Here is a 115343-nt window from a genome sequence, read left to right as displayed (position 1 = left end):
AATTAGCACCTGCTGGTTAGCGTTAACCTTACTTAGCTGAGTAGGAAACACTGATAGTTGTGCCCAAACCACGTCAAAATTGGCTATTGTCAGCAAGTTTTCACCATTTGTAAGCTCGCCAATATTGGCTTGCCTAGCGACTATACGCCCAGACATTGGTGCTTTTATCGAATATTGATTTAAGCTCTCATTGGATTCAATCACTACCAACGTTTCACCTTTTTTGACCTCTTCGCCGAGATTGACTTTTACTTCCTTAATAACACCATCGAATCTAGCGTTAACGTGCGCAAGTGAGGCAGGATCGGCAACGATTTTTCCATATACAACTTCTTCGTTATGAATAACACCGCTAGTTGCTGCTACTGTTTCAATGCTGTTTTGTTTAGCCATCTCAACAGACATAGAGACTATTTCATCTTTGTGTTCTTCACTGGCTGAGGTCGTGATGGAGGTGAAACCAATTACAGCAACAAGCATTAATTTGAAAAGGCTGATTGGTGAATTTAATATATTTTTCTTTTTCATGATTAATTCTCAATAAAGCTTGAAAGTTGGCTTTCTGTATTGCCGGAAGAAATTAATGGAATGCCTGATAAGGACTCAATGGAGGCGCTTTGTTTGTGAACCTCACTTGCGGCAAAAATAAGCGCATATTGCATCTCAATAAGCTCTTTTTGAACTGAAACTAGCTCTAAATAACTAAAGCGCCCGTCCGAATAGGCTTTTTGCACTAATGACAAAGCACTTTCTTGAGGCGGAATAATACTGGTTTGTAAGGTTTCAACCGTAAGGCGAGCCTCTTCCTGAGCCGCATAAAATGTCGCTAATTGGCTGTAAATTGCTCGCTCACTGGCTTTCCGTTGCTGCTCAACTTCATCGAGTTTTGCTTTTTGAGATTGATAGCTGCCTCTATTTCTATCACTCGTAAACAGAGGGACGCTAATTCCTGCAACCAACGCAGTCTCATTGCTACCTTCAAGTCTTTTCACACCTGCGCTCCACGTTATATTAGCGTGGCTTTGTGCGTTGATTGATTGTAATTGAGCTTGCTGAATTCTCGATTGCTCTGCATAAGCTAATATATGAGGACTTTGAGAAAGTTGAGCCATGATGTATTCGAGTGATATTGTTTTGGGAAGTGCAAATAAATCGCCTGATACACGAGAGAATTGCGGTGATTGTTCTCCCCACATAATAGCTAACTTACGAACACTGGCCTCTAACTGCTTGGAAATGGTTAGCGTCTTTAGTCGAGCTGTTGCTAAAGCTGCATCAGCTCGTTTTTGCTCTGATGACGGTGCCGAACCAACACGAACTTTTTTGGAGACAGTTTGATAGGTTTCTCGTGCTAGCTTTTCTGCATTTTCATTGACGAGCATGATTTGCTGTAACGTCAAAACATCGATATAGCGAGCTGCTACTTCACCCAAAATATCGAGTGTTTGTATTCTTTTTTCAACAGCTATTGCTTGCTGTTGGGCATTAACATAAAGCTTTCTGCTATTTACCTTATCTCCCAATTCCACCACGGAAGATATTGATAAGGTAAGTTCAGCGTCGCTGAATCCAGATACATCACCTGTACCTGCAAAGTTTTCCAATTCAGCGCTGACGTTATATTCAGGTTTTAACCCTGCGGTAGCTAACTCGCCGTCTAAACGCTTTTGTTTGTATTTAAAAGCTGTTAGCTGTGGGTTGTTTGCAAGTGTTCGTTGTATTGCCTCTGACAATGAAACTGAATCAACAGTTAAGTCATTTGCAAATACATTATTAGTTGTCACTAAAAACGACAACAGAAGCAACCGTTTTACTTTCTTCCAAGCAAGTACGGGGGCCTTAAAATAAGACATATTCATATTTTGTCCTGTTTATTTTATGAAACGAGCGTTGGCTTCACCGCCTAACGCGCCAATTAAATAAAAGGACTAACTTTTGGGAGGTCGAAGTAATCTGGAAGGGGGAGCTTCAATGACTACTTTTAAATAATCAAATACCTGACTTGATTTGAAATCAATGTCTCTACTGATGTAAACATGCGTAGCAAACTGTACATGCGAGCCATTGCAGTGTCCGCAATGATGACAATCAGCGGGGTTGTGTTGGTCATTATCTGCTGATGATTGTATTAATTTTTCAGAAGAAATGTGGTCATCTAAAGCATGAACATGCTCGGTTTTTATATGCTCGGAATCAACAATATGAACATCAGCAACTTTTGCCACAGCAGAAAATGACTGAAGTAATATCAGCACTATCATGATGTATGCAGGGAATTGTTTAATATTCATTTCGTTTCAACTATCTCTTAGTTATGCCAATGTTAACACTATCGTTTAGCTTGCGTCACGACATTGCTCGTCTATGAACTCTATTTCAATTGTTGTATGAGCAAAATCAAACTCTTTAAGCTCCTGTCGCAACTCTAGCTTGTACGATTTCAGCTCTTCGTTAGATATTTCAGTGTTTAAAACAATATGGGCGGTTAAAACGTTGTGTTCACCATCAAGTGACCAGATGTGTAAGTGATGTACTTCACCCACAATGGCTTTAGAAACTATTTTCGATTTAATATTTTCAATAAGATCAATATCTGGTGTCGCTTGCAAGAAGAGCATAAGTGTCGTTTTCAGTGTTCTTACAACATTAAATAAAATAAAAAGGGTAAACCCAATTGATAAAATAGGATCGAGTATGGGCCATTCAACAAACATCAATACGATTGATACAATAAATATAGCTATCCAACCTAAAACGTCTTCAAGCAAGTGCCAGTTTAAAACTCGTTCATTTAAGGTCTTTCCATGACTTAGCTTATAGGCAGCGTAACCGTTTACCACCATGCCAAAAATAGCTAATAAAAGCATTCCTTCGACTTGAGGCATTTCGGGGTTAGCTAATCTTGGTATGGCCTCAATTAGTATAAAAACAGAACCAACAGTTAATACCAAACCGTTAATCAATGCGCCAAGCAATGAAAAGCGCTTGTAACCATATGAAAACTGGCTAGAGGCAGGCTTGTTACTGAGCTTATTTAATCCCCATGCGGTGCCTATGGAGATGCTATCTCCTAAATCATGGATAGCATCTGCCATGATTGCCGTACTATTGGTTAACCAACCTCCGATAAATTCGATGATGGTAAACGTGAGGTTTAGAAAAAAAGCCCAGCCAATGCGTCTCGAAGCGTCCTCATCATTGTGAGGGTGATCATGACCGTGAGAGTGGTTATGCATGTTGAGCCTCGGCGGTTACATTTTTTCTTCTAAGCCTTTGTACATTCCAATTAATGATATGACGGATAAAGTTTTGGTACGCCCAACGTTTAATACCCGTTAGATTGGTTCCCTGCTCAGCATAGAATTCATCGGGTGAGTCATAAAAGCCAAAGTCGTCGTGTATGCCTTCTTTTTGAATATAAGTATCTTTACCAACCCAGTTCGTCTCTGGGTTACTTATGCAGGTAGTAGCTATTCCATAACCACAAAAATTATCTTTAGCTTGACTGAATTTGGATTGAATTGAACTTAGGTAAGCTTCGTCGAGAATGAAGCCTTCTAAATTGATCCACTTACCTTCATAGAGCACTTCTACCCAGCTATGGATAATGGATTTTGGGGCAAGCCAAAATACATAAGAAGGAATAGCGCCTTTCTGAAGTTGTTGGTCAATCGTGAAACCATGAAATCGGCACTGAATACCAAGCGCTCGGAATAGAGCCATTAACAAGTTTCCCTTGGTATTGCACTGTCCATAGCCATCCGCTAAAACTTCACTCGCAGATATATCATCGCTGCGGTTGTAACCAAACTGAATCTCATCTTTAACAAAGGTGTAAGCAGCTCCTATTGTGTTGTATTCATCCATTGTATTCCAATTCCGATCTGCTATTAGAGATTGGATGCTGTGATCATCTAAGTCTAATATTTGTGTTTTCTCTAAATAATTAGCACTCATTATCCATCTCCTTTAAGAACATGATTTTGATTTACTTCCACTACAGCTATTGTTTTCGCTTGTTAACTCTGCGTTGCTCAGCTCTTTCTTCGCATCAGTAATAATCAGGTAAGCCCCTCTTAAAATTAGGGTTGCAATCACACTACCAATCACAATGTCAGGCCAGCGAGAATCAAGTAGCATCACTAAAACACCAGCAGCAATGACCCCCAAGTTTGCGATCACATCGTTGGCTGAAAATATCCAGCTTGCACGCATATGGACTTCACCATTGCTTTGCATTCTGATTAAAACTAAACAAATGACGTTTGCTATTAATGCTACAAAACCAAAGCCGATCATGAACCAAGAGTGAGGCTCACCTTCTCCGAGTCTTCTTACTATGTCAAAGATTACCAGTATTCCGAGTGTCAGCTGAAAGTAACCGCTGATAAGGGCTGCATTGGCTTTATGCTTTAAAGATCGGCTCACGGCATATAGAGCAATACCATAGACAATTGCGTCAGCCAGCATATCCATTGAATCTGCTATCAAAGCCGTTGAGTTTGCATATAGGCCCACAGTAATCTCAACGCAGAACATAACCGCATTAATACCTAGCAACCAATACAGCACATGTTTTTGTTTCGCATCTTTTAGTTCGACTTCGCAACCACAACCACTCATTGCACGGCCTTAGTTATTTGCTTGATAACTTAACTATAAAGTCTATAGTGACTATAGAGTCAAGATTTAGGACTAAAGTTTTATGAAGATAGGTGAACTTTCAAAAACGACAGGGTGTTCGATACAAACAATTCGGTATTACGAGAAAGAAGGGTTGCTTTCAACTCCTGAACGTACTGAAGGGAATTACAGGTTATACGGTGAACGGGCTTTAAAAGAATTAGAGTTTATAAAGCATTGCCGAAGTTTGGATATCCCTCTAACAGATGTTAAACGCCTTATGGAACTGAAAAATAAGCCAGAAGAAAGCTGTGCAAGTGTTAATAAGCTCATTGCTCAACAATTGGCCTTAGTTAACAATCGAATGAGAGAACTCAAAGCACTAAAAGCTGAGCTTCAACAAATGGCAAGTTTGTGTACAACTGAAAACACCATTGAAGCGTGTGGAATAATTAAGTCACTTGATAGTTAGAATTGTCATTCATTTTCTATCCGTGTTGTGTACGAATAACTATATTTTATTACGTTCATGTACGAAATTTATTTAATGTACTTTCGTTCACTTGATTGTTAAGATGTACGAAAGTTACAGGTTTCGTACATATGAAAGTTGGTTTTGCAAGAGTCTCAACTAAAGAGCAAGATTTAAATATTCAACTGTCCAAGTTGGACGCTCATGGCTGTGAAAAAATATTTCAAGGAAAACAGTCAGGTGCTTCCATTAGAAATGAAGAAAAGCTAAAGGAACTCATCGATTTTATCAGGGAGGGTGATGAGGTAATTGTTACTCGCCTTGATCGGCTAGGCCGATCATTAAAGTCTATTCTTGAGGCTATTGAAAGTATCCACAAAAAGGGGGCTTGTTTAAATATTATCGACGGCTCTCTCAATACTAAAAATGATAATCCGTTTGCCACCGCCATGATCAACCTATGTGGAGTATTCGCTCAACTTGAGCGGGATCTTATAAAAGCCAGAACCGCAGAAGGTCGCGAAGAAGCGAAGGCTAAAGGCAAACATATGGGTAGGTTGCCTGCTTTATCAGACAAACAAGCGAAAGAATTATATAAAGATAAATTAAATGGTGAATCGATCTCTGCATTAGCGAAGAAATATTCTGTTAGCCGCCCGACGGTTCATCGAACTATTGAAAGAATGGAACAAAAAAATAATAAACAAAAGGAGATGTTATGTGGTCTGATAAAGAGTCAAAAATTGACTTCTTAAACTTTAATGAAACGGCTGAGTCGATTAAAGATCTTATCACTGAAAAGGAATTAATGCCTATTAGTATAGGTGTCTTTGGTGATTGGGGCGCTGGAAAATCCACGATTCTTGAACTTACCAAAGCATCTTTGGAAACTGATGAACAAGAATATATCCAAGTGCATTTCGATGCATGGACTTTCCAAGGATACGATGACGCTAAAGCAGCGCTATTAGAAACAATTGCATCTACTTTAGTAAAAAAAGCAGCAGACGATAAAAATCTAAGTGCAAAAGCAATAGAGTTTGCTGGACGAATAGATAAGATCAGACTGATGGGACTGCTAATGAATGGTGGTGCAGCATTAGCTGGTATACCGACTATGGGTGGTATACAGAAGATCATGGGACTATTCAGTGGTGGTGACGATGGTGAACTTGATGTTGATGATGTAAAAGGTGCTGTCGATGGCGCTAAGGATGTTGCGAAGAAAAACAAAGGTTTGATCAAAGATAAGAAATCATTCTCACCTCCTAAAGAAATTAAAGAATTCCGAAAAGCATATTCTGATCTGTTAAAGGAGTTTGATAAGCCACTTATTGTCTATGTCGATAATTTAGATCGCTGCTCTCCATTTAATGCCATTTCAACACTTGAGGCGATCAGATTATTTCTATTTTTACCAAATACCGCATTTGTCATTGCCGCCGATGAAGACATGATCCGTTTGGCAGTACCTGAATATCACAAAGGTGCATCTCAACGACATCAAACTGATTATTTAGACAAGCTTATTCAAATTCCTGTGCATGTACCAAGGCCCGGTGTTCTTGAGATAAGGGCATATTTAATGATGCTCACCGCTCAAGACCACGGAGTGACAGATGCTCAGTTAGAAGCGATAAGATGTGCCCTTGAAGAATCATTAAGGCTTTCTTGGAAACAACCACAAATTACCGTTGATGAGCTTCTTCAGGATCACGATATCGAAAAGCATTCAGGACTCAGAAGCAAATTTGTAGTTGCTGAACAGTTAGCTCCACTATTAGCTGAATCCACAAACATTAACGGTAACCCTCGCATAGTTAAGCGATTACTCAATCAAGTTAAGATGAGAAAGAAAACGGCTCACCGTCGAGGAATGCAGCTTGACGAGAAAACTATCACTAAGCTGGTAATTTTTGAGAGGTGCTTAGGCACTCAGGCTACTAACAAGCTTTATGAATTAATTGATAAGGAAAACGGATATCCAAAAGTTTTAGCGGATCTCGAAAATTCAGAAGTTGAATTTGATGAAATAAAGTTACCTGAAGAGTGGAAACTCGACCTAGCTTTTATTGATAAATGGTCAAAATTACCTCCAATGTTTACTGAGATGGATTTGACCCCAGCGGCATACCTTAGCCGAGAAAGCATTCCAATGGGTGCTGTTAATGCGGTAATGTCGGGAGCTGCTCAAAAACTTGTAGAAGAATTAATGAAGCAAAAGGTAAGGGTCAGTGGCGTTAACTCTACTGCGATTACCACAACTCCGAAGGAAGAGTACATGTCAGTCATGGATGGTTTGATTGAAAACTTTAAGTTGATTGGTGATTGGACCGAAAAACCAACAGGCATCTATGGAGCCGTGTTACTTGCCAAGCAGGATGATAAATGTTGCTTAAGTCTTCTTACATTCTTAAAAAGCTTGCCTCGTCAAAGGTGGCTCAATCCAATCTTAAAAGAACTAGAGGGAATTAAGTAATATGGGTACGTCCGCATCGTCTACAGGACCGAATAACAAGAGTCCGCTAATTCCATCTTGGGCAGAGCAAGGAGATCCCGTCACAATAGAGCCTGCATCAGGTACTGATGGGGATGATCAAACTGGTTCTGATAACAATCAATCTGATGATCAGAATGACCATACCAACGATATTGACAATGACAAGGTTCAACAAGAAATCGGTGGTTCGCCAACAGCAACGCCACCTCCAAATAGGTTTGCCAGCGCCAGAAGAGCATTTGGTAAATATGCACAAACAGGTGGCTCAACCTCAGATCTAAGGCGTTCATTAAAAAGTTACTCTAGAAAAGGCTCTGGCGGAGGTAAAAGCACAAGCCGGAGACTAGCAAGCGGTATAACGGCTGGTTCTGGATTGCTTGGTGTCATGCGTGGCGACACCGTAACGGTTAATAATCAAAGCTTATCATTAGGTGATCTAACTGGGTTATCGACTGACCAAGCAATTGACAAAATTGCTAGTCATTTGGCACCTGATAATGCCGATTCGGATGCTGTAAGAGTTGCGTTGGATTACGCACTAGAAGAAGCACTCCCCGATACAGAAGAATTTGACCCAAACAGTTTTACTGACGAAGTTATTCAAGAAGCCATAGGCTGTTATTTAACAGATCTTATTTTTCAGGATGTGGTTGAAGGCATGGGCAGAGCTTGGTTTCATGTTGAGCCTGCAAGTAAGCATCATCAAATGGAAGTAGAATTAAGGGAATTAATAAAAGTGATCACACAAGAGCAGTTAGACAAAGTAACTAATGGCAACCCTAGTACTATTAGCAAGGAAAATATTACTAAAATTCAAGCTGATGCAATTGCAATGACAGTGGATGAATGGGAGAGTTTTGATGACTAATTTTTATTTTAACCATGACCCAGCTAACTTGCCTGATTTTTCTGAAGACTGTCATCCTGTCCAAATGTTTCACACGCATCAAAATGACATCACTAAGCACAGCTTGGTGTCAAAACAACTACTACAAACAGTTCGTGATTTAGGATTGCATGTAGATGCTGATGCAATAGATCTGATAACAATTGCAACCGCCGTTACCGCCGCTGATACATTTGAATTGAGGGATAATGCAGAAAATGCATGGGCTAGAAAAATGCACTTGCATGTTCCTGTTACCGATGAGGATATGTGGAATACTGTTGAGCCTGAACTAAGTTCTTTGCTCAACTTTCTAACGGGCGATCAATGGCAGTTTACTTTTGAAAAAACAACTATGCCGATGCCGACTCCTAAAACAAGTGAGCAAGCGAAAGCAAAAGCAAAATCATTAATTGGACTCAACTCAGTCTGCCTTTTTTCAGGAGGTCTTGATAGCGCCGTTGGTGCAATTGACATTTTAAACGGAGAGTCAGCCTTAAAACCGCTTTTGATTAGTCACGCTTATCGTGGTGATGGCGCAAAACAGGAAGATATTAAGCAATTATTGTCCCCGCCATTCGGCGAATTGTCCTATTCAATGTCTCCTCATATTATCAAGCAGTTAGAAGGTAAAACTGACATTAGCATGAGGGGAAGAAGCTTCAACTTCCTAGCTATGGCGGTACTTGGCATATCAGCCTTAAGAAATGCTAATTGCGATAGCAGTATTGAAACTATTGTCGTCCCTGAGAATGGCTATATTTCTATAAATCCACCGCTTACCAGAAGACGGATTGGTAGCCATAGTACTAGAACTACACATCCTAATTTTCTAAGCAGGCTTGAATCTTTGCTTAGAGACACTGGGTTTCATGTCAAATTTGTAAACCCCTATCAATTCAAAACTAAAGGTGAAATGTTAGCGGAATGTGTTGATCAAGACGCAATTAGAAAAGCTGTTCCTCTGAGTGTTTCATGTAGTCATTGGCACAGAGAGCATAAACAGTGTGGACATTGTGTACCTTGTCTTATTCGAAGAGCGTCAGTTTTTCATGCTGGTTTTACACAAGATGCGCCATACAAGACAAAGAGGTTGAAAGGGCTTATGAAAGAAAAAGATACGCGTGATGATCTTCAAGCGGTTCAAACAGCCATTATTAGATTGAAACAATCCGATAACTATCGTTCTTGGCTTCGAAAGTCAGGACCAATACCACAAGAAAAAGATATACGAGAAAAATTAGAATCAACTATTAAGCGAGGATTGGCAGAGGTTGAATTATTTCTCCAAGCGGATAAATCATCATGATGGATCTTCATTGCCATGTTGATTTATATCCAGATTATCAAGAGGTATTGAACGACATAAAAAGCAGTAATTATTACGTGCTATCAGTAACTACGGTGCCGTCAGCTTTTGAAGGTACTGTCCAGTTAACAAGTGACATAAAACACTGTAAAACGGCTTTGGGTCTGCACCCTCAACTTGCTCATTTAAGGAAAAATGAACTACCTCTATTCGATAAGCTAGTTGATAGAACTAGATATATTGGAGAAATTGGGCTGGATGGCTCAAAAGGTTATGCTGATTACTTTGATGATCAATTAGAGGTTTTTACGCATGTTTTGAAAAAATGTGAAGGCTTTGATAACAAAATATTAACTATCCATAGTCTTAATGCGACAGGTGAAGTACTTGAACAACTTAAGTTATACCCCGATGCTGGTACTTCTATTCTTCATTGGTTTTTAGGTACTAAGAAGCAAGTTCTAGAAGCCGTCGAGCTAGGCTGTTTCTTTTCTATTGGGCCAGCCATGCTTACTTCAGCCAGAGCTAAAAAAGTAATATCGTGGATACCTCAAGATAGGATTTTACTCGAAACTGATGGCCCTTTCGCCAAAGTGGCAGGGAATATTCTGTTTCCTTCAAGTGTTGGCACTGTTACTGAATATCTGGCTGAAATTTGGTGTAAAAATAAGGCTTCGATAATTGAGCAACTGTCAGCAAACCTTAGGTGTTTAACATCAGTCAAGTAACTAATTATACGTCACGTAATCTTATAACAATTTTATTCAGGTTTAATCGATTTGTTTGAAGTATTTGTATTAGCTATAGCACTCAGTATGGACGTGTTTGCAGTATCCATAGGCTTAGGTTCTAAAAAAGTAGCAAATGCTGAAAAACTCTTTATTAAAGCCGTTGCTTATTTTGGATTTTTCCAAGGCTTTATACCTCTTTTAGGCTATTACAGCGGTAAAGGATGATCATCTTGGATTGAAGATTATGCACCTTGGATAGCTTTTATTTTGCTATTATTTATCGGTGGCAAAAATGATTTATGAGTCCCAATCTGAAGGAATTGAAGAAGATATTGCTAATGTTACTCATCGTGTGCTATTTGTTCTTGCTATTGCCGCCAGTATTGATGCAATGGCGGCAGGTTATGCAATCACATTGCTTGAGGTAGATATAGCCGTAGCTTGCTTGATAATAGGCGTCACGACGTTTGCCTTTAGCTAGATTGGTGTGAATATCGGCGAAAGAAGTGGCGTATGGCTGGAGTCTAAAGCTGAACTATTTGGTGGTTTAGTGTTAATCGCAATCGCATTTAAGATATTACTTGGTTGGCACAGAACCACCGAATACTAGGCTACTTACCTGAGCAACATGCATTGCCTTCTTGAATAGGAGGACACTTAACTGTTCCATAAGAGCAGTAAACGCAACAATCACCTTTGAACGGTTTAAGTAGTGCTTTACAGCTTTCGCATTCGTAATACCATTGGCAAGCGTTTGTAGGCATGGTTTCAACTTTGCTAAATCCACATTCAGGGCAAGTTATCTTAGATTTTAATTCTATACCTTGCATACTGGTTCCTTAATGGGCTTAACAATATCTAAAATAGACATTACGACCATCCAAATGATCCCAAAGTAAAATAAGTAAGTGCTCCAGTCGTATTGCCATAAAGGATAAAGGGTCAGCAATACTGCAATTGGGCCAATGACACTTAAAATGCCTCTTAATGACTCTCGATGTTGATACCAATTATAGAAATTAACTAACAACGCTAGTGAAGCAAATAATGGCAATAAGGTGTTCACCGCTATCCCTTCAAAATGTGAAAGAAAACCTAACCCAAGAGCAGATGCCAATGAGCCGAGCGCAGGAAAACATGCTGTGCAACTAAGGGCGGCTAGCCAAACGCCACCAGAACCTACTTTATCTAGAATTTTATTGATCATAACTATCTACCTCAATTTTTAAGGTAGTATAAACTCCGTACATAAGTACGGGGTCAATAGCTATTTAAGTGAATTTATTACCGGGCAGGATTGAGGGTCTTGATTGGCCTTGCAAGAATCTGTCATATCTTGAATTACTTTCTCTAACCGCTGTAAATCAGCAATTTTATTACGGATGAGATTAAGTTTTTGCAATCCCATCGATTCTATATCAGCGCAACTGCCACTTTGTGACATCAGTGATTCAATTTCTTTCAGCGTAAACCCTAATGCTTTAGCTTTCAGAATAAATTTGAGTTGATTGGCTAGAGCATCGCCATACATTCGGTAACCAGATTCTGGTTTTAAAGGCTGCTCTATCAGACCTTGGCGCTCATAGAAACGGACTGTTTCAACGCTAATGTTAAGTTCTTTAGCAAGTTTACCTATGGTTTTCATTTACAGAACCCTTAAATAATGTGCTGGATGTGTCTAACAAATGCTATTAATTTCATTGTGTTTGTAACTTCGTTTTTAACTTTTCAATTTCTAATAACAGTGCCTGATTCTCTGCATCTTTTTGCTCTGCGCTTTCTATCGCTTTTTGCCTTTCTAGCTCAAGGCGAGTTTTGTCTGATTCTAGTTCGTTAATCTTTAACGACTTTTTAAATGAATCAGTTTCTTGCATCGTTCTTTTTCGGCTCGAAATATAGTCATCTAGAGAGCCAGAGCTTCGGTGGGTCATTTCTCTTTCCATTTGAAGTACAGTAGCCGTTTCATTAACGCTGAACCCTAACTCTTTTGCGGCGTCCAGATGATTATCAAGGCTATCTCCAGCAAATTTATGACGTAAAGAATAAATCGATTTCCCTTTAGGCCAGCCAAGTTCTGTGGTGATTTCACTGAAGATCTTGCTGATATTCTCAGCGGTTAATGGTTGAAAGCTGTTGGGGTCTAAGAACAAATGACCATCGTAGTTACCAGTATCAATGTTGGTGAGAAACTCTTCCAAATCATTCTCAATGAAATTCCTGACAGCGAGCACTGTAGAGAATCTAAAGCTCACTGGCATAGTATTTCCTTGCTTAGCCAGCTTTGGAACAATTGATAAACTATCTTGCTTGTTGAGGAAGAACTCTCTTTCGATGATTTCTTTAGAAAATTGAAGCCTACGATAGCTACTAACCGAAATCGGGCGGCTACCCGTTTCATTCATGATCTGCGCAATTAGCAATAATGACGCTCGCTCATAGCCCTGATATTCATTAACTATGTAATTATTTAGCTCTTCTAATTCATACTCACTTGCGTCTTTTCTGTTTCGGCTTCTGGTATCACAATCTCTGAATAATTCTGGATAAAGTGAATTATTGTTTGGCTTTTCATTTCTAGATACGGCGATTTCTTTCAACAGTAATGATGAGGTTATCTGATATGAAAACTTATTGGCCGGATCAAAACCAAGAATATTTGGGTGATATGTACCTTGCTTTTGTACCCAATGATAAAAGTTATAGATTGGCATCAGAAAATCACTGTTGACCGTTTGCTTGGCAACGTTTTCATTACCTCTGTAGCGTGAATCTGCTGTTGTTTCATTTAAACAGAATGCTCTAAATTCCCTCATACGTGAGTCATTCATTTCGAGCCAGCTTAGTTTATGTTTGCCGGAGTTTAAGAATTTAAATAATCGTCTGATAGCCTTTCGGTAAGTGCGTATAGTTTTGGGATCTCTATCTAGTTCAATGATAAAATCTGTCGGTCCCCAAAGAACCTCTCCGCTTATATCTTGGTAAACATAATGATCTCGACGATCATAGCGTACCTTTGTTTCAGTAATACCGTTACTCATCTGAAACCTCCAGTTCAAGCGGAACACCACAATATCTTTTAGCGCTAAACTCTGTGGCATCAACCGTGTTGACTAATTGACTCTTATTTCCGATAAATAACATCGACTCTTTAGATGCGTTTATACATGTGTAAAGCCATGATTTATCAATCAAATAGAAATTATCCAAAATGACCAAGGAATGACTAAATTGACTCCCCTGAACCTTGTGCGCCGTAATTGCATAACAAAGCGCAATACTTTCAATATCATCTAAAGACAAATCGATACAATCACCGCCAATGTTTATCTTCATCCAGCACTCACGTCCATATGCAACGACAGGCTTTTCGTAAACTTCTACAATGTCTGCTAATGTGCCAACTGGTACATCGACAAATTTATTAGGCTTAGCAAAAATAATAGGCTCACTTGTATAGAATACAGATTCACCACTTTCTAGCTTTGCTACTTTTTTCCGGTCAAAACGAATCCGCTGAACCTGAGAATTTATGTCATCGCACAATTGTGGACTAGAACAAATGATCTTAGGTACATCACTTAACATTGAAGCCAATTCGAACCAAATATTGGTCGTAATGGTACTAAGCATCTCGTGAGATTTATCTTCAGTATGGTAAATACTTAGGCTTTGCTCTTCTGACACGTCAAATGCAGGAATAGCATCAAATACTGATGATGCAGCGCTACCAATTAAAGAGCTATACAGCCGTTGGATATCAGACTGGGACTCGGCAACGTTCACTTCAATTAACTCTGTTAGGGCTTCACCTTTTAATTCAACAGCCTGTTTGAAAAACGATCCCGGACCTATAGGCGGTAATTTAAACTTGTCACCAATGAAACAAATGTGAGCGTTAAGAGGTATAAGCTTTAATAGTTTATACAAGGTTAATATATCAACTGAATTTGAATTTTCTATCAGTATTAGTGCCCCAGACAATGCGCCTTTTAGGTTTCGCTTTTTTGCCTGTGAAATGAAGCGATTAATAGATTCTCCCTTTAAATTAGGCTGTATATTGTCTTCATTACGAACAACTGAATTAACTTTCCAAACGTTAATAGCATTATTAAGGCATACATCAATGATGATCTGGGAAAGCAAAGACTTTCCTGTTCCAGCTTCCCCGACAATAAAAGAAACAGGCTGATTAAAGGCATTACCTAATGCCTGTAACTGGGGAGGATTTAGCTCAATATTATTGTTTTCTAGTACTGATAACGTTTCGTCAAACGCCAATGAATTTGTATCAAATAGCAGCTTTGTCATAGATAAACGCTTGTGAAGCAATGTGTTAATTGCCTTCTCAATCGCCTGATGACCTAAGATTTGTATAGTGTCATTTTGTTCGTTGAAGCAAAGCGTTTGAAAAGCGCTTTCTTCAATTTCATTTATATCAAATACAATACCAGCCTTATTCAGCTCAGCTTTGACTTCATTAGCAGGCAATGCCATATCACCGTTATTACTGAATGACGAATACAGTATTGATTCAATAAACGAAATAGCTCTGCGCTTATCGTTTAATTTGATATCAAAATTAGCTCTTAATTTTTTGTCTAGTGATTTCCATGTCCGCTTTGCAGCATTTACAGAGGCTATAGGATAGAGCAGATATGGATTCTTTTTTATCAGGCTACTTGCGTCATGTCCTAATAGCTGACGAGTCGTTTCAACATACTCAATTGGTAATTTGTGTCGTCCAAAAAATAGATTTAATTCACTTTCACCAACAGCCTTAGCCCAACCATCACAAAGATTTTGAGCCATAACTGGTGAGATTTTTAGCTTTTTACAGTTAGATAACTTTTTAGCTGAGTAACTTTGTAAAACTGCAAATAAACTTTCACCAAAAGCGACCTTAAGTTTCTTGGTCCAATAGCTATTTATACCGACAAAATGAGCGTTGTAGATAAGAAAATCACAAAGAACATCTGTTGAAATTTCTGCGTTGGGGTGCAGCTTTAAAGCCTCATCAACAATGAACTGTGAGCCATATTCTTTATCAAAGAAATAATCACCAGTAGCTTTCCAGATTTCTCCCGTTTGTGGGATTGAGGTGATCGCGCCGAATTCAGCCTTAACGACTATTTTCTCACGGGCAACCTTTAATAGAAAAATAGATGAGATACCACGTTTATCTTGTGTATGGTGCCGAACTAAAGTGACTACGCCTGTTAATTGCTTAACATCTTCGTGAAACGATATATTGCTTATTTGCATCACACGTCACCATCATCCAAGTAAAGCTTTGGAATATATCGCCCTGTTGCCAACAAAAACTCTTCTGAAGCCAGATCTAATTGAATAGAGTTAAGCTGTGTTTCTAAAGCCTTAACTTTCAATTCAAGCTCACTATTGGAAGCTGTGTTTTCTAAATCTTCTTTTGCTGAACTTTCTTCTTCAACATCTTCAGGCAACTCAATCTCAAGTCCTTTTTGTTCTCGTACTAGCTTTTCTATTGGGCCATCAGGATCAAATAACTTTTGTAGATCTTCATTCGTATCAAGCGTTGATTTAGGCACATTATGCATTTTGAAAATTTGAGTCTTGTTAACCCGACCTTGATACAAAGGGATAATAGGCGAAGTATTTACCCAATCTGCTATCTTTTTAGCATTCTGTTTACCGATATCCTGAGAAGATTTTCTGCGCTTATTCACCATGATTTACTTCCCCGGAAAATCAATAATAGAGGTGTTCTCGTCAGCATTGTCGTAGTCGATACCATGTTCGTCTAAAAGCTTTTTCAGCTTTGCATTTTCGATGCTGAGCTGCTTGCTCTTTAGCTCAGACTGCTTAAGTTGTTTTTTCTTGAGATCAAGCTGTGATTTTATAGACAAGCGGACACTTTCAATCTGGTTTTCTAACGTGCTGTTTTCTTCTTCCAAGTGTTTGTTTGTCACCCGAAGTTCAATTAATTCATACGCTAATCCCTGATGATTAGCTTCAGATATTTTTAGCTCTTCCTCTAGCTCTTGCAGAGCATTCTTTTCTTTAGTGCTGCTTTGAAGCTTCGCCTTAAACTTCAGTCTTTCCCAAATGTTTAGTTTATTTTTATCGCCATAGATTCTTAGCTTTAAGCTCGTTGGTATTGCATCCAGAGACTTTGCAGATGTTGTATATGGCGGAATATCATATTGCTTAACAACCTCCTTACTGTTTTGTTTACCGTTCCACTTTCTAAGTCCTGTAGGGCTGGTAGGGAAGAATTCAAAGACATATTTTCCTTTGTCATCAACCTGCTTGTTACCATTAACCAATACAAAGGGAATACCTTCGTTTGCCCATTTTTCAAGTATTTCTATTTTTTTTTCAATGCGCTCAAAAGCCTCAATTTGTTGAGGATCTCGGTTTTGATTTGTCTTAGCCATTAGGTTGTCCCCCATTGAAAATACTCTTACTTCTTTCCATTGTGCGTTCATGGCTCTCAATTAAAATCTCTAAATTGACGCTTTGTTCCTTAGCTCGCATACGTTCAATGGGGAGTGTCAAATAATCAGCTTGTACTGCCTTTAGTGCGATTAAGTCTTCTTTCATGATATTAAGCTGGGTTCGTTTTACTTCTTGGTATGCACAACCCTTACATACAGATGGTTCACAAGGTGCTTTATGCTTTTTAGCTTCTCCCTCTTTTTTATGGCAAGTAGCATGGGGTTTAGGCTTGTGTTTATGACCCCTAGCATCAAGCACTTGAGCCATTTCATTACTTTTTTCTTCGTCAGGTAATTCGCTAAAGTCTTTACCATACTTGTCTTTGGTATAGTTGTTAAACCTGACACTCTTTTGTAAAACGCGGTAAACCTTTTTCAAATAAGAAGTATATTTACCTGCCATTTCTTCGGTGCCCATAAGTAAAGCCAGAATGTCTTTTGCCGTTGTTTCAACACCAACTTCAGCAATGATTTTATCTAGAGCCTTATTTTCTTCTTTTATCGCAATGGTTGATTCAGCTCTCTCATTTCGAGTCAGCTTGGTTTTATGATGAAGTTGCTCATGCGTTTCTCTAGCAGCAGGCTCCGTCACATAAACAGTTGTTTCTTCGGGATCTACATGTCCTAGCTGGTGACATAATGCTAGTAAGTCTGCGTTTTTATACTGATAATGGTAAATAACAGCGTAGATACGTCTGAATGGGTGGCTTTTCATATCCACTTCTGCATCCCCTAGCATCATTTTTAAGAAGGCGTTGCCAGTGATCTTTGAATCTTTCCCCTTATTAAAGTGATATTTATAGTGTTTGAAGTTACCTTGTTCATCAATTCGAAAAGTAGGCACATTAAATAAGCCGTTAACACCAACAGCTCCCCATGCTTTTTTCAATTTGATTAAACATTGAATTGCTTTAGTGCTACCGTTATTAGTTGTGTACCAACGGCGCTCACCATTTTTTTCGTTATAAAAGCATGCCTGATACCAATTGAATTTTTTATCTTTGCAGCGGAAGAACTCTTCTGTAATACCAATAAGAGGGTGCTGGATTTCTGCTTGTCTTCTTGCATTATAAGTTTGCAATATGACATAACAAGCGGTCATCAATAACGTTATTACTTCAGTTACAGAGAATGCCTCAGAGTCTTTATCTGAAGCAGTTAAACTCGATTTGTGAATTTCTATGTCTAGCAGCTTTTCTAGTTCTTTAACCTTTTTCGAACTAACTAAAAATTCTGGAAATCTACTTTCAGTCAGTGTTCGAGGACGAAGCCCTTCATCAATATATTGATTTTTTAAGTTGGTAATCTCATTTACCAAAGAGATTATTTTTGATGAGTATTCATATACCCAAAGATGCGATCCGCCCAATAGATCAACTACATGCTCTAAATCCAAATTTTTTGTGCGACCAGCAACTTTACCTAGTTTTTTAGAAAGCTGGTTGGGGTTAGGAAAAGGAATAAACTGCATCCGATCTTCGTTATCTAGTTTTGCAAACCTATTCCAAGTACCAAACCAGTTATTTAAAGATTTAACCGCTGGTTGAGATGGCGCAGATGCTCCTTTGGATGCTAAACGAGCACCGACTTTAATTCCCTTTGATTTTAGGTGTTCAGTTACCTTTTGGTAAACACTAGTTGGAACTTGATTTTCAAGACTGACTGCCCCGATACATTGGGCAATCTTAGGTACTCTTATACTAGTTACTTTAGAGTTTTCGGTATTACCGTCTTTGATTAAAAATGGCTCTAATTCGTCATTCTCGATTAACAAATCGACAAATGAATTAACTCGTTCATGCAAGGCCAGTGTTGCTGGGATACCGCCTTCTTTGAGCGTTACTTTCATCTTATCGATTTGCTTTTGATTTACTCCATTTAGTACGAGATGACCATGTAAGCACATATATTCAATGAATTGCGCTGCAACGTTAACTTGCGACATTACCCCTGTTTTTACAAATGTCGGCGTATGTTTAGCTCTGTTTGCATAGATATCGATGATTTCAACAAGTGCCTTGGCATAGTCAGGGTAAACCAAAATAGGCACTGGGTGCTGCCACCCCGCAGCACCGGGAACCCATATATCACGTAGATCTATAGAGCCTTTTTGCAATATCGTTTCATTGGCTTTCGCGCCAGTGATCTTTGCATGATAATGTAAAACAGTACCTACAATAGCGAGCTTTTCATCTGTAACTTGCAACAGTTTTGCATTTTCTAAAAGCAGGTCGTCATGCTCTTCCAATATATCTTCCGGCTTTATGTCTTCTAAGAACTGGTACTTAAGATTGCTGTTCATTTTCTAATCTCCCTTTAGCTTCTTTGAACATTAGAGGATTGGATAACTCTACATACTTCACTAAACCAAATGTAAATCGCATATCAGGTGCAATATATTCATCAAAATATTCTCTACCATGCTTTGCCAACAGCACCTCACCGCGTGCTATGTAATAAGCCTGATGTCGCAAGGTTCGTACAAATTCATCAACACCCAGTTCAACGCGATTAAACTCGCAGCCTTCCCCTGAATGGCACTTTCGACCTTTACAAATGCTATCTTGCTTAGATTTATCAACAGCAGCGAAGATATCTGTGCAAGATGAACCGTCTGCTAAAATGAACCAATCTGGCAATTCTTCTTTATGATCCGCTGGTGCTACGATCAAATCCTCGTCAATGTTGCTACGATCTAAGCCGTATTTCTCTATAGATGCTTCTTTATGTCTAAACTGAACGGTTGTCTCAAATTTTCGCTGAAAGTCAGCATTGTTGGCTTCATATTCAATCACGGCGATAGGGTGCGTTAGATAAGCAGAAGTGACTCTACTGCTTGCATGATTCCGTTCTCGTTGTGAATTAACCAAGCTACCGTCGATACCTTTTCTAAGGTTCATTTGATGTTTGGCTAATAACTCCATCCGAAAATATGGAAGGGTGTAGTGATCACGTAGCCTGTCTATAATAGCTGCCGATAGGAAATTTAGTTTTGTCGAACCCGGAGTATCCCAAATACTATCTGGTTGAAAGTCCATTCGTATCATGTTGTCATGGTGTTGAATAAGAAAGCTGATCACCTCACGAATTTCTTTTTCATGTGGCTCAATCGTAACGGGCGTAGTCTCTTTACCTACTTTTTCTTTGAAGCCAGCAAGTACAAAAGGTCCTTCTGGCATTTGCTCTGGCAAATTTGCACGAGTCAATGTAGCTATTACATCTTTATTCCAAGTGGTTCTAATAACTAATCTGATAAAGCACACAAGAAGAATGTTTTTTGGTAAAAATATGCCTGACCAAAAAAAATCTCTCATACCTGTACTTGAGTTAGGAAACCAGTGTTTCACATGAGTTGGGATTAATTCAGATTTTTGAGAGCAGTAAGTTGAGCCTGATATGCCAATGGATAGTTGATGTCGAAGGTAAGCCCCCATCACAACTTCATTTGTAAATTCTTTTCGGATGGAACTCGCTTGTGACTTTAGAATTCCTCTACCTTCGTCAACTTGATTGTTTTTAACTAAAGCAAGAACTTCTTCTGGGATATCTTTGATGTAAACCCCATTTTCGTCTTTTTTCGTGTAATCGTTAAAAGTAGGTACAAGCTGTTTATAGCATTCAACTTCTTTCTTACACGCATTTAGTATCTGGTTAATTGGCTTTTCAAAGTACTCTTGTACATTTTTTCTTAACTCTGACAGCGATTGTTGTTGGTTTAAAATAGGGCTGGATAAAACATCGCCATTCTCATCTACAGGCTCAATTAGCTTTTGAGTATTCATTTCGTCAGAAGCACTAAACCGAGAATTAAAACCACAGTTTTTTATATCAATCAAGCCGTTGATTTTACCAGCATGATTACTTAAGAATGTACGTAGACCTTGGCTTCTAGGTGCCTTTAATTGTATATCTTGCTCATCGATGATGTCTTCAAGTTGAGCAAAACCTAACCTGAAATCTCGCTGCTCTAATTCAGACAATGGGCTGGTAAGGATATGCTTGAGTTGTGCCGACTCTAATGATGTATCTACGACATAGCCCAAAGTTCGCTCTATATCAGATAACGATGGGGCAGGCATTGGCGTGGTCGCTGTGTGAGTTTGTAGGTTGTTCAATGCTGTAACCAGAACGCTATTTGGCTTTAACAATGGCGCTAATTTAGTAAGGTTAAACTTTACGGTGACATCATACTTTTTACCGTTAGCTTTGGAATAACCTTTAAAAGCCATAGTGTTAATTTTTTCTTTTGGATTAATGGTTGAATCAATCTTAAAATCTTTTAGTAACCTCCCGTTTTGAGTTGGACTATCGCATAGGTTCAGAAAGTCACGAATGAGTTGCAGCTTTTCTTGCTTCTTATTTGGGAAATGTTCGGTGATTAATAACTCTAGATCTATTAAGCCCTTGGAAACATTATAAGTAATCAAGTCTTCGGGCTTTTTAGCAAATAGTAATCTCGCATCACTGTATCCTCCTTGCTGAAGCAGCATCAAGATTTCTATTAGATCAGTTACGTTGCCCGTATCGGCAGCGCTGGTTTCTGATATTTTTTCGAGCTGATTAAAACAATTCTCGCCTACACCTTCCAACGGCAGGATGGATGATAGTTGGAATGAATCAACAATGTGCTCATAGTTTTCACATTGTATTTTGAACAGTGGCTTAAACTTTAACTGACCTGAGCTGTTGAAGTTGGTTTTGAAGAGATCTTTCGCTTTATTTAGCTCAGGAGCCGTTAGTCCATGATCAAAGAGCTTCTGTCTAAACAGTGTACTTAGCTGATTCAACTTTCTATTTGGCAACGCCCTTTGTAAGTCTTTCTCAAAATCGATTAGCGCATCGATAATTGAATTTAGCGTTAATTGGTTTAATGGGCTGTTGAGTAGTATTTTTATCTGAGAATTTTCAGGCCACATGTCAATTTCGCGTAACAATTTTTTAAAGCCAGCAATGACGGAGTATTCAAAGGGTTGTACTTTTGAAGCGTCTTCTAAATTGATCAGAAGATCGTGTAAAACCGAGTCTTTAACAAATAGATTTGGCAAAGTGTCGGGATCAATAACGGTAAACTTAATCTTATTTTTTACATCAATGGTAAAAAGATCGATGTTAGGATTTTTCTTAAAGTCTACATTTGTTGATAAGAGTGTTTCATATGCTAATTCTGTCGCATTAAATCCATTTTCTATGAGGGCACCGAATGAATTGAAAAAATTTCTGACTGCGGTGCTGTAGCTTTTGGCTCTGCTTAAAGGAAAGCTGTTTACTAATGCTAGCTCAACTGACTTGTAACCTTGGATTAGATCTATGATGGTTATAGTCTCTGGTTTACTCACTAATAAATGGATTAATGCTTGGTGCTCTTCTTCGTCAGCATTTATCAGTTGCAGTAACTTTGATATCGCTAATCGTAAATTGTAATGCGCAAGAGATGAGGTTTTTTCGTTTTCATCATCCCACTTTGAGCTGATTAAACAATGTTGTAAAAAGCTGCCTTTTGGGGCTAAGCTTTGGAAAATTGTGTTGTCGATGTTGAGGATGCTTTTATTTTTATAGTTTTTCATAGGGCTGATTTAGGTATACCTTAAAATTTAAATCGACTTTTAGATAAATGAATATAAATCATAGCATTTAATCGGTCGGTCGGTGTGTCTATTTTTAATTTATAATACCTTAAAACTCTACTTGCCCTTGCCAGCGCACTTGAAATGATTATTGAAAAAGGCATTTACGATAAAGTTATCGTAACCCGAAATACCCCCGAAATAGCTGAATCAATAGGCTTTTTACCTGGTACCGAAGAAGAGAAAATGGCCCCTTGGCTTGCTGCCATAACCGATACCCTCGAAGTGTTACACAAAGGCGATGAAAACCCGGTATCTAGTCGCAACTACATTATGGAAAAAGCCAACATGCAGTTTAAGTCGGTTAACTTTATGCGAGGAAGAAGTATTCAAAATGCCGTGGTGATATTAGATGAAAGTCAAAATTTAACCGCCTCTCAATTGAAGACCATAATCACCCGCTGTGGTGAGGGCACGAAGTTAATTTGCTCAGGAAACTTAGCGCAAATCGATAGTAACTATTTAACCCCTGTTACCTCAGGTTTAACCTATATTGTTGAACGATTTAAAAATTTTGAAGGAAGTGCAACCGTTAACTTGAATGGTGTTGTTCGTAGTCGCTTGGCAAGCTTCGCTGAAGAAAATTTATAACTTGCCAGTGAATCTTTGCCTCGTTAATCTAGGTGTTACCGAGGCAAGGTACTTAAAATCGAGTGAATTTTTTACCACTAAAGCATTATTATCGTTCTCTGGCCGTGGCGCTTATTGTGCCATTGCTGGTGGCGTTTATTCTGTGTTTACACTTATATAATTTAAAGCTAGAACGCTCACAAGAAAGCCGACAAAGTAGTTTTAATAATATCTCTGCTCAGCTTGGTCATGCAATGCATGCGGCTGATGGATTGATTGATACGATGTTTAAGTTGTATGAGCAGCCATTATCATATGACTTTGACCCCAACTGGGCCCGCAATGTAAATCAGTTTGATCACTACTATTATCAACCCATAAAGGGAGGAGTGGGTGAAATTGTGGGGCAAGGTAAATTTGCATCCACTGCCTTTGCTCTTACTCAGTGGCGTCAAGTGCTTGCATTAGGGCCCTCGTTCAACACAACGCTGGCATTGATTCAATCGTTGCAAGGTGTTGCCTATGTTAACGAACAGGGTTTTGTTTATATAAAGCGCCGTTCAACAGCTGAAAGTGAATTGCTGACGAGTGTGTTGGATAATAAATTTCGACCGTCGCGTTTAAATGATAAAGCGCTGGCCTCAAGTGCTGTAATTACTGTTAATGGCCACGCGTACTTTGCAATAGGAAAAAGACGAGCGTTACAAAGCGACGACTACATCATTTTAATTTATGACTTAGAGGCAATCTCTAAGTGGTTAATGAAAATTGCCCCGAGTAACGGCGAGTATATTTTCATTAATCAAGATAACCAAGTAATAGCCAGCTCAAGTAAAATATTAAAAACAGCGATTAATGCAGATGATTATTGGCCCGAAAGTGAGATAAACAAAAACACAAAAAGTCACAGTCACTTAGTGCAACCATCGTCTGATTTACCAATTTATACCCGTTACTTTGAATCTCAAAAAGCACTCAGTGGGCCTGTCCGCTACGACATGTTTATAGAATTTGTGTTCTTAAGTGTTTTTTTAGTCATGATGTTCAGCGCGGTATTTTGGTTGAGTCAGCGCATATTTGTAAAGCCAATGACTCACTTGATGAATTACCTAGAAAAACATGATGAAGGCCAACATACACTGGTAAATTATCGTATTCCTGCTGATTGGCAACCTTGGTTTAGCCGAGTTAAGCGGGTTTTTACCCGTAATGAAGAGCTTGTTCAATCATTGCAAGAGGCGAACAAAGCGCTTGATTCACAAGTGCAAGTTAAATCAAAACAATTGCGCCGCAGTATTGATGCCAAAGAACGTCATTTAGCCTTACTGAACACCATGCTTAATAATGTGCCAGATCTTATTTATTTTAAAAATATTGATGGTTCATTTTTAGGCTGTAACAAGGCGTATGAGAGTTATATCGGTTTACCGCAAGAGAAACTCGTTGGCCAGCAGTTATGTGATATCAGTGACGATAACGGCGAGCTAAGTGAACTTGAGCGACAAGTATTACAAGACCGCCAAGTGTATCAAAAACGTTTAGTAACCAATGATAAAACCTATCATTTGAGTATTGCGCCTTTTTATAACGAGCATCAACAATTATTGGGAACTATGGCGATAGGCCGTGATATTACTGAGCAGCACGCGGCATTAAACGCATTACAAAGCTCTGAAGCCAAATTACGCAGTGCAATGGAGTACGCTGCAAATGGGGTTATATTACTGTCTCTTGATTACCGCGTACTGCAAATGAATAAAGCGGCGCGTAAAATATTTTCACTAGAACGCAGTGACACCTTGAGCAGCCAATATAGGTTGGATGATTTGTTTGGCGAGCAATCACTAGACACGTTAAAAGGTACCTTACTTGAATTGCTTAGCGAAAAGAAAAAAGTGTATCACTTTAGTTTGCCCCAGCAAGAACAAAAATGTTGGCTACAAATTAGTGTTTCATTGGTATGGAATGGTGAAAAAAATCCAGATTACTTTGTTGTCCATGTCCAAGATATCACTGACTTAATACAAGCTAAAAATGACGCCGAGCGTGCCACATTAGCTAAAAGCCGCTTTATTGCCAATTTAAGTCATGAGATACGCACCCCACTTAATGCCGTACTGGGGCTAATAGATGTCATTGCGTTGCAAGGCTTGTCGTTGGAGCAGCGCACACATGCTGAGCAAGCAAAGTCAGCAGCCAACAGCTTATTGTCTTTATTAAACCGTATGCTCGATTTTGCCCGAGCCGAAAGTTCGCAAGTTAAATTAACTAAAGCCCCCTTTAGCCTGTCTGATTTAATTAATTATTGCGAAGGAATCGTCGCGCCACTGTGTAAAACGAAGGGGTTGGAATTCAGCGTTGAGTGCGATGAAAAGATCAATTCTAACCTAAGGGGCGATCAAATCTGTTTACAACAGGTGTTAGGTAATTTACTGACTAATGCCGCTAAATTCACAGAGCAAGGAAGCGTTAAATTAAGTTTAAACTTAGTCGAACAAACCTCTGAACAACAACTAATTTGCTTTGCTGTAAAAGACACCGGTATTGGGATTAGCGATGCGGATCAAAGTCGCTTATTTGATGCCTTTACACAAGGTGATGAGTCACTAACGCGTTCACATCAAGGCGTTGGGCTTGGGCTTGCAATTGTAAAGTACGAAGTGGCGTTAATGGGTGGCGAAATAAAACTAGCAAGTCAACGAGGCAAAGGCAGTGAATTTAGTTTCTGCTTACAGCTAGATAAAACCAGCGAACCGGCGAAAAAGGCGGTTGTATCCCTCCCTTCAAGTGCCGATTTATCGGGTCTATTAGTGTTAGCCGTAGATGACAACCCACTTAATCTAAGCATTATTAAAAGTATTTTAGAGCAAGCCGATATCACCGTTGTGTGTGCAGACAGTGGTGAAAAGGGCATTGAGCTTGCTAATTGTCTCAGACCCGACCTGATCTTTATGGATATTCAAATGCCCCAGATGGATGGCTGCCAAGCTACGCGTATAATTCGCCAGTCATTCACGAAAGAGCAAATGCCGATTTATGCATTAACAGCGCACAGCGAAGCGGCTGACATAGAGCAATCCGTTGCGGCGGGCATGAATAAACACCTCACTAAACCCATTGTTGCCAGTACACTGTTTTTGGCGATGAGTGAGCTTGAAGTACAGAAACAGGCTTTTTTTGACCGTACGTTTGTTCTCACTCAGTTTTCAAATAATACAGAATTAGTATTAACTATGCTGTCAAAGTTTGCGACCATGGCAGCACAACAGCTATTACAAATTTCAACATTAAAGACCACCGATGAGTTGATCAGAGTTGTCCATAATGTGAAAGGGTCGGCCGGTAATCTAGGCTTTAAACGTTTGTCAGCCTGCGCTCAGCAATGTGAGGCTAAGCTTAAAGCACAAGGCGAACTCCCTGAGTTATTAAACGATGAGTTGCAGTGGCAGATTAAACAAGTCATTGCATTTATCATCGAACAAGGATCTACAGATGCTAAAAAGAGCCAAGGTACTGATTGTTGATGACGATCCGTTGAACCGTTTGGTATTAGAAAAAACATTACAGCAAGATTATGATGTTTTTTGTGTTGAAAGTGGTGAAAAGGCACTGACGTTTTTAAAAACACAGTCCGTTGATTTACTGATTCTGGATATTGTTATGCCCGGTATTGATGGGTATGAGGTACTGAGCAAAATAAAAGAAAATACCGTCACAAATATGCTGCCTGTTATTTTTATTTCTGCTAATTCGAGCCATGACGACGAAGCAAAAGGCCTCGAGTTGGGGGCGATGGATTATATAACTAAACCCTTTAGTGCTGCGATTGTTCGTGCGCGTGTGCGTAATCAGTTATTAATCAAACAAAAAAATGACTTGCTCGAAATGTTAGCGTCAATCGATGGCCTGACTGAAATTCCTAATAGACGTTATCTAGATGAAAACCTTGCCCGAGAATGGCGTCGCTGTCGTCGCGATCAAACCCCTTTGTCTGTATTACTTATGGATGTGGATCATTTTAAACGGTTTAATGATTGCTATGGCCATCGAGCGGGTGATGATTGCTTAAAACGAATTGCTCATGCGCTTGTTGGGGCCTGCGAGCGAGGCAGTGACTTTGTGGCGCGCTATGGGGGGGAAGAGTTTGCGGCCGTTTTGCCTAATACAACGGCAACACAAGCAATCGCATTTGCTAATAAATTACGACATGCAGTGAGTAATTTAGGTATTCCCCATACCGCTTCGTTAAATTCGGATCATGTGACAATTAGTATCGGCATTGCGACCACAGAAACAGGCCAAGTATACGCTGAACAAACGCTGCTTGAAGAAGCTGACTTAGGGTTATATCAGGCTAAAGATGGCGGACGTGACCAAGTTGTGTCGCGATTAGTGAATGTGAGTGGGTAAAGAGTAGGCAAGGCCTACTCTGCCATTTTCGGCTAATTAGCCATTGCTCAGTGATTTATAAATGGTATCACCAACGCCAATTAGCTTATCGTTTTTAAATACCAGTGGTGTGCACTCATCTTTTGTCATTTTACCATCAGAGTGAATGCTATGAGTGGCATAAAACAATACTTGGTAAACATCGTCACCTTGTTTTAGTAATTCAGTGAAGTTAGGCGTGTGAAGTTTATTAAGTACCACTTGGTAGTTAGTATCAAGCGCAAGAGTCGAAATGATTTCGCGGTTATTTTTGTGCTGCTTTTGCCAGCTCGTCGATGAATCACCTGCCCAATGTGTTTCAGCTTCACCATCAGATACTGCAATGACACAGCCAGTTAAAAATGGTGCAGTAAGCGCTGCAATTAAAAGTGCTTTTTTCATTTTTTTATCCCTAGAATTTAATGTTTACGTTGCTCTTAATTAGCAATCAGCTTGCCACATTTTAAAAAGTAAATTAAATCAAGTGATTAGCTTTTAATTGGTCAATTGGCTAGGAGCTTTTTTGCAAACCAATTCGCTCAATTGACCAAAAAATTGCAATTTAGACCAACCTATTGCGCTCATTTCCTTGGTTAAATGCTTTGATATTTAACGCGATTTCTTTCACTAAGCGAATAATAGACTCTTTACTTGCCCAGGCAATGTGCGGCGTAAGTAATAAATTGTCGCCAGTGTATCGGGCAAGTGGGTTATCTGCCTCGGCGGGTTCTTTACTGAGTACATCAACACCCGCGCCAGCAATCACATTATTAGCAAGCGCAGATGCTAAGTCAGCCTCATTAATAATCCCCCCACGGGCAGTATTAATAAGGATGGCAGAGGGTTTCATCATGTTCAGCTCATGAGCCGCAATTTGATCGCGAGTTTCTTCTGTTAACGGGCAGTGAACACTGATTATATCAGCCGTTTTTAATGCTTGCTCAAAACTAACGCGACCTTCACGCGGTGTATGTCCTTTACGTTCACTGATAATTACATGGGCACCAAATGCGGTTGCAACTTCAGCAACCGCTTTGCCCAACGAGCCGTAGCCAATAATTGCTAAGGTTTTCCCCGCAATTTCATTAAAGCTGTAATCTAAGCGACAAAACATCGGACTCTGCTGCCATAAACCTTGCTGGCAATCACGAATGTACTTGTGTGTGTTACCAAGCAGATTGGTGATCAATGTAAACGTGTGTTGAACCACTGAAGGTGTTGAATATCCAGCCACATTGGTCACGGCGATGTTATGGGCTTTTGCTGCTGGTAAATCAATATTATTGGTGCCAGTTGCAGCAACGCAAATTAATTTTAAATGAGGTAACTGCGCCATTGCTTGTTGATTTATAACTACTTTATTCGTTACTACAACATCAGCGTCTTGGCAGCGTTCAATTAATTCGTGTTGATTAGTTAGGTTATAGCAAGTGAGTGAACCTAATTGTGCCAGCTCATCTAACGAAGTGTCTGCTAATGTGGCGGCATCAAGGACGACGATATTCATATACTTTCCTTATTAATTTTTGCTTGACCTTAGGGTGTACTCCAAGGTTTATAGTGAGCATAATAAATAAACGCTTCACAATGGAGACAGTGATGAAAATAGGTGAGTTTGCCCGTCAATTAGGCGTCTCAACAGATACGTTAAGGTACTACGAAAAACATGGTTTGTTAACGCCAAGTTCGCGTTCTGAGGTGGGATATCGGTTTTACTCTGATGCAGATTACAAGCAAATGTCGTTCATTTTGCGGGCAAAAAACGTTGGTTTTAGTCTGTCTGAAATAAAAGAGTTATTGCAAATTAAGTTTCATAAAAATCAGCATTCATGTCATGAGGTTAAAGCAATGACATTACAAAAACGTGATTTAGTGGCCGCACGCATTGCTGAACTCACGCGTTTTTATGACTCTCTTTCATTATTAGCAGATAAATGTTGTGGTGGTGAAGAGCCTGCTGAGAACTGCTCGATACTGACGACACTGGAGGATATTGATGGACTTACTCAATAATTTTTGGCAGTTATTCTTATTATCTGCCCCATGGCTAATGTTAGGTTTATTGATTGCTGGTTTATTAAATGTGTATTTACCGGCCAATTTTCTCAATCGTCACTTAGGAAAAGAGGGGCTTTGGACAACCATTAAGGCTGCTTTTATTGGTGCGCCTATGCCATTGTGTTCGTGTGGTGTTATTCCAGCAGCAATTGGGCTTAGAAGAGCGGGAGCATCGAAAAGCGCGACGACGGCATTCTTAGTTTCAACACCCGAAACGGGCGTTGATTCAGTGTCAGTCTCGTATGTTTTATTGGGGCCATTTATGGCCATTATACGCCCAATCGCAGCGGTGTGCAGTGCGATAGCTGCGGGTGTCTTGGTTGGGAAAGACCATGAAATTCATTCACAGCATAAGCATCAAGCCGCCACTGCAGATGATAATAGTGCAGGCTGTTGCAGCAGTAATTCCGCAGCTGAAGTTAAAAAAGAGCCGAGCTGTTGCAGCAGTAATACCGCAGCTGAAGTTAAAAAAGAGTCGAGCTGTTGCAGCAGCAATACTTCGGCTGAAGTTAAAAAAGAGCCGAGCTGTTGCAGCAGTAATGCTTCGGCTGAAATTAAAAAAGAGCCGAGCGGCTTTAGCACTGAAGATTCTGCATCGATAAAAACAGACCGTTGCTGTAAAAGCGAAAAGCCCAGTCTTTCGATAGAGAGCCGTGTTGCTAAATTTAAACGCGCAATTCGTTTTAGCTGCAATAAACTGTTAGAAGACACTATGGTGTGGCTGGTGATTGGTCTCTTTTTCGCGGCGCTAGTGCAAACGTATGTTCCTGAGTCTTATTTAAGTCAATGGGGAAGCGGTATTTTTGCGATGCTGGTGGTGATACTGATTAGTATACCAATGTACATTTGTGCGACTGCCTCGACCCCGATAGCAGCAGGGTTACTGTTAAGTGGCGTATCCCCAGGTGCGGTATTGGTGTTTATGCTTGCAGGTCCTGCGACGAATATCGCCACCTTGGGAGTGGTGGGAAAGGAGTTAGGTAAACGTGCGGTGTTTGCTTATTTAACTGGGGTAATCGGAATGGCTTTACTGTTTGGCTTTTTAACGGATTACTTAGTGGATGAATTTGGCTTTGTAGTGGCTCCCATGATGGGCACTGAACATGAGGTTCTACCGCATTGGTTAAGCCTTGCTTCGGGTATCATTTTGGCTATTTTAATGCTGAGATTAGTGCTCAAAATGGCATTAAAAAAGTTCGTTGATACTGGTAAGAGCATTGCCTAATTAATTGTTGTAAAAATAAAAATTTTATCAATATAGGGAAATATTTAGGTTAACTATCGCGTCTCGGTTCGCATTTAAAATTGCCTGAGTTATAATCCGCCAACTATTTAAACGGTACGCCATGCGTGCCGTTTTTTAACTTAAGCAGTTTTTATGAGTGAATGTGTGGATAAATACGCCGATATTAGACCTTACAATGATGACGAAGTCGCTGATTCAGTCGCCCGATTAATTGCTGATAATGCCTTTGTGGATGTTATCGCCAAGTATAATCTGCCGCGCTTTTTATCTTATTTTCCATTTATAACTCGCCCATTAGTGCGCCAGCAATTAAGAAAAAAGTGGGGAAATACGCAATCAGTTGAGCAAGTTCAACAAGAGGTGGCTAGCTATTTAAATAAACTGATCACCCGTACCACATCTGAAGTGACATTTTCGGGTCTAGATAAACTGGATCCAAAACAAGCGTATTTGTTCATTTCAAATCACCGCGATATTGTCTTGGATCCTGCGTTAGTTAACTGGGGTTTGTTTAAACACAACATGCCGACAGTGCGCATCGCCATTGGTGATAATTTGCTGCAAATTCCGTATATCACTGAGTTAATGCGCTTAAATAAAAGCTTTATAGTGAAACGTTCAGCAAAAGCACCCAAAGAAATGCTCAAAGCGTTATCACAACTCTCAGCCTATATTTATGATTCATTGTCAGAGGGTCATTCAATTTGGATTGCACAAAAAGAAGGGCGTGCAAAAGATGGTTTTGATCAAACGGATCCTGCACTGCTTAAAATGTTGCAGCTACAAGGTCGTAAACAGAAAAAAGAATTTGCTGATTACGTTCGCGAATTAAAAATAGTGCCAGTCTCTATCTCGTATCAATATGAACCGTGTGCGATTGCGAAAGCGAAAGAGCTTTATCACAAACAGCATCACGGCCAATATGTAAAGCAACAAGGTGAAGACATTGCCAGCATTGTTGAGGGCTTTAGCACAGCAAAAGGGCATGTACATTTAGCGTTTGGTGAGCCAATTGAATCTGGCTGCGAGTCACCAGAAGAGCTTGCAAAAACGATTGACCAGCAAATTGTTGATTCGTTTTTCTTACACCCAGGTAACTATATTGCGGGGGGGTGTAAGCAGGCCGTGATTGATAAAAAAGATGCTGAAGCGTTTAATGCGCGTTTAGCTAAAGTACCTGAAGAGTTAAAGCCACTGGTTTTAGCAATGTACGCGAAACCTTTTCATCGCAAAGCAGAACTTTCTACGAGCGAATCAGATTAAATAATCTAAAGTTGATAGAATGCGTTCGCATTTAAATCAATGTGCTAATTACTTTTTTAAGCAATGTTTTGATTCGTTAAATGAGCCACTTTTTGAAGTGGCTTTTTTTATGATTAATTTTCGGGCTATACTTCTAAGATGATTAATTAACTGGCAATTGTGATGCAACAAATTGAAATATTTGAGATCCCAAGCCCTTGCAAAGGGATTTGTCAGGTTAATAATCGGGGCTATTGTAAAGGCTGTTATCGCAGTCGCGATGAACGGTTTTACTGGAATCAGCTGAGTAATGCTGAAAAACGCAAAGTAATCAGCTTATGTCAGCAGCGTTATAAGCGTTATTTACAGAAAAAACAGTTGGCAGAAAATAACCAACCGACACCTGAACAAGGCGGATTTGATTTTTAAAACTCGGTGAGATTGTATTTCGTTTTTAGCGTGCGCACCGTGCCATCGGCTTCAAGCTTTTTAAGAATATTTGTCAGTTGCGGAATAAGTGCTGCGTGGCGTTTATGCACAAAGTGAAAGCTTTGCATCGACATTAAAATCTCTTTATTAAAAGCCGCTTGGTTAAAGTCAGGGTGTTTTGTAGAGAGTAAAAAGTCTAATAAAATGGTGCCTTCAACGCGTTTTTGAGTCAATAAATTCAATTGAGCCGTGACGTTTCTTACCTTTATCACATCACCTTTAATGGGATTTTCTTCTATGTAGCTCTGTGCTGCGGGATAACTTGACTGAATAGCGAGTGACTTAATATCACGATAATTGCATTGCTTGCAGTTTTTTAATAACACAAGGTTAAATTCGAACAGGGGAAAGTCGACCTTTAATAAATTTGGATAATCGCGGGTAACAAAATCAATACGCCCTAACTGTCCATCAAGCACACCTTGGTTTGCAGCTGCTAACGAACCTTGATGATTAAAATCAATAACGTGAAGCTCATAACCTATCTCTTTATAAGCGGTACTCAATAAGTCAATCACATAACGTGCTTGCGGTGTGTCGGCTGGGCGATTAAAAATTAAAATATGAGAATTTGCGCTGCTAGGAAAGCAAAAAAACAGCAGAATAATGGTCAAACTAGGTATCAGAAATTTTGGCAACGTGCGTTCCTTGCGAGCATGTATTCGGCGTTAATTTACTGTTATGTGTTTCCAAAATCAAGGTTTAAAATAGGCGATTAATTTGAAGCAACTTTGTTATACTTCATAAATCAATACACTGTTGCTGAGAAAGTATGAGCTTTAATTTATGTAAATTGCCTCGAGAGCAAAAATATCAAATTCAATTAGACTACGAAGCCTCTTTTTGGGCCTACCAGATTAAACGTGGAAAAAATACCCGCGAAGGGGTGTATACAGCAATTAATAATCGTCCTATGTCAGAGCAAGCCTTTTTAAAACAACAGTTTGAGCATTACTTATCCTTAATGAGTTAATCATGACGGAGCTGAAATTTTGTTTGCTTGACGCAATCAAAACCCCGTTGGTAAATAAGTTTTACGATAAACACAATGCGCGGGGGCGTGCCACTAAAGCTGATCAAGTGTGGGTGGCGTACCATGGTTTGGATATCGTTGCGGCATGTCGGGTTCAAAATAAAGCGGGCTTTTTATTTTTATCAACTCTGTATGTTGATGCTGTATGGCGAGGTAAAAAAGTAGCCTCACAGTTACTCACCACGCTTATTGCTGAACAAAAAGGGACAGTTTTTACCTTTGCCTATGAAAATCTGATTGATTTCTATCTAGTAAATGGGTTTAACTATACATTAACATTACCCAATTCTTTGCAATCGTTGTTTGAGGTATATGCGCATCGTAATATCGTCGCGATGCACTTTACGTGTGACACCGCGCCAAGTTAGTAATTTGGAACGTCAATGACTAAGTTCTTTTCTTTATCAGCTCTGCTCATTATTGTGATCTGTGGTTTGTTTAGTCATTCCAGTTTTGCGCAAGTGAAACGCTTGTCAACCAGCGAAGGGTTGTCGCAAAGTTATGTCAATACGATGCTTATCGATAACAGTGGCTATTTATGGTTATCCACTGAGGGCGGTTTAAATCGTTATGATGGCTATGAGGTTGTGCATATCAAAGGCCCTAATGGAGAGCTTGAAGACGCCATCATTGACCGCATTTATCAAGACCCCCAAGGTTATATTTGGATAGCATCTTTGCAAGCAGGGCTATTCCGTTATGATCCGAGTACCGACAGCTACCAACAATTTATTGCAAAGCCCACCACCGAAGAGCAAATTTTTATAGAATCTGTGTTTAGTATGGTTGCGGTTGATGACAAAACGCTCTGGCTAGGCCGAGGCTGGGATTTTGCAAAACTCGACTTAGAAACGAAGCAAGTCACGTCTATTTTTGAAATACCCGATCGTGTAAAAAGCAGCGTTATTCGTGAGTTGTATCCTTATCAAGGTTACATATTTATGGGCACGAGTAATGGGGCGTTTGTTTATGAAATCGCATCGGGCCACGTAAGAAAGCTTGAGCATCTAAGCCAAGCGCCAACACACATGTATCAAAACTATGTGAAGTCGTTTGCCGTAATAGATGAGCATACTTTGTTGGTCGGGGCTGTTCGGGGTTTATACGAAGTCGATATTAGCAACTTACCAGAGATGTTTAATACGCCTGAGGTTCAGTTTAAAAATAAGACCCTAATTAGCGACTTAAATATTTGGGAAATTATTCCACAAAATTCAACGATTACCTTGGGAACCGATAAAGGCTTATTTAACTTTACCCGGGCAACCGGCGACTTGGTTAAAAGTACACGCTTAAAAGACAACGGTTACACCCTTGCTGATACAAGTATCATTGATATCGTAAAAGATCGCTCCGGAGGCATGTGGTTAGCCACCAAGAACGATGGCGCTTTTTATCTCTCGTATGATAATTATAACTTTGTAAATGTGGTGGCCAATTCGATTAAGGGTGACGGCTTATCGCATCATTCAATTTGGGGTATTGCAGAGTTTCAGGGCAGGCTGTGGCTTGCTACCCACAATGGTCTAACGGCTGTTGACTTAGACACGTATGAAAGCGAAGTCTTTTTAAAAGACTACCAAATAGATTTAATCACGACCGAATTCACTGTTTACCAAATAATGCCTTATAAAGCGCAACTTTGGTTGCACACGAATCGGGGAATTTTTAGCTTTAATCCAAAGACGGGTGAAGTAACTCCCGTTAAAACGGCAGACCCTAAGCAGCAAGAACTCATTAACGATTGGGTGCATGGGGTTCTATTAATGCCGTCGGGCGATTTGTATTACGTTCACCCCGATTTCGGTATGTTTGTTTACAATATTGATAGCCAAGAGGTGACACGTTTAGGCGGTAAATTTGATGAATTTGAACCTTTCTTAGCCTATGGGTTCTTGCCGGCCTTATCAAGCAAGCCCGATGCACCGTTATTTTATAATGCGGGGATCTTATATCAGGTTGATCCTCACAGTTATGAACTGACCACCATTTATACGGTGCCTGAGCAGCATGAAAATGTTGCTGTGAATGTGATGTCTTACATTATTGATAACAATAATGTCTTGTGGTTATCGTTATCGAATTTTGGCTTGATTGGTCTAGATGCCACAACGTACGAGCATATCTACACCATTGATCTTGAAAAAAATAAGCTAGGCACTTTATTGTACGATATGGTGCTTGATGAAGCCGGAATGATTTGGATGAGTAGTCATAAAGGGCTGTGGCGACTCAACCCCGATAATATGCACTTTCAACAGTTTACTGGTTCAGAGGGGCTTTTTTCTACCGAGTTTAATAGTGGCGCATTTACCAAATTAAAGTCTGGGCAAATTGTTTATGGCACCCTTAAAGGCTTTACCTATTTTTACCCGATGGATAACCACTATCAGCAAGCTTTGATTGATCACGTTAATATCACCAACTTGGATTTAATGTCTCGTGACTTACCTGCTGAGCTTAAACAGCCAATAGACAGTGTGGTACTTGAGCATGATGACATCGGTCTCGAGGTTGCTTTCTCAGCCATGGCGTTCAATTACCAAGAGCGTGTTATTTATGAGTATCAACTTGGCGATGGGCAAAAAACCTACACGCGAAATAATAACCGTGTTCTTTTTCCAAAATTAAGTGCAGGCAAGTACCACCTTAAAGTGTGGGCAAAAGACCCCTTAACGGGAGATTTAACCCCGCCGGCAACATTAAACATCGAAGTAAAATACCCACCATGGCGTGCGCCACATTTTATTTTGCTTTACCTTATATTAGCGGCGCTACTTGTAGCTGCTTGGCTCTTTAGACGTAATCGTATGCAGCAAATTTTGCTTGCCGCACACAAAGAAAGTAAAGAAAGTGAGGCGCGACTAAAACTTGCATTAGAGGGAAGTCATTCTGGTGTTTGGGATTGGTCGTCGCAAAGCCCGATTATTTATCAGCCTAGGCTGAAAAATGAACTGGGCTATGACAGTGACAGTGTTAATCTAGATGACTATTTGGCAAAGATTCACCCACATGATAAACAAACCTTTCGCTTAGAGTGGCTGGAGTTTTTATCTACTCAAAAAGGCTATTTTAACTGCACGTATCGTTTACGACACGCCGATGGTCAATGGCGTTGGTATAAAGATTTCGGCAAGGTGGTTGAATGGCAAGACAACACGCCTGAGAAAGTGGCTGGCACCTACACGAATATGACCCGAGAACTGGTATTTGAAGAAAACGCCCGTTTATTTGGTGCGGCGTTTGAACAAACCCGAGACTGGGTGTTTATTATGGATAAAAACTTGCGTATTCGTGCTACTAATCAGTCGTTCCAAAGTGCCTTTGGCTTTCCTGCTGATCCGCGTTCGAGTCGTTCTTTAACTCTCGGGTTGTCTATTCCGGCACGTATTCACTATTTACGAGTAATGCAAAAACTGCAATCAGGTGAACACTTTTCAGCAGAAGATGTTGTTGAAGTTGCCAACGGCGAAAAGCGTCAAGTGCTCATTAAAATAAGTGCTGTTGCGGGGAGTAATCGTCAACTCGACAGTTATGTGATTATTGTCACTGATATCAGCGCGCAAAAGCTGGCTGAGAATGAACTGCACTTATTAGCCAATTACGACACGCTCACCGGATTGCCGAACAAAACATTATTCAGTGACCGTGTAAGCCATGCTATCGAGCAAGCTGATTACCATCAAACGAAAGCAGCCTTGTTAAATGTAAATATTAAGCGATTTAAATACTTTAATGATTCATTGGGTCACGAAGAGTCTGATGAGCTTATCAAGCGAGTTGCAAAGCGATTGAAACAAGTGCTGCGCCCGCAAGATAGTTTGGCAAGGTTTGAAGGTGATGAGTTTGTGATCCTCGCTGAAGATCTCAAACAGGTCGATGAGCTATTATCGCTATGCGCGAAAGTTATGGATTGTGTTGAAAGCCATATTGAGCTTAATCAACAAGCGGTAAAAGTGAACTTAAGTGTTGGGGTTGCTGTGTATCCCGACGACGCCCTCGATACAAAAGCGCTGTTAAAAGCGGCGAATGTTGCCCTCTACCATGCTAAGCGGTCTGTGGAGGGACGTTATCAGTTCTATAAGCAAGAGATGAATTTACAAGTGCAGCGGACTCTGCATTTAGAGTCACAATTAAGCAAAGCGTATCAAGAGCATGAATTTTGTAATTACTATCAACCCATTGTTAGTTCAAAAACACGTCAAGTTGTAGGGTTAGAGGTGTTATTACGCTGGCCTAGTAATGACGATTATCAGCCTGAAGACTTTGCCAATGCTGCTGAAAGCTCAGGGCTTATCACCAAAATTATGCTGCAAACTTTATCGCGTGCATTAATCGAGTTACGACAATGGCGCGTGTCGCACCCCGATTTATATATCTCTATTAACTTATCGGCATTTGATTTTGAAAGTACTCATTTAGTCGAAAATATTCATCAAGCTTTAACACTCAGCCATGTACCCGCCAGTGCTGTTGTATTCGAAATTACTGAATCAGTGATGATGCGAGATTCAGAGAAAGCCCAATTAAGCATGAATAAATTAAAAGCATTAGGCTGTAAAATTTATATGGATGACTTTGGCACGGGCTACGCTTCTCTAACGTATTTAAAACGGTTCCCGGTTGATGTTTTAAAAATAGATAAAAGCTTTGTGCACGATATCGGGGTTGATAAAGATGACGAAGCTATTATTAATTCAACACTCACATTGGCGAAAAGCCTAGGCAAGGAGTGTGTTGCTGAAGGGGTTGAAAATACCACCCAGCTTCGCTTCTTACACGCTCGTGGTTGTGAATACTTACAAGGTTATTTGTTTAGTAAAGCTGTTCCGGGGGATGAAGTAAGCCCCTTGTTAAATGCGCAGTGGCATGCAGAATTTGATGACTAAAACAGATAAAGCCGCGGGCTTTATCTGTTTTACTGTTAATCTTGGCGTTTACCGCAGTGACGGCAATAAAGATTACTGTGACGATTTTTAAGTTCGTTATGAATCGCCTTGTTTGCTTCTTGCTTACTTAAACCGAGCTTGTAACGCAGATTCTCAAGGTGTTCTTCTTGAATCGCTGATAAATGACCATCTTCCATCGCTTCATGCACCGCATCAGTAAACAACAAACGGCGCTTACGAAGTTGCTCAGAAAAGCTGGATGCTAATAAACCGGTAGGAATTGCCACCATTCCCATACTGACTAAGGTAATGGCACCCCCAAATAATCGTCCAAGCGGAGTAACAGGCACCACATCCCCATAACCTACAGTCGTCAGAGTGACCATGGCCCACCACATAGCCGATGGAATAGAGCCAAACTTGTCGGGTTGCACATCGTGCTCAATTAAATAAATTCCGCATGATGCAATGATCAGCACAACCGCCATAATGAAAAAAGCGGCAAGCAAAGAGCTACTTTCATCGCGAAATGACTGTAACAACAGCTGCATAGCTCGAGAATAGCGGGTGAGTTTAAAGATACGCATTAAACGTAATACCCGCAAAAAGCGCAAATCAACACTGACGAAAACCATTAGCAAGGTCGGTAAAATGGCAATAAGGTCGATGAGTGCTAAGGGAGAAAAAAAGTATTTAATACGAATTTTTGAGTTGGTTAGCGGGCTCTCTTTGTGGGCACTTTTATCGACACATGACCAAAGGCGCAAAATGTATTCGAGCGTAAAAATACCGACAGAAATAAGCTCGAGCATTAAAAACTCATGCTTATACTGTTTAGCGAGGTGACTTACAGACTCTAAAACAATGGCCACCACATTGATCATGATAAGTGACATTAAGAACACATCGAGTGCTCGTCCTAGGCGTCGGTACTTGCCGTTTCCTTCAAAAACACGGGCGGTATAAGTTCTTAAGCGATGCAACGTTCTAATCCGTTTTTAAGTTAAATTTAACAGCATATTGATGCTGCCTTCTTCAAAGTCGCGGGTAATTTTAAAGCCCAGTTTACGCGCAAGTTCGATCATGCCGGTGTTTTCGGGTAATGTTATTCCGGCAATGCGTTTAACCCCTTGGCTTTTGCAATGTTCAATAGCGGCATTCATGAGTATAGTGCCAAGCCCTAAACCTTGACAGTCAGAGCGTACCACAATTGCAAATTCGGCTTCTTGTTTATCAGGATCCATTAATACGCGAGACACGCCTAGCGTGCATGCAGAGCCATTTTGCTCTTGGCTAACAATGAACGCCATTTCACGGTCGTAATCAATTTGTGTCATTTTTGCCAGTTGGTCGTGATTAAACTGTGGCAGTTCGCCAAAAAAGCGTTTGTAGCGATCTTCTTTTGTTAACGATTGATCAAACTCAAGGTGCGCCTGTTCATCTTCGGGTTTTATTGGTCTAAGTTGAGCTTGAGTATTGTTTTTTAAAGTTACTTCTTTGACCAACTCAATGGGATAAGGGCGTATACACAAGCGCTTGCGGTTTGCTTTTGCTTTGTAGCGGCTTAAGCTTATTGTGGCATCAAGAACTAAAAATTGCCCGTTGCTAGCAAGGATAGGGTTGAGCTCTACGCTGGTAATATCAGGCTGGTCTATTACCAATTGTGAGATACGAGTGAGTAGGGCACATAAACGGTATTTATCGACTTTTTCCGGTAATACGCGGTCTTTTAACACGCCTTTGTCGTGGGCTGCTGCAATTAAATATTTCGCAAGATTCATATTAAGAGGAGGAAGCGCGACCGCCGCTTGCCCAAACTCAAGGCCTGTGCCTGCTTCGCCAAGTAAAATAACAGGGCCAAAGTTTGGCTCTGTTTTAATGGCGATACGCAGTTCATTTGCGCCGGCGCGGGGGGCCATTTTTTGCAGTGAAAATCCTTCTATATGCGCATCAGGATAGGTGTTTTTAATTCTAAGCAGCATCGCAAAGGCGGTTTGCTCTACTTCTTGTGCATCGTTTAAGTTAAGTACCACACCGCCTACTTCTGATTTAGACGGAATACTGGGGCTAATTAGTTTTAACGCCACTGGAAAACCAAGCTCAATGGCTTGTTCTTTCGCCTCTGTAGGCGTGTAAGCAACTTCGGTTTGAATACAGTCAATACCATAGTGGGTTAAAATTTGGCTTGCCTGATGTGTTGATAAGTAGCTTTGCTCATCGAGCAGAAACTCATTGACCAACGCCTTGGCAGCTTCTTTATTTATTTTCGCATCATCTGTATTTGATTCGGGTGTCTGTGTTAAATGTTTTTGATTTCGACGATAACTTACTAAGTGCATAAATGCCCCCACCGCGCCTTCAGGAGTACGGTACGTAGGAATCGCATTATTGGCACACACTCGACGCGCAGCGTAAGCAGCATCTTCTCCCATAAAATTGGTCATCACATAAGGGCGCGCCATTTTGGGAATTTTTTGCAGTGTTTCAACAATAATTTCAGCGTAATCTTCGCTAGGGGCAAGGGCCGAAGGAGTATGAATAATCAAAAGATTTTTAACTTCTTTTGCTTGCAGCAATATCTCTAGAGCTTGTTGATAACGTTTAGGTGCTGAATCGCCAAAAATATCCACTGGGTTTGAGGTCATCTCTGATTGTGGAATAACTTTATTAAGCGCTGCGCGTGTTTCATCGCTAAGCTCTGCTAACTTACCTGAACTTTGTAATAAGGTATCAACGGCCATCACACCAGGCCCACCGCCATTGGTGAGAATAGTGAGTTGCTCAACTTTTAGAAGTTTTGGGTGCATTGCCAGCGTTTGTGTGGCTGCAAATAGCTCCCGCAAATCGTTAACGCGAAGCATCCCCGCACGTTGAAAGAGTGCATCATACACAGCATCTGAACTTTGTGTTCCACCGGTGTGGATTTCGGCGGCCAGTGCCCCTGCGCTAGTTTTACCTGTTTTTATGGCAATAACAGGTTTGCTGAATGCTGCAGCACGGGCTGCTGAAATAAAATTGCGAATATCTTCAATGTTATCAATATATAAAAGAATGGCTTTGGTTTTAGCATCACGGCCTAAAAAGTCGAGCAGCTCATCAAAGTCAATATCCAGACAGTCACCAACAGAGACAAAATACGAAAAGCCAATTTCTTTGTTTTTAGCCCAATCAAGTATGGTTGAACACACCGCGGCTGATTGCGAAACAAAAGCGAGCTTACCTGGGCTTGCAATTGTGTGCGAAAAGCTTGCATTTAAGCCAATATGCGGAATTAATAAGCCAAGGCAATTAGGCCCAAGTAAAGATACATTTGCCGTTAAAGCGGCTTCTTTTAGAGCCAGCTTTTGCTCAGGGTTAAGCCCCGCAGCAATCACCACCGCGTGTTTACAGCCTATTTCACCCAGCTCATTAATAATATTTATTAAGGTATTTTTGTTAGTACAAATAACAGCAAGGTCTGGTATTTTTGGTAACTCGGCAATACTTGGGTAGGCAAGTACACCATGCACCGCCGTGTGATTTAGACTCACGGGCATGATTGGACCTTTAAAGCCTCCTTGCAAAAGGTTACGCATTACCACAAAACCGGCTCGGTTAGGGGAATTAGAGGCGCCAATAACAGCGACTGACGTTGGATTAAAGAATTGGCTAATGCGTTTAACGCTCATGCTGTGTCCTTTGCTTGCGCATTGTTGTAAACATTTCAGGGTCTGTTAAGTTTATATACATAAGATAACCCTTTTATACATATAAGATAACCTGTTTACTGTGACTTTTCGAGTCGAAAACAGTGACCTATATCAAGGAGAAAGGCATGAGTAAAGCACAGCCATTTAATATTGTTATTGCTGCTGTGGCATTGGCAATAGGTTTACTGGGACTTGGCTTTATATTGAAAAGTGCGGCACTTGATGTCAAAGCAATGGAGCGCACCGTCAATGTTAAAGGGCTTGCTGAAATGGAAGTGGCTGCAGACACCGTAATTTGGCCATTACAATTTTCAGATGCCGATAATAACCTAGAGAAGCTTGTTGCACGCATTGAGAATAAAAATGATGCGGTGGTGGCATTTTTAAAATTACACGGCTTTAATGACGAAGAAATTAGCAATGGCAGCCAATCAATTATTGATAAACAAGCCCGAGAGTATGGGGGAGAAAATCAGCAATTTCGCTACATTGCTCGCTCAAATGTGATTGTATATTCTAGCGATATTGAAAAAGTTCAGCATGCTTTGGGCCAAGTTAGTCAATTAGCCAAGCAGGGCATTGCCGTGGTACAAGATAATTACGAAACACGCATTCAATATTTGTTTAATGGTTTAAACGAAATTAAACCAAAAATGGTCCAAGAAGCGACCGAGAAAGCACGTGAAGTCGCCATGAAATTTGCCAAAGACTCACAGTCTAAATTGGGCAAAATAAAAACGGCGCATCAAGGCCAGTTTTCGATTAATGATAGAGATTCAAACACACCACAACTTAAAAAAGTACGCGTGGTGACCAGTATTGAATATTATTTATCTGACTAAGCCAAATACAACAGCAAGAGGCAGTCGCATGTGAGTGCACACTATCACCATGCGACTCAGTGCACCTAATATAAACCCGCCACTAAATGCGATGGCAACTCCCAGCAAACCCCACTGATCTTTTAAAATGAATGCCATTAAAATTGTCACGCTGGTCGCCGCTAATAATACGTATAAATTAATCAGCGGATTGCCTTTTAATTTTATAAGACTGCTTGCGAGTATGCGTGCAGGCAGAAAAAGTTGCCCGAGTAACATGAGCATAAGCACCCAAAAACCTTGTTGTAATTGTGTTTCGCCATACAGGCTCAGCAGTGGCTTTGCTAATAGTGCTAGGATAATGATTGCGCCAAAATTAAATCGCCACAGTACACTCATTAATTCACTAACGGCTTTTGAATTATCGTTTTCGGCCATTAATATCGGTTTTAAATACTGGTTGGCGGCATTGCCTAAAATAGTCAGCAAGCCTGCAATCACAACCGCAGGAAAAAACACACTCACGCCCTGCGCGCCAAACCAATGATGAACAAGAAGCACATCGAGCTTGGCAACCAGCACTGTGCCAGCACCGCTTGCTAACATGATTAAGGAATCTTTACACCACTGTTTCGTTTGATAGTGTGCGATACGTGGTTCAATTATGCCTTTGATGAGCCAGTATTGATAACACACTACGCAGAGCATACTGCAAAACAACAACACACAAATACTGACTAGTGATAATTCGCCATAGCTAAAATAAAGCAAAAGACATAAAAGCGCGCTGAGCAGTTCAAAAATGCATTGCTGGGTGATAAGGCCGATTTTAGGTTTATTTAAAGCCACTAAAAAAGCAGACTGACTTTGCATAATGGCACCAATCGGGACTAGTAGCAGTAAATAAATAACGTGTTCTTTGGCACTTTGATGCGGTGAAATTGCTTGAAAGCTAATAACGATAGAGGCCACAAAAAGCACTCCAAAAATAGCCGACGCAGCTAAATAAACATGCCTTAAACCACGTAATAAGTCATGTTGTTGGTGTGTGTATAGCGGGTAGCTAATGCGCATTAATGATGAGGAAAAACCCATACTGGCTGGCAGTAGAAGAATTTCACACAGCGCTAATAAAGCAGCAAAAGTACCAAATTCATCAGTGGTAAGTAACCGTGCCAAGCACAAGGTAAGAATGATACGGCTGCCATGGTTAAGGGCCGTAAAACTACTTAAAGACAAAAAGCCTTTGACGACATCTTTGTTCATATTACGACTGTTTAAGTGCCGTGATTAATTGACTCGTTGATACTTGTAAATAGGCTGCACACAGCAAAACTTTACAGTCTGCATTTGTTGGCAAATGCGGCGCGTAAAACGCTTTTAGTTGAGAGATTAATGCATTTACGGCGGAAGGACTGTGGCGTTGGTCAACTTCCATCATGGCCAGCAGAGCTGAAAACTCATGCTTTGCCAGCATCTGGGTATTTTTATTACACGCGATAAAGCAGCCAATTGGCGTTAACTGATCATGGTTTAGGGTTGTTAGAGCATCAGCTAAACTTTCGTTACTTTCAAAGAGCATGAGTGAGCGCAGGTAGTTAAATGGTAGCGCGTCTGCTCTACATTGACTAAAAAGGTGATGTAACAGGGTATTGCCTTGCTGATCGGTGATACTAAACGCGTTTTGAAATTTCAGACCGGGTGTGAAAAAGCTAAGCTTATCAATATCATCTATAAAGCTCACCGCTTCGCGAGGCAAAGGGCTTGCCTCAAGTAAGTGCGCTGCAACATTTTGTAAAAACAGGTATTTTACTTCACTACTGCACGCTAGTTGATAGAGGTGTTGTAATTGCGCTGCCTGCAAAACCCCCGATAAACGTTGGTAATCGCTAAGCAGTTCTTTTAATTGATGATGCTGAAGTCGGCTGTTCAATTGATCAATAGCGCTTTGCATGAAAATACTCGTTTTTTATTATTTATACATTTATAGCTCAACGACTTGTTTAAATAAATAAAAAAGGCCGCTGAGCGGCCTTTTTAAAGTCTATTTAGTTTAAGCAGCTTGTTTTTTTGCAACCCACTGGTCAACAAATTTCTCAAGTACATTTAATGGTACTGCACCATTTTTAAGTACAACATCGTGGAACTCACGAATATCGAATTTATCACCCAGCTGTTCTTTTGCAGCTTCACGCAGCTCTAATATCTTTAACATACCCACTTTGTAAGCGGTTGCTTGAGACGGCATTACAATGTGACGCTCCACCATTTTAACGCCATCAGACGTTGCGTTTGGTGTGTTATTAACGTAATAGTCAATACCCTGTTGGCGTGTCCATTTCATCGCATGGATACCGGTATCAACAACTAAGCGACACGCACGCCATAATTCCATTGCAAGGCGACCGAAGTCTGAATATGGGTCTTCATATAAGCCCATTTCTTTTGGTACTAGCTCAGAGTATAAGCCCCAGCCTTCAACATACGCAGTGTAACCACCAAACTTACGGAACTTAGGCACGCCTTCAAGTTCTTGTGCGATGGCGATTTGCATGTGGTGGCCCGGAATACCTTCGTGATAAGCAAGTGCTTCCATTTGGTAAGTTGGCATTGCTTCCATATCGTAAAGGTTTGCGTAGTAAATACCTGGGCGAGAGCCATCTGGCGCAGGTTGTTGATAGAACGCTTTACCTGCTGCTTTTTCGCGGAATGCTTCAACAGCTTTTACTTTTAAATCGGCTTTTGGTTTAACAATGAAAAGCTCATCTAAGCGAGATTTCATGTTATCAATGAGGGCTGTCGCTTCATCAAGGTAGCGCTGTTTACCTTCAGCTGTATTTGGGTAGTAGAACTGCTTATCAGTTTTCATGAATTGCATGAATGCTTTTAAGTCACCGTCAAAGCCTACTTTTTCTTTAATCGCGCGCATTTCGTCGTGAATACGTGCAACCTCAGCTAAACCAATTGAGTGGATTTCTTTTGCTGTTAAATCGGTTGTTGTTGTGCGTGCAAGGGCATTGTTGTAGAACGTTTCACCATCTGGGAATTTCCACGCACCATCACGCTCGTCAGCGCGTTTTTCTAACTGCGCTAAATAGTTAATTAGCTTCGTGTAAGAAGGCTTAACAGCCGCTTTTAGTGCTTTTTCTGCATCGTTGATAAGCGCTGATTTTTCGCTTTCACTAATCTCTAATGCGGCAACTTTACGTTTAAAGTCAGCTAAAAGAGTTGAGTCTTCACCTGTATCAAATGGTGCACCATGTAGAATGTTCTTGCTTGAATCAATGACATGTGGGAATACAAATTTAGGTGCGATGATACCTTTATCAGCACGCACGTCGAGGTCTTTGATTAGCTGATCAATAACCATCGTTACGCCGTTTAAGCGAGAGATATACGCTTTCGCATCTGAGACATCAGCAATTTGATGTTGGTTAATTAAAAATGCAGGGATCATCGAATGAACACCAAACATTTGATTTACAGGGTAGTTGTAATGACGCCATTTAAAATCTGCAATTTCATTTTCAAGTGCTTGTTTTTTTAGGTCGTAGCTTACTTTTGTCGCGTCATCTAATAGTTCGCGGTTAATTGCTTTTAAAGCGACAAGATCAGCTTTGGTTTGCTCAAAGTCTGCAAGAACGCGTTCTTCGCTACCATCATCCCATTTATCGTAATCTTTTTTGATACCCATGTATGTTTGATAAACAGGGCTTTTCATTACATCACGGTTAAACGTGTCTTCAAAAAACGCATTCGCTTTATCGATTTCACTTTGTACAGGTTGGGTTTGTACAGTGGGCGCTGGGGTTGGTTGTTCTTGCATTTGTTGGCAACCGCCAAGTAATGCAACACTTACCGCTGCAGCGATGAAGGTCAGTTTACGCATTATCGTTCCTTTCTTGTTAGAAATTTAATTATTAATAGAATTCTTAAACGAACAATTCTAGCAGGTCATTTAAAAAGCGCTGGCCTTTTGCACTGACTTGCCAATTGTTTTTATTATCTGTTAGTAAGCCTTTTTTAATTGCTTCGTTCAAGGCTTGTTCTTGGCTTTGCAGTGACAAATTTGTAAGCAAAGATAAATCACCTTTTGGGCAAGGCTCAACTAAACGAAAACGATTCATAAAAAATTCAAACGCTAAATCATCGTCAGCAACCTGCCATTGTTCGTACAAATAAGGCTTTGCGAGATCCATATAACCACGCGGATGTTTTACTTTTACTGTACGCGTGATGATCTTCGTATTTGCGTCAGTCACCTTACCATGGGCCCCACAGCCAATACCGAGATAATCGCCAAATCGCCAATAATTTAAGTTATGTTGACATTGGTAGCCGGGTTTCGCATAGCCAGAAATCTCGTATTGCTGATAACCTGCATCTGCAAGGAGTGCTTGTCCCTGTTCTTGAATATCCCACAATATATCGTCGTGCGGTAACGTGGGGGGTTTTGAGGCAAACTGAGTATTAGGTTCAATTGTTAATTGATACCACGAAATATGCGGGGGATTTAATGCGATGATTTTTTCAAGGTCACTAAGTGCATCTTCAAGAGATTGCCCTGGTAAACCATGCATTAAATCTAAATTAAAACTGTTGAGCCCAGCTTGGTGTGCTTGTTTTGCTGCATAGCTTGCTTCATCCGCGCCATGTATACGACCGAGGGCTTTCAGCTTGTCGTTCTGCATGCTTTGCACACCAATCGAAATTCGGTTTATGCCAGCCGCGACGTACTCTTTAAAGCGGCCTGTTTCTACAGTGCCTGGGTTGGCCTCTAAAGTGATTTCGCAGTTTTCACTCAGGCCAATTAATCTATCGACCTCGCCAAGTAAGCGGGTGTATGCCTCACCTGTGAGTAAACTTGGCGTGCCGCCACCTATAAAAATACTGTGGATTTTACGCCCTTGTACTAAATGTAAATCCGCTTTTAAGTCATCAATTAGGTGTTGAACATACTCTTTCTCGGGGATCGTACCTTTTTGACCATGGCTGTTAAAGTCGCAGTACGGACACTTTTGCACGCACCACGGTACGTGCACATATAAACTTAACGGGGGTAAACTCACAGGCCGCCTTTTTGCTGCAATTGCGCAAGTAGTTGCTTAAGTGCTTGGCCGCGGTGGCTCAGGGCATTTTTTTGCTCTTTTGTCAGCTGTGCGCTGGTGCATTGTTCTGAAGGCACATAAAAGATGGGGTCATAACCAAAACCGCCTTGGCCATCTTGGCTGTGCGTGATTTCACCTTCCCAGCTCGCACTGCAAATAAGCGGTGTCGGGTCATCAGCATGGCGCATTAAAACCAGAACACACCAAAAACGAGCGCTACGTACAGGGTTATCAGCCAGCTCGCTTAAAAGTTTATCAATGTTGTCTTGGTCACTGGCATTTTCGCCAGCAAAACGTGCAGAATAAACACCTGGTGCGCCATGTAAGCCATCGACTTCGAGGCCAGAATCATCTGCAATTGCAGGCAGCCCAGTAATCTTTGCTGCATGACGCGCTTTTATTATCGCATTTTCAACAAATGTAGTGCCTGTTTCTGGCACGTCAGGAACCTGAAAATCGCTTTGCGGAACCACATTAATGTTAAGCGGGCTAAGCATGCTCGCCAGCTCTTTTACTTTGCCAGGGTTACCCGTGGCTAAAACTAAAGTGTTGTTCATAGGGGCATTAATCTACGTAAAATTTTTGCTGAAATGTCAGTGTTTGTACTTTGCCGTTTTTATTAATCTCGATATTAAAACGGTAAATTTCTTCATTGCTGTAGTCGATTTGTGCAAGGTAATAAATCGCATCGCCTTCAACAACTTCTTTAAATTCAAGTTGTTTACTATTGCCGAGTAGGTTACGTGCCGTGCCTGTTAGTGTGGCAGTTTGCGCCGTTTTATCGCTGTTTTTTAGCACCGAAATATTAATAATTCCTTTGCTTGGGCTGCGCACTAAATCGTAGTTTTTGGCAATGTCGGGTTGTATAAAGGTTGAAGGAAAAGCGATGTAATGTACTTCAAATGGACCAAGTATTTTATATTGTGCGCCGGCTTGTTGTTCAGCCTTCGCTGCTGTTGTGAATAAACTGAGGGCAAGTAAGGTAAAAAGAATAATCTGTTTCATGGTATTTCTCACTTAATAAAAGAGGCCTTACGGCCTCTAAATTAGATACTCAATGTTTAGCCAATCAAATCAATTAATAAAAATTGTAAGAACTGCAAGGCAATGATCAGTACTAAAATTGACAAGTCTAAACCACCCAGTGGTGGTATAACTTTACGAATAGGGCGTAACATAGGTTCAGTTAGCTGGTGGAAAACCGCTTCAATAGGGTTGTAGCCTTGGCTTACCCAGCTTAATAAAGCACGAATAATTAACACCCAAAATAGTAAGTTTAACCCTTCTTTTATTACCGTGATTAACGCAGTCACAAAGACAGGCGCGGCAGCCCAACCACCATAAAACAGTAAAAAGACGGCACTAAGCTTTGCCACTGCGACTAAATACGCAAGGACTAACGACGCGATGTCAAAGCCACCCAACCCTGGAATGATTTTACGTAATGGGTTTACTGCAAACGATGTAGCTTTTACCACAAACTGGCTAATTGGATTATAAAAGTCAGCTTTTGCCGCTTGTAACCAAAAGCGTAAAAGGACCACCATTAAAAAGAGATCAAAAATAATCTCAACGAGGAATTGCATGGCTTGCATAGTTTTACCTTCAACAAAGTAAGCTTAAAGTTCTTTTTCCATTTCTTCTGCGCGGGCAATACAGGCATCCATTGCATCGGCAACGGTACCAACAAGGCCTTGTGCTTTCAGGTGCTCAACGGCTGCGTGAGTTGTACCGCCTTTTGATGTGACGTTTGCACGCAGCTGTGAAATACTAATGTCTTGCTGAGAAAGTGCCATTTCAGCTGCACCTAGCGCCGTTTGTTGTACTAAGCGGCGTGCATCTTCATCACTAAAGCCAAGTGCTTTTGCCTTTTCTTCGATGGCTTCCATAAATAAGAAAAAGTAAGCGGGCGAAGAGCCGGTAACGGCGATGATATCGTTTATTTGCGACTCTTGCTCGACCCAGACAACAATACCTGTACATTCAAATACTTGCTGTACAAACTCATGCTCTTCTGCGGTTTCGTCAGCGCCAAATAGACCCGACACGCCACGACCAAGTAATGATGGTGTATTTGGCATACAACGAACCATTTTTACCTTTTGGCCCAGCATTTCACGTAAACGATTTACGGTTAAACCTGCCGCGACAGAGATAAATAGCTTGTCGCTAAAATCAACGCCTGAATCTTGGAATGATTGGCATAAATCGCCCATCATTTGTGGTTTAACAGACAATACAATCACATCTGCATCACGAAGTGCCGCGTTGTTATCCGCGGTGGTTTGCACCCCGAAATCAGCAGCAACCTTAGCTAATTTCTCTTGGTTGCGATTGGTTGCAATGATGTTTTTTGCTGCAAAACCGTTCTTTACCATGCCGCCAATAATGGCGTAGCTCATGTTACCCGTGCCTATAAATGCGATTTTTTTATCTGACATATGTCTGTTATCACCTTTTAATTTCGTTGGCCAAATATATCCGTGCCAATGCGTACCATGGTTGAACCAGCTGCAATTGCTGCTTCAACATCGTTACTCATACCCATCGACAAGGTGTCTACTTGGGGATATTGGGCCTTTAGTTTATCAAAGCAAGCGCTTAATTGCTCAAAATATTGTAATTGTTGCTGTGCATCGTCGGTTTTGGCTGGGATAGCCATCACGCCACGCAAACATAAATTATCGCAGCCACTAATAAATTCTGCCAGTGACATTAGCTCATCAGGGTGGCAGCCTGACTTAGCCTCTTCTAAACTGATATTAACTTGGATTAATACGTTCAGTGGTGTTTTGTCTTTTGGTCTTTGCTCGCTAAGACGTTTGGCTATTTTTGTACGGTCGACACTTTGTACCCAGTCAAAATGTGTGGCCACTTGGGCGCTTTTATTGGACTGAATGGGGCCAATAAAGTGCCAAACTATGTCTGTTAAGTGGGCAAGTTCAGTGACTTTTGTCACGGCTTCTTGCACGTAAGACTCACCAAATTGGCGTTGGCCGTGCTGGTAGGCAGCCACAATATCTTCGACTGGTTTAGTCTTTGAAACTGCTAACAAGCTAATAGCGTGTTCATCGCGTTGATTATTTTTTGCAGCTAGGGCAATTCTTGCGTAGGCGGATTTGAGTCGTTCTGCTATTGTAACCATATAATTATCAGTTGGTTGTGGAGTCATAAATGGATATTACCGAATTATTGGCCTTTAGTGTGCAACACAAAGCCTCGGATTTACACTTATCATCGGGTGTGTCACCTATGATACGCGTTGATGGCGATGTGCGTCGTATAAATATTCCAGCATTAGAACAAAAAGATGTAAATAGTCTGGTTTACGATATTATGAACGATAATCAGCGTAAGGACTATGAACAAAACCTAGAAGTGGATTTTTCATTTGAAGTCCCTAATCTTGCGCGTTTTCGTGTTAATGCATTTAATTCAAACCGTGGTCCTGCGGCGGTATTCCGTACTATCCCCAGCGAAGTATTAACGCTTGATGATTTAGGTGCGCCAGATATTTTTAAAACCATTTCCGATAACCCGCGTGGTTTAGTGTTGGTTACTGGGCCTACGGGTTCGGGTAAATCAACTACCTTAGCGGCAATGGTTGATTACATTAATCAAACTAAGCATCATCATATTCTCACGATTGAAGATCCTATCGAATTTGTTCACGATAACAAACTGAGTCTGATTAACCAACGTGAAGTGCACCGTGATACTCACAGTTTCTCGAATGCGCTGCGCAGTGCGTTGCGTGAAGACCCAGATGTTATCTTGGTTGGTGAGCTACGTGACTTAGAAACTATCCGTCTTGCTATGACCGCGGCCGAAACGGGTCACTTGGTTTTTGGCACCTTGCATACGACCTCGGCACCAAAAACAATCGACCGTATTATTGACGTTTTCCCAGGTGAAGAAAAAGACATGGTGCGCTCAATGTTGTCTGAATCATTACGGGCTGTTATCTCGCAAACACTGCTTAAAAAAGTAGGGGGCGGGCGAGTGGCTGCACATGAAATCATGATTGGTGTGCCTGCAATACGAAACCTGATCCGTGAAGATAAAATTGCGCAGATGTACTCATCGATTCAAACGGGAGCATCTCATGGTATGCAAACCATGGATCAATGTTTAGCAAATCTAGTGAACTATGGGATTGTTACAAACGCGGATGCGCGCGCGAAGGCGCAAGATAAAACCCAATTTGGTGGCTAACGGAGAAAGTTGACATGTCTTTACCTTTAAATCATTACTTAAAAGTGATGATTACTAAAAACGGCTCTGACTTATTTGTTTCAAGTGAGCTGCCAGTAAGTGCGAAAATTAATGGTGAACTCATCCCGTTAAGTGACGAGAAACTTTCTGATGAAAGCGCACTTGCTATGGTTGAGTCAGCGATGAACGAGAAGCAGCGCAAAGAGTTTCACGACACCAAAGAGTGTAACTTTGCGATTGCTAACGATGAAGGCCGTTTCCGTGTTTCGGCATTTTGGCAGCGCGATCGGGCTGGCATGGTTATTCGTCGAATCGTGACCACCATCCCTGATGTTACTGATTTAGGCTTACCCTCTATTCTTACCGATGTGATCATGGCGAAACGGGGTTTAGTTCTGTTTGTAGGTGGCACGGGAACGGGTAAGTCAACCTCGCTTGCGGCACTGCTAGGTTATCGTAATCGAAACCAGCGCGGGCACATTTTAACTATTGAAGACCCGATTGAATTTGTCCATGAACATCGTAAAAGTATCATTACTCAACGTGAAGTGGGCCTTGATACCGAGAGTTTCGAATCGGCGTTGAAAAGCTCACTGCGTCAGGCGCCAGATGTCATTTTGATTGGTGAGATTCGCTCGCAAGAAACCATGGAGTACGCATTAAGCTTTGCTGAAACAGGGCATTTATGTGTGGCAACACTGCATGCTAATAATGCTAACCAAGCCATTGACCGTATCATGCATTTAGTGCCAAAAGAAAAGCACGATAAGCTTAAGTATGACTTAGCACTTAACTTACGTGCCATCGTCGCGCAGCAATTAGTGCCGACCTCTGATGGGGAAGGGCGCGTTGCTGCCATTGAAATTTTACTTAATTCTCCTATGGTTGCGGAGCTTATTAAGCGCGGCGATATTGGCTCAATAAAAGAGACCATGGCAAAATCGAAAGAAATGGGAATGCAGACCTTCGACCAAGCTTTGTTCGAACTTTACAAGCAACATCGCATCAATTATGCCGATGCCTTGCATCATGCTGATTCACCAAACGACTTACGCTTGATGATTAAGCTGCAAAATAATGAACAAAAGGGCGCTGGATTCTTACAGGGCGTCACCATTGATGGCCTTGATGGTAAGAGTGAGGACTGATGTTGTTGCGAATAAATTTAATCGCTGTGTTATTGCTGTTGAGTTGTGCGCTGCCCGCGCACAGTATTGATGCAAATGAAGTGGTTATATTTATTCGCGATGATGTGTTTGATGATTACAGCCGGTTTTTAAAAGGGCGAGAGCCTATTGAAGTAAAAGACTTTAGCGGCGCGTATATTCGTCGTGATGTGGTTGATATGATCATTGCCCAGCAAGCTTTGATATTGGGGGGATTTACCAAGCCTTTTCGATATCACAAAGGCAATATCAATTACCGAAACACCAAACTGTTAGAAAATGGTAAGTTGCTTATTAGTTTTGACAGTGTGTGGTCACTCGATGCAAATAAGTTGACACGGGATGTGTATGTGTCAGCCCCGGTGATCCGCGAAGGGGAGTATTTTGCGGGGGTATATACTTCGCCTCGTAATGAAAAAGTATTTAAGATAAACCAGCTGTCTGACTTTTCTCAGTTAACGGCGGTTTCTACACCACGCTGGCAAACCGATTGGCAGACACTGTCTGCGTTACCGCTAAAAGAATTACTGCGCGAAGATGAGTGGCTGAGCCAAGTCCGAATGGTATCAATGCAATGGGTTGATTTTGTGATGATGCCCTTAATGCCAAGTTTAAATAATCGCTATATTCTGGAAGATATTAACCTTGTCGCGGTGCCTGATGTGCTACTGCAGCTAAATGATAGTCGTCATTTTATTATTTCGAAGAAACACCCCGATGGCAAAGCAGCGTATACGGCTTTGCAAAAAGGCTTGCAGCAATTACGCGAGGCGGGTGCAATAGAAAAAGCCTACCGCGAGGCAGGCTTTATTCCTGATTTAACACACTATACGGTTATTAATAAACAACCTTAGTCGCCATAAAACTGTTCAAAGAAACTTTCAAGAATAATCACCGCAGACATATTATCCACGTTACCCTTACCTAGATTTTTGTAACCGCCTTGTTCAAATAAGCGCGCTTTGGCATCTGCCGTGGTGAGTCTTTCATCCTGGGTTTCAACCGGAATCGCAAAGTGATTGTGTAGTCGGTTTGCAAACTTTTTGGCTTTGAATGTGACATCTTGCGTGGTGCCATCCATATTGAGTGGCAAGCCAACAACCATCAAATCAGGTTGCCACTCATCGACCTGTTTTTTAATAAGTTGCCAGTCTGGGATGCCGTCTTTTGCTTTCACTGCTTGTAAGCTAGAGGCTGTCCCTGTTAACTCTTGACCTATGGCGATACCAATGCTTTTGGTACCAAAGTCAAAGCCCATTACAGTGCGTTCACCGATGGGCTTAAAAGTGCGTTTTGTCATAGTTGCCGTTTAATTAGTGCGTTTAGGTTAAGCGTGACCGGCTTCAGAGCTTAGTTGACTGACATCAAAACCCAGCATAGAAACCGCTTTTTCCCAGCGTTTTTCTACGGGGGTATTAAAAATAATCTCAGGGTCAGCTTTAATGATTAGCCACGCATTTTCAAGTAGTTCTTGTTCAAGTTGTCCTTGATCCCACCCGGCATAACCTAAGGTGATAATAAACTGCTCGGGTGCTTGCGCTGTGGTGAGAGTTGCGAGCACATCTTTTGAGGTGGTGATCATAATATCACTACTGAGCTTTTGACTCGCCGTGTAGCCCGGCTTAGGCGAGTGCAGTACAAAGCCGCGATCCGTTTTCACGGGGCCGCCGGCGAACACTGCGCGGCCTGCGGCTTGTTGCGTCTTGTCGTTATCAATCTCGATTTTATCGAGTAACTCACCCACCGTGATATTGATAGGCTGGTTAATCACCAAGCCCATCGCACCATCTTGATTATGCTCACAAATATAAGTAACAGCACGCTTGAAAAAAGGGTCTTGCATGCTTGGCATCGCGATTAAGAAATGGTTCTCTAATGACTGCATAGGTCGCCCCTTTTGTTAGGTTTAATTAAGTATGGCTCAGTTTTCTCTCAATGGCATCAAATAAGTGACCAGTAATTGAAATGTCGTAAGCGGCTTCAATTTCTTTGACACAGGTTGGTGCCGTCACATTGATTTCTGTTAGGCGGTCGCCAATAATATCTAAACCAACAAAAATAAGCCCTTTCGCTTTTAGTGTCGGTGCGACAGCTTCAGCAATTTTACGGTCTGAATCACTAATAGGACGTGCTTCGCCACGCCCGCCAGCCGCAAGATTGCCGCGCGTTTCGCCATTTTGAGGAATGCGAGCAAGGCAGTATGGCATGACTTCACCATCAACGACTAATACGCGTTTATCGCCTTGTTTTATTTCTGGAATATAGTTTTGTGCCATGGCAAAACGGCTACCATGTTCAGTCAACGTTTCGCAAATAACACCAATATTCGCGTCATCTTCTTTAACGCGGAAAATTGACGCTCCCCCCATACCGTCCAATGGCTTTAAGATAATGTCTTTATGCTCAGCTAAAAATGCACGAATATCGGCTTGGCTTCGTGTTACGAGCGTATCTGGAGTGTGCTCACTAAACCAAGCGGTGAACAGTTTTTCATTGGCATCACGTAAACTCTGTGGTTTGTTGATAACCAAAGTGCCTGCTTGTTCTGCACGCTCTAAAATATAAGTTGCGTAAATATATTCGGTATCGAAAGGAGGATCTTTACGCATTAAAATTACGTCTAAATCAGCAAGGGCAATGGAGGCTTTTTCTTCAAGCTCATACCAATGATTTACATCATCAAATACACGGGCTTTTGCTGCTGTGGCATAGCCTTGACCTTGGCGCAGTGACAGGTCGTCCATTTCCATGTAGTAAAGTTCGTAACCGCGTTTTTGTGCTTCTATCATCATTGCGAAGCCAGTGTCTTTTTTAATATTAAAGCCACTAATAGGATCAGAGATTATGCCTAACTTAATTGCCATGTTTTTGCCTTTCAATGGTATTGCCATACTGTGGTTAGTGATCTTGATATATGGGTGTTTTTACGATTTTCAATTCGCTAAATCACCAAACTGTAATTGCAATGCACTCAGTACCGTTAATGCCGCGGTTTCGGTGCGCAGTACACGTGGGCCTAAACGAATATCAACGAACGCTTGTTGTTTCGCAATCTCAAGCTCTTCATCGGTAAATCCTCCTTCAGGGCCCACTAAGAACCGCACGCCTGACGAAGGAACTTGAATGGTCTTAATGCTGTGCTCTGCACGTGGGTGCAAGGTTAACTTTATGGCATCGCTGCTTTGTTCTAACCACTCTTTGATATCAATTGGAGGGTGCACCACAGGGACAAAATTTCGTCCAGACTGCTCAGCAGCTGCGATGGCTATTTTTTGCCATTGTTGGTGTTTTTTAGCTAAACGTTCACCGCTGAGTTTGACACCACATCGTTGACTAAAAATAGGAGTGATTTCAGTGATCCCCAGCTCCACTGATTTTTGAATAGTAAAGTCCATTTTGTCACCTCGTGAAACCCCCTGACCTAGGTGGATTTTAAGTGGAGACTCTACGTCATGATCAATAAACTCGAGTGGTTGTACAACGACGTTCTTTTTACTTACTTCAATGATTTCACTGAGGTATTCGCCACCTTCACCATTAAATATTGACACCTGCTCACCGACTTTCATACGAAGTACGCGACCAATATGGCCAGCAGCATCTTCATCAAGGGTGACGGGGTTATCTAATGTGATAACAGAAGGTTGATAAATATGAGGAACTCGCATGGGCTGTCACTTATAAAATAATTTAGCGATATGGTAAGTAAGCAGCGGCTTAGGTGCAATTATTTATTTAAATCTTCGCTTAAAGTGAGGATTTCAGCGCGTGTTTCGGCAATATCTGTTTGGCAAGATAGGTGGTTAATATGTGCGGGATCAGGGCAGGGAATGAAATCAAAGCCTTGCTCGTCTTGGTTTACTAAAAAGCGTACTTTATGCAGTGAGTTATAAATAAATTTTTGCGCGTCGTCTGCTAATTGGTAATCGGTTTGATTAATTAAAACACCTTGAATGTTATGGTGTTCATGTAAATAGCTGGCAAGCTCAGAGACACTTATTTCATTACTAAAATCACAGTAGCAATAATCTTTGATGAGTTGTTCAAACATCAGTTTGACCATATGACGGCTATTCGCACCTGCTACTACAAGGGTAGACCCTTGTGCGTTGGCAAAGTAATGTTGCGTAAATGCGCGACTAAAGTCACTGTCTACATCAACAAGTAAGTAATTGTTTACTTTAAATGGCATGGTGCCTCACGATGTACGTACTTCCGTATCAAATTGAAAACATACTAATTAGTAAATAGCCTATCGCGCCGAAAACGGCAAACTCTATGCATGCAATACCTATGTTATCTTGGTGATCCACTTCTAATGATGTATCTATATTGGGTAGTGAAATATATTTAATTATGTAGCTTAGCACATATAACAATACCCACATCGCACCACAGTGAGACACTAAAGTAAATAAGTTTTCAACCATCTTACCACTAATAAATGAAGCACTGGCAAGACCAGCGTAACCCGCCAATGCAAGGCCAATAGACTTACCCGCATAGCGAATACCAATAGAGGTGTTTTCTAGATTAAAGTTACTTTGTAATGAGGCACCTTGATTTGCTTTAGCAAAGCGGTATTCACGAATTTTACTGTCCAGCGCAAACATCCCTTGTAATACAAAAAAGCTGACCGTTGCGATTAATAAACTACTGTATCCTTGAGTATGGCACCAGTTGTAAAGTCCTAAACTGATAATACAGTTTGCGATTAACATACCGGAGTCAACAAGCGCGGCACACACGTTTTGCTTGAGAATGGCGGCCTCTTCGTTAAAGCGATGTAGAATCCATTTGCGATGAATTAAGTGGCCGACTTTAATAAAGGCAAATAATAACGCGATTAAAATAACCACCTTGAGTGGGTTAGACTGGGCTGCACTTAAACTAATTTCATCAAAAATGTACGCGATAGTCGCGATCACTACTAAGATTTCACTGGCAAAGCTGATCCCCATTGCAAAGTTATCATGCTGGGCTAGTTCTTCCTTAAGCGCTTGTTTTGCTTTGATTTGCGTTAGGATGCGTAGGAGCACGATGGTGATGCAAATTACAGCGAAACTAATGGCAATCGCAAGTAAACTAGTGTTAGATAGTGATAAATATTGCATGCAGATCCCTGCTAAAAAGATTCTTTGATAATCATTCTAGTACGGTTACAGGTAAGTTAAAAGAGAGTATTTAATGAGTAATTTACACCCGCTTCCAGAAGCGCTTCAGCAGCTAGGTCAGACACGCTTTGCTGATTTGTATCCAGGCCAAGATGTTGAACCAAGTATTGTTAACTTATTGTCTTTAAGTGACTTTGCCTGGAGCTGCTTACAATCGCAACCAACATTAAAAGCGTGGTTGTTAGATACCAATGAACTTGCTAATCGCACCACAGAACCGCCCCTCAATAGCAATGAACTCTCAACGCTTGATGATGCGGCGGCAATGGCAAAACTGCGTGTATACCGAGAAAAATATTGGCTAAAAGTCGCCTATTTAGACTTATGTTGCCAAAACCCCATTGATGACAGCATTGCTTATATCTCCGAGCTTTCAGATCAACTTATCGACAGTGCCAATCAGTGGGCATTTGCACAAGTAGCAAACGTGAGTGGCACACCGCTGAACAGTGCTGGAGAGGCCATTCCTATGATGGTACTTGGCATGGGGAAATTAGGGGGCAAAGAGCTTAATTATTCGTCTGATATTGACTTGATTTTTTCATACCCGCGAGATGTCGCAACCCAAGGTGGACGTCGCTCTGTCGAAGCACAGGTCTTTTACACAAAGGTTGCCCAAAAGCTTATTATGGCGCTAAATCAAACCACCGTTAATGGCCAAGTTTTTCGTGTTGATATGCGTCTGCGCCCATTTGGCGAAAGTGGCCCTCTGGTCATGAGCTTTCAAGCACTTGAAGATTATTACCAAGAACAAGGGCGTGAATGGGAGCGTTACGCCATGCTTAAAGGGCGTTTAATTGGCGCTGAAAATGGTTACTGGAAAGAGTTTTATGAGCTACTAAGGCCCTTCGTATACCGACGTTATATCGATTTTTCGGTGATTGAATCTTTACGAAAAATGAAACAAATGATCGCACAAGAAGTACGCCGAAAACGTTTAACTAATAACATAAAACTTGGCGCAGGCGGAATTCGTGAGGTGGAATTTGTGGTGCAAGCACTGCAAATGGTTCGCGGCGGGCGCGAAGCTAACTTGCAAACTCAGTCGCTCTTATTAGCTTTGCAAGAGCTTGTTAATAATCAAGTGATTGAGAAAAAAGAAGCTGATTTACTAAGGCATAATTACTTAGCGCTTCGTCGTATTGAACAGTACTTACAAATTTTCGCAGACAAACAAACACAAACATTGCCAGATGACGCGCAAAATCAGCAGCGTTTATGCTACTTACTTAAGCAGCCCGATTTTGATAGCTGTCTTGTGGCTATTAATAAAATAATGGCCGACGTGCACGGTGAGTTTGAGCAGGTGATAGGCTTTGAAAGTGACAGTGCAGACCCATGTGAAAGTGAATTTATCAGTGCATGGGAAATGACCGACGTCAGTTTGATGTGCGAGCCTAATCTAGATTGGCAGACTGCGCTTGATGATTTTAAAGCACGCTTAACAAAAGCCAAAATAGGCACCCGTGGTCGTGATATTCTCGATAAACTCATGCCACTGTTGCTTAAGCAACTTACGGTAACGAAAGCGAGTAGCGATGCCTTTACCATGATTTGCCAAGTGCTGAATAAAATTATCTCGCGAACGGCTTACCTAGAGCTTTTATATGAAAACCCAGGTGCACTTAATCAATTGGTTGCACTGTGTTGTCATAGTAAATGGATTGGCGAACATATTTCTCGTTATCCAATTTTGCTTGATGAATTAATTGATCCCCAGGTGCTTTACAAACCAACGCCGTTATCTGCTTACAAAGATGAAATTAGGCAGTATTTTCTACGCATTGAGCATGGCGATCTTGAGTTGCAAATGGAAGCTTTACGCCAGTTTAAGCAAACTCATCAATTGCGGATTGCCGCGGCCGATGCCACAGGTGTTCTTGATGTCATGAAAGTAAGCGATCACTTAACTGCGCTTGCAGAAGCGATTGTAGAGCAAGCGGTTAATATTGCATGGCATGCTTGTGTTGAGCGTTTTGGCCGACCAACAAATACCTCGGAGCAAGAAAAAGGATTTGCAGTTATTGCTTATGGAAAAACGGGGGGATTTGAAGTGGGCTACGACTCTGATCTCGATTTAGTGTTTGTTCACAACCACGATGGCAGCAGCTACACCGATGGCGACAAGTCGATTGATTCGCGTCAATTTTATTTAAAACTCGCTCAGCGATTAATGCACTTATTTAATACTCGTACAGCATCAGGCATATTGTATGAACTGGATACGCGTCTGCGCCCTGAAGGGGCGTCGGGGTTACTCGCAATTAATCTTGAAAGCTACTACCACTACCAGCAAACGCAGGCCTGGACATGGGAGCATCAAGCCCTTGTACGCTCGCGTATGATCTACGGTCAGGCATCGTTGAGTGAACGTTTTGCAGAAATTCGTCAAGATGTATTGTGCCAAGCGCGTGAAGCAGACAAATTACAAAAAGACGTGGTTGAAATGCGCGAAAAAATGCGTGCCCATCTTGCCAAGGGGACCGAAGAGTTATTTGATTTAAAGCAAGACCAAGGCGGTATAACCGATATTGAATTTATCACTCAATATGTTGTGCTCAAAAATGCGCATCAGTACCGTGCGCTGACATGTTGGTCTGATAATGTGCGCATTTTGGCTGATGCCGCTCGTTTTGGGTGTATTTCAGAACGTATGCAGCGCGATTTAGTCGCTGCATACATTGAGTATCGCTCGCGTTATCATATGATGAGTTTAAATCAGCAAGGCCGTTGTGCCCCTCGTGCTGAGCTAACTCAGCACATAGCACTTGTAAAGCAGGTGTGGCAGCAAGTATTAGCTTTTTAAACGACGGCAGTTTTCACGTACATAAGCAGAGGGCAGTTCAGTGATCACCGCTGCTCTTTGCTTAAAGCAGAAAAATGTATACACCTCGCTTTCAAAGTCGTCGTTAATTGCCCTGCCTACTTGGTAAAGGGCAGAGACAAAATTACTATCAACACGAAAGTGATCTTTAACAACGTAATCTTTGCTTAAATACCAATACAACACAATGTCTTCGTTACGTGCGTAATCGGACAACACATCCTTGAGGGTTGTGCCGTTTTCAAAGCGACGCGGTTGCACATCACCCGTCCAGTTAGGTGAAGAGGGCTCAACGACTTTTTCTCGTTCAAACAACGCCATATCAAGGCTTGTTTCAGGTGCGGGCAACTTGAGCACGTATTTATCACGCTCGTTGTCTTTACTGTTCACTTGATTTCTAAGGGCAGCGTAAAAACGGGATAGTCCCTGTGCTGCAGCATTCTGAGTATCCTTGATATCAAGAACTGGCCCGCTGCCAAATAAAAAATAAATCGCAGCAGCAATTAAAATTACAGCTAATGATAAATGCTTAACCCAAAACCACATTTCTAATTCTCTTGTTGTTTACTCGTTTAATAAAACCATACAAATTAAAAATTGTCACTCTACTTATAATAAGAAGGGGCATTCTCATCAGGGCGTGTTTTAAAACGACGGTGTAACCACATGTATTGTTCGGGCGCTAAGTCGATTGCCTGTTCCATACATTGGTTAACACGCGTCACATCTGTCAGGTTATCGCCAGATGGAAAATTTTCAAGAGCCGGCAGTACCGTTAAATGATAACGCCCTTGCTCATCTCTGCGACTGGTCAAGCTCACTGTTTCACAGTATTTACTGCTTGAAAAAAGTAATGTTCCCGTGGTTGTTGCTGCATCTTGAACAGCATAAAAGGGCGCAAACTCACAACGGTTACGGCCATAATCTTGATCAGGTAAGTAATAGCATACTTTTTTGTTTTTAAGCGCTTGTAGTAAGCCTTTTACATCGCGTTTGCCAATTAGGTATTCGTTAGAACGCAACCGCCCGTTGGTGGTGAAGTATTCCATCAATGGATTATTGTGTGGGCGATAAAAGCCTATGCCTTGGTGCTTTATTCCCATGATTCGGCTGGCCATTTCTAAATGCAAAAAATGTGGAACCAGTAACAAAACTCCTTTACCCGATTGCTGCGCTTTTTCAAAGTGTTCAAGTCCTGTTACTGAACCAAACACTTTTTTAATTCGCCACTCTGGCCACCACCAAGCCATGCCTGTTTCCATCATGGCTATGCCGGTGTTTTCCATGTTTTTTAGTACCAACTCACGTTGCTCGTGTTCAGGCATATTAGGAAAACATAACCGAATATTTACTTCTGCAATATGGCGGCGGCGCTTCATAAAGCGATGCACTAAACGGCCGATGAGTTTGCCGAGAAATAATTGGAATTTATGTGGTAACCAAGAAATTAAATACAGAAAAAATACGCCAACCCAAGTAAGCCAATAACGAGGGCCTAAAAAAGACGCTTTAAAGGGAGATGAACTAACCACAAAAATTATCTCTAAAAATAAAAAAGCTAGTTTAACTGTAAGTGTTTAAAAATACAAAAAGCCAGCAATAGCTGGCTTATAGAATCGTCAAGAATGATAAGAAATAGTTAGATTTCTTTTAATCCTTGATTAATCGCGACGAGGTCTTCACCTGTTAATGTACCCGCAGCTTGCTTCAAGCGTAATGTAGAAACAACATAACGGTAACGTACGTTGGCAAGGTTACTTTTCGCGTTATAAAGATTTTGTGTGCTGATCAGTACGTCAACAATGGTACGTGTACCGACTTCAAAACCTGCTTCAGTCGCTTTTAATGCACTTTCGGCTGACACAACCGCTTGTTGAAGTGCTTTGTATGTAGCGATATCTGAAACCACTTGGTTATAAGACGTAATAACAGAACGTGTAACTGCACGTAAGCTTGCTTCTAAATCTTCGCTTGCTGCAACGTAGAATGCACGCGCTTGATCTGTCGCAGCTACGGTTGCTCCGCCAGAGTAAATTGGTACACTGAAATTAACGCCCACTCTGGCCGTATCTGTGCGTGGCTCATGTGAGTTTTTATTTAAATCTTCTAGGCCGTCACTGTACGATGCGTTGAGTGTCAGCTTAGGGTAGTGTCCTGCTTTTGCTAAGTCGATTTGATCTTTTGCAATATCGACAGTCACTTTTGACACTTGCAGATTTAAGTTTTTCTCTTCAGCGATTTTTATGTAATCAGTTGACTGTTTACTAGGTGCAACCGTTGAAAAAGTGTCCGTGTTCAACATGTCTAATTTAGCATGATATTTACCCGTGATTTCACGAAGTTGCTCACGCGCTGTTTCGACACTGTTCTTAGCAACAATTTCTTTTGCGACTGAGTTATCAAACTGAGCTTGAGCTTCATGAACGTCAGTTATCGCGGTTAAACCCACTGCATAGCGCTCTTTTGTTTGTTGAAGTTGGCGCTCAATGGCACGTTTCTCAGCTTGCACAAACTCTAAGTTATCAATCGCGCTCAATACATTGAAATAGCCTTCTGCCACACGCACGATAAGATCTTGTTTTGCAAAGTCGTATTGTGCAGATGCTTGTAAAGCCTGTTTATCAGCAATACCTAGGGTATTCCAAGCACCTAAATCAAATAATGTTTGGCTTAAGCTGATGCCACGGCTGAATACATCTGTATCGCGACTAAACTCAGCATAACCTGTCGCATCAGTGCCTTCGTATAATGTTGAATCTGTTGATTCATAGCCAAGGCTAAGACCAATTTGCGGTAATAGTGCACTTAACGCGCGATCGCTCTCATAAGCTTGCGCATCTGCTTGGGCTTTTGCTTTAAGTACGGTAGGATCGTTTGCTGTTGCAATCTCGTAAACTTGAAGTAGGTCTTCAGCGTAACTTGCTGTTGCAGTCAATGCGCTTGAAAAACCGATAAGCGCAGCGAGTAGTGTTTTTTTCATTGTTCGTTCAGTCCTTAGACAATTTTCGTACTGTCACCATGGTACTCTTTTTTAATGAATAACCAAAAAAAAAATACGTAAATCTGCATGTCCAAGTGTAACAGAATATAATTGGCCGTATTTTTTACGCATAATGTATAGGAAATAGAGAATGAAAATAACCGCAATCTCACAATTTAGCCATGACGACATAGAGTTAAAGCCTATTGAACGTGTTTATGATGGTTTTTTTAAGATCAATTTATATTGCTTTCGTCATGCACTGTTTGCCGGTGGACAGTCTGTCGAAGTAAAGCGTGAAATATTAGAACGAGGCCATGCGGTTGCCGTACTTCCTTATGATCCGGTGACTGATCAGGTGTTGTTAATTGAGCAAATACGCATTGGGGCATTGGCCTCAAAACACTCTCCTTGGTTACTTGAATGCATAGCGGGTATGGCTGATGGCAGTACTGACTATGAAGAAGTCGCCAAACGCGAAGCGTTTGAAGAGGCGGGGATTGAGCTTGATAAACTTGAATTCATGATGTCGTATCTTTCAAGTCCGGGTGGAACAACAGAGCGTTTGTTCTTGTATTTAGCCTATACTGACCTATCTCAATACCAAGGTGGTATTTTTGGTCTTGATAACGAAGATGAAGACATCAAAACACATATAATGTCATATGATGAAGCCATGCTGCGATTGGAGCAAGGTGAAATAGACAATGCTGCAACGGTTATTTCGCTACAATGGTTAGCACTGAACAGGCAACGTATAGTGTCTGATTTGCAAAACGACTAACGAGTAGGGGGCATTTTGACGTACGTCACGGCTGAACAACGTTACATTCAGAGCTTACCTAAGTACTTAACTTTGTGTGAGCACAATTATGTGCGTGCATTAAAGTTACTTCCTCAAGAGCGTCAAGTTGACCAAGAACGTAAAGTTCAGTTGGGAAGTAGTACTTTTGTGGTCAAAATTGACAATACAGCAAAGTACACCATGGATATCTCGATTAGCCAGGAAGCGGGGCACGTACATTCGGTTAAACCGCTGTATTTAACCGTTCGTATGTACCATGATGCGAAAGTCGCCGAAATAATTCATCATGATTTTCATCAGCGCATTAAACCTTCGTATGCTTATCCTAATCCAAATATGCATCAAAAAGACGAGAAATATCAGCTGAATGCTTTTTTATATGACTGGTTAGTGGCTTGTGTTGAAAATGGTCGCGCAGTATTAAATTGGGATGTTAACAATGGCTTGGTTTAGCGACGCTTACCATTTTGAAAAATCGCAGTTAACGGTTGCCCATATTACAGATTGCCACTTATTTAAAGATCAAAGTGGCGAGTACTTTGGGGTTAATACCGCAGAGTATTTTGCACGTTGTTTAGCCGCAATTGCAGAGCATCAAGTCGACTGCGTTGTATTTGGTGGTGACTTAACGCAAGATCATAGCAGCGATTCATACCAGTTATTCGCTAAACTAATTGCGGATTCACCGTTGTTGTGTCCCGTATTTTGGTTGCCGGGTAATCACGATGAATTACAGGAATACCATGCGATTGCGGGTTCTCACATTTTAAGCCATAAGCGAATTACTTTTCAGGGTGGGCAATTATTGTTGGCTAACTCGAAAGGCGCAACACCTGCGGGGTGGGTAAAGCAGGCGCATTTAGAGGAGCTTAGTAAGGGAGTGGATGACATACCTAGTGTGGTGTTTTGTCATCATAACCCATTACCTATAAACGGTTATCTCGATAAACACCTCCTTGAAAATGGCCCGCAATTGTTAAATGCGTTGGTGAACACTCATCACTGCATCGCGTTGTTTCATGGTCACGTTCATCATGATTATAAGTATGCATTTCGCGGCTTGAATATATACGCGACACCCGCAAGCTCCATCCAGTTTACCAAGCAAACTACACAGTGGCAGCAAGAGGATTTAGGGCCTGCTTTTCGTTTAATTACCCTAAACTTTGATGATACGCATAGCGTGCAGTTAACAACGGATGTAGTATGGCTAAACGGGTAATTTATATTCATGGCTTTAACAGCTCTGAAAAGTCCTATAAAGCGGTGCGTTTTGGTGAGCATATGGCGCAATTTGATGTTGACTATCAAGTGCCTCGTTTAACCCATGAGCCATTGCATGCCATGCTACAGCTAGAACAGCTCATCACGGCAGATACCGTGTTGTTAGGCAGTTCGCTTGGTGGGTTTTATGCGACGTATTTGTCGCAGCGTTATGGCCTCCCTGCTGTTCTCATTAATCCCGCGGTTCGTCCTTTTGAGCTGCTTGATAATCTCTTGGGGCCAAACTATAACCCGTATCAAAATGTTCATTATGAGCTTGATAAGCGGCATATGGATGCATTGCGCAGCTTGTATTTAGCGCAAATAAAAACGCCGTCATTACTCTATTTGTTACAGCAAACAGGCGACGAAGTACTGCCTTATCAAGAGGCGGTTAAATATTATTCTCAGTGTAAGCAACGCGTTGAATTTGGAGGCGATCATAGTTTTATCGGCTTCGAACAAACCTTTGCAAGTATTGTAGATTTTCTTAAAATCACGTAAAACATAGCTAAGCGCATAAAAGATATAAAAACTATGAGTCAGCAAAATTATAACGCCGAAGCAATTGAAGTCTTAAACGGGTTAGAACCTGTTAAACGCCGCCCTGGTATGTATACCGACACGGTGCGTCCTAATCACTTAGGCCAAGAGGTTATCGATAACAGTGTCGATGAAGCAATGGCAGGCCATGCAACAAAAATAGATGTCATTCTTCATGAAGATAACTCATTAGAAGTCATTGATGATGGCCGAGGGATGCCAATCGATATTCACCCAGAAGAAGGAATTCCCGGAGTAGAGCTTATTTTTACCAAGCTACATGCAGGTGGTAAGTTCTCAAATAAGAACTATCAATTCTCAGGTGGTTTGCACGGCGTAGGTATTTCGGTTGTGAATGCGCTATCTACTCGTGTTGAAGTGACTGTTCGCCGCGATGCGCAGCAATTTAGAATGGCCTTTGAACACGGCGATAAAGTCGAAGACTTAAACGTTATTGGCACGGTTGGTAAGCGTAATACCGGGACAACGGTTCGTTTTTGGCCTGATGCCAGCTATTTTGACTCAGCGAACTTTTCGATCACCAAACTTAATCACTTATTAAAAGCCAAAGCCGTATTATGCCCAGGTTTGCGCATCAAATTTACCAATAAGCAAACTAAAGAAACACTCGAGTGGTACTACGAAACAGGCCTAAAAGACTATTTAAATGAGGCTGTAAAAGGCTTTGATGTCTTGCCTAAAGAGCCGTTTATAGGTGAGTTTGCCAGCTCAACAGAAGGCGCTGATTGGGCAGTTGTGTGGTTACCTGATGGTGGTGAATCGATTGCCGAGAGCTATGTAAACTTAATTCCAACCGCACAGGGCGGAACCCATGTAAACGGCTTGCGCCAAGGGCTTTTAGAGGCGATGCGTGAGTTTTGTGAGTTTAGAAACTTACTGCCACGTGGTGTAAAACTGACCCCAGATGATATTTGGGAGCGTTGTAGTTATGTGCTGTCAGTTAAAATGCAAGACCCGCAATTTGCAGGTCAAACAAAAGAAAAGCTGTCTTCGCGTTCATGTGCTGCATTTGTGTCTGGTGTGGTGAAAGACTCATTTAGTTTATGGTTAAACGAGCACACCGAAACTGCCGAGTTACTTGCCGATTTATGTATCTCTAATGCGCAACGTCGTTTACGTGCAGCCAAAAAAGTAGTGCGTAAACGCATTACCTCTGGCCCCGCATTACCTGGTAAATTAACCGATTGCAGCGCGCAAGATAATGACCGCACTGAACTGTTTTTAGTTGAGGGTGACTCGGCGGGTGGTTCGGCTAAACAAGCACGTGATCGCGAGTTCCAAGCGATTATGCCGCTGCGAGGTAAAATCTTAAATACGTGGGAAGTTGAGTCTGGGCAAATTTTGGCATCGCAAGAAGTGCATGATATTTCGGTGGCACTCGGCATTGACCCTGATTCGAGTGACCTATCAGGTCTGCGCTACAATAAAATCTGTATCTTAGCGGATGCTGACTCGGATGGATTACACATAGCCACCTTGTTGTGTGCATTGTTTGTGCGTCACTTTCCTGCGCTTATCAAAAAAGGCCATGTGTACGTGGCAATGCCCCCTTTATTTCGAATCGACATTGGTAAGGATGTGTATTACGCCCTTGATGAAGACGAAAAAAATGGCATTTTAGCCCGGATAGAAGCAGAGAAAAAACGCGGTAAAGTTAATGTACAACGCTTCAAAGGTCTTGGTGAGATGAATCCGCTGCAATTACGCGAAACCACCATGGATCCTAATACACGTCGCTTAGTGCAGCTAACACTTGATGAAGAAGAGCAAACCATGGAAATGATGGATATGTTGCTTGCTAAAAAGCGTTCTTCAGACCGTCGTCAGTGGCTAGAAGATCACGGTAATCGTGCACAAGTTTAAATATAGAGCTGCAACTTAGTTGCTGAAAATGAATTAAAAGGCAAGAAAAATGAAAAAAATACTGACTTCATTATTATCACTGAGCTTGTTGTCAGCGCCAGTGATGGCAAAAGATATTTTAGATAAACTAACGGTTGCAGATGGCTTCAACGTTAGTTTATTTGCAGATGATGTTGAGAATGCGCGTCAAATTGCCGTTTCTAAAAAAGGCATTGTGTATGTCGGCTCGCGAAAAGCGGGCAATGTTTATGCGCTTATCGATCATAACAGTGATGGTGTAGCAGATAAGAAAATTGTGATTGCCAAAGGGCTCGAAATGCCGTCGGGTTTAGCAATAAAAGACGGCGATTTATACGTTGCTGAAGTGTCACGTATTATTCGTTTTAAAGAAATTGATAAACATTTAAAAACACCCAAATTTGAGGTGGTTTACGATAAGTTCCCAACCGATCGTCACCATGGCTGGAAGTTTATTAGCTTTGCGCCAACGGGGGAGTTAATTGTTCCTGTTGGTGTACCGTGTAATATTTGTGCAGAAGATGACAAGTACGGCCGTATTTTCTCTTTGGATGTTGATACCAAAGAAATTAAAACGATTGCCAAAGGTGTACGTAATTCAGTGGGCTTTGACTATCACCCAACTACCCATGCTTTTTGGTTCAGTGACAATGGCCGTGACATGATGGGCGATGACATGCCTCCATGCGAGATAAACCGAGTAGGTGAAGGAGAAGAAGGCGCTCATTACGGTTTCCCTTATGTGCATGCAGGGGCTATTTTAGACCCTGAATTTGGCAAAGGTAAGCGTATTGCTGATTACAAATCACCTGCACTGGCGCTGGGGGCGCATGTTGCACCATTAGGTATTCATTTCTACAACGGTAAGCAATTTCCGGCCAACTACAAAGAACAGTTATTTGTTGCTGAGCATGGTTCGTGGAATCGTTCGAAAAAGTCGGGTTATAGAGTCATGCTAGCCAATGTTGAACAAGGCCGTATTACAAAGTACACCCCATTCATTACTGGCTTTATGCAAAATGAAGAAACATTTGGTCGCCCAGTTGCATTTGCAGAACTTGCAGATGGCAGCTTATTGATCTCAGACGATTACGCTAATGCGATTTACCGCGTTAGCGCTAAGAAAAAATAGGTAAGCGTTAATGAGTGATACAGATACCTTGCTGATGCAAGGCATAGAACAACAAACAATGGGGCGCTTTACTGAAGACGCCTATTTAAATTATTCGATGTACGTCATTATGGACCGCGCCTTACCGCATGTAGGCGATGGTCTAAAACCTGTACAGCGCCGTATTATTTATGCGATGAGTGAGTTGGGCTTATCGGCACAAGCAAAATATAAAAAATCAGCGCGTACCGTGGGTGATGTTTTAGGTAAATACCATCCACATGGTGACAGCGCATGTTACGAAGCCATGGTCTTAATGGCGCAGCCGTTTTCTTACCGTTATCCGCTGGTGGATGGGCAAGGTAACTGGGGGGCCGCGGATGATCCTAAGTCATTTGCTGCAATGCGTTATACCGAAGCACGTTTATCAAAGTTCTCAGAAGTTTTACTTAAAGAGCTTGGGCAGGGAACTGTTGATTGGACGGCTAACTTTGATGGCACATTAGATGAGCCGATGGTGCTGCCTGCTCGTTTACCGCATATTTTACTTAATGGTGTGACGGGTATTGCGGTGGGGATGGCAACCGATATTCCACCACACAATGTGCGTGAAGTGGCGAGTGCATGTTGTTTATTACTCGATAAACCAAAAACTGAAATCGAAGAACTGCTGGAATTAGTGCATGCGCCTGATTACCCAACAGAAGCTGAGATCATCACACCAAAAGACGATATTCGTAAAATTTATCAAACTGGTCGTGGTTCAATTAAAATGCGGGCAATCTACACCGAAGAACACGGTGATATTGTTATTACGGCGCTACCGCATCAATGTTCAGGTGCTAAGGTACTTGAACAAATAGCGGCGCAAATGAATGCGAAAAAGCTGCCAATGGTGGCAGATTTACGTGATGAATCTGATCACGAAAACCCAACGCGTATCGTTATTGTACCGCGCTCAAATCGCATTAAAGCAGAGCCATTAATGGCCCACTTATTTGCGACAACCGATTTAGAAAAGAACTACCGCGTAAACTTAAATATGCTGGGTTTAGATGGACGCCCACAAGTAAAAGATTTACTCAGCATTTTAACTGAATGGTTAACGTTCCGCCGTGAAACAGTACGTCGTCGTTTACAGTACCGTTTAGATAAAGTACTTGCGCGCTTACATATTTTAGAAGGTTTATTAACTGCTTTCTTAAATATTGATGAAGTGATTGAAATCATCCGTACTGAAGATAAGCCAAAGCCAGTGCTGATGGAGCGTTTCGCAATAACAGACACGCAAGCCGAAGCGATTTTAGAATTAAAACTACGTCACTTAGCGAAACTTGAAGAGTTTAAAATTAAAGGCGAGCAGGATGAGCTTGCCAAAGAGCGTGATAAATTAGAGCAAACGCTAGGCTCAGATCGTCGTATGTCGACGTTAATGAAGAAAGAAATTCAAGAAGCTGCTGAAATGTACGGAGACGATCGTCGTTCACCTGTTGTTGAGCGTGTTGAAGCAAAAGCATTGAGCGAGAAAGATCTTATTCCATCAGAATCAGTCACTGTTGTGCTGTCTGAAAAAGGCTGGGCACGTGTCGGTAAAGGCCATGATTTAGATGTGGAAGGACTCAGTTATAAATCAGGCGATAACTATAAAGCATCGGCGCGTGGTAAGAGCAACCAGCCTGCGGTGTTCCTTGACTCAAGTGGTCGAGCATTTGCCACGGATGCGCACAGCTTACCGTCAGCGCGAAGCCAAGGTGAGCCAATGACAGGGCGCTTTAATTTAAGCTCTGGGGCTAACTTTGAACATGTGGTGATGGCAGAAGACAATCAAGTATTATTGATGGCTTCAGATGCAGGTTATGGCTTTATTAGCGACTTTAAAGATCTTGTTAGTAAGAACAAGAATGGTAAAGCGCTGGTTAGCGTGCCTAAAGGCGGAGAGCTACTTGCTCCTATCCGTGTGAGTGATGTTGCGACAGATTACTGTATGGCGATTTCAAATGAAGGCCGTATGCTGTTATTCCCATTACGTGATTTACCTAAGCTAAGCAAAGGCAAGGGAAACAAGATTATTTCTATTCCTAGTGCAAAAGTACAAGCCCCGTGAAGAGTTTGTAAAAGTACTTGCGGTGGTGCCTGAGGGCAGCAGTGTGACACTTCATGCAGGCAAGCGTAAATTAACCTTAAAACCAAGTGATCTTGAGCATTATCATGGTGAGCGCGGTCGTCGAGGTAATAAGCTACCACGAGGGTTACAGCGTGTAGATGAAGCGGTGGTAGAAATAACACACACCGATGAACCAGACGAATCCTCAACAGATTTGAGTGAATAAATTAAGAAGGCCTGCTAAGCAGGCCTTTTTTATTGCAACGAAAAGAGATTAATATCTTAGCGCACACATGTACGCCAAAAGCTATGGTAATGACATATTTCACGTTATAATGCGCGCTGATTTACTCGAGGAGAATCCGTTTTGTTAGCTGTTTTTCGTATTATTATCATGGCGTTATTTATTGTTTTAAGCTGTGTGTTTGGTTTGCTTTTATGCATTTTTAAACCATTTCACAATAATAATGTGCACATTGTTTCAGGTTGGTTTAGTAAAATGGCGGTGTTGCTAGGCGTTAAGCTTGAGCTGACTTATCACCCTGACGCTAAAAATGTGGGTCCAGCAGTGTATGTAGCAAATCATCAAAACAACTACGACATATTCACCTTACCCGCGATGGTGCCAGAAAATTGTGTCAGCCTTGGTAAGAAAAGCTTAAAGTGGATTCCGTTTTTTGGTCAGCTATACTGGCTTTCAGGTAATATTTTAATTGACCGTGCAAACCGCTCAAAAGCAGCGGGTACCATTTCTAAATCAGCCGAAAAAATAAAGCAAAAAGGTCTGTCTGTGTGGATGTTCCCAGAGGGAACTCGGAGTTATGGTCGCGGTTTACTGCCTTTTAAAACGGGGGCATTTCATACCGCAATGAGTGCAGATGTCCCCATTGTGCCTGTTTGTATGAGTACCACGCATAAAACTATTAAGCTAAACCGCTTAGACAATGGTACAATTTACCTTGAAATGTTAGCGCCGATTTATCTTGATAAAGACGTAACTGCACGTGAGCATGCGTCGCATGTTCATAATATTATGGCTGCTAAAATAACTGAATTAGATGCTCAAGTGAGAAATAAATAATGGAAAATTGGCGCGAAATTAGTGAAGACATTGTTACTTCACTCCTTGAAGATGGCTCAGATCCTGAAGTACTGTATGAAGTTGAACATCACTTCGTAAGTGAAAACTTCGAAAAATTAGAGCAAGCTGCGCTAGCCGCATTTAAACTTGGCTACGATGTTGAAGAACCTGCAGAACTTGAGCTAGAAGATGGCCAAAAAGTATGGAGCTTTGACGTCGTTGTTGAAGCTGAGCTTGACGTTGAAGTCATAATGGAAGATGTTGATAAATTAGAAGCCCTTGCACAGCAATGTGACGTTGAGTATGACGGTTGGGGCACATACTTTCAGGAATAAAATGTAGCAGCGGGTTTACCCCGCGTTACTGTCTGAATTATGGCGCGACATATAATCGCGCTTATAATTTCCTAACCTCTAACCTCTAACCTCTAACCTCTAACCTCTAACCTCTAAAATTAACTCATACCTATTTCGTATTCGAGACTTGATCTATAGACATTTTTTTCGGTTGGGCGATAATGAAAACTCGATTTTTTATGCACTAACCTTTTTATGTTAATCACCTTACCGATTGCCGAACTTGTACCAGGGATGTTTGTTGACAGTGTCAGTAAGCAACAAGAACACATAAACAGTATTAAAATAAAAACGCGTGGTTTAGTGCGTGATAAAACCATTATTAAGCGTTTAATTTCTGAGGGCGTTGAAGAACTCCTTATCGATTTTGCTCAGAGTGATGTTGCGCTTCCTAAAAAATACCAACCAGTTGCAGAACCAAGCAAACCCATTGTAGAGCAAACTGACGCCCTTAATACTAAGTCGCACGCTGTAACGGTTGAGCAGGAGTTTCTTAAGGCAAGTGTTCACTACGAACAGTACAGCCGTAAATTACAAGCACTTTACTCAGACATCACCGCGGGTCTGAAAATGAATATGAGTTTATTAGATGATATTGCGGTTGATATTGTCGGCTCTGTGTTTCGAAATCACAATGCGCTGACGATATTAACGCGTCTTAAAGACAAGCATATCTATAATTGGCGTCATATGATTAATACCGCAATTTTAGTCAGTGTGTTTGCTAAGTATCTAGGCTACAAAGAAAAAACGATAAAAGAGCTTGCTATGGGAGCGCTCTTGCATGATATAGGGCAAGCAAAAATGCCGCAAGGAGTGCTATCAAAGCCCAGTGCATTGAATGACACAGAAATGCAGGTTGTTAGAAAACATGTCGCACAAAGCTTAGGTGTGATTAAAGGTGAAAAGGGAATTAGCCCGTTAATGCTTGATATGGTCGTTAATCATCATGAACGCTTAGATGGCAGTGGCTACCCGCGTGGCATTGGCGCTGAAAAGCTGAGTCGGCCAGCGCGAATGATGGCTATAGTCGATGTGTATGATGCAATGACAGCAGACCGCCCTCATCAATTAGGCGAAGAGCCTATCTCGGCATTACGTTACTTGTTGGCTAATAAGCACCTGTTTGACTCAGAACTTGTACAGCGGTTTATTAAGTGCTTGGGAGTACATCCAGTTGGCACAATTGTTAAGCTTAACAATGAACGCCTTGCGTTAGTGATGGAAGGGAATCATGAGAACCCTATAAAGCCTAAAGTAAAAATTTTTTATAATGCTAAACACAAGCACCATATTACCGCTAAAGATGTTAATTTAAGCGAAAACCATGAATTAAAGATTGTTGCTAGTATCAAACCGCTTGATTATCAGCTTAATTTGGCTCGTTTGTTAAAAGAGCATTTGCTTGTTTAGCTTTAGTGCAGCGCTTTTTGGCATTACGTTTAGCTGAAATAAATGCACCACTAAAACAACTTACCATTAATACCAACCACAATAATGTGCCTTTTTCGACATGCAAAGCAACACAACACAACAATAACGACAGAACCGCGCTGCACATCGCACCTAACCAATACTGATTAACGGGGTTATCGCACTCACCGGCTTTGGTGCAAGCACAGTAATTTGCTTTACAGAAGTAGTAAACACTGACTCCACACAAGAGCAATGCAGTAAAAATAAAAGCGATTTCCATAACCACGCCTAATCCATTAACACACTGATTTTAGTCTAAAGCGATGCTAAAAAGATGTCAATGCAAATGATAATTGATATCAATTGCTGTTTGTTACCAGAGATCTGATGAGTTTTAATAAGTTGTTATCTTGTTGTTAAAATGTGGGTTTTTTACCTATTTCTAACGAAAAATTACAGTTTTTTGATCTTAATTAAGGTAATGTTCGAAAGTTTGTAATTATTAGAATAAAACATCTAATACCAACATCTAGCGCTAACTTTAAAAGCTAACTAGCTGGTTGCACTATAAATTGGTATCGCTAACGCATTAGATTGCAAGAGGACACAGATTTATGAAGTTCACTAAAACATTAATTGCAGCATCACTTGCTGTTGTTTCTGCTGACAGCTTTGCTGCAGCTTTCCAATTAGCAGAGCAAAATGTATCAGGTTTAGGCCGTGCATACGCAGGTGAAGCAGCCGTTGCTGATGATGCTTCAGTTGTAGCTCGTAACCCTGCACTTATGTCTTTATTCAAAGACAAGCAAATTTCAGTGGCAGGCATTGCTGTTATTCCAGACGTAAGCTTAAAAGGCCAGAGCGCTGCATATGGTTTAGATGCAAACTCAATTGATGATGATAGCATCGCTCCATCTGCATTTATTCCTGCGGGTTACTTCACCATGCCATTAAATGACAAAGTGTCGTTAGGTTTTGGTGCTTTTTCTAACTTTGGTCTTTCAACTGAGTTTAATGACGACTATGCGGCAGGCTCGATTGCGGGTGAAACTGAAATCGTAACTGTTAACATGAATGCCAGTGCATCGTACAAAATCAACGAGCAGTTCAGCGTAGGTCTTGGCTTAAACTATGTTTACGCTGATGCAAAAGTAGTTCGTAATGCCGGTGCTAACCCATTTGGTATCCCTGCGAATACGCAAATTGCTCACCTTGAAGGTGACGATTACGGTTTTGGTTGGAACGTGGGTGCAATGTACCAACTTGATGAAAATAATCGCTTTGGCTTTAGCTACCGCAGCGAAACAGATATCGATTTTGAAGGTGAGTACTCAAACCAATTACCTGCAGCTGTGGGTGGTTTAGCGGGCATGACTGTACCTGGCGAGCTAAAATTAACATTACCAGCGATTGCTGAGTTCTCTGGTTCACATCAATTAGACAAAAAGCTAGGCGTACACTACAGCATTTTATGGACTGGTTGGGATAGCTTCCAGAAATTAGAAGCGTATACACCAAGCCGTGAAACGCCTGTTTTCTCTAAAGAAGAGAATTTCTCTGATTCAATGCGTTACTCAATTGGTACTGACTATCAGTACAGCGATGCGTTATTACTTCGTGCAGGTATTGCCTACGATGAATCGCCAGCTGATCAATCACACCTTTCAATCTCTATTCCTGATACAGACCGTTTCTGGTTCTCGTTCGGTGGTAATTACGCATTCAGCGAAAACTCAAATATCGACTTAGGTGTGAGTATTCTTCGTGGTAAAACACAAAACTTCACTGAAAAAGATAGTTTAGCAGCGTCACTTGGCCAAAATGTTTCATGGGAATATGAATCAAAAGGTCATGCTGTACTATTAGGTGCTCAGTATAACTACACATTTTAATATTTAAGGCGATTTTTATACTGTGTAAAAATCGCTGATACTTATTAGAAATTAAAAAAGCCGCATCATGAAATACCATGATGCGGCTTTTTTGTAAGCGCGAATTAATCGCGCTTAGTGTATGGCGTTATAGGCTTTCTATTTTCGCCTTTTGCGCTAATAGTTTGTCTTTTGCATCTGTAAACTCAGCAAGTTTAGCGTGCTCTTTAGCAAGAACTGCTTCAGGTGCGTTGTTCACAAACTTTTCGTTGGCAAGTTTATTTTGTACTTGCGCTAAGCCTTTTTCAGCTTTTTCTAGCTGCTTAGCAATACGACCAAGCTCAGCTTCAACATCAATTAAGCCAGCCATTGGGATCATGATTTCCAAGTTGCCAACATACGATGTTGCACACGCTGGTGCATCGTCTTTATTTTCAAGCAGCGTGAACGCTTCAAGCTTAGCAAGTGATGCTAAGAATGCTTCGTTATCAGCTAAACGGCGCGTGTCTTCATCTGATGCATTAGCCAGTAAAACCGACAATGGTTTACTTGGGCTAATATCCATTTCACCACGGATATTACGGATAGCTAGAATGAACTGTTTAACCCACTCTAGGTCGTCCATTGCTTGGCTGTCGACGTTTGCAGCTGTGTATACAGGGAAAGCTTGCACCATAATACTGGTGTTTGCAGTTTCAATACCCGCCAGCGGTGCAACACGTTGCCAGATTGTTTCTGTGATATAAGGCATCATTGGGTGCATTAAGCGCAGTAAGCTTTCTAATACCGTGATAAGAGTATGACGCGTACCACGTTGTTGTGCTTCGTTGCCTTTGAATAATACCGGCTTAGTAAGCTCTAAGTACCAATCACAGAACTGGTTCCATGTGAACTCGTAGATAGTGTTTGCAGCAAGGTCAAAACGGTAGTTTTCTAGGTGCTCTGTGTAGGTTTTAACCGTGGCTTCAAATTGACCTAAAATCCAACGGTCAGCTAGTGAATACTGCTTTTCAGCCTCAGTATTAAAACCACAATCTTGCTCTTCCGTATTCATTAATACGTAACGGCTCGCATTCCATAGTTTATTACAGAAGTTACGATAACCTTCAAGGCGGTTCATATCCCAGTTTATGTCACGGCCTGTTGAAGCCATTGCCGCTAATGTGAAACGTAGGGCATCTGTACCGTGTGCTTCAATACCATTTTCGAATGTTTTACGGGTATTCTTTTCAATCTTCTTCGCAAGCTGTGGCTGCATCATGTTGCCAGTGCGCTTTTCAACGAGACTTTCAAGGTCGATACCGTCAATCATATCGATTGGGTCAAGTACGTTACCTTTTGATTTAGACATTTTGTCGCCGTTTTCATCACGGATAAGACCGGTGACATAAACGGTTTTAAATGGAACTTGTGGCTTGCCGTCTTCATCTTTGATGAAGTGCATGGTCATCATGATCATACGTGCAACCCAGAAGAAGATAATGTCGAAACCGGTTACCAATACATCTGAAGGGTGGAAGGTTTTTAAATCATCTGTGTTTGCAGGCCAACCCTGTGTTGAGAAGGTCCACAGTGCTGATGAAAACCATGTATCAAGTACGTCTTCGTCTTGTTTAAGCGCCACGTTATCAGCAATGTTATTGTCGCGGCGAACTTCTGCTTCGTCACGGCCAACATACACGTTACCTTCGTTGTCGTACCAAGCTGGAATACGATGACCCCACCAAAGTTGACGTGAAATACACCAATCTTGTACGTCGTTCATCCACGAGAAGTACATGTTCTCATATTGTTGTGGTACAAATTTAATGTCGCCGTTTTTAACGGCTTCTTTGGCTGGTTCTGCAAGCGGTGCTACACGCACGTACCATTGGTCTGTTAGTAGAGGCTCAATTACCACACCAGAGCGGTCACCGTAAGGAACCGTTAGGCTGTGGTCTTCAATTTTTTCTAATAAACCCAGTTCTTCAAATTCGCTCACAATTGCCTTGCGCGCATCAAAACGGTCAAGACCGTGCAAGCGTTCAGGAATAGGTGCATCAAGCGCCAGCTCTTTACCGTCGAAAGTATAGCTTTCGCCTTGGCTTAATACTGCCGCATCTTTGTTGAAGATGTTGATCATAGGCAGTTGATGACGTTTGCCTACTTCGTTATCGTTAAAGTCGTGCGCTGGCGTGATTTTCACACACCCCGTGCCTTTTTCCATGTCGGCATGTTCATCGGCAACAATAGGAATACGACGATTGACGATAGGCAGTAAAATTTCTTTGCCGATCAGGTCTTGGTAACGCTCATCATCAGGGTTAACAGCCACGCCAGTATCACCTAACATGGTTTCTGGACGCGTTGTTGCTACGATGATGTAGTCTTTACCGTCTTGTGTTTTTACGCCATCAGCGAGTGGATAGCGAAGGTTCCACATATGGCCTTGCTTGTCTTTATTTTCAACTTCAAGATCTGAGATGGCTGTGTGTAACTTAGGATCCCAGTTTACTAGACGCTTACCACGGTAGATTAAATCGTCTTTATGAAGACGTACGAACACTTCTTTTACGGCTTCAGATAGACCTTCGTCCATAGTGAAACGTTCACGGTCCCAATCGACTGACGCACCTAAGCGACGTAATTGTTTGGTAATTGTGCCGCCAGAGTGATTTTTCCACTCCCAAATTTTGTCGATAAATGCATCACGACCTAAGTCATGGCGTGTTTTACCTTCTTCGGCAGCAAGCTTACGCTCAACCAGCATTTGTGTTGCGATACCTGCGTGGTCGGTACCTACTTGCCATAATGTGTTGTTGCCTTGCATACGCTTTAAACGTGTTAGCGTATCCATGATAGTGTCTTGGAATGCGTGGCCCATGTGTAAGCTACCCGTGACGTTTGGTGGCGGGATCATGATTGAGTATGCGTCACCTTGGCCAGATGGTTTAAAGTAGCCTTTTTCTTCCCAGTCTTGATATAAAGACTGTTCAATATCTTGCGGATTGTAGGTTTTATCCATTACACAGAACCTTAAATAAATGCTTAAATGTCAATTTCTTGCGTTGCAATATGGGCGCCCAGTTGGCGAAGCTTTTTAAACCGCTCACGGGCAGCTTGTTTAGCGGTTGGCTCAACGGGAACAAAGTCAAAAACTTGCTGAAAACGGCGAATAAAATCCGGCAGGTGTTCAGCTAAGTTGATTAATATCTTTCTGTTGCCGACAGGTGGCGTCATACCAATTTCTACTGGAGCGCCGCCTTTAGGGCCTTCACCTTGTAGGTTGTGTGGTATGAAACTATCTGGTTCAAATGACCAAATGATGTCGTCGATTGTGTGGGCCGTGTCGATGTTATCGGCGTAAATAAATACGCGATGACCAAGACGATACTGATCCGCAGCGATTTTAGCGGCAAGATCAAAACACGCTTTATCAGCTTGCTGGCTGTTATCATCTTGTTTTAGAACGTAAAATTGTGCGTTCATGCTCATTGTGACGGGCGTCCCCACAGATACACAGATCAAAGCAGAGATTTTGACATAGAACGCGTATTGCTTCAATTAATAAGGCGCCATTTGGCGCCTTATTTAGCGTTACTTACTCTGTAAATAACGTGCTTAGTCGTGGCTTGCTTCGCTAATGCCAGCACGGTTTAGTAAATACTGTGTCAACATTGGCACCGGACGACCCGTTGCACCTTTGTTTTTACCACCACTGCGCCATGCTGTACCAGCGATATCTAAATGCGCCCAATTGTATTTTTTGGTGAATTTAGACAAGAAACACGCAGCAGTAATTGTCCCAGCTGCACGGCCACCTAAGTTGGTGAAATCAGCAAATGGACTTTCAAGTTGTTCTTGATAATCATCCCACAGTGGCAACTGCCATGCGCGGTCGCCACTTTGCTCAGATGCTTTAAGTAAGTCATGGGCAAGCGGGTTATGATTTGAAAGTAACCCCGTTGCATGCGAACCAAGCGCAATAATACAGGCACCCGTTAAGGTGGCTACATCGACCACGGTATCGGGTTCAAAGCGCTCAACATAGGTGAGTGCATCACACAGCACTAAACGGCCTTCTGCATCGGTATTTAATACTTCAACAGTTTGACCTGACATTGTCGTTAAAATATCACCCGGACGATAAGCATTTGAACCAGGCATGTTTTCACAACCAGCAAGCACACCAACCACATTAATAGGTAACTGCATTTGAGCCAATGCGCGCATTGTGCCAATAACCCCAGCGGCACCGCCCATGTCGTATTTCATTTCATCCATGGCTTCGCCTGGTTTGATTGAAATACCGCCAGAGTCAAAGGTTAAACCTTTACCAACGAGTACGATAGGGGCTTGGTCTTTGTCGGCACCTTGGTATTTAATTACCGACATCACAGACTCGTTCGCACTACCACGGCCGACAGCAAGGTATGAATTCATGCCAAGCTCAGCCATTTTTTCTTCACCAATAATTTCAACCGTGACATTGTCAAAGTTGTCGGCAAGCTCTTGTGCTTGCTCACCTAAATACGCTGGGTTACAGATATTAGGTGGCATATTGGCAACGTCTTTACATAATTTACTACCGGCTGCGATAGCTAAACCATGCTCAATTGCACTTTCGCCAATCGTGAGTTCACGGCGTGTCGGTACATTGAAGACAATTTTGCGTAATGGTCGACGAGGGTCGCTTTTTTTACTTTTAAGCTGATTAAATGTGTATAAACAATCTTGTGTCGTTTCAACGGCTTGACGTACTTTCCAATAAGTATCACGGCTTTTAACGTGCTGCTCTGTTAAAAAGCATACCGCTTCCATAGAGCCTGTCTCGTTCAGCGTGTTAATGGTTTTAGAGATGATTTGTTTATATTGTTTGTCGTCCAACTCTCGCTCTTTACCACAGCCTACAAGTAAAACGCGTTCGCTCAGTACATTGGGTACATGATGCAACAACAATACTTGACCTGGCTTACCCTCAAGGTCGCCACGGCGCAGTAAATTTGAAATATAACCATCGCTGATTTTATCTAGCTGTTCACCAATGGGCGATAAACGACGTGGCTCATAAACGCCAACTACAATACATGCGCTACGTTGTTTTTCTGGACTACCACTTTTTACGCTAAATTCCATTGTCACTCCTGATTTTGAGTCGTATAACCTTAGTAAATAAGGGTAAGAAATTCATTTTCGAGTCCTTTCTTACATTTTTTAGTTTATTAACACTAATATTAGCTCATAAACTATGACTCTATTTACGTGTTTTTGAACTTTATCTTATTGTGAATATCAATATCACATAATAGATGCCATCTGTACTATAAATGCAAGATTATATGTTCTTGCTAGGTATGATATTTAATTGTGATGGCATATAATAAAGTGAGTAAAATAACTAGTTTACTCAAAATTTCTTACTATTCCAGTGAAACACGATGTTTAACAGGGGCGAGCATTGCTAATTTTCCGTTATTTGACCACTGAAGTCTTAAAGTCGCAGGTCGCCGTATTTTTAACTTTAATGACCATTTTTGTGTCGCAAAAGTTTGTGGTGATTTTAGGTGATGCCTCAGATGGAGGGCTTCCTGCAAAGCTTGTGCTTTCGATGATCGCGTTAAAACTACCGCAGCTTGCGTCGCTTATTCTCCCTTTGAGTATCTTTTTAGGCATTATTTTGGCCTATAGTCGTATTTATGCCGATAGCGAAATGACGGTGTTTAGAGCCTGTGGCGTCAGTGAATGGTATGTTGTGCGCGTCACGCTTATTTCAAGTACAGCGATGGCCATTCTTGCGGGTGCCTTAACACTGTACATTGCACCATGGGCGAGTGAGCAAGAGTATCAATTAAAAGAACAAGCAAAAGCCGATGCTGGTTTGTCTGCACTTCGAGCGGGTCGTTTTCAGCAAACAGGCAACGAAAAAGCCGTTGTCTTTATTCATAATATTGAAAACGGTGGTAAAGAACTTCACAAAGTTTTTGTTGCCCAGTTACCTGACCGTGAGAAAGGTGATTTGGCACGGTTAGTCTACGCAGAGCGTGGTGTCGTGATTGAACAAGATAACGGTGAGCAACAACTTATTTTGAATGATGGTAAGCGTTATGAAACAGACGGTGAATCTGCGGCGCTTAACCTGACAGAGTTTGATGGTTATAGCGTACAAATCCAAGACCAAGAAATTGAACATCAACGCCGTAAATTAGAAGCCGTACCAACGTTTGATTTATTTAAAATGAAAAGTGTAGAAGCGGTTGCTCAGTGGCAGTGGCGTATTGCAATACCGCTTTCGATTCCACTGCTTACTTTACTGGCCGTTCCGCTTAGTGTGGTTAACCCACGACAAGGTAAATTTGCTAAATTAGTGCCTGCAATCAGCTTGTATTTAGGGTATTTCATCCTTCTTAATGCCGCTAAATTTGCTGTTGAAGATGGTAAAATACCACCTTCAATTGGGCTGTGGTGGATTCATTTATCTGCCTTGTTTATTGGTGGTTTATTGATTATCAAAGGCCGCCCGCTCGGCGCATGGTTAAAAGCAGTGGTGACTAAGCGGGAGTTAAGCGCATGATGAAAACACTCGACTGGTATTTAGGCCGCAGCATTATTCAAACTACAGGATTTGCATTAATGGTGCTGGTTGGTATCAGTACCCTTATTAAATTTATTGAACAGTTAAAATCGGTTGGGCGTGGCAGTTATGATATTGCGACAGCACTTATTTACACTGTGTACAGCATGCCGGGAGACTTGGTTATTTTCTTTCCGATGGCAGCGCTCATTGGTGGCTTAACGGGACTCGGTGCTTTAGCATCAAACAGTGAGTTGGTGGTGATGCAGGCCGCGGGCATGTCGCGTTTACAGATTATTGCGTCGGTAATGAAAACTGCCATGTTTATGGCTATCTGTATGATGGCGCTTGGTGAGTGGGGAGCGCCCGAAGCACAGCTTAAAGCGAAAGAAATACGCAACCACGCTATTAACGGGGGCGATGTCTTTAATGCCAAACAAGGTGTATGGGCAAAAGATGGCAGCAACTTTATAAATATAGAAGATGTTGATCAGCAAGGCGTATTGCGTGGTGTACATATGTATCATTTTGATAAGTCATTGCAATTAACTCAAATAACGAAAGCAAAAGAAGCCGTAAACCGAAAAGATGGTTGGCTGTTGCGTGGCGTTAATAAAGTTAAAATCACGCCAGAACAGATTAGCACTGAACAGCAAACTGAAGAGTTTTACGATTCACAGTTAACAGCAGAAAAGTTAGGGGTTGTATCGGTAAAACCAGAAGCGTTATCGTTTACTGGACTTTGGTCATATTTGAGTTACCTAAAACAAAATGAACAAGATACTAGCACCTATGAGTTAGCATTGTGGCGCAAAGTAATGCAGCCTGTGTCTATCGCGGTGATGTTATTAGTGGCGTTGTCGTTTATATTTGGCCCACTGCGAACCGTTACAATGGGCGCTCGAATCATTATGGGGGTTATAACCGGCATTACCTTCCACTTAACCAATGAAATATTTGGCCCTGTGGTGATGGTATATCAAATTCCAGCGGTTGTCGGTGCGGTGTTGCCAAGCATTCTATTTATTGGTTTTGCGACCTACTTGCTAAATAAGCGTGTGTAGTAAACGTACTTAAATTACAAAAAAAGCGTGACTATCTAGTCACGCTTTTTTGTATCTACTGTATCGCTTTACCAATCAGTGATTACACCAATAAGCTTAATTAAGCGAACTGCGCCTAATCTAATGAGCGATAAATGCGTTTATTTTCTTCTTTTGTGAGCGTAATTACTTCTGTTTTAGCTATGTAATCTTGCAGTGCACGTTTGTTTTTAAAATCAATCAGCACCACTAAATTACCCAAACCTAATAAAGCACAGATTGCTCTTAGCGCACCTTGTTGCCAGCTAATCAGCTTACCATCGAGGGTTTGTACTTTTAAGCGCCATGCGCGCATGCCTATGGTTTGCCCGCTTTTAGCCCAAAAGTAACTAAAAAATGCCACGCTCACTAACACCAGTAATCCACTACGGATGCCATAAAGCAAAGGGGAGTTTTGAATATACGCTGAGACATCCTCAGCATTGCCAATACTCAACACATCAAGTGAAATAAGTCCCTGAACAGCCAGTAGGTATAGCACAGTTGTGAGCATTGCAAAGGCAATCACAACCAAGGTGTCGTAAATTAACGAGGCAAAACGGCGCCAAAAACCGGCACGAGGAAACTCAGCTGACATAAACACTCTCATCCTATTAAATTGCGCTGTAGTTTAGCAAAGTCCTTAGCAAACAAGAAATACTTAGCGAGGGTTTCGCTTGTCGACAAGCAGGTCTGACCTGCTATAGTTGAAAAAATAATAAAAAAGAGAGCCCTTCTATGTCTGTTTCTTCGAGTGAAACCCACGTGGTATTTAATCAACCCAAACCGCTTGAAAACTATAACGCGTACGAGGCTGACGACGTGTTGCAGTATTGGCAAAATTGTTTTGCGGGACAATGGGGAACAGCGCATCTTTCTGCTTTTGGGCAACAGGTGGGAGGGGAACTGTTACAAGCTGGGTTCTTGGCAAATAAGCATTTGCCTGAACTTAATACACATAACCGCTTTGGTGAGCGTATTGACCATGTTGATTACCATCCAAGTTATCATCAGCTTATGCAGCATGCCATAGCGCAAGGACACTGTGCCTTACCTTGGCAGCAAAAAAAGCAAGGCAGTCATGTTGTACGCGCGGTGATGGCTGTACTACATAATCATGCTGACCCAGGGTCAGGTTGCCCGCTAACGATGACCTTTGCGAGTGTGCCTGCTATTGCCAGTCAAGCCAATATCGCTGAAGTGTGGCTGCCAAAAATACTGGCCAATCATTATGATGGCGACAACAAGCCGTGGTTTGAAAAACAAGGTGTTACGATTGGTATGGCCATGACCGAAAAGCAAGGAGGCACCGATGTACGAGCAAATACCACCAAAGCAACACCACTAAATGAAGGCGGTGCAGGGCAGCTTTACGTGCTTGAAGGACACAAATGGTTTTGTTCAGCCCCCATGAGCGATGCTTTTTTAGTGCTCGCCTATGCTCCTAATTCGCAATTGTCGTGCTTTTTAGTGCCGCGCTGGCTTGAAAGTGGTGAAAAAAATGCCGTCTATATTCAGCGTTTAAAAAATAAATTAGGAAATCAGTCAAATGCCAGCTCTGAAATCGAGTTTAGATCAGCGCATGGCTGGATGTTGGGCGAACCTGGCAGTGGTATTAAGACGATTATTCAAATGGTCGCACTCACACGGTATGACTGTATGCTCGGCTCAAGTTCATTGATGATGCAAGCAGTAAAAGAAGCGGTATGGCACACATCAGAGCGCGCTGTTTTTGGAAAAAAACTGCATCAACAGCCATTAATGCTGAATGTCTTAGCTGATTTAGCCTTGGAAGCAGAGGCAGCGTTGGCAATCTCGATGCGGATTGCCCACGCAATTGATAAACAAGACGATGATAGCGAAGCTGCACTCGTTCGCAGTGCGACTGCGATTGGAAAGTACTGGATTTGCAAGCGTGCAGTTCAGCACACCTTCGAGGCGATGGAATGCATTGGTGGAGTAGGTTATGTGCAAGACAATATTGCCAGTCGCCTTTATAAAGAAGCCCCTGTTAATTCAATTTGGGAAGGGTCAGGTAACGTGCAATGCTTAGATTTAATGCGCGTGTTTAACCGCGAGCCAGAATCGTTAACGGCGCTTATGAAGGAGCTTGAAAAAGCACGTGCACTAAACAGTGATTACGCCGATAAGCTTAATGAATTGCAGGCATTACTAACCGATACGTCACATTTAGAAATACAGGCTCGGCGGATCATTGAGCGCTTAGCACAGCTTTGGCAAGCCGCAACGCTCTTGCAGTTTGGTGAACCCATTATCGCACACGCATTTGTAACAAGCCGTTTGAAAGGTCCTCACTTTTCGCAGTATGGTTGTTTAAGCCATGAAATAGACTGTCAGGCCATTGTTTCTCGAATGATGCCAAAGCACGCTGGTTAACAACTTGTTTAATAATTGTGCGGTTGATTCATCAGGCCGCATAAAACGCTTGCTGCCTCACCCATTCTTTGTATAATGCTTGGCATAGAGACAAAAGCAGTTAAAAAGCTTATTGCTCTAAAGTGGTTTTTCTTTATCTTCTCGTGTTTAGAAGGTTAAAGAAAAATGAAGCCAGTGTGATGGAATTGGTAGACATGACGGATTCAAAATCCGTTGCCTTCGGGCGTGGCGGTTCAAGTCCGCCCACTGGTACCACTTTTTAACCTCAGCACCTTTTGCTGGGGTTTTTTTATGTCTGAAATAAATCAGTTATGTGTCTTATGTTGTGTGTTCGCGTTTTTGAGTAACACACGGGGCGTGGCAATTAGGCAAGTAAAGTCTGCGCACCGTGTCTTTTTGCCACCGTACCTTTTAACCACTGTATCTTTTAGCCATCGTATCTTTTAACCACCGCAACTTTAAACATTCGTGCCTTTTGCAAGAGGAGGGATAAAGACAGCTTTCAGTATAATGCCATGGCTAACCTTTCATTCATTTTCTTCTGGCATGCTCTGATTGCCCCTATAAAATCCTTTTTGTTCTATTATTAATCACAGGTGTTCAAACAATGTTGAGTAATTAAATAACCCCTGATTTTGTGTGTCTACTTGATTGAAAATTAATCATAATGGACTAGAGTAGCATGGTATTTATAGGCTTCATGTAATACAATTTGAAACCTTAACTTTAAGTTAAGTCAAACACTTAGTGCATATAAGATAAGGCGGGAAGCGTGGGTACATTCGACCTAAAACGTATTGTTGAAAGTATATCTAATCTTAAAAGTGAAAACTTTTATAATGCTATATGCCTCTCTTTGTCAGAAGTGGTGGGTGCGTCACACGTTTTTTTAGCTCATGTTGATGAAGACACCATGCAGGCAACAACGCTAACGTTGGTGGCCAATGACGAAATCGTTGAAAACATTAGTTATGATATTCGCTGCACGCCTTGCAACGATGTAAGTTGCGGCGGTATCTCGAGCTATAGCTCAGGCGTACAGCAATTATTTCCAGACGATAAATTACTCGTTGATATGGGTATTGAAGCGTATGTCGGGGTGCCCTTGCAGAGTATGTCTGGTAAAACAGATACCATTCTCGTTGCACTTTTTCAGCATGCAATCAGTGATGCCATGCAAATTGAGTCTTTCTTTTCCTTATTTACAGGCCTTATTCAACGAGAGATTGAAAAAGATCGCTTTATTGCCAAGTTAGATTTTGCCAATCAATTGATAGAACAAAGTCACGAAGCTATTTTTATCTGCAATGAAAATGTCGAGATCATATACGCAAATACTGCATTTACGAATATGACTGGCTATTCGTTCGACGAGATTATAGGAAAAAATCCTAAAATATTGAGTTCGAATAAGCATGCATCGCATTTTTATCGTGCCATGTGGCATCACATTGATACCGAAGGTAAATGGTCTGGTGAGATCATGAATAAGAACAAGCAAGGGGACTTATACACCCAGTTTTTATCAATTACTAAAATGGTTAACAATGGTGAGGTGTGTTACGTCGCCTTCATTCTCGATATCACAGAGAAAAAAGAAGCTGAGCGGAAAATTTATTTTCATGCAAATCATGACCAACTGACGGGCCTCACAAATCGCTTTTATTTTAAAGAACGTATTTGTGATTTAATTTCGGCACCGTCGCATCAAAATGATGTTAATACGCACTTGGCAGTGATTTATTTTGATGTTGATCGATTTCAAGATATTAACACCGTATATGGCTTAACCTTCGGGGATAAACTGCTATGTGAAATAGCAAATCGGCTGGCATATACCTTTAAAGAGTGTGCATTTTCACGCATCGATGGAGACAGCTTTGCAATATTACAGGCCTATCAGGATAGCCATGAGCTTGAACTTGTCTGTAAACAAATTAATGCTTTATTAATTGAGCCTTTTTCTATTGGCGGTATTCGTCAGCATGTAACAGTGACACTGGGTATCAGTCATTATGAATATAATAATGTACTGACATCGCAGGTTAAAATTGAAAAAATAGCCCGTCGTCTTATTAGGCAAGCTGAGCTGGCTAGCTTAAACGCAAAACAAACAGCGGATCCATATTTACACTTTTGTACTGAAATGGACGACAAGGTTAAAAAACACAATTTACTGGTAGAGCAACTGACACAGGCTGTTAAGAACAACGAGATAGAGGTTTATTTTCAACCAATTATTGATATTGAAAATAACACAGTTGCTAAATTCGAGAGCTTAGTCAGGTGGCAAAACCAAGGGCAGTGGGTGTCGCCTGTAGAGTTTATACCATTAGCGGAAGAGTCGCGTGTCATAATTCCACTCGGTGAATTGGTGTTAATAAAAACGTGTCAGCAAATTAAGGCACTTGAAGCACAAGGGTATGATCAACTGGTATTTAATGTTAACCGTTCATTATTTGAGTTTGCAGAGTACAACCCTGAACGCAATGTGTGGATTGACATCATAAAGAGTCAAGGTGTTAAGCCTTCGCAAATATCGTTTGAATTAACTGAAAGTGTACTTGCCCCCGAAAATACCAATCACCTCGACGTGCTTACTCAACTTAAAGCAGCAGGGTGTTTAATTTCGTTAGACGACTTTGGTACTGGTTACTCATCGTTAAGTTACCTGCGTCGTTTTCCGGTTGATGTGCTCAAGCTCGACAAGTCGTTTATTGATGAAATACATGTTGATTTAGCTGACGAAGCCTTAGTTAGGTCAATCATTCAAATGAGTCGTGTACTGGGTATTAAAGTGGTTGCTGAAGGGGTTGAAGAATACGCTCAACTTGAAGTGTTAACGGATGCTGGTTGTGACTATATTCAAGGTTATTACTTTTCAAAACCTTTGCCACCCAGTCAGATACTTCCTTTTTTAGAGCAATTTGCTAGAGACCGCTGAGTATTCGCGGTATGATTTTGGTATACACAAACGAGCAAATGTAACTATGCCAAAATTAACCGCTAAGCAAAATATTCAGGCGATTGTCAGTGCTATTAAAACAGAAGAACAAGCACTGAGAGCGAAATACCCTGTTCTTAATCAACAAAATAGTATTGCTTTGGTTATTTTGTTGTTGTCACTATTGTCATTAATTGGTGTCGCGTCACTTTATTATATGAGCCTCATTCCCGCGTGGTTGTGTATTATTTTAGCGGCTGTGATTACGTCTATTTCTCACGAACTTGAACATGACCTTATTCATAAGCAATATTTTAGTAAACGTCCTTGGCTTCATAATTTTATGATGCTGGTTGTGTGGTTAATGCGACCAAATACGGTGAACCCGTGGTATCGACGTAAAATTCATTTGCACCATCATAAAGTCTCAGGAACCAATCAAGACTTAGAAGAACGTTTGGTCGGTAATGGCATAAAAAACCCGTTTGTTAGGGCTGTGGTGATTGTTGATGGTTTGTTGGGATTAGTAATCAACAGTAAGCGCTTTAATAAAGAAATTAAAGGCTTTAAGTTTTTGACCGTATTTAACGCGGGGTTTCCAATTGCGACCGCCTATTTCGTTATTTTATATGGGGTAATCGCGTACTACTTACTGCAGTTATTTATGCCGTTAGAATCTATGTTACCTAGTTGGGGGGGAGATGTGCTGGCGGTTGCTGAGTTTTTGATGGTGGTGTTAATAATACCAAATATTATTCGTTCATCATCGCTCAATTTTATTACTTCATCGATGCATTACTACGGTGGTGTAAACAATGTGATTGAGCAAACTCACGTGATTAATAGTCGCTGGTTTATACCTTTTCAATTATTTTGTTTTGACTTTGGTCGTACCCATACTATTCATCATTTTGTGCCAAATCAGCCGTTTTATATTCGCCAACTTATTAGTCAAAAAATACTGCCTATTATGGCGCAGCACGGGGTAAGATTTAATGACTTACGCAGTATCAAGCGTGCGAATCTATACGAAACTAAACAAGAGGGAGTTTAATATGCAAATCACGGGTCGTTGTCACTGTGGTGAGGTAACTTACCAAGCACAAGTTGATGAAAATAAAGTATTTAACTGTCATTGTACCGACTGTCAAATAATTTCAGGGGCACCATTTCGTACCGTTGTTATGTCAATGCCCGATGCTGTTACATTCACGGGTGCTATACCAAAAGAATATATAAAAATCGCTGAAAGCGGTAATCAAAGAGCGCAGGGGTTTTGTGCTAATTGTGGTACTGCTTTGTACGCGACCTCAGTCGGCGAAGGCGAGCGCATTTATGGCTTACGTTTAGGGGCTGTTGAGCAAGCCGCTGAGCTTATTCCAAACACACATATTTGGTATCGTTCTCATAAACCATGGCTTGATAACTTAGCGGATATGAGCACATTTGAAATCACGGCAGCCAGTCAATAAGGGGCTGTACTATTTATTGTTGATAGTTACGTCATTGTTGATAGTCACGTCATTGTTGATAGTTACGTCATTGTTGATAGTCACGTCATTGATAGTCACGTTTCGGCCACTCAAGTAACCAAATAGCGCGCATAACAGGCTTGATACAATACATAGCCATAGCGCGCCAGCCCAATTATTAAAAAAGCTATGTAATGTACCGGCCAAGATTGGCCCTGTTGCGGCCAGTAAATAGCCGATACATTGCGCCATACCTGATAAAGCAGCAGCTTGCTGCGCATTATGAGTACGTAAACTCACAAACGATAAACCTAAAATAAAACAAGCACCTGAGCAAAATCCTAAGGTGACAGACCAAAGCATAGCGAAGCTTGGGGCGTACAATAATCCAAATGAACATAGCGCACCTAATAAGGCCAAGCTAAAAGTGAGTATTCGCTGATCATTTAGTTTTGCTAATAAGGGAATAAGCACGATACCGGGTAATGCTGAGGCAACTTGAAACGCACCTTGCAAGGCTCCAGCGTGTTCAGCTGTATGACCAAACTCAATCAAAATACTCGGCAGCCAACCAAGCATAATGTAAGTAAAAAATGAGTTAAAACCGAGTAATAGTGTTATTTGCCATGCTAATGGTGAATGCCAAACTTTCGCCTGAGTGGTGTGCGATACCTGTGCTTTGCCAGGCATCGTATGCTGTTTTAACTGAGGAAGCCAAACAACAATGGCCAGTAACACCAGTAATGAGTAACTGGCTAAAGCCACTTGCCAGCCTATTTCTTTGTATTCTGCAAGGGGAGTGATCAGTGCTGAATAACTCCCGCCAAATATGCCCATTGCAAGTACGTAGCTTGACGTCATTACCGCCACTTTATGCGAAAAATCACGCTTAATAAGACTTGGCAATAATACATTACCAATCGCAATACCAACGCCAATCACGGCGGTGCCAATAAATAAAACACTTGCAGAATCAATCAGGCGAGACAAAACACCCACGCCAATCAGGAGCAGAGCGATAAACAACGACAGTTCCAGACCATATTTTTTAGCCAAGCTTGCTGCCATGGGGGAGGCAATGGCAAAGGCTATCAGGGGTAAAGTGGTCAACATACCGGCTTGCGATGCTGTGAGCTTAAATTGCTCAATAATCTGTTCAAGTACTGGCGCAATGCCTGTGATGGGCGCGCGTAAGCTGGCTGCAATAAGAAAAATGCCAAGCACTAATAAAAGGGTGCGAATTGCGTTTTGAGAAGATGGCACGCTGTTTAGACACTTAAGTAAGAGATAGAACTATCATACCTAAATACTAAACAGCGTGGGTGAACTATGAGATAGCTCACCAAATAATGCGGTCACTTAAAACTGATAACGTGCTGATAACATTGCGTTACGGGGTCTTCCTGGAAAATAGCGATCGCCGTTAAAGCTCGTGTAGTCTGCTCGTTCAGCATAGTGCTCATCGGTTAAGTTGTTCACGCGCAGAGTGACAGCAAACGTAGGGGTAAGCTGCCAAGCTGCTGTTAAATTAACCAGCGAGTGGCCTTCGTAACGATGAAGATTTTCAGGGTCGGTAAAATAGCCGCTGGTGCTGTAGAGCTCAAGCGCTACCCGTGTCATATCATTAGCCTGCCAAAGTAATTGTAAGTTAGCGATATTACGCGGGGCGGTATCGACCTCATTGCCATTGATATTAACCTCACCTAATAGTTGGTCATAGCTGTAGGTATGTTTAGCGTGCGTTGCAGCTAATTGCATTGAGATAGTGGGCGTAATGGCGTAGGCGAGTTCAAGCTCAATGCCGCGATGCTGGGTTTGCCCATCATTGACATAGAAAAAGTCACTGTCGCGGAAAATCGTATTTTCTTTATTCATAGCATAAGCACTTATCACGTAATGGAGTTGTGCTTGCTGACCTTTGAAGCCAAATTCCAGATTTTTTGCAATTTCTGATTTTAACTCAGCAACGCTTTGTTCACGCTGAAGCTGATAAAGCTCAGCCGCTTGCGGCGCTCGAAAGCCTTCAGACGCATTGGCATAAATAAAGTGATTATTGGTAAATTGGTAGCTTATGCCAAGTTTAGGTGAGAAATTAGCAAAGCTATTAATACCGCTTTCTGGGCGAGAATAGCGACAGCCACCCATTCCGCACGGGGTGCCATCTTCTTTCGTGCGCCCTGCGAGCATATGGTTCGTGTAATCATAACGCATGTGTTCGTATCGGCCCCCTACAGTGACTAATAGTTCATCATATTGCCAGTCTAGGTTTATAAATGGTGCCAGTAAGCGACTCGTAACCTGATAGTCATAATGTTTACCCTGAGGGACTGTTGCGACCAAAAAAGCAGAACCCTCTGTTGGCTTATCTTGGTATTGTAAAAAATCGGCATCGGTAAGCTCACCATCAAAGCCCACGGTAAGCGTACTTGCGTTTGCAAATTGGTGCTGCCACATTGATTGTATACCTACGCCTTGTTGCGCGTTTTCTTCCAAAGGCGTGCCGGGTAAAAAGTGTTTAAAAAAGGTCATGCTTTGGTCGCGCAGGTAAGGGGTTAGCGTGAAACTATTGTTGTCGTCTTTTGTCCAATTTAACTTGGACCACACACGCATTGATTGTGCTTTTCTAAAGGCATCGGGGTTTGGATTTGACTGTGCAATGTCTTCATCTTTGTAGCTTTCAAAGCCTTCAATATAGCCTGCGGTTTGTTGATCTAAATGCGTATAAGTAAGGCCGCTATTGAGCGTGAAATTGTCAGCATCATAACGATGACGCATGGTCACTTTTTCTTGGTCAACCCCTTCATCATCACGGTAGCCTGTGTCGCGAGTGATACTCACATTAATACCAAGGCCTTGTTTGCCAAAGTCGTGACCTTGCCCCAATTTATAGCGGCTATAGCCAAAAGAACCGTAGTCTAAACCAAGTGTGGTGTGATCATAGGTTGTATCGGGCGTAATAACGTTAATAACCCCATGGACTGCATTGGAACCATAAAGAGCTGAGCCTGGGCCTTTTAATACCTCAATGCGCTCAGCCATTTCTGTGTGCGCTTCAAATAATTCGTTAATATTACAAAAACCAGCGGCACGCAGGGGAATACCATCTTCTGCTGTGAGTATCCCACCGCAGGCCCCTGCGCCCGATAGCACTGGCGAGCGAAGAGCGGGTAAGTACTCTTGTCCATTACCATGTTGTAAGTTTGCACCTGCAACCTGTTTAAGGGCTTGTTGAATATGCGTGGGCGCAATGAGTGATAATTGTTGTTTAGAAATACTGCTTACAACCACAGGAAGTGGATCAGCAAGCACTTCAGTACGAGAGGCGGTGGTAGTGATATGCTCAAGTTCATTTGTTGCGGCAAATGTATGGCAGCTAATTGAAAGAGAGCCAATAAGCGCTGAGATTAATGACAACTTCATGAAAACCCTTTGATTAAACAACGACAACGAGAATCAAAGGGTAACTGCTTTTAACGGTGTGTAAAAGCTTTCGCGATTAATGAATTGCTTTTCGTCGCAGACACACAGCCCCCAAAAGTAAAGCGATAAGCCAAAATAGGCTACTGCCACTGTGCCCCTTTTTATGGCTGACATTGGCAATTTTCTCGTCTTTAACGCGAATTTTAAATTGACCTAATTCGCTATCTAGATTTCCTATCATGTCGTCAACAGCAGCATTAAAACTTGCTAGCGATTGCTGTTTCGCGACCTCATCGATACCAATTGCTGTACTTCGTTTCTCTGCTTTATGGATGCCTGGCGCACGGAACAACATTTTTCGGCTTTTAATATCAAATACCGCGGTATCGACGAATGTTTGCACCGTGTTTTCATTACCCGGAATGACATATAGACCAACAATGGTGAGGTATAAGAAGGCTGCATTATTTTCTAAACTTTGTGACACTTGGTCATACGACACCAGCGCCATAATGTCCACATCGTATAAACGTGATACCTGCTCTAAAGTAGTAAACCCCTCGCCTCCCTTTAAGTAGGTACTTGGGATGACTTCGATACGGTCAATATAGTCATACTGCATAAATTGTTTTTTAACTTTGTTGAGTAGTGCTATTTCGTCACTATGATGGAGGCCGTTGTTGTATTTGTTAGGAATAAAGGCAATACCCACTGTGGCGGGTAAGTTTAGAGTGGGCACACTGATTTGTTCGGTTGCTCGTTGTTGATCTGGGTATAAGTAGTCAACCAATGAGCTAGATTGAGTTTGCTGATTACCGTGTTGACTCAACATGGTACTGCAGCCAGTAAGCGTAAATATCACAATGATCAAACACCACTTTAATGAATTCATAAACGATCCTTTTTTATAACGTGTTCGAAAACAATGGGTGTAATTTTGGTTTTTTAATCACAGTCATTGTTCCTAATTGAAGCTTTCATTCAGACAGAGAAAGTCATGAAAAGTGCCAAAGAAGTTTAAAGAAATGTAAAGATTGTTTTTATAACGTATTGTTATTTATGATCTTGTTATTTTTAATTGTAACCCTTCATCTATGATTCAGGCTTGCTTGATAGGCTTTTCAACAAGAGCAAATGCAGAGGGTCTCTATTATGAATAAAATAATTACTATCTCGTTAGCCGTGCTAGGTTTGAGTTTGGTGCCTATAGAAGCGAGTGCTAAACATGATCGTGACCATGACAGATACGAGTACAAACACGAACGTAAAAAGCACCATAAACACAAAAAGCATCATAAGCATCATCGCCATGACCGTGATTGTCATCACGATAGGTATGACCGCTATAGCTACCGTGATTTACCACCCGGTTTATACAAAAAAGTAGGTTATGGCGGTGGATTACCACCAGGTTGGTACAAACGCTATCATCATGGTGATATTCTCGACAGAGATATTTATCGCCACGGCCGAGTAATAAAGCGTCGCGATAGAAATGGCATTATTGCCATTGAAATTGATGACCGCTTAATACACTTAGTACATGACACACGAGAAATTTTATCCATCGTGTCGCGTCATCGTTAATCCTGTTTAAAGCCGCTTTGCGGCTTTTTTATACTCTTTCATTCCCAGTTCAGAAATAGTTGCTACGCTTAGTGGAATACATAAAAAGGAGAGCTCGTATGAAAACATTTTTAACAGTGGCTGTTTTAGGGCTTAGTATTGTTGCGACAGGCGCTTTAGCAAAGGACAAAGATAAGGACAAAGACAAAGGAAAAAGCTTACCGCCTGGTCTAGAGAAAAAACTTGAAAATGGTGGAGATCTTCCGCCTGGTTGGCAAAAGAAATACCGAAAAGGTGACATACTTGACCGCGATATTTATCGTCGAGGTAAGGTGATTAAATCGCGTAATAACGACCGATTAATTTCAATTCAGGTTGATGGCACCATTGTTCGTTTGGTAGAGGATACCCGCGAAATAGTCTCGATTCTGAGCCGATAAATTGTGCCAATGAGTTATATGAGCCATGCATTGAGTGTACTGTCTGTACTTTTGCTTATTGTCTCACTATTGCCATTTTCGTACTCCCAGCATTATTTAATTCGAAGTTGTGATTTTGTGCGGCTGCAAGTAGCGTATCTTGCAGGAGCATGTTTGCTGGGAGCAAGCGTGTTATTTTACCTCTCCAACAGCCATTATTTACTCGGTTGTATTGTTATAAGCTTTGTGGTTTTGCTACTGCAAGCGAACTGGATTTACCCCTACACATGGTTCGCTAAGAAAGAAGTTGTCTCAAGTAGTAAAGATGATGCTCACAGTATTCGCATAATGTCTGCGAATGTGCTGATGTCGAATACGCACTACGGCAAACTTATTAAACTGGTAAAAAACCACCAACCAGATTTACTCATCACGCTTGAATCTAATGAAACGTGGCAACAGCAGCTCAGTTGTCTAGAAGCAGATTACCCATATCGTATCTATTGCCCTAAAGATAATCGTTACGGTATGCATTTATACAGTAAGTTTGAAATTAAACACCAACAGGTATGTGAATTAATCGAAGCGGATATTCCTTCGATTCATATCGTATTTGAAGATGCCAATAATACAGAAGTTGAGGCGCACTTTATTCACCCAGCTCCTCCAAGTCCCACCGAAAAAGACACCTCGCGTCCTCGTGATACCGAGCTTATTATTCTGGCCAAAGCCCTTAAAAATAGAACGCGCCCTTGCATCGTTGCAGGCGATCTGAATGATGTTGCTTGGTCACGGAGCACGCGTTTGTTTATGCGAGTTTCTAAGTTGTTAGACCCGCGTAAAGGACGCGGCTTTTTTAATACATTTCATGCGGGTTACTTTTTTATGCGTTGGCCGCTTGATCATTTATTCCACAGTGATGAATTCAGTGTAAAACGAATTGAACGCCTTGCTAAGTATGGCTCTGATCATTTTGCACTATTAACTGAATTGACTTATGACCCCGCTGCTTCAAATCAAAAACAACATGAAGATATTGATAAAGATAAGGCGATTAAAGAGTTAAAAATGCCTATGGCATCAAAGCAGCAAGTTCCGACCTTTGATGAATGAGAAAGGGCTCAATGAGCCCTTTTAGTGTGTATTATTGGTTGATCATAATGGTTTTAATATTTACAAATTCGCGTAAGCCAAAACCACCATGCTCTCGGCCATAGCCACTGTCTTTCACTCCACCAAACGGCAAGTTTGGCTGAGCGAGTCCATAGCCATTTATATTTACCATTCCTGTATCAAAATGCAGCCTAGCCAGTTCAACAGCCTGTTTCTCGTTGCTAGAAAAAATACCTCCTCCTAATCCATAGCGCGAGTCATTGGCTATACGCATTGCGTCGTCATTATCTTTGGCGCGGATCAGAGAGGCCACGGGGCCAAATAGCTCATCATCGTAGGCTGGCATTCCAGGTTTTACATTTTCAAGTAAGGTCGCTGGGTAGTAAAAACCAGTGCCTGTTGGCATGCTGCCACCGACAATCGCCTTCGCTCCAGCATCAATAGAGTCACTTACTTGTTGGTGAAGCTGTGCGCGTAAATCTTCACGTGCCATTGGCCCAAGCCCTGTGTTTTCATCATTAGGGTCACCCAGTTTTACTTGCTCAAACTGTTCTTTAATACGTGTTTTAAAGTCATTATATACTGCGTCAACCACCACAAAGCGTTTCGCCGCGACACATGTTTGGCCATTATTGATAAGACGACCTTGGGTACATGCTTCAATGGCGGTATTAAGGTCGGCATCATCAAGGACAACGTAAGCATCATTACTGCCAAGCTCAAGCACGGTTTTCTTGACATGCTTACCGGCACGCTCTGCCACTTTTTTACCTGTGCTGTCACTGCCAGTAAATGTGACCCCGCGAATAGCGGTATGCTCAATTAATTCGCTGGCTGTTTTACCGTCGATTAATAAGTTTTTAAAGCAATGGGTTGGAAAACCAGCTTCGTTAAATAACTGCTCAATTTTTTCAGCCATTCCAAATACGTTACCGGCGTGTTTTAGCACGGTTGTGTTACCAGCCATAACATTAGCACAGGCATAACGAATAACCTGATAAAGAGGGAAGTTCCAAGGTTGAATACCTAAGATAACACCGATAGGTTGGTAGCTAATGATGGCGCGGCCACCTTGCATATCGCGTTTTTCTTCGGCGAGGACCTCAGGGCCTTGGTCGGCTGTGTAGCGACATATAGCAGCACAAAGTTCCGTTTCTTGTAAGCCTTGTTGATAAAGCTTGCCCATTTCGTCAGTCATTAACTGTGCTAATTCATGTTTATTATCGTCAATCAATTTTGCAAGTTGATTAAGGTATTTAGCTCGCTCTAATAAAGATGTCTCGCGCCATGATAAAAAGGTTTTATGGCATTTATCTATTTCAGCCTTAGCTTCTTGTAAAGACAAGAGAGTGTAGGTATTTAAAGTTTGCTCGTTTGTTGGATTGATTGTAGTTACTGTATCAGTCATCATTATCTCCTTACAAAATGTACATGACCTTGTGCAAAGCTAACACCAGCTTTTCAAATGTTTTTTAGATTTTTGTTTTTATTGGCTTTTATTTGTTTTTATCTGGTTTCTGTGTGTGTGGAAATATGTAAAAACTGCAAGAGGCTGCAAAACTTACAAGGATAGGCTATGAGTAATACATTGTTTAATACAGAGCTTGCGATTATCCAAGCGCCCATGGCAGGGGTGCAAAATGCACAACTGGCGGTTGCGGTGTGTGAAGCGGGAGGTTTGGGGTCGTTACCTTGTGCCATGCTCTCGAAAGAGCAACTGATTAACGAGTTGGACTATTTAACACACCATACTAATAAGCCATATAATTTAAACTTCTTTTGTCATCAAGTCAGCCCGTACAGCGAAGCTGAGCAACAGCAGTGGCATGAACTATTAAGCCCATATTTTGCTGAGTTTGAAATAGATGCATCGCAATTCAGTCGCAAAGCCTCACGACAGCCTGTTGATCAGCAGGTAATTGATACAATTGCGACTTATAAACCTCCCGTGGTTAGTTTTCATTTTGGCTTACCTAATCAAGAAATTATCGCGCAAATCAAAGCATGGGGTGGCAAGGTTTTGTCATCAGCAACGACTTTAGACGAAGCTCGTTGGTTAAAAGAGCGTGGTGTTGATGCAATCATTGCACAGGGCAAAGAAGCGGGTGGACATCGAGGATGCTTTCTATCGATGGATTTATCGTCACAGCCCAGCACAGAACAGCTCGTTCATGATTGTTTATGTTTGGATATACCGATAATTGCGGCTGGGGGCATTAGTACGCCAGAACAGGTAAAAATGTTTAAAGAGCTCAACGTGGCGGCAGTACAAGTTGGCAGTGCCTACTTGTTATGTGAAGAAGCAACGACAAGCGCATTACACCGTGAAGCATTAAAAACGACAGCGGCAAATAATACTGAGCTCACCACTCTTTTCTCGGGTCGTCCTGCGCGCGGGATACGAAACAGAATTATGCAAGAGCTTGGCGCAATGCCAACGCAAGCGCCTGCTTTTCCTTATGCCTCGATAGCCTTAACAGCACTGCGCTCGAGAGCAGAAGCACAAGGAAGCAGTGGTTTTTCACCGCTGTGGTGTGGTGAGTGTTTCAAAGCCAGAGAAGGCATTAACGCCAAACAAATAACCGCGCTATTAATGCAAGGGTGGCAATCTTGACGGATACTCAGTTACTGCCCTTGGGTGATAGTTACCATCACCTTGCTAATGAGTTTCGTAATAAGCTTGCGGGCATGATTGCACTCAAGCGATACGCTAAAGAGCATGTGCTGCTACAGCAAGGTGAGCAACAACAAGCGGGGTATTTAATTGTATCTGGAGTACTTGGCGCATTACATGTATCAGAGCAGGGCGCTCAAAAGTGCAAAGAGTTTTACTTTCAGGATGAGTTTGCACTGCTTTATGGCAACTGGCTAACCGAAACTAATGCGTTTTACCAACTTAAAGTAATGCGGGACGCTGAGCTTATCAAGGTGCCACTGACTTTATTTGATAACCCAGATTGGCAAGCAATGAAGCATAAATTAATCACTCAACAGCTATTATTTAAAGAGGCAAAAGAAGCCTTTTTATTACTGAATACGCCAGAGCAAAGGTATAAATATTTGCTGGATAACAAACCGCATTGGCTCGCACAATTGAGTTTAAATGAGGTCGCAATGTATTTAGGTATTTCAGCTATTTCATTATCGCGAATTCGAGGGCGTCTTAACTTAAGTTAATGTGCGCGATTTTAAGGAACATTACACTGCTGATTTTTCAGGAGTTGGTATGTTTATTTTATCGCAATGCTTGGTCGCTATTGCCACATTACTCGATTTAGCGTCATTTCAATTTAAGCAAAGGCAGTTTATTTTAGCCTGTTTGTTTAGTTCTGTGTTGCTCACTTCTGTGCACTTTTTTCTACTTGATAACTTAAGTGCCGCAAGCTTAATGCTCATAGCCGCAGTGCGCTACGTATATTGTATTTTTGCCCGTAAAACCAGGATGATGGTTATTTTCATGTTGCTGAGTATCACTGCTGTAAGCCTGACTTGGTATAACTGGGTGAGTGTTATAGCCCTCGCCGCAACCTTAATTCAGACTTATGCTTCGTTCCAAAGTAAAGACTTATCATTACGGCTGATGATGGTGGTAGGTACGCTATGTTGGATAACACATAACGCGCTCTTGTTTTCGCCAGTCGCAGTGGTGATGGAAACGGTATTTTTATTGAGTAATTTAGTCGGAATATGGCGCTATTATGCGCCGCCTAAAGCTGTATGAGTATCAGTAAGGTATTAGCACGGCATTATAAGCATACCGTGCTTTTCCATCGAAAAACCCTCAAAGCGTGTTAGCAATCAGCTTGAGTAAGTAGGTTTCTCGTTGAATAGATAAACCTTGTTTTTCGCTCATAGCCAAGGTTGTCTCGTTATGAGCGATGGCGTCATAAATATTAATCCACTTTGGTTGCATGCCATTTTGTACTTCGTAGTGCTCCATTTTGGGCGCGGCTAGCTCACCGTTGATCTCGCAAAAGTAGCAGTAAGATTTAATATGCACACAATCAAAATCATCTTTATACCACGGCCTAATTTCTTCGTATAAGCCTAGTGGGTGCGTTATGTTTATCTGTTGTGCACCGGTTTCTTCTGAAAGCTCTCTGTACAGGCCTTGTTCAATACTTTCACCGTTATCGACTCCACCACCCGGTAGACTATAGTCATCATAACGTGCGGTGTATAAAAGCAGTATGTGTTCACCTTTTAGCACGATTGCACGCGCGGTGTTGCGAATAAATACCGAACCATAATCATTACTTAGGCTTGGATGAATAACTTTTCTTAATAATTTCATTTAATTACAACGTAGCAACTTCGCTAAAGTACAGCTTAGCTTAATATTTGGTGAGTTATGATAACGTGTTATGAATATTTAATTCATTATAATTACCCCAAATTGAAACTTAATGCGATAATATAGTTGTAATTAATAACAACTTAGCTACCTAACGCTCGTTGTTTTATTTTCGGAAAAACTGTGCGTAGAATGGTAAAAAAAGGCTTAGGGAAAGAATATGTTAAATGTGCTTTTAGTTGATGATGACAGTGAGTTTAGTGATGTCGTGTGTCACATTGTAGAATTCCTCGGGCATAATATAAATACAGCTGCAAACCTTGCAGAAGCAGAGCAATGGTTCGAAAACAATACATTCGACCACGTCTTTTTAGATTTTATGTTACCAGATGGCAGTGGTCTGCACCTACTTGAACACCTTAAAAAAATTGGTCAATCCCCGCGAGTGACACTCATTTCTGGCCACCCTTCGGTGAAGGGGAAATTAGCAGAAATGTGTGAGGCGAATGTAGGGCACTTAGTTAAACCCCTTCAGCGCGAAGACATCGAAAGGGTTCTCAACCCTAAAAAAGCAAATACAAAGAAAAAGTCAGCACCGAGTATTAAACGTCATTTTGGCACGCTCATTGGTGAATCTGATGTTATGCATAAGCTTTACACTATGATTGAACGTGTCGCAGCAACCTCTGCAAATGTCATGCTCATGGGGGAAAGTGGTGCTGGTAAAGAAGTCGTCGCACAAGCGATTCACAATGCGACAGCCTGCGATGGCCCGCTTGTTGCTACAAACTGTGGTGCATTTTCTAAAGAGTTGATTGGCAGCGAATTATTTGGCCACGAAAAAGGCGCTTTCACAGGGGCTGTTGCACGCAAAGAAGGGGTGTTTGAGCAAGCTGCTGGTGGTACGTTATTTTTAGACGAAGTCACCGAAATGCCCATTGATATGCAACCAAATTTATTGCGTGTCCTCGAAAATAAACGAGTGACCCGTGTCGGGGGGACAAAAGAGCAAGCGGTGAACTGCCGTGTTATTTCAGCAACCAACAGAACGTTGGATGACCTTGCGCAGAACAACGTGATCCGTGAAGATATCTATTTTCGCTTAGCTGTTTTTCCGATTGATATTCCTGCGCTACGTGAGCGTAAAGAAGATATCCCGCTACTTGCGAACGCATTTTTAGAGCAACTAAACGAAGAAAATGGCACAGACTTTAAATGGCAAGCAAGTCAGCTAAAAGAACTTGAAAGTCATGATTGGCCCGGTAATGTGCGAGAGCTTCGCCATGCTATTCACCGTGCTTTTATAATGAGCGACCCTAAAGGCAGTGCTATTACTTTACCTGAATCGCTCGAATCACCATTTTCTCGCGTCAATAAAGAAACACAGACCAGCCAGGTTATGGCTGGACAAACCATAGAAGAAGTCGAAAAAGAGCTGATCCACGCAACCTTGGATAAAGTACAAGGTAATAAAACCATCGCAGCACAAATGCTGGGGATCAGTACTAAAACACTCTATAACCGTTTAAATGCTTATGGCGGCATCGGAGAATACAAATAAAAAAAGGATAAAAAATGAATAATCACGAGTCTTTACGTCAGTTGGTACACGATGCTCGCGCACCACTTAACCGTATTTCAATGAATGCAGAGTTAGTTAAGCTCGTATTAGAAAACGATATGCCTAAAGAAAAAGCATTGGCCGCGCTTGATAAGATTATCGCCAATTGCCAGCAATGTAGTGAGCAACTTCAGCAAATTAGTGATACGCATACCAGCGATTAACGAATAAGCCATTGGGAAGAAAATGCATAAACAAAAGGGAAAAATCACATTAAATTGGGCAGGCTTTATAGCGATTGTTCTGTGTATTGTGATAGCCAATGCCATTTTGGCAGTAAACACGATTCGCTCACTGACAGAGACACAAAATAGTCTTGATAACACCAATTCGCTAAATACTGCCATTGAACGATTACATTTATCGGTGGTGCAAGCTGAGTCGGGTCAACGAGGTTATTTACTGACAGACCGTGAAGATTATTTGCTGCCATACAATGATGCGATTGCGTCTATGCAAGCGCAAATTATGCTGGTTAAAAGTTTACATTCTGAGATACCCGGTCAGGCTGAGCGTATTGCGCGGTTTATTTTTTTAGTGAATGACAAAATCGCAATAATGAGCCAAATTACGGATCTTGCTTTGGCCGATAAAAACGTGAAAGCTCGGCGTTTGCTTTTAACAGATAAAGGGCGCGAACTTTACAAAGACATTCGCGCTGCTGTTGATGAAATTCATATGCGCGAACTTAATTTTAAAGTCGAACAGTTCGCTAAATTATCGCAAATCAAAAACGACGCGAAACTGACTTTTGTGATCACTGCGGTGACCAGTACGCTATTGATCATTGGTATGTTTATTTTGACGCGGATCAACTCACTTAATGCAGCAAAATACCGTGCAGATTTAGAAATGCAAAATGAAACATTGGCTGCTAAAGTATCAGAGCGTACCCAAGAGTTAACCATTTATTCAGACGAATTAAGTCGCTCGAACCGAGAGCTAGAAGAGTTTGCGTTTGTCGCCAGCCATGATTTACAAGAGCCTCTGAGGAAAATTCAGGCGTTTAGTGATCGGCTCGAAAGTATGTTCAAAGACGATTTGGGTGAAAAAGGCCTCGATTATATTAATCGTATGAAAAATGCGGCGCAGCGCATGTCTAATTTGATTAATGACTTATTAGAGTTTTCGCGAGTTACAACCCGTGGCAAAGACTTTATTGATACAGATCTTAACGAGGTCGTTCATGAAGTGTTAGATGACCTTGAGATTGCCATTAAAGAATCAGAGGCAACGGTAAACTTAGATACGTTACCGCATATTCAAGCTGATCCGAGTCAGATGCTGCAACTGTTTTTAAATATTCTTTCTAATGCCGTTAAATTTAGACGTGAAAATGTGCCACCTATCATTACCATTTCCTATCAACGGACTGAAGAGTTTAGCCCTGCACACAACAGCGATGTTGCGTGGGAAATTATTACTATTTCAGATAATGGTATTGGCTTCTCTGAAGAGTACCTAGAAAAAATATTTGTTCCATTTCAGCGCCTTCATGGTCGTTCGCAATACAAAGGCACTGGAATTGGCTTGTCTGTATGCCGACGAATCGTAGAACGCCACGGTGGTGAAATTACAGCAACCAGTCAAGTGGGTGAGGGTGCAAGCTTCACTATTAAACTACCTGTGGAAACATCACTTTTCACATTGCAAGGAGAGGCTTAGATGCCACTTAATAAAGTAAAACCCATAACCATTTTAATGGCAGATGACGATGAAGACGATCGTTTATTAACCCAAGACGCTTTAGCTGAAAGTCGCGTACTCAATGAGCTGTTTTTTGTTGAAGATGGTGTTGAGCTACTTGAATACCTTGAACGAAAAGGCAAGTTCAGTGAGAAAGAAAACTCGCCGCGTCCAGGGCTCATATTGCTTGATTTAAATATGCCTCGCATGGATGGACGTGAAGCGTTACAAGCGATTAAGTCTAACCCTAATTTAAAAGGGATTCCGGTTGTTATTCTTACTACATCAAAGCAAGAGGAAGATATGATCAAAGGCTACGACTTAGGTGCAGCCTCTTATATCACCAAACCGGTTACTTTTGATGGATTAGTCGAGCTCATGAAAACCTTAGGAAAATACTGGGTCGAGTTTGTTGAACTACCGCCATCAAATAATGATTAAAGGATAAGCAATGTTAGATAAGGTAACCCGATTACTGTTAGTAGAAGACGATGAAGATGATTATATTCTGACCTGTGATTACTTAGAGCAACTGGGTTCCCATACATTTGATGTTGAATGGTTAAGCTGCCCTGAGCAGGCGATTGGTGTACTGAGTGAGAACAAACATGATATTTGTTTGTTAGATTATCGCTTAGGGGCATCGGACGGATTAGAAGTGCTAAAACGGGCTGTTGCGAATGGTTTTCGCGGCCCGATAATCATGCTTACGGGGCAGTCTGACGAAATGCTTGATTCCGCCGCGCTCGATGCGGGAGCTGTTGACTACTTAGTTAAAAGCGAAATGAGCTCAGGGCGTTTTGCGCGCGCGATACGTTACGCACTAGCGCGACGAGAAGTCGAAGATGAACGTGTTGAGCGTTTAAAAGCCGAAGCTGAAAACCGCTCGAAAGACCGTTTTTTAGCGCACTTAAGTCATGAGTTACGCACCCCTTTGTCGTCAATTCTTGGCTACACTGAGCTATTAATGCAAAGTGAAAAAAACCAGCATGCGCAGAATGAGCTCGGGGTGATTTACAGAAACGGTAAGCATCTTTTGAGTTTGTTAAACGATGTACTTGATTTGTCTAAAATTGCTGCAGATAAACTTGAGTTGAACTGCAGTGATGTAAACCTTGATAGCTTGATGGCTGATGTGTACACGCTGATGCGGGTATCTGCGATTGATAAGGGGTTATCATTGCGATTTGAATCGCAGCAAGCCCTGCCTTTGATCATTAATTCAGACGCCACGCGCTTACGACAGATTTTAATTAATATTATTAATAACGCGATTAAGTTTACGAACCATGGTGAAATTGTCGTGCGCGCATGGACTGCGTGGGTTAATGAGCGCGAAATGCTGTTTTTTAGTATTAAAGATACAGGGCTGGGTATTGCACCAGAAAAGCAAGCTATTATCTTTAAACCGTTTGAACAAATTGCCGATGTTGAATCACGCGATGTGGGCGGAGCAGGCCTAGGCCTTGCTATTTGTTCTGAGCTGTTAACGCGTATGCAGGGGTCAATCAGTTTGGAGTCAACTCAGGGAGTCGGGTCTGAATTCACCTTGTCGATTTACCCTGGCAATATTCGCGATGTTGAACGTCAACGACTTCGCTTTGATTCGAATCCAGATTACCAACAAAAGTTAACGACCTTGACCACCCATGGGCGTGTGTTAGTTGTAGATGATTTAAAAGATTTGCGTATTTTAGTGGGCCATATGATCGCCAGCACCGGGGCTGATGTTGAATACGCTGAAAACGGCAAACAAGCGATTGAAAAAGTGGCCGCTGCTGAAAAAAATGGTAAGACGTTTGATATTGTTTTTATCGATTTGCACATGCCTGTTATGGGCGGCAAAGAAGCAACCATAGAGCTCAGAAAAATGGGTTACCAAGGTCCTATTATTGCGTTAACGGCCGCCACAATGAAAGGCGTTAAAAGCGAACTTACCGCGCTTGGCTTTAATGACATGATAGCGAAACCCCTTGATTCAGGTCTACTTTACCATGTGCTTAACCATTATATTTGCCAAGGAAAAACCGACCCCGTCGTGGCACGTGATGATTGCCCCGCCATAACACAACAAAGTACGCGCTACTTGCTGGTGGAAGATGATAGTGATGCCGCGCAAATTACGCAGCTATTGTTAGAAAGCTTGGGTGTCGAAACGGTGATTGCAGCCAGTTATAAGGCGTGCCTACAAACCTTACACACGGACCAACACTTCGATAAAGTGTTACTTGATATGCACCTGCCTGATGGTGAAGGACTTGATTTAGCACGCGAAGTTAAACAGCTTTACCCCAACTTAACGTTAGTTATTGTCAGTGGGGCCGAGCCAGAACCAGAAAAAATTGAACAGTTAGATATTGATCAAGTGCTGTTAAAGCCGATTAACTTAGGCTTGTTAACCCAGCTTATTGAGGGTTAGTGGTTATCGACTGCCTTACAACCAGCTCAGGTTCAAATACGGTTTGCAAAGGAGCCGTTTGCTTTTGATAAACGTGGCTCAACACCCAATCTGCCGCCATTTTGCCCATTTCGTTAATAGGGTAGTTTATGGTACTGAGAGGGGGGTAAACATGGCGTGTAAAAAACACATTATCGTAACCCATTATAGAAAGTTGATCAGGGAGTGTGAGACCGAGCTCTCTGGCGCTCGCCATAGCACCGGTTGCCATCTCGTCATTGGCACAAATAACCGCACTAAACGGCTTAGCGTGTTGATAAAGCGTTTTTAGGCCTGTAAACCCGCTGGCTTCCATAAAGTCACCTTGATAAAGTAATTGTTCATCAAAGGGTAACCCATACTCTGCGAGTGCTTTTTTATGGCCTTCAAGACGGTCTTGCGCGTCTTTTTTCCAAAGTGGACCACTAATATATGCAATCTGTTTATGGCCTTGTTCAAGCACATGTTTCGTTGCAAGGTAGCCACCTTTAATATTGTTTAAAATAATGCACCGATCGCTTAATTCACTAATAAAGCGATTGATTAGCACAAAGGGTACTTGGCTTTTACTGAGTTTTATAAGGTAGTCATCACTTACGGCTTCAACATGTAAAATAAGCCCGTCACAATTACGACTAATAAGGAATTCAATGCCTTGTTTTTCACGCTCTTCATTACTGTGGCCTGCGGCGATAATTAAGTGCTTTTTTTGATTGCGAAATGTATTTTCTATACCGCTCATCATCGGTCCATAAAAGGGACCATGTAATTCAGATACCAAAAGGCCAACACTGTTTGAGCAATTCGACGCTAATGATTGAGCGATTGAGTTAGGTCTATAACCAAGTTCATCCATCGCTGCGGTGACTTTTTTGCGAGTGGCATCACTAACATTAGCGTTGTTATTCATTACTCTTGAAACAGTCGCAAGTGATACACCCGCTAGTTTCGACACCTCGTAAATGGTGGCCATGTTATTCCTTTTTAAAACCCAAATTATGGATGATTTTTCAGTGACAAGTCAGCACTGATCTGCTCAACTGTTTTATTATCGAGAATATACCTTTTCATGATTAAGGCGACAAGCACGCTGCCAATTGCAGGGTATAGCGTAAATGAAATCAAAATTCCCGACAGTGTTTGATTACTCAGCGTTGTGTTTGCTTCGTAACCGTAAAATGCGAGTAACCAGCCAGCAATAGCCCCACCCAAAGCAAGGCCAAGCTTAATGAAAAACACCACACTGGCATACACTAGGCCGGTTAATCGCTCACCGGTTTTCCATTGACCATAGTCAATCGTGTCGGCCATTTTGGCCCACAGTAACGGGGTGGCCATTTGGGTGAAAAAGCACCATAAAAAGTAAATAATAAAGGCAAGTGCTAACTGTTCGCTCGGTAACCAAAATGCCACGCAACTAATGATGGCCGAGATGTATTGTAAGCGAATATAGGCCGTTTTTTTATCGACACGTTTACTGAGTGGTTGCGCACAAGCACAGCCTAAAATATTACCTATCATGCCTATTGTAATAAAGTAAGTGACCAGTTCAGCTTCGCCAAGAACATACTTGACGTAATAAATTGCCAAGGTGGTACGAAGTACCATACTGGTTAAAAGCATAACGGCGGCAAAACAAAGTACCTTAAACGGGCCGTTTTGCAATAAGGTGCTCATGCGGCTTTTCCAGCTCAGAGAGCTGTTATGCTCGGCTATAACACGCTCTTTGGTAAAGCGAAAACAGATTAAAAATAACACCACACCCAAGCCACTCATCAGTGCCATAGTAAGCTGATAACCTAGGGCGTTATCACCTTTACCTAACCAATTTACCAGCGGTAAAGTACAGGCACTGACAATCAATCCTCCTAACATACCGAATACAAAGCGATAAGACTGTATAGATACGCGTAGCTTAGGGTCTGGGCTTAATACGCCCCCTAAAGCAGAGTAAGGGATATTGATAGCGGTATACACAAGCATAAGGAGTGTGTAGGTGATAAAGGCATAAATGACCTTGCCCGACTCGGGTAAATCGGGGGTTGTGAAGGTGATCATACTAATCACCCCAAATGGCACAGCCAGCCACAGCAAATAAGGCCGGTAACTGCCATATTTAGTGCGTGTCGAGTCGGTTAATGCGCCCATAAGTGGATCGGTAATCGCATCAACGACTCTTACCACTAAGAACAAGGTGCCGACAACTGCTGGCGAGATACCAAAAATATCGGTATAGAAAAAAGTTAAAAATAACATTACCGTTTGAAAGATAATGTTACTCGCTGTATCTCCTAAGCCATAAGCTATCTTTTCTTTTGTTGTCAGCATGTGTGTTCTCGTTTGTTATTATTTTTTTCGCTGCTTTAACAGTGCGCGATACTGCTTTGCACTTTCTTTTAAAATGCGTTGTTGGCTTTGATAGTCGATATAAACTAACCCAAAACGTTTTTCATAACCATACGCCCATTCAAAGTTATCCATTAAGCTCCATGCAAAATAGCCTTGAATATTAACGCCTTGGCGAATTGCATTACACACAGCATTTAAATGAGTGTGATAATAATCAACGCGTTCAATATCGTATACTTCACCATCTACTAAACTATCAGCCATAGCTGCACCATTTTCGGTGATATACATTTTGGGTAAATTATAGTGCTGATGTAATGAAACAAGCAGCTCAGTCAGGCCTTCTGGGTAAACTTCCCAGCCCATATCGGTGACACGCACATCGGTCAACGGGGCTTCTTCAAACCAGCCATCAGGCGTGCTTTTGTAGTGTATGCGGGTATAGTAATTAACGCCAATAAAGTCGATAGATTGACTAATTATTGCCATATCATCGGCTTCGATAATGGGTTTTACATCCGCCGCTAAGTCATCAAAAAGCGGGGGATAGCATCCCTCTAAAACCGCTTTAATGTACCACTGATTATGGTATTGGTCAGCAAGCTTTGCTGCGTTGCAATCATTCTCTGTCAGTGGGTAGGTTGGACTGAAGTTTAATACGATACCTGCCTCGGTATTAGGGCAGTTTTTGCGTAATACTTGCATAGCCAAACCATGAGCCAGTAATAGATGATGAGCCGCTTGACGACCTGCTTGCTGGCTTTTTATGCCCGGAGCATGCACACCAATTTCGTAGCCTAAATACGCACTACAAAACGGTTCGTTCAACGTGGCAAAAGAGTCAACCAAGTCACCTAAGTGACGACTGACTTTGTCGGCATAGTCTTGGAACTTGTAGGCTGTTTCGCGATTCAGCCAGCCCCCTTTGTCTTCAAGGTGCTGGGGTAAATCCCAGTGGTATAAGGTGACATATGTTTTGATATTGCGTGCTTTAAGTGCGCTGAGTAACTCAGTATAAAATGCCATGCCTTGTGAGTTTACAGAGCCATCCTCGTTGATTACCCGAGGCCATGAAATAGATAAACGATAGGCATCAACGGCTAAATCAGCAATCATCTCAATATCGTGTCGCCAATGTGTAACATGATCGCACGCTATATCACCGTTACTGTTATCGGCAATGGCGGAAGGTTTTTCGCAAAAAGTGTCCCAAATACACGCTAAGCGTGTATCCCGTGCGCCTTCAATTTGAAATGAGGCAGTAGCAACACCAAAGGTAAACTCGGGCTTGAGTAAATACGAGTCGGGCAAAAGAGAAATAGTTTTAAACACAGTGGATAGTCTTCCTTCGCATTGATTGTGTAAGGCGGCTGGCATACAGCATAGTAGTCAGTTGTAAGCGCTTACAGTTTTTCTGCAAATAAATTGCTTAATATGATTTATATGTTATAAATGTAAGCGCTTACATTTTATGTTGCAACACTTTTTTGTTTTTTCTTTAACCATGAAAAAGCACTATATTTGCTGTAACAAACTGATAAATATAAATAACTAGAGAATAAAATTATGGCTCATGTTTCAACGCCTGTTGCGGCAACATCAAGTCAAGTGGCGATGCCCAAGCAAACTTTTGCACTGGCATCATTAACCACTTTGTTTTTTATGTGGGGATTCATCACGTGTTTAAACGACATTCTGATCCCGTATCTAAAAGGCATGTTTTCACTTAACTACACGCAAGCGATGCTGATTCAGTTTTGCTTTTTTGGCGCGTACTTTGTGATGTCTATTCCCGCCGGTAAGCTTGTAAGTCGTATTGGTTATCAGTTTGGTATTGTTGTAGGGCTGGTTGTAGCAGCAATTGGATGCGCACTGTTTTACCCTGCGGCTGTCGCACATGTGTATGAGTTGTTTTTACTTGCCTTGTTTGTGCTTGCATCAGGTATCACTATTTTACAAGTCTCTGCTAATCCGTATGTCAGTGTACTTGGACCACAAAAAACCGCGTCTTCACGTTTAACAATGACCCAGGCATTCAACTCGCTAGGCACCACGGTTGCACCTATTTTTGGTGGGTGGTTAATTTTAACGGAAGTGAGTCATGCGACTGCGGAACAAGTGAAGTTTCCTTATTTAATGTTGTCTGCCAGTTTGCTTGTTCTTGCCCTCATTTTTGCATTCTTAAAATTACCTAAGTTAGGCAGAGAAGCTGATAACGAAGCGGAGCATCAAGACCTTGAAGACTTTGTTGATTTAGGCAGCGTTTGGCAGTATCGCCATTTGATTCTTGGTGCTGTGGGTATTTTTGTTTATGTCGGTGCTGAAGTCGCCATTGGCAGCTTTTTAGTCGGCTTTTTAACCCTTGATAACATTGCAGGCTTAACTGATAAAGAAGCCGCTCATTACATTAGCTACTATTTTGCTGGCGCCATGATCGGCCGCTTTATCGGCGCGCTGGTAATGCAAAAGTTCAATGCAGGTAAAGTGCTTGCGTGTCATGGATTACTGGCTGTTGTATTGATTATTGTTGCAATGACCGGCGAGGGCAGCCTTGCAATGTGGGCGATTTTACTGGTTGGATTATGTAATTCAATTATGTTCCCAACCATTTTTAGCTTGGCACTACATGGTCTGGGTAAATACACCTCAAAGGGGTCAGGTATTTTATGTTTAGCGATTGTTGGCGGCGCCATTATACCGCTTATGCAAGGTATGCTGGCTGATTCAATCGGTGTACAGCTCGCGTTACTACTGCCAATCGCTTGTTATTTATATATTACTTACTTTGCGCTTTCTGGCTCAAAAGTAGTGTCTCAGAACCGTCATTCTTAAAGGTGCAGACTATGACAATAAAAAAACCATTAACGCTGTGTTCGATAATGATTGCCAGCATCAGCATTCTTGGCTGTACAGGGCAAGATAAGGTGGCAAAAATGAACGCTGAGAATGAAATCTGGCCTCGTATCGAAACGGGCATTAACGCAGACCCAGAAATGGAAGCGCAAATAGCTGCTCTTTTGGCAGACATGACGCTTGAGCAAAAAGTGGCGCAGATGATTCAACCTGAAATTCGAGATATCACGGTTGAAGATATGCGTAAATACGGGTTTGGTTCTTACCTAAATGGTGGAGGCGCATTCCCTAATAATGATAAACATGCCAGCGCCGCTGATTGGATAGACTTGGCTGAAAAAATGTATCAAGCATCAATTGACGATTCACTTGATGGCAGCAAAATCCCTACTATGTGGGGCACCGATGCTGTGCATGGTCACAATAACGTAATTGGGGCGACCTTATTCCCACACAACATTGGCTTAGGGGCGACAAACAACCCCGCCTTAATTGAGAAAATTGCAGCGGCAACCGCACAAGAAGTGATGGTAACGGGTATCGACTGGGTGTTTGCACCGACCGTTGCAGTGGTTCGTGATGATCGTTGGGGACGCACATATGAAGGCTATTCTGAAGACCCTGAAATCGTTAAAGCTTACTCAGCAGCAATTGTAAAAGGATTACAAGGCGCAGTTGATGAAGACTTTTTATCGGATAAGCGCGTGATCAGTACCGTTAAGCACTTTTTAGGTGATGGAGGGACTGAAGGGGGTGACGATCAAGGTAATAACACGGCATCTGAGCAAGAGTTATTTGATATTCATGCCCAAGGCTACGTTGGTGGGCTAGGTGCCGGCGCACAAACCGTGATGGCGTCGTTTAATAGCTGGCATGGAGAGAAAATTCACGGCAGTAAGTACCTACTTACCGATGTGTTAAAAGGTAAAATGGGCTTTGATGGCTTTGTTGTTGGAGACTGGAATGGTCACGGCCAAATTCCGGGTTGTACAAATGGTAATTGTGCACAAGCTGCGAATGCGGGTCTTGATGTTTACATGGTACCAACAGATGCGTGGAAGCCATTGTATGAAAATTTAATCAAACAAGTTAACAGTGGCGACATTGCCCAAAGCCGAATTGATGATGCAGTAACGCGTATTCTGCGCGTTAAAATGCGTGCCGGTTTATTCGATAAACCAAGCCCGGCAAACCGTCCGCTTTCAGGCAAAACAGACATCATTGGCAGTGCAGAGCATCGTGCAATTGCCAAGCAAGCGGTGCGTGAATCGTTAGTGTTATTAAAGAATAAGCAACAGCTGTTGCCATTATCGCCTAAAGCAAATGTGCTTGTCGCGGGTCTGGGTGCTGACAACATTGGTATGCAGTCGGGTGGCTGGACAATTACGTGGCAAGGTACTGGTAATGAAAACAGTGATTTTCCGGGTGGATCATCAATTTACGATGGTATTAAACACACGGTTGAGCAAGCCGGTGGACAGGTTCAATACGATTTAAACGGTGAATATACAACAAAACCTGATGTGGCCATTGTAGTGTTTGGTGAACAACCATATGCAGAAGGCAATGGTGACCTAGATAACCTTGAATATCAGCGTGGTAATAAATCAGATTTAGCCTTACTTAAAAAGCTGAAACAAGCCGGAATTCCAGTGGTATCTCTGTTTATTAGTGGTCGCCCAATGTGGGTGAATGCTGAACTTAATGCCAGTGATGCGTTTGTAGCAACTTGGCTTGTAGGCAGTGAAGGTGATGCCATTAGCGATGTCATCTTTAAACAGGCTGACGGTTCAATTAATCATGATTTTAAAGGGAAATTATCGTTCTCTTGGCCAAATAATCCGGTAGAAAATTATAATCGTGGCGATAAAAACTACGCACCTCTGCTGCCTTATGGCTTTGGCTTAACCTACCAAGATGCCAATACGTTAACAGATGAACTAAACGAGGTATCTGACGTGGCCACTAAATTAGAAGATTTAGTGTTATTTGAACGCGCAGTAAAAGCCCCTTGGTCATTGCAACTGCAAAGTGGCAATGAGCAACAAACAATGACAAGTAGCCGTGCATCACTCAATGCGGTAAGCGTAAAAACCTTTGATAAAGACGTACAAGAAGACGCGCGTGCGATTACCTTT

At 41.7% G+C, this 115343-nt stretch carries 100 protein-coding genes, 1 tRNA gene and 3 pseudogenes (2 of these 104 only partly in view); 53 read left to right on the top strand and 51 right to left on the bottom strand.

Going from position 1 to position 115343, the window contains the following annotated elements:
- The 6 genes from IT970_RS12825 to IT970_RS12800 form a co-directional block, all read right to left on the bottom strand.
- A protein-coding gene (locus IT970_RS12825; RefSeq protein ID WP_016708235.1) for an efflux RND transporter periplasmic adaptor subunit crosses the window boundary here: on the bottom strand, positions 1-528 show its 5' portion. The gene continues 387 nt to the left of window position 1, outside the view; 528 of the gene's 915 nt are visible here — the first part of the coding sequence; the start codon lies at positions 526-528; the stop codon falls past the left edge of the window.
- 2 nt (positions 529-530) lie between these two features.
- Positions 531-1853: a TolC family protein gene (locus IT970_RS12820; protein ID WP_231387283.1), complete on the bottom strand. Its 1323-nt coding sequence runs from the start codon at positions 1851-1853 to the stop codon at positions 531-533.
- 75 nt (positions 1854-1928) lie between these two features.
- Positions 1929-2261, bottom strand: coding sequence for a hypothetical protein (locus IT970_RS12815; protein WP_227006811.1), 333 nt, complete (start codon positions 2259-2261; stop codon positions 1929-1931).
- 75 nt (positions 2262-2336) lie between these two features.
- The gene (locus IT970_RS12810; RefSeq protein WP_016708232.1) at positions 2337-3236 is read right to left on the bottom strand and encodes a cation diffusion facilitator family transporter; all 900 of its coding nucleotides are present in this window, start codon (positions 3234-3236) and stop codon (positions 2337-2339) included.
- Entirely contained in the window at positions 3229-3957 is a 729-nt protein-coding gene (locus IT970_RS12805) for a transglutaminase-like domain-containing protein (RefSeq protein WP_016708231.1), read from the bottom strand. The genes IT970_RS12810 and IT970_RS12805 overlap by 8 nt, the downstream gene beginning before the upstream one ends.
- A gap of 12 nt (positions 3958-3969) precedes the next feature.
- Entirely contained in the window at positions 3970-4623 is a 654-nt protein-coding gene (locus IT970_RS12800) for a cation transporter (RefSeq protein WP_016708230.1), read from the bottom strand.
- An 82-nt stretch (positions 4624-4705) separates the two neighbouring features.
- Between IT970_RS12800 and cadR the strand changes: the two genes are divergently transcribed.
- The 7 genes and pseudogenes from cadR (at position 4706) to IT970_RS12765 (ending at position 11131) form a co-directional block, all read left to right on the top strand.
- Entirely contained in the window at positions 4706-5095 is a 390-nt protein-coding gene (gene cadR / locus IT970_RS12795) for a Cd(II)/Pb(II)-responsive transcriptional regulator (protein ID WP_016708229.1), read from the top strand.
- Between the two features lie 131 nt (positions 5096-5226).
- Positions 5227-5850, top strand: a complete 624-nt coding sequence (locus IT970_RS12790) for a recombinase family protein (protein ID WP_016708228.1) — start codon at positions 5227-5229, stop codon at positions 5848-5850.
- Positions 5814-7574, top strand: a complete 1761-nt coding sequence (locus IT970_RS12785) for a KAP family P-loop NTPase fold protein (RefSeq protein WP_016708227.1) — start codon at positions 5814-5816, stop codon at positions 7572-7574. The genes IT970_RS12790 and IT970_RS12785 overlap by 37 nt, the downstream gene beginning before the upstream one ends.
- Before the next feature lies 1 nt (position 7575).
- Positions 7576-8463: a hypothetical protein gene (locus IT970_RS12780; RefSeq protein WP_016708226.1), complete on the top strand. Its 888-nt coding sequence runs from the start codon at positions 7576-7578 to the stop codon at positions 8461-8463.
- Positions 8456-9790: a Qat anti-phage system QueC-like protein QatC gene (qatC, locus tag IT970_RS12775; protein ID WP_045979592.1), complete on the top strand. Its 1335-nt coding sequence runs from the start codon at positions 8456-8458 to the stop codon at positions 9788-9790. Before IT970_RS12780 ends, qatC begins: the two co-directional genes overlap by 8 nt.
- Positions 9787-10518, top strand: a complete 732-nt coding sequence (gene qatD, locus IT970_RS12770; RefSeq protein ID WP_196857396.1) for a Qat anti-phage system TatD family nuclease QatD — start codon at positions 9787-9789, stop codon at positions 10516-10518. Before qatC ends, qatD begins: the two co-directional genes overlap by 4 nt.
- Positions 10519-10569: 51 nt before the next feature.
- A pseudogene (locus IT970_RS12765) lies at positions 10570-11131 on the top strand (manganese efflux pump MntP).
- A gap of 1 nt (position 11132) precedes the next feature.
- Here IT970_RS12765 and IT970_RS12760 read toward each other — a convergent pair.
- Genes IT970_RS12760 through IT970_RS12720 form a run of 9 tightly spaced genes read right to left on the bottom strand, consistent with a single transcriptional unit; the run spans position 11133 to position 22558 of the window.
- The gene (locus IT970_RS12760; protein WP_062566147.1) at positions 11133-11351 is read right to left on the bottom strand and encodes a GDCCVxC domain-containing (seleno)protein; all 219 of its coding nucleotides are present in this window, start codon (positions 11349-11351) and stop codon (positions 11133-11135) included.
- On the bottom strand, positions 11339-11728 hold the full coding sequence (gene merC, locus IT970_RS12755) for an organomercurial transporter MerC (protein WP_016708222.1): 390 nt from the start codon (positions 11726-11728) through the stop codon (positions 11339-11341). Before merC ends, IT970_RS12760 begins: the two co-directional genes overlap by 13 nt.
- A 60-nt stretch (positions 11729-11788) precedes the next feature.
- Entirely contained in the window at positions 11789-12166 is a 378-nt protein-coding gene (locus IT970_RS12750; protein WP_196857395.1) for a MerR family transcriptional regulator, read from the bottom strand.
- A 52-nt stretch (positions 12167-12218) separates the two neighbouring features.
- Positions 12219-13559 carry a hypothetical protein gene (locus tag IT970_RS12745; RefSeq protein ID WP_196857394.1) on the bottom strand — a complete coding sequence of 447 codons (1341 nt, stop codon included), beginning with the start codon at positions 13557-13559 and terminating at the stop codon, positions 12219-12221.
- Positions 13552-15783: an AAA family ATPase gene (locus IT970_RS12740; RefSeq protein ID WP_196857393.1), complete on the bottom strand. Its 2232-nt coding sequence runs from the start codon at positions 15781-15783 to the stop codon at positions 13552-13554. Before IT970_RS12740 ends, IT970_RS12745 begins: the two co-directional genes overlap by 8 nt.
- On the bottom strand, positions 15783-16226 hold the full coding sequence (locus tag IT970_RS12735; protein ID WP_209319008.1) for a hypothetical protein: 444 nt from the start codon (positions 16224-16226) through the stop codon (positions 15783-15785). Before IT970_RS12735 ends, IT970_RS12740 begins: the two co-directional genes overlap by 1 nt.
- Positions 16227-16229: 3 nt before the next feature.
- Positions 16230-16934 (bottom strand): hypothetical protein, encoded by a 705-nt coding sequence (locus IT970_RS12730; protein WP_138522063.1) that lies wholly within the window; start codon positions 16932-16934, stop codon positions 16230-16232.
- Positions 16927-19296, bottom strand: coding sequence for a hypothetical protein (locus IT970_RS12725; protein WP_196857392.1), 2370 nt, complete (start codon positions 19294-19296; stop codon positions 16927-16929). The genes IT970_RS12730 and IT970_RS12725 overlap by 8 nt, the downstream gene beginning before the upstream one ends.
- A complete protein-coding gene (locus IT970_RS12720) occupies positions 19280-22558 on the bottom strand; it encodes a hypothetical protein (RefSeq protein ID WP_196857391.1) in 3279 nt (1092 codons plus the stop codon). Before IT970_RS12720 ends, IT970_RS12725 begins: the two co-directional genes overlap by 17 nt.
- A 111-nt stretch (positions 22559-22669) precedes the next feature.
- On the opposite strand from IT970_RS12720, the pseudogene IT970_RS12715 reads away from it, so the two are divergent.
- The 3 genes and pseudogenes from IT970_RS12715 to IT970_RS12705 form a co-directional block, all read left to right on the top strand.
- Positions 22670-23209 (top strand): annotated as a pseudogene (locus IT970_RS12715) (PhoH family protein); the annotation flags it as partial.
- A 62-nt stretch (positions 23210-23271) separates the two neighbouring features.
- Positions 23272-26712, top strand: a complete 3441-nt coding sequence (locus IT970_RS12710; RefSeq protein WP_065979679.1) for a PAS domain-containing hybrid sensor histidine kinase/response regulator — start codon at positions 23272-23274, stop codon at positions 26710-26712.
- Positions 26681-27598 carry a GGDEF domain-containing response regulator gene (locus IT970_RS12705; RefSeq protein ID WP_036966017.1) on the top strand — a complete coding sequence of 306 codons (918 nt, stop codon included), beginning with the start codon at positions 26681-26683 and terminating at the stop codon, positions 27596-27598. Before IT970_RS12710 ends, IT970_RS12705 begins: the two co-directional genes overlap by 32 nt.
- 36 nt (positions 27599-27634) lie before the next feature.
- Here the strand turns inward: IT970_RS12705 and IT970_RS12700 are convergent, their stop codons facing one another.
- Together IT970_RS12700 and IT970_RS12695 are read right to left on the bottom strand one after the other, a co-directional pair.
- Positions 27635-28018, bottom strand: a complete 384-nt coding sequence (locus IT970_RS12700; RefSeq protein ID WP_036966020.1) for a DUF3192 domain-containing protein — start codon at positions 28016-28018, stop codon at positions 27635-27637.
- 160 nt (positions 28019-28178) lie between these two features.
- Entirely contained in the window at positions 28179-29123 is a 945-nt protein-coding gene (locus IT970_RS12695) for a D-2-hydroxyacid dehydrogenase (RefSeq protein WP_036966023.1), read from the bottom strand.
- Positions 29124-29215: 92 nt separating this feature from the next.
- Here IT970_RS12695 and zntR point away from each other — a divergent pair, with 92 nt between their 5' ends.
- From zntR to IT970_RS12675, 4 genes are all read left to right on the top strand, one after another.
- Complete coding sequence (gene zntR / locus IT970_RS12690; RefSeq protein ID WP_083202809.1) at positions 29216-29629, top strand: Zn(2+)-responsive transcriptional regulator; 414 nt, start codon at positions 29216-29218, stop codon at positions 29627-29629.
- Positions 29613-30899 (top strand): SO_0444 family Cu/Zn efflux transporter, encoded by a 1287-nt coding sequence (locus IT970_RS12685; RefSeq protein WP_196857390.1) that lies wholly within the window; start codon positions 29613-29615, stop codon positions 30897-30899. Before zntR ends, IT970_RS12685 begins: the two co-directional genes overlap by 17 nt.
- 153 nt (positions 30900-31052) lie before the next feature.
- A complete protein-coding gene (locus tag IT970_RS12680; protein WP_074988933.1) occupies positions 31053-32183 on the top strand; it encodes a 1-acyl-sn-glycerol-3-phosphate acyltransferase in 1131 nt (376 codons plus the stop codon).
- Between the two features lie 162 nt (positions 32184-32345).
- Complete coding sequence (locus tag IT970_RS12675) at positions 32346-32591, top strand: DUF1289 domain-containing protein (RefSeq protein ID WP_036966031.1); 246 nt, start codon at positions 32346-32348, stop codon at positions 32589-32591.
- Here the strand turns inward: IT970_RS12675 and IT970_RS12670 are convergent.
- Complete coding sequence (locus IT970_RS12670) at positions 32588-33289, bottom strand: transporter substrate-binding domain-containing protein (RefSeq protein WP_231387282.1); 702 nt, start codon at positions 33287-33289, stop codon at positions 32588-32590. The two genes, IT970_RS12675 and IT970_RS12670, sit on opposite strands and share 4 nt — an antisense overlap.
- A 134-nt stretch (positions 33290-33423) precedes the next feature.
- On the opposite strand from IT970_RS12670, the gene IT970_RS12665 reads away from it, so the two are divergent.
- The 3 genes from IT970_RS12665 to IT970_RS12655 are packed head-to-tail and all read left to right on the top strand — an operon-like array spanning position 33424 to position 38573.
- A complete protein-coding gene (locus IT970_RS12665) occupies positions 33424-33624 on the top strand; it encodes a DUF3283 family protein (protein ID WP_036966037.1) in 201 nt (66 codons plus the stop codon).
- 2 nt (positions 33625-33626) lie between these two features.
- The gene (locus IT970_RS12660; RefSeq protein WP_118844608.1) at positions 33627-34052 is read left to right on the top strand and encodes a GNAT family N-acetyltransferase; all 426 of its coding nucleotides are present in this window, start codon (positions 33627-33629) and stop codon (positions 34050-34052) included.
- 15 nt (positions 34053-34067) lie between these two features.
- Positions 34068-38573 carry an EAL domain-containing protein gene (locus IT970_RS12655; RefSeq protein ID WP_118844607.1) on the top strand — a complete coding sequence of 1502 codons (4506 nt, stop codon included), beginning with the start codon at positions 34068-34070 and terminating at the stop codon, positions 38571-38573.
- A gap of 35 nt (positions 38574-38608) precedes the next feature.
- Here IT970_RS12655 and IT970_RS12650 read toward each other — a convergent pair whose 3' ends face one another.
- Positions 38609-39556, bottom strand: coding sequence for an ion transporter (locus tag IT970_RS12650; protein ID WP_036966045.1), 948 nt, complete (start codon positions 39554-39556; stop codon positions 38609-38611).
- A 15-nt stretch (positions 39557-39571) separates the two neighbouring features.
- Positions 39572-42241 (bottom strand): bifunctional acetate--CoA ligase family protein/GNAT family N-acetyltransferase, encoded by a 2670-nt coding sequence (locus tag IT970_RS12645; protein WP_074988931.1) that lies wholly within the window; start codon positions 42239-42241, stop codon positions 39572-39574.
- 146 nt (positions 42242-42387) lie between these two features.
- Between IT970_RS12645 and IT970_RS12640 the strand changes: the two genes are divergently transcribed.
- A complete protein-coding gene (locus IT970_RS12640; RefSeq protein ID WP_036966051.1) occupies positions 42388-43104 on the top strand; it encodes an SIMPL domain-containing protein in 717 nt (238 codons plus the stop codon).
- On the opposite strand, the gene IT970_RS12635 is transcribed toward IT970_RS12640, so the two are convergent.
- The 9 genes from IT970_RS12635 to IT970_RS12595 all read right to left on the bottom strand — a co-directional run bounded on the left by IT970_RS12635 (position 43093) and on the right by IT970_RS12595 (position 51363).
- Complete coding sequence (locus IT970_RS12635) at positions 43093-44349, bottom strand: lipopolysaccharide biosynthesis protein (protein ID WP_180311075.1); 1257 nt, start codon at positions 44347-44349, stop codon at positions 43093-43095. The two genes, IT970_RS12640 and IT970_RS12635, sit on opposite strands and share 12 nt — an antisense overlap.
- A 1-nt stretch (position 44350) precedes the next feature.
- Positions 44351-45037: a hypothetical protein gene (locus IT970_RS12630; protein ID WP_036966057.1), complete on the bottom strand. Its 687-nt coding sequence runs from the start codon at positions 45035-45037 to the stop codon at positions 44351-44353.
- 99 nt (positions 45038-45136) lie between these two features.
- Positions 45137-46972 (bottom strand): DUF885 domain-containing protein, encoded by a 1836-nt coding sequence (locus IT970_RS12625; protein WP_036966060.1) that lies wholly within the window; start codon positions 46970-46972, stop codon positions 45137-45139.
- A 43-nt stretch (positions 46973-47015) separates the two neighbouring features.
- On the bottom strand, positions 47016-48152 hold the full coding sequence (gene hemW / locus IT970_RS12620) for a radical SAM family heme chaperone HemW (RefSeq protein ID WP_036966064.1): 1137 nt from the start codon (positions 48150-48152) through the stop codon (positions 47016-47018).
- On the bottom strand, positions 48149-48748 hold the full coding sequence (locus tag IT970_RS12615; protein ID WP_065979689.1) for an XTP/dITP diphosphatase: 600 nt from the start codon (positions 48746-48748) through the stop codon (positions 48149-48151). The genes hemW and IT970_RS12615 overlap by 4 nt, the downstream gene beginning before the upstream one ends.
- Before the next feature lie 7 nt (positions 48749-48755).
- Positions 48756-49196 (bottom strand): DUF4426 domain-containing protein, encoded by a 441-nt coding sequence (locus IT970_RS12610; RefSeq protein ID WP_065979690.1) that lies wholly within the window; start codon positions 49194-49196, stop codon positions 48756-48758.
- A gap of 56 nt (positions 49197-49252) precedes the next feature.
- Entirely contained in the window at positions 49253-49786 is a 534-nt protein-coding gene (locus tag IT970_RS12605; protein ID WP_036966072.1) for a YggT family protein, read from the bottom strand.
- A gap of 24 nt (positions 49787-49810) precedes the next feature.
- Positions 49811-50632, bottom strand: a complete 822-nt coding sequence (gene proC, locus IT970_RS12600) for a pyrroline-5-carboxylate reductase (RefSeq protein ID WP_036966075.1) — start codon at positions 50630-50632, stop codon at positions 49811-49813.
- A gap of 17 nt (positions 50633-50649) precedes the next feature.
- Positions 50650-51363 (bottom strand): YggS family pyridoxal phosphate-dependent enzyme, encoded by a 714-nt coding sequence (locus IT970_RS12595; RefSeq protein ID WP_065979691.1) that lies wholly within the window; start codon positions 51361-51363, stop codon positions 50650-50652.
- A 2-nt stretch (positions 51364-51365) separates the two neighbouring features.
- Here IT970_RS12595 and IT970_RS12590 point away from each other — a divergent pair, with 2 nt between their 5' ends.
- From IT970_RS12590 to IT970_RS12580, 3 genes are read left to right on the top strand one after another with little or no spacing between them, the layout of a single operon-like run.
- Complete coding sequence (locus IT970_RS12590; protein ID WP_036966081.1) at positions 51366-52406, top strand: type IV pilus twitching motility protein PilT; 1041 nt, start codon at positions 51366-51368, stop codon at positions 52404-52406.
- 14 nt (positions 52407-52420) lie between these two features.
- Entirely contained in the window at positions 52421-53554 is a 1134-nt protein-coding gene (locus tag IT970_RS12585) for a PilT/PilU family type 4a pilus ATPase (RefSeq protein WP_036966084.1), read from the top strand.
- The gene (locus IT970_RS12580; protein ID WP_065979692.1) at positions 53554-54426 is read left to right on the top strand and encodes a hypothetical protein; all 873 of its coding nucleotides are present in this window, start codon (positions 53554-53556) and stop codon (positions 54424-54426) included. Before IT970_RS12585 ends, IT970_RS12580 begins: the two co-directional genes overlap by 1 nt.
- On the opposite strand, the gene ruvX is transcribed toward IT970_RS12580, so the two are convergent.
- The 6 genes from ruvX to IT970_RS12550 all read right to left on the bottom strand — a co-directional run bounded on the left by ruvX (position 54423) and on the right by IT970_RS12550 (position 58686).
- Positions 54423-54872 carry a Holliday junction resolvase RuvX gene (gene ruvX / locus IT970_RS12575; RefSeq protein WP_075594029.1) on the bottom strand — a complete coding sequence of 150 codons (450 nt, stop codon included), beginning with the start codon at positions 54870-54872 and terminating at the stop codon, positions 54423-54425. The two genes, IT970_RS12580 and ruvX, sit on opposite strands and share 4 nt — an antisense overlap.
- 27 nt (positions 54873-54899) lie before the next feature.
- On the bottom strand, positions 54900-55457 hold the full coding sequence (locus IT970_RS12570) for a YqgE/AlgH family protein (RefSeq protein WP_036966093.1): 558 nt from the start codon (positions 55455-55457) through the stop codon (positions 54900-54902).
- A gap of 25 nt (positions 55458-55482) precedes the next feature.
- Positions 55483-56436: a glutathione synthase gene (gene gshB / locus IT970_RS12565; RefSeq protein WP_075594030.1), complete on the bottom strand. Its 954-nt coding sequence runs from the start codon at positions 56434-56436 to the stop codon at positions 55483-55485.
- 69 nt (positions 56437-56505) lie between these two features.
- Positions 56506-57240, bottom strand: a complete 735-nt coding sequence (gene rsmE / locus IT970_RS12560; protein WP_036966098.1) for a 16S rRNA (uracil(1498)-N(3))-methyltransferase — start codon at positions 57238-57240, stop codon at positions 56506-56508.
- Positions 57241-57299: 59 nt separating this feature from the next.
- A complete protein-coding gene (locus IT970_RS12555) occupies positions 57300-57764 on the bottom strand; it encodes a hypothetical protein (RefSeq protein ID WP_036966101.1) in 465 nt (154 codons plus the stop codon).
- Positions 57765-57792: 28 nt separating this feature from the next.
- On the bottom strand, positions 57793-58686 hold the full coding sequence (locus IT970_RS12550) for a DUF350 domain-containing protein (RefSeq protein ID WP_036966104.1): 894 nt from the start codon (positions 58684-58686) through the stop codon (positions 57793-57795).
- Positions 58687-58759: 73 nt separating this feature from the next.
- Between IT970_RS12550 and glnE the strand changes: the two genes are divergently transcribed.
- Positions 58760-61552 (top strand): bifunctional [glutamate--ammonia ligase]-adenylyl-L-tyrosine phosphorylase/[glutamate--ammonia-ligase] adenylyltransferase, encoded by a 2793-nt coding sequence (gene glnE / locus IT970_RS12545; RefSeq protein ID WP_196857389.1) that lies wholly within the window; start codon positions 58760-58762, stop codon positions 61550-61552.
- Here the strand turns inward: glnE and IT970_RS12540 are convergent.
- From IT970_RS12540 to tolC, 3 genes are all read right to left on the bottom strand, one after another.
- Positions 61541-62116, bottom strand: a complete 576-nt coding sequence (locus IT970_RS12540; RefSeq protein WP_036966110.1) for a TcpQ domain-containing protein — start codon at positions 62114-62116, stop codon at positions 61541-61543. The genes glnE and IT970_RS12540 overlap by 12 nt on opposite strands.
- Positions 62117-62175: 59 nt before the next feature.
- Entirely contained in the window at positions 62176-63102 is a 927-nt protein-coding gene (lpxL, locus tag IT970_RS12535; RefSeq protein WP_065979696.1) for an LpxL/LpxP family Kdo(2)-lipid IV(A) lauroyl/palmitoleoyl acyltransferase, read from the bottom strand.
- A gap of 107 nt (positions 63103-63209) precedes the next feature.
- Positions 63210-64550 carry an outer membrane channel protein TolC gene (gene tolC / locus IT970_RS12530; RefSeq protein WP_036966116.1) on the bottom strand — a complete coding sequence of 447 codons (1341 nt, stop codon included), beginning with the start codon at positions 64548-64550 and terminating at the stop codon, positions 63210-63212.
- A 151-nt stretch (positions 64551-64701) separates the two neighbouring features.
- Here tolC and IT970_RS12525 point away from each other — a divergent pair, with 151 nt between their 5' ends.
- The 10 genes and pseudogenes from IT970_RS12525 (at position 64702) to IT970_RS12480 (ending at position 75128) form a co-directional block, all read left to right on the top strand.
- A complete protein-coding gene (locus IT970_RS12525; RefSeq protein WP_036966119.1) occupies positions 64702-65334 on the top strand; it encodes an NUDIX domain-containing protein in 633 nt (210 codons plus the stop codon).
- Positions 65335-65349: 15 nt separating this feature from the next.
- Positions 65350-65808 (top strand): DUF1249 domain-containing protein, encoded by a 459-nt coding sequence (locus IT970_RS12520; RefSeq protein WP_036966122.1) that lies wholly within the window; start codon positions 65350-65352, stop codon positions 65806-65808.
- Positions 65795-66577 carry a metallophosphoesterase gene (locus IT970_RS12515; RefSeq protein WP_182395417.1) on the top strand — a complete coding sequence of 261 codons (783 nt, stop codon included), beginning with the start codon at positions 65795-65797 and terminating at the stop codon, positions 66575-66577. Before IT970_RS12520 ends, IT970_RS12515 begins: the two co-directional genes overlap by 14 nt.
- Positions 66562-67122 carry a YqiA/YcfP family alpha/beta fold hydrolase gene (locus IT970_RS12510; protein ID WP_182395414.1) on the top strand — a complete coding sequence of 187 codons (561 nt, stop codon included), beginning with the start codon at positions 66562-66564 and terminating at the stop codon, positions 67120-67122. The genes IT970_RS12515 and IT970_RS12510 overlap by 16 nt, the downstream gene beginning before the upstream one ends.
- Positions 67123-67155: 33 nt before the next feature.
- Positions 67156-69045, top strand: coding sequence for a DNA topoisomerase IV subunit B (gene parE, locus IT970_RS12505; RefSeq protein ID WP_036966132.1), 1890 nt, complete (start codon positions 67156-67158; stop codon positions 69043-69045).
- Positions 69046-69094: 49 nt separating this feature from the next.
- The gene (locus IT970_RS12500) at positions 69095-70195 is read left to right on the top strand and encodes a PQQ-dependent sugar dehydrogenase (protein WP_196857388.1); all 1101 of its coding nucleotides are present in this window, start codon (positions 69095-69097) and stop codon (positions 70193-70195) included.
- A gap of 10 nt (positions 70196-70205) precedes the next feature.
- Positions 70206-72504: pseudogene (parC, locus tag IT970_RS12495) on the top strand (DNA topoisomerase IV subunit A).
- Between the two features lie 141 nt (positions 72505-72645).
- A complete protein-coding gene (locus tag IT970_RS12490; RefSeq protein ID WP_036966142.1) occupies positions 72646-73359 on the top strand; it encodes a 1-acylglycerol-3-phosphate O-acyltransferase in 714 nt (237 codons plus the stop codon).
- Positions 73359-73694, top strand: a complete 336-nt coding sequence (gene rraB / locus IT970_RS12485) for a ribonuclease E inhibitor RraB (protein ID WP_036966145.1) — start codon at positions 73359-73361, stop codon at positions 73692-73694. The genes IT970_RS12490 and rraB overlap by 1 nt, the downstream gene beginning before the upstream one ends.
- 216 nt (positions 73695-73910) lie before the next feature.
- The gene (locus tag IT970_RS12480) at positions 73911-75128 is read left to right on the top strand and encodes an HD-GYP domain-containing protein (protein WP_074988927.1); all 1218 of its coding nucleotides are present in this window, start codon (positions 73911-73913) and stop codon (positions 75126-75128) included.
- On the opposite strand, the gene IT970_RS12475 is transcribed toward IT970_RS12480, so the two are convergent.
- Positions 75088-75411: a hypothetical protein gene (locus IT970_RS12475; protein ID WP_036966150.1), complete on the bottom strand. Its 324-nt coding sequence runs from the start codon at positions 75409-75411 to the stop codon at positions 75088-75090. The two genes, IT970_RS12480 and IT970_RS12475, sit on opposite strands and share 41 nt — an antisense overlap.
- Before the next feature lie 334 nt (positions 75412-75745).
- Here IT970_RS12475 and IT970_RS12470 point away from each other — a divergent pair, with 334 nt between their 5' ends.
- Positions 75746-77023, top strand: a complete 1278-nt coding sequence (locus IT970_RS12470) for an outer membrane protein transport protein (protein ID WP_036966153.1) — start codon at positions 75746-75748, stop codon at positions 77021-77023.
- Between the two features lie 127 nt (positions 77024-77150).
- On the opposite strand, the gene IT970_RS12465 is transcribed toward IT970_RS12470, so the two are convergent.
- The 3 genes from IT970_RS12465 to pepA all read right to left on the bottom strand — a co-directional run bounded on the left by IT970_RS12465 (position 77151) and on the right by pepA (position 82117).
- Positions 77151-80006 carry a valine--tRNA ligase gene (locus IT970_RS12465; RefSeq protein WP_065979700.1) on the bottom strand — a complete coding sequence of 952 codons (2856 nt, stop codon included), beginning with the start codon at positions 80004-80006 and terminating at the stop codon, positions 77151-77153.
- A gap of 23 nt (positions 80007-80029) precedes the next feature.
- The gene (locus IT970_RS12460) at positions 80030-80476 is read right to left on the bottom strand and encodes a DNA polymerase III subunit chi (protein WP_036966161.1); all 447 of its coding nucleotides are present in this window, start codon (positions 80474-80476) and stop codon (positions 80030-80032) included.
- A 126-nt stretch (positions 80477-80602) separates the two neighbouring features.
- Entirely contained in the window at positions 80603-82117 is a 1515-nt protein-coding gene (gene pepA / locus IT970_RS12455) for a leucyl aminopeptidase (RefSeq protein WP_036966165.1), read from the bottom strand.
- A gap of 322 nt (positions 82118-82439) precedes the next feature.
- Between pepA and lptF the strand changes: the two genes are divergently transcribed.
- The gene (lptF, locus tag IT970_RS12450) at positions 82440-83552 is read left to right on the top strand and encodes an LPS export ABC transporter permease LptF (RefSeq protein ID WP_036966168.1); all 1113 of its coding nucleotides are present in this window, start codon (positions 82440-82442) and stop codon (positions 83550-83552) included.
- Entirely contained in the window at positions 83549-84616 is a 1068-nt protein-coding gene (lptG, locus tag IT970_RS12445) for an LPS export ABC transporter permease LptG (protein ID WP_036966171.1), read from the top strand. Before lptF ends, lptG begins: the two co-directional genes overlap by 4 nt.
- A gap of 115 nt (positions 84617-84731) precedes the next feature.
- Here lptG and IT970_RS12440 read toward each other — a convergent pair whose 3' ends face one another.
- Positions 84732-85232 carry an RDD family protein gene (locus IT970_RS12440; RefSeq protein ID WP_036966174.1) on the bottom strand — a complete coding sequence of 167 codons (501 nt, stop codon included), beginning with the start codon at positions 85230-85232 and terminating at the stop codon, positions 84732-84734.
- 140 nt (positions 85233-85372) lie between these two features.
- On the opposite strand from IT970_RS12440, the gene IT970_RS12435 reads away from it, so the two are divergent.
- The 5 genes from IT970_RS12435 (at position 85373) to IT970_RS12415 (ending at position 91447) form a co-directional block, all read left to right on the top strand.
- A complete protein-coding gene (locus tag IT970_RS12435) occupies positions 85373-87031 on the top strand; it encodes an acyl-CoA dehydrogenase family protein (RefSeq protein ID WP_196857387.1) in 1659 nt (552 codons plus the stop codon).
- Positions 87032-87201: 170 nt separating this feature from the next.
- Positions 87202-87286: transfer RNA gene (locus IT970_RS12430), tRNA-Leu, on the top strand.
- 517 nt (positions 87287-87803) lie between these two features.
- Entirely contained in the window at positions 87804-89975 is a 2172-nt protein-coding gene (locus tag IT970_RS12425) for a putative bifunctional diguanylate cyclase/phosphodiesterase (protein WP_196857386.1), read from the top strand.
- A 46-nt stretch (positions 89976-90021) separates the two neighbouring features.
- On the top strand, positions 90022-91029 hold the full coding sequence (locus IT970_RS12420) for a fatty acid desaturase (RefSeq protein ID WP_196857385.1): 1008 nt from the start codon (positions 90022-90024) through the stop codon (positions 91027-91029).
- 1 nt (position 91030) lies between these two features.
- Positions 91031-91447 (top strand): GFA family protein, encoded by a 417-nt coding sequence (locus IT970_RS12415; protein ID WP_074988923.1) that lies wholly within the window; start codon positions 91031-91033, stop codon positions 91445-91447.
- Between the two features lie 9 nt (positions 91448-91456).
- On the opposite strand, the gene IT970_RS12410 is transcribed toward IT970_RS12415, so the two are convergent.
- The 3 genes from IT970_RS12410 to rhlP all read right to left on the bottom strand — a co-directional run bounded on the left by IT970_RS12410 (position 91457) and on the right by rhlP (position 95759).
- Positions 91457-92710: an MFS transporter gene (locus IT970_RS12410; RefSeq protein WP_196857384.1), complete on the bottom strand. Its 1254-nt coding sequence runs from the start codon at positions 92708-92710 to the stop codon at positions 91457-91459.
- A gap of 96 nt (positions 92711-92806) precedes the next feature.
- Positions 92807-94867, bottom strand: coding sequence for a TonB-dependent receptor (locus IT970_RS12405; RefSeq protein ID WP_196857383.1), 2061 nt, complete (start codon positions 94865-94867; stop codon positions 92807-92809).
- Between the two features lie 76 nt (positions 94868-94943).
- On the bottom strand, positions 94944-95759 hold the full coding sequence (rhlP, locus tag IT970_RS12400) for a rhombotarget lipoprotein (protein WP_196857382.1): 816 nt from the start codon (positions 95757-95759) through the stop codon (positions 94944-94946).
- A gap of 260 nt (positions 95760-96019) precedes the next feature.
- Here rhlP and IT970_RS12395 point away from each other — a divergent pair, with 260 nt between their 5' ends.
- The 3 genes from IT970_RS12395 to IT970_RS12385 all read left to right on the top strand — a co-directional run bounded on the left by IT970_RS12395 (position 96020) and on the right by IT970_RS12385 (position 97965).
- Positions 96020-96454 (top strand): hypothetical protein, encoded by a 435-nt coding sequence (locus IT970_RS12395; RefSeq protein WP_036966195.1) that lies wholly within the window; start codon positions 96020-96022, stop codon positions 96452-96454.
- Between the two features lie 98 nt (positions 96455-96552).
- A complete protein-coding gene (locus IT970_RS12390) occupies positions 96553-96873 on the top strand; it encodes a hypothetical protein (RefSeq protein ID WP_196857381.1) in 321 nt (106 codons plus the stop codon).
- Between the two features lie 18 nt (positions 96874-96891).
- Complete coding sequence (locus IT970_RS12385; protein ID WP_196857380.1) at positions 96892-97965, top strand: endonuclease/exonuclease/phosphatase family protein; 1074 nt, start codon at positions 96892-96894, stop codon at positions 97963-97965.
- A 31-nt stretch (positions 97966-97996) separates the two neighbouring features.
- Here the strand turns inward: IT970_RS12385 and IT970_RS12380 are convergent, their stop codons facing one another.
- Positions 97997-99373 (bottom strand): NAD-dependent succinate-semialdehyde dehydrogenase, encoded by a 1377-nt coding sequence (locus IT970_RS12380; protein WP_196857795.1) that lies wholly within the window; start codon positions 99371-99373, stop codon positions 97997-97999.
- 168 nt (positions 99374-99541) lie between these two features.
- On the opposite strand from IT970_RS12380, the gene IT970_RS12375 reads away from it, so the two are divergent.
- Genes IT970_RS12375 through IT970_RS12365 form a run of 3 tightly spaced genes read left to right on the top strand, consistent with a single transcriptional unit; the run spans position 99542 to position 101686 of the window.
- Positions 99542-100579 (top strand): NAD(P)H-dependent flavin oxidoreductase, encoded by a 1038-nt coding sequence (locus tag IT970_RS12375; protein ID WP_118844597.1) that lies wholly within the window; start codon positions 99542-99544, stop codon positions 100577-100579.
- Entirely contained in the window at positions 100576-101142 is a 567-nt protein-coding gene (locus IT970_RS12370) for a Crp/Fnr family transcriptional regulator (RefSeq protein WP_118844596.1), read from the top strand. Before IT970_RS12375 ends, IT970_RS12370 begins: the two co-directional genes overlap by 4 nt.
- 49 nt (positions 101143-101191) lie before the next feature.
- Entirely contained in the window at positions 101192-101686 is a 495-nt protein-coding gene (locus IT970_RS12365) for a YgjV family protein (RefSeq protein ID WP_118844595.1), read from the top strand.
- Between the two features lie 60 nt (positions 101687-101746).
- Here the strand turns inward: IT970_RS12365 and IT970_RS12360 are convergent, their stop codons facing one another.
- Positions 101747-102259: an NUDIX hydrolase gene (locus tag IT970_RS12360; RefSeq protein ID WP_036966217.1), complete on the bottom strand. Its 513-nt coding sequence runs from the start codon at positions 102257-102259 to the stop codon at positions 101747-101749.
- A gap of 220 nt (positions 102260-102479) precedes the next feature.
- Between IT970_RS12360 and IT970_RS12355 the strand changes: the two genes are divergently transcribed.
- The 5 genes from IT970_RS12355 to IT970_RS12335 are packed head-to-tail and all read left to right on the top strand — an operon-like array spanning position 102480 to position 107985.
- A complete protein-coding gene (locus IT970_RS12355) occupies positions 102480-103820 on the top strand; it encodes a sigma-54-dependent transcriptional regulator (RefSeq protein WP_036966220.1) in 1341 nt (446 codons plus the stop codon).
- Between the two features lie 14 nt (positions 103821-103834).
- On the top strand, positions 103835-104044 hold the full coding sequence (locus IT970_RS12350; RefSeq protein ID WP_036966223.1) for a histidine kinase: 210 nt from the start codon (positions 103835-103837) through the stop codon (positions 104042-104044).
- A gap of 22 nt (positions 104045-104066) precedes the next feature.
- Positions 104067-105545: a sensor histidine kinase gene (locus tag IT970_RS12345; protein WP_196857379.1), complete on the top strand. Its 1479-nt coding sequence runs from the start codon at positions 104067-104069 to the stop codon at positions 105543-105545.
- Positions 105546-106007 (top strand): response regulator, encoded by a 462-nt coding sequence (locus tag IT970_RS12340; protein ID WP_036966232.1) that lies wholly within the window; start codon positions 105546-105548, stop codon positions 106005-106007.
- 10 nt (positions 106008-106017) lie between these two features.
- Positions 106018-107985 carry a response regulator gene (locus IT970_RS12335; RefSeq protein WP_065979714.1) on the top strand — a complete coding sequence of 656 codons (1968 nt, stop codon included), beginning with the start codon at positions 106018-106020 and terminating at the stop codon, positions 107983-107985.
- Here the strand turns inward: IT970_RS12335 and IT970_RS12330 are convergent.
- The 3 genes from IT970_RS12330 to IT970_RS12320 are packed head-to-tail and all read right to left on the bottom strand — an operon-like array spanning position 107972 to position 111684.
- Positions 107972-108976 carry a LacI family DNA-binding transcriptional regulator gene (locus IT970_RS12330; protein ID WP_036966238.1) on the bottom strand — a complete coding sequence of 335 codons (1005 nt, stop codon included), beginning with the start codon at positions 108974-108976 and terminating at the stop codon, positions 107972-107974. The genes IT970_RS12335 and IT970_RS12330 overlap by 14 nt on opposite strands.
- A gap of 23 nt (positions 108977-108999) precedes the next feature.
- Entirely contained in the window at positions 109000-110331 is a 1332-nt protein-coding gene (locus IT970_RS12325; RefSeq protein ID WP_196857378.1) for a glycoside-pentoside-hexuronide (GPH):cation symporter, read from the bottom strand.
- 18 nt (positions 110332-110349) lie between these two features.
- The gene (locus IT970_RS12320) at positions 110350-111684 is read right to left on the bottom strand and encodes a GH1 family beta-glucosidase (RefSeq protein ID WP_231387280.1); all 1335 of its coding nucleotides are present in this window, start codon (positions 111682-111684) and stop codon (positions 110350-110352) included.
- 234 nt (positions 111685-111918) lie between these two features.
- Between IT970_RS12320 and IT970_RS12315 the strand changes: the two genes are divergently transcribed.
- Both IT970_RS12315 and IT970_RS12310 read left to right on the top strand, forming a co-directional pair.
- Complete coding sequence (locus IT970_RS12315) at positions 111919-113184, top strand: sugar MFS transporter (protein ID WP_074988914.1); 1266 nt, start codon at positions 111919-111921, stop codon at positions 113182-113184.
- 11 nt (positions 113185-113195) lie between these two features.
- A protein-coding gene (locus tag IT970_RS12310) for a glycoside hydrolase family 3 protein (protein ID WP_036966252.1) crosses the window boundary here: on the top strand, positions 113196-115343 show its 5' portion. 369 nt of this gene lie beyond the right edge of the window; only the first 2148 of its 2517 coding nucleotides appear in the window; it begins with the start codon at positions 113196-113198; its stop codon lies beyond the right edge, outside the window.

The organism is Pseudoalteromonas sp. A41-2 (assembly GCF_015767615.1).
Taxonomy (GTDB): Bacteria; Pseudomonadota; Gammaproteobacteria; order Enterobacterales; family Alteromonadaceae; genus Pseudoalteromonas; species Pseudoalteromonas lipolytica.
Note: the sequence above shows the minus strand (reverse complement) of the source record. Positions and strands in the feature narration are given on the sequence as shown.

Bases quoted from the DNA above. Each gene is read 5' to 3' on its own strand.
- IT970_RS12525 (WP_036966119.1), top strand. From the start codon at position 64,702: ATGAAAATAACCGCAATCTCACAATTTAGCCATGACGACATAGAGTTA.
- rhlP (WP_196857382.1), bottom strand. From the start codon at position 95,759: ATGAATTCATTAAAGTGGTGTTTGATCATTGTGATATTTACGCTTACT.
- IT970_RS12390 (WP_196857381.1), top strand. From the start codon at position 96,553: ATGAAAACATTTTTAACAGTGGCTGTTTTAGGGCTTAGTATTGTTGCG.
- qatC (WP_045979592.1), top strand. From the start codon at position 8,456: ATGACTAATTTTTATTTTAACCATGACCCAGCTAACTTGCCTGATTTT.
- qatD (WP_196857396.1), top strand. From the start codon at position 9,787: ATGATGGATCTTCATTGCCATGTTGATTTATATCCAGATTATCAAGAG.
- IT970_RS12355 (WP_036966220.1), top strand. From the start codon at position 102,480: ATGTTAAATGTGCTTTTAGTTGATGATGACAGTGAGTTTAGTGATGTC.
- IT970_RS12685 (WP_196857390.1), top strand. From the start codon at position 29,613: ATGGACTTACTCAATAATTTTTGGCAGTTATTCTTATTATCTGCCCCA.
- IT970_RS12760 (WP_062566147.1), bottom strand. From the start codon at position 11,351: ATGCAAGGTATAGAATTAAAATCTAAGATAACTTGCCCTGAATGTGGA.
- IT970_RS12800 (WP_016708230.1), bottom strand. From the start codon at position 4,623: ATGAGTGGTTGTGGTTGCGAAGTCGAACTAAAAGATGCGAAACAAAAA.
- gshB (WP_075594030.1), bottom strand. From the start codon at position 56,436: ATGGCAATTAAGTTAGGCATAATCTCTGATCCTATTAGTGGCTTTAAT.
- IT970_RS12640 (WP_036966051.1), top strand. From the start codon at position 42,388: ATGAGTAAAGCACAGCCATTTAATATTGTTATTGCTGCTGTGGCATTG.
- tolC (WP_036966116.1), bottom strand. From the start codon at position 64,550: ATGAAAAAAACACTACTCGCTGCGCTTATCGGTTTTTCAAGCGCATTG.
- IT970_RS12395 (WP_036966195.1), top strand. From the start codon at position 96,020: ATGAATAAAATAATTACTATCTCGTTAGCCGTGCTAGGTTTGAGTTTG.
- IT970_RS12440 (WP_036966174.1), bottom strand. From the start codon at position 85,232: ATGTCAGCTGAGTTTCCTCGTGCCGGTTTTTGGCGCCGTTTTGCCTCG.
- rsmE (WP_036966098.1), bottom strand. From the start codon at position 57,240: ATGCGAGTTCCTCATATTTATCAACCTTCTGTTATCACATTAGATAAC.
- lptG (WP_036966171.1), top strand. From the start codon at position 83,549: ATGATGAAAACACTCGACTGGTATTTAGGCCGCAGCATTATTCAAACT.
- IT970_RS12720 (WP_196857391.1), bottom strand. From the start codon at position 22,558: ATGAAAAACTATAAAAATAAAAGCATCCTCAACATCGACAACACAATT.
- pepA (WP_036966165.1), bottom strand. From the start codon at position 82,117: ATGGAATTTAGCGTAAAAAGTGGTAGTCCAGAAAAACAACGTAGCGCA.
- IT970_RS12610 (WP_065979690.1), bottom strand. From the start codon at position 49,196: ATGAAACAGATTATTCTTTTTACCTTACTTGCCCTCAGTTTATTCACA.
- IT970_RS12645 (WP_074988931.1), bottom strand. From the start codon at position 42,241: ATGAGCGTTAAACGCATTAGCCAATTCTTTAATCCAACGTCAGTCGCT.
- IT970_RS12550 (WP_036966104.1), bottom strand. From the start codon at position 58,686: ATGCAATATTTATCACTATCTAACACTAGTTTACTTGCGATTGCCATT.
- IT970_RS12820 (WP_231387283.1), bottom strand. From the start codon at position 1,853: ATGTCTTATTTTAAGGCCCCCGTACTTGCTTGGAAGAAAGTAAAACGG.
- IT970_RS12330 (WP_036966238.1), bottom strand. From the start codon at position 108,976: ATGGCCACCATTTACGAGGTGTCGAAACTAGCGGGTGTATCACTTGCG.
- glnE (WP_196857389.1), top strand. From the start codon at position 58,760: ATGAGTAATTTACACCCGCTTCCAGAAGCGCTTCAGCAGCTAGGTCAG.
- IT970_RS12335 (WP_065979714.1), top strand. From the start codon at position 106,018: ATGTTAGATAAGGTAACCCGATTACTGTTAGTAGAAGACGATGAAGAT.
- IT970_RS12340 (WP_036966232.1), top strand. From the start codon at position 105,546: ATGCCACTTAATAAAGTAAAACCCATAACCATTTTAATGGCAGATGAC.
- IT970_RS12660 (WP_118844608.1), top strand. From the start codon at position 33,627: ATGACGGAGCTGAAATTTTGTTTGCTTGACGCAATCAAAACCCCGTTG.
- IT970_RS12420 (WP_196857385.1), top strand. From the start codon at position 90,022: ATGCCAAAATTAACCGCTAAGCAAAATATTCAGGCGATTGTCAGTGCT.
- IT970_RS12570 (WP_036966093.1), bottom strand. From the start codon at position 55,457: ATGCAGTCATTAGAGAACCATTTCTTAATCGCGATGCCAAGCATGCAA.
- cadR (WP_016708229.1), top strand. From the start codon at position 4,706: ATGAAGATAGGTGAACTTTCAAAAACGACAGGGTGTTCGATACAAACA.
- IT970_RS12315 (WP_074988914.1), top strand. From the start codon at position 111,919: ATGGCTCATGTTTCAACGCCTGTTGCGGCAACATCAAGTCAAGTGGCG.
- IT970_RS12785 (WP_016708227.1), top strand. From the start codon at position 5,814: ATGTGGTCTGATAAAGAGTCAAAAATTGACTTCTTAAACTTTAATGAA.
- rraB (WP_036966145.1), top strand. From the start codon at position 73,359: ATGGAAAATTGGCGCGAAATTAGTGAAGACATTGTTACTTCACTCCTT.
- IT970_RS12695 (WP_036966023.1), bottom strand. From the start codon at position 29,123: ATGAATATCGTCGTCCTTGATGCCGCCACATTAGCAGACACTTCGTTA.
- IT970_RS12675 (WP_036966031.1), top strand. From the start codon at position 32,346: ATGCAACAAATTGAAATATTTGAGATCCCAAGCCCTTGCAAAGGGATT.
- IT970_RS12730 (WP_138522063.1), bottom strand. From the start codon at position 16,934: ATGGCTAAGACAAATCAAAACCGAGATCCTCAACAAATTGAGGCTTTT.
- IT970_RS12345 (WP_196857379.1), top strand. From the start codon at position 104,067: ATGCATAAACAAAAGGGAAAAATCACATTAAATTGGGCAGGCTTTATA.
- IT970_RS12700 (WP_036966020.1), bottom strand. From the start codon at position 28,018: ATGAAAAAAGCACTTTTAATTGCAGCGCTTACTGCACCATTTTTAACT.
- IT970_RS12375 (WP_118844597.1), top strand. From the start codon at position 99,542: ATGAGTAATACATTGTTTAATACAGAGCTTGCGATTATCCAAGCGCCC.
- IT970_RS12630 (WP_036966057.1), bottom strand. From the start codon at position 45,037: ATGCAAAGCGCTATTGATCAATTGAACAGCCGACTTCAGCATCATCAA.
- IT970_RS12405 (WP_196857383.1), bottom strand. From the start codon at position 94,867: ATGAAGTTGTCATTAATCTCAGCGCTTATTGGCTCTCTTTCAATTAGC.
- IT970_RS12725 (WP_196857392.1), bottom strand. From the start codon at position 19,296: ATGAACAGCAATCTTAAGTACCAGTTCTTAGAAGACATAAAGCCGGAA.
- parE (WP_036966132.1), top strand. From the start codon at position 67,156: ATGAGTCAGCAAAATTATAACGCCGAAGCAATTGAAGTCTTAAACGGG.
- IT970_RS12615 (WP_065979689.1), bottom strand. From the start codon at position 48,748: ATGAACAACACTTTAGTTTTAGCCACGGGTAACCCTGGCAAAGTAAAA.
- IT970_RS12705 (WP_036966017.1), top strand. From the start codon at position 26,681: ATGCTAAAAAGAGCCAAGGTACTGATTGTTGATGACGATCCGTTGAAC.
- IT970_RS12480 (WP_074988927.1), top strand. From the start codon at position 73,911: ATGTTAATCACCTTACCGATTGCCGAACTTGTACCAGGGATGTTTGTT.
- IT970_RS12435 (WP_196857387.1), top strand. From the start codon at position 85,373: ATGTCTGTTTCTTCGAGTGAAACCCACGTGGTATTTAATCAACCCAAA.
- merC (WP_016708222.1), bottom strand. From the start codon at position 11,728: ATGATCAATAAAATTCTAGATAAAGTAGGTTCTGGTGGCGTTTGGCTA.
- proC (WP_036966075.1), bottom strand. From the start codon at position 50,632: ATGTCAGATAAAAAAATCGCATTTATAGGCACGGGTAACATGAGCTAC.
- IT970_RS12510 (WP_182395414.1), top strand. From the start codon at position 66,562: ATGGCTAAACGGGTAATTTATATTCATGGCTTTAACAGCTCTGAAAAG.
- IT970_RS12790 (WP_016708228.1), top strand. From the start codon at position 5,227: ATGAAAGTTGGTTTTGCAAGAGTCTCAACTAAAGAGCAAGATTTAAAT.
- IT970_RS12595 (WP_065979691.1), bottom strand. From the start codon at position 51,363: ATGACTCCACAACCAACTGATAATTATATGGTTACAATAGCAGAACGA.
- IT970_RS12460 (WP_036966161.1), bottom strand. From the start codon at position 80,476: ATGAGCATGAACGCACAATTTTACGTTCTAAAACAAGATGATAACAGC.
- IT970_RS12500 (WP_196857388.1), top strand. From the start codon at position 69,095: ATGAAAAAAATACTGACTTCATTATTATCACTGAGCTTGTTGTCAGCG.
- IT970_RS12625 (WP_036966060.1), bottom strand. From the start codon at position 46,972: ATGCGTAAACTGACCTTCATCGCTGCAGCGGTAAGTGTTGCATTACTT.
- IT970_RS12815 (WP_227006811.1), bottom strand. From the start codon at position 2,261: ATGATAGTGCTGATATTACTTCAGTCATTTTCTGCTGTGGCAAAAGTT.
- IT970_RS12555 (WP_036966101.1), bottom strand. From the start codon at position 57,764: ATGCCATTTAAAGTAAACAATTACTTACTTGTTGATGTAGACAGTGAC.
- IT970_RS12415 (WP_074988923.1), top strand. From the start codon at position 91,031: ATGCAAATCACGGGTCGTTGTCACTGTGGTGAGGTAACTTACCAAGCA.
- IT970_RS12580 (WP_065979692.1), top strand. From the start codon at position 53,554: ATGTTGTTGCGAATAAATTTAATCGCTGTGTTATTGCTGTTGAGTTGT.
- IT970_RS12680 (WP_074988933.1), top strand. From the start codon at position 31,053: ATGAGTGAATGTGTGGATAAATACGCCGATATTAGACCTTACAATGAT.
- IT970_RS12605 (WP_036966072.1), bottom strand. From the start codon at position 49,786: ATGCAAGCCATGCAATTCCTCGTTGAGATTATTTTTGATCTCTTTTTA.
- IT970_RS12735 (WP_209319008.1), bottom strand. From the start codon at position 16,226: ATGGTGAATAAGCGCAGAAAATCTTCTCAGGATATCGGTAAACAGAAT.
- IT970_RS12740 (WP_196857393.1), bottom strand. From the start codon at position 15,783: ATGCAAATAAGCAATATATCGTTTCACGAAGATGTTAAGCAATTAACA.
- IT970_RS12515 (WP_182395417.1), top strand. From the start codon at position 65,795: ATGGCTTGGTTTAGCGACGCTTACCATTTTGAAAAATCGCAGTTAACG.
- IT970_RS12585 (WP_036966084.1), top strand. From the start codon at position 52,421: ATGTCTTTACCTTTAAATCATTACTTAAAAGTGATGATTACTAAAAAC.
- IT970_RS12350 (WP_036966223.1), top strand. From the start codon at position 103,835: ATGAATAATCACGAGTCTTTACGTCAGTTGGTACACGATGCTCGCGCA.
- IT970_RS12750 (WP_196857395.1), bottom strand. From the start codon at position 12,166: ATGAAAACCATAGGTAAACTTGCTAAAGAACTTAACATTAGCGTTGAA.
- IT970_RS12365 (WP_118844595.1), top strand. From the start codon at position 101,192: ATGTTTATTTTATCGCAATGCTTGGTCGCTATTGCCACATTACTCGAT.
- IT970_RS12470 (WP_036966153.1), top strand. From the start codon at position 75,746: ATGAAGTTCACTAAAACATTAATTGCAGCATCACTTGCTGTTGTTTCT.
- IT970_RS12590 (WP_036966081.1), top strand. From the start codon at position 51,366: ATGGATATTACCGAATTATTGGCCTTTAGTGTGCAACACAAAGCCTCG.
- IT970_RS12805 (WP_016708231.1), bottom strand. From the start codon at position 3,957: ATGAGTGCTAATTATTTAGAGAAAACACAAATATTAGACTTAGATGAT.
- IT970_RS12380 (WP_196857795.1), bottom strand. From the start codon at position 99,373: ATGACTGATACAGTAACTACAATCAATCCAACAAACGAGCAAACTTTA.
- IT970_RS12360 (WP_036966217.1), bottom strand. From the start codon at position 102,259: ATGAAATTATTAAGAAAAGTTATTCATCCAAGCCTAAGTAATGATTAT.
- zntR (WP_083202809.1), top strand. From the start codon at position 29,216: ATGAAAATAGGTGAGTTTGCCCGTCAATTAGGCGTCTCAACAGATACG.
- IT970_RS12540 (WP_036966110.1), bottom strand. From the start codon at position 62,116: ATGTGGTTTTGGGTTAAGCATTTATCATTAGCTGTAATTTTAATTGCT.
- IT970_RS12780 (WP_016708226.1), top strand. From the start codon at position 7,576: ATGGGTACGTCCGCATCGTCTACAGGACCGAATAACAAGAGTCCGCTA.
- IT970_RS12325 (WP_196857378.1), bottom strand. From the start codon at position 110,331: ATGCTGACAACAAAAGAAAAGATAGCTTATGGCTTAGGAGATACAGCG.
- IT970_RS12810 (WP_016708232.1), bottom strand. From the start codon at position 3,236: ATGCATAACCACTCTCACGGTCATGATCACCCTCACAATGATGAGGAC.
- IT970_RS12745 (WP_196857394.1), bottom strand. From the start codon at position 13,559: ATGAGTAACGGTATTACTGAAACAAAGGTACGCTATGATCGTCGAGAT.
- IT970_RS12475 (WP_036966150.1), bottom strand. From the start codon at position 75,411: ATGGAAATCGCTTTTATTTTTACTGCATTGCTCTTGTGTGGAGTCAGT.
- ruvX (WP_075594029.1), bottom strand. From the start codon at position 54,872: ATGACAAAACGCACTTTTAAGCCCATCGGTGAACGCACTGTAATGGGC.
- IT970_RS12465 (WP_065979700.1), bottom strand. From the start codon at position 80,006: ATGGATAAAACCTACAATCCGCAAGATATTGAACAGTCTTTATATCAA.
- IT970_RS12655 (WP_118844607.1), top strand. From the start codon at position 34,068: ATGACTAAGTTCTTTTCTTTATCAGCTCTGCTCATTATTGTGATCTGT.
- IT970_RS12635 (WP_180311075.1), bottom strand. From the start codon at position 44,349: ATGAACAAAGATGTCGTCAAAGGCTTTTTGTCTTTAAGTAGTTTTACG.
- IT970_RS12665 (WP_036966037.1), top strand. From the start codon at position 33,424: ATGAGCTTTAATTTATGTAAATTGCCTCGAGAGCAAAAATATCAAATT.
- IT970_RS12385 (WP_196857380.1), top strand. From the start codon at position 96,892: ATGAGCCATGCATTGAGTGTACTGTCTGTACTTTTGCTTATTGTCTCA.